The 111,004-nt window shown below is 68.8% G+C and carries 123 protein-coding genes, 4 tRNA genes and 1 pseudogene (1 of these 128 cut by a window edge); 41 read left to right on the forward strand and 87 right to left on the reverse strand.

Translation table 11 applies throughout. The annotated features are described in order from the left end of the window. The 25 genes from NA8_RS18205 to NA8_RS18325 all read right to left on the reverse strand — a co-directional run. The coding region (locus tag NA8_RS18205) for a hypothetical protein (RefSeq protein WP_174550098.1) at window positions 1–282 on the reverse strand (282 nt) is incomplete at its 3' end. A 409-nt stretch (window positions 283–691) separates the two neighbouring features. Further along, the gene (locus tag NA8_RS18210) at window positions 692–1,423 is read right to left on the reverse strand and encodes a hypothetical protein (protein WP_063051590.1); all 732 of its coding nucleotides are present in this window, start codon (window positions 1,421–1,423) and stop codon (window positions 692–694) included. A gap of 10 nt (window positions 1,424–1,433) precedes the next feature. After that, window positions 1,434–2,180: a hypothetical protein gene (locus NA8_RS18215; RefSeq protein WP_174550099.1), complete on the reverse strand. Its 747-nt coding sequence runs from the start codon at window positions 2,178–2,180 to the stop codon at window positions 1,434–1,436. Between the two features lie 106 nt (window positions 2,181–2,286). Further along, complete coding sequence (locus NA8_RS18220) at window positions 2,287–3,528, reverse strand: MCE family protein (protein WP_063051591.1); 1,242 nt, start codon at window positions 3,526–3,528, stop codon at window positions 2,287–2,289. Next, complete coding sequence (locus NA8_RS18225) at window positions 3,525–4,763, reverse strand: MCE family protein (RefSeq protein WP_063051592.1); 1,239 nt, start codon at window positions 4,761–4,763, stop codon at window positions 3,525–3,527. Before NA8_RS18225 ends, NA8_RS18220 begins: the two co-directional genes overlap by 4 nt. Then, on the reverse strand, window positions 4,760–5,992 hold the full coding sequence (locus NA8_RS18230) for an MCE family protein (RefSeq protein ID WP_063051690.1): 1,233 nt from the start codon (window positions 5,990–5,992) through the stop codon (window positions 4,760–4,762). Before NA8_RS18230 ends, NA8_RS18225 begins: the two co-directional genes overlap by 4 nt. Before the next feature lie 37 nt (window positions 5,993–6,029). After that, the gene (locus tag NA8_RS18235) at window positions 6,030–7,040 is read right to left on the reverse strand and encodes an MCE family protein (RefSeq protein WP_062968298.1); all 1,011 of its coding nucleotides are present in this window, start codon (window positions 7,038–7,040) and stop codon (window positions 6,030–6,032) included. After that, window positions 7,040–8,116 (reverse strand): MCE family protein, encoded by a 1,077-nt coding sequence (locus tag NA8_RS18240; RefSeq protein ID WP_174550100.1) that lies wholly within the window; start codon window positions 8,114–8,116, stop codon window positions 7,040–7,042. The genes NA8_RS18235 and NA8_RS18240 overlap by 1 nt, the downstream gene beginning before the upstream one ends. After that, a complete protein-coding gene (locus NA8_RS18245; protein WP_063051593.1) occupies window positions 8,113–9,462 on the reverse strand; it encodes an MCE family protein in 1,350 nt (449 codons plus the stop codon). The genes NA8_RS18240 and NA8_RS18245 overlap by 4 nt, the downstream gene beginning before the upstream one ends. Beyond that, on the reverse strand, window positions 9,459–10,322 hold the full coding sequence (locus NA8_RS18250) for an MlaE family ABC transporter permease (protein WP_063051594.1): 864 nt from the start codon (window positions 10,320–10,322) through the stop codon (window positions 9,459–9,461). Before NA8_RS18250 ends, NA8_RS18245 begins: the two co-directional genes overlap by 4 nt. Window positions 10,323–10,325: 3 nt before the next feature. After that, entirely contained in the window at window positions 10,326–11,120 is a 795-nt protein-coding gene (locus tag NA8_RS18255) for an MlaE family ABC transporter permease (RefSeq protein WP_051175592.1), read from the reverse strand. 11 nt (window positions 11,121–11,131) lie between these two features. Next, entirely contained in the window at window positions 11,132–12,208 is a 1,077-nt protein-coding gene (locus NA8_RS18260; protein WP_157106766.1) for an ABC transporter ATP-binding protein, read from the reverse strand. A gap of 242 nt (window positions 12,209–12,450) precedes the next feature. After that, complete coding sequence (rplL, locus tag NA8_RS18265) at window positions 12,451–12,831, reverse strand: 50S ribosomal protein L7/L12 (protein ID WP_039802004.1); 381 nt, start codon at window positions 12,829–12,831, stop codon at window positions 12,451–12,453. A 54-nt stretch (window positions 12,832–12,885) separates the two neighbouring features. Further along, on the reverse strand, window positions 12,886–13,425 hold the full coding sequence (gene rplJ, locus NA8_RS18270; RefSeq protein WP_040870314.1) for a 50S ribosomal protein L10: 540 nt from the start codon (window positions 13,423–13,425) through the stop codon (window positions 12,886–12,888). A gap of 419 nt (window positions 13,426–13,844) precedes the next feature. Next, on the reverse strand, window positions 13,845–14,384 hold the full coding sequence (locus NA8_RS18275) for an NADPH-dependent FMN reductase (RefSeq protein WP_063051595.1): 540 nt from the start codon (window positions 14,382–14,384) through the stop codon (window positions 13,845–13,847). 98 nt (window positions 14,385–14,482) lie between these two features. Beyond that, window positions 14,483–15,196: a 50S ribosomal protein L1 gene (gene rplA, locus NA8_RS18280; RefSeq protein WP_040870317.1), complete on the reverse strand. Its 714-nt coding sequence runs from the start codon at window positions 15,194–15,196 to the stop codon at window positions 14,483–14,485. Window positions 15,197–15,348: 152 nt separating this feature from the next. Beyond that, window positions 15,349–15,783, reverse strand: a complete 435-nt coding sequence (rplK, locus tag NA8_RS18285) for a 50S ribosomal protein L11 (RefSeq protein ID WP_063051596.1) — start codon at window positions 15,781–15,783, stop codon at window positions 15,349–15,351. 95 nt (window positions 15,784–15,878) lie between these two features. Then, on the reverse strand, window positions 15,879–16,676 hold the full coding sequence (nusG, locus tag NA8_RS18290) for a transcription termination/antitermination protein NusG (RefSeq protein ID WP_063051597.1): 798 nt from the start codon (window positions 16,674–16,676) through the stop codon (window positions 15,879–15,881). Window positions 16,677–16,796: 120 nt separating this feature from the next. Further along, a complete protein-coding gene (gene secE, locus NA8_RS18295; protein WP_063051598.1) occupies window positions 16,797–17,195 on the reverse strand; it encodes a preprotein translocase subunit SecE in 399 nt (132 codons plus the stop codon). A gap of 108 nt (window positions 17,196–17,303) precedes the next feature. Next, window positions 17,304–17,376 (reverse strand) — tRNA-Trp (locus NA8_RS18300). 221 nt (window positions 17,377–17,597) lie between these two features. Continuing rightward, window positions 17,598–18,665 carry a fused (3R)-hydroxyacyl-ACP dehydratase subunits HadA/HadB gene (locus NA8_RS18305; RefSeq protein ID WP_063051693.1) on the reverse strand — a complete coding sequence of 356 codons (1,068 nt, stop codon included), beginning with the start codon at window positions 18,663–18,665 and terminating at the stop codon, window positions 17,598–17,600. A 183-nt stretch (window positions 18,666–18,848) separates the two neighbouring features. Then, window positions 18,849–19,019 carry a 50S ribosomal protein L33 gene (gene rpmG, locus NA8_RS18310; protein ID WP_011211653.1) on the reverse strand — a complete coding sequence of 57 codons (171 nt, stop codon included), beginning with the start codon at window positions 19,017–19,019 and terminating at the stop codon, window positions 18,849–18,851. A gap of 43 nt (window positions 19,020–19,062) precedes the next feature. Then, a tRNA-Met gene (locus tag NA8_RS18315) sits at window positions 19,063–19,138 on the reverse strand. 76 nt (window positions 19,139–19,214) lie between these two features. Then, a tRNA-Thr gene (locus NA8_RS18320) sits at window positions 19,215–19,287 on the reverse strand. A 553-nt stretch (window positions 19,288–19,840) separates the two neighbouring features. Next, window positions 19,841–19,923, reverse strand: a tRNA-Tyr gene (locus NA8_RS18325). Between the two features lie 175 nt (window positions 19,924–20,098). Between NA8_RS18325 and NA8_RS18330 the strand changes: the two genes are divergently transcribed. Beyond that, window positions 20,099–20,590, forward strand: a complete 492-nt coding sequence (locus NA8_RS18330; RefSeq protein WP_062968288.1) for a YajQ family cyclic di-GMP-binding protein — start codon at window positions 20,099–20,101, stop codon at window positions 20,588–20,590. A gap of 35 nt (window positions 20,591–20,625) precedes the next feature. Beyond that, the gene (locus NA8_RS18335; RefSeq protein ID WP_063051599.1) at window positions 20,626–21,090 is read left to right on the forward strand and encodes a MarR family winged helix-turn-helix transcriptional regulator; all 465 of its coding nucleotides are present in this window, start codon (window positions 20,626–20,628) and stop codon (window positions 21,088–21,090) included. 12 nt (window positions 21,091–21,102) lie between these two features. On the opposite strand, the gene htpX is transcribed toward NA8_RS18335, so the two are convergent. Then, window positions 21,103–21,984 (reverse strand): zinc metalloprotease HtpX, encoded by an 882-nt coding sequence (gene htpX / locus NA8_RS18340; RefSeq protein ID WP_063051600.1) that lies wholly within the window; start codon window positions 21,982–21,984, stop codon window positions 21,103–21,105. Between the two features lie 126 nt (window positions 21,985–22,110). Next, window positions 22,111–23,175: a polyprenyl synthetase family protein gene (locus tag NA8_RS18345; RefSeq protein ID WP_439957399.1), complete on the reverse strand. Its 1,065-nt coding sequence runs from the start codon at window positions 23,173–23,175 to the stop codon at window positions 22,111–22,113. Between the two features lie 199 nt (window positions 23,176–23,374). On the opposite strand from NA8_RS18345, the gene NA8_RS18350 reads away from it, so the two are divergent. From NA8_RS18350 to NA8_RS18360, 3 genes are read left to right on the forward strand one after another with little or no spacing between them, the layout of a single operon-like run. Further along, a complete protein-coding gene (locus NA8_RS18350) occupies window positions 23,375–24,643 on the forward strand; it encodes a geranylgeranyl reductase family protein (RefSeq protein ID WP_063051695.1) in 1,269 nt (422 codons plus the stop codon). Window positions 24,644–24,657: 14 nt separating this feature from the next. After that, window positions 24,658–25,086, forward strand: a complete 429-nt coding sequence (locus NA8_RS18355; RefSeq protein ID WP_040870329.1) for a helix-turn-helix transcriptional regulator — start codon at window positions 24,658–24,660, stop codon at window positions 25,084–25,086. Between the two features lie 58 nt (window positions 25,087–25,144). Further along, the gene (locus NA8_RS18360) at window positions 25,145–25,582 is read left to right on the forward strand and encodes a VOC family protein (RefSeq protein WP_063051601.1); all 438 of its coding nucleotides are present in this window, start codon (window positions 25,145–25,147) and stop codon (window positions 25,580–25,582) included. Between the two features lie 45 nt (window positions 25,583–25,627). On the opposite strand, the gene NA8_RS18365 is transcribed toward NA8_RS18360, so the two are convergent. Next, window positions 25,628–26,134, reverse strand: coding sequence for a DUF2505 domain-containing protein (locus NA8_RS18365; RefSeq protein ID WP_063051696.1), 507 nt, complete (start codon window positions 26,132–26,134; stop codon window positions 25,628–25,630). Between the two features lie 39 nt (window positions 26,135–26,173). On the opposite strand from NA8_RS18365, the gene NA8_RS18370 reads away from it, so the two are divergent. The 6 genes from NA8_RS18370 (at window position 26,174) to NA8_RS18395 (ending at window position 33,968) form a co-directional block, all read left to right on the forward strand. Then, the gene (locus tag NA8_RS18370; protein ID WP_084466908.1) at window positions 26,174–26,629 is read left to right on the forward strand and encodes a DUF3592 domain-containing protein; all 456 of its coding nucleotides are present in this window, start codon (window positions 26,174–26,176) and stop codon (window positions 26,627–26,629) included. 84 nt (window positions 26,630–26,713) lie between these two features. Next, entirely contained in the window at window positions 26,714–27,856 is a 1,143-nt protein-coding gene (locus tag NA8_RS18375) for a glycosyltransferase family 4 protein (protein ID WP_063051602.1), read from the forward strand. Window positions 27,857–27,930: 74 nt separating this feature from the next. Next, entirely contained in the window at window positions 27,931–28,635 is a 705-nt protein-coding gene (locus NA8_RS18380) for a demethylmenaquinone methyltransferase (RefSeq protein ID WP_063051603.1), read from the forward strand. Window positions 28,636–28,749: 114 nt separating this feature from the next. Beyond that, entirely contained in the window at window positions 28,750–32,940 is a 4,191-nt protein-coding gene (locus tag NA8_RS18385; protein ID WP_063051698.1) for a bifunctional nitrate reductase/sulfite reductase flavoprotein subunit alpha, read from the forward strand. Window positions 32,941–33,154: 214 nt separating this feature from the next. Further along, window positions 33,155–33,625 carry a hypothetical protein gene (locus tag NA8_RS18390; RefSeq protein WP_063051604.1) on the forward strand — a complete coding sequence of 157 codons (471 nt, stop codon included), beginning with the start codon at window positions 33,155–33,157 and terminating at the stop codon, window positions 33,623–33,625. After that, a complete protein-coding gene (locus NA8_RS18395; protein WP_063051605.1) occupies window positions 33,618–33,968 on the forward strand; it encodes a hypothetical protein in 351 nt (116 codons plus the stop codon). Before NA8_RS18390 ends, NA8_RS18395 begins: the two co-directional genes overlap by 8 nt. Window positions 33,969–33,978: 10 nt before the next feature. Here the strand turns inward: NA8_RS18395 and NA8_RS18400 are convergent, their stop codons facing one another. After that, a complete protein-coding gene (locus tag NA8_RS18400; protein WP_063051699.1) occupies window positions 33,979–35,013 on the reverse strand; it encodes an aldo/keto reductase in 1,035 nt (344 codons plus the stop codon). Window positions 35,014–35,126: 113 nt separating this feature from the next. Between NA8_RS18400 and NA8_RS18405 the strand changes: the two genes are divergently transcribed. Next, complete coding sequence (locus NA8_RS18405; RefSeq protein WP_063051606.1) at window positions 35,127–35,756, forward strand: TetR/AcrR family transcriptional regulator; 630 nt, start codon at window positions 35,127–35,129, stop codon at window positions 35,754–35,756. Here the strand turns inward: NA8_RS18405 and NA8_RS18410 are convergent. Together NA8_RS18410 and NA8_RS18415 are read right to left on the reverse strand one after the other, a co-directional pair. Next, on the reverse strand, window positions 35,753–36,355 hold the full coding sequence (locus NA8_RS18410) for a TIGR03086 family metal-binding protein (RefSeq protein ID WP_063051607.1): 603 nt from the start codon (window positions 36,353–36,355) through the stop codon (window positions 35,753–35,755). The two genes, NA8_RS18405 and NA8_RS18410, sit on opposite strands and share 4 nt — an antisense overlap. Before the next feature lie 108 nt (window positions 36,356–36,463). Next, complete coding sequence (locus NA8_RS18415) at window positions 36,464–36,991, reverse strand: MarR family winged helix-turn-helix transcriptional regulator (RefSeq protein ID WP_245663896.1); 528 nt, start codon at window positions 36,989–36,991, stop codon at window positions 36,464–36,466. Between NA8_RS18415 and NA8_RS18420 the strand changes: the two genes are divergently transcribed. The 3 genes from NA8_RS18420 to NA8_RS18430 all read left to right on the forward strand — a co-directional run bounded on the left by NA8_RS18420 (window position 36,986) and on the right by NA8_RS18430 (window position 38,186). Further along, the gene (locus NA8_RS18420; RefSeq protein ID WP_063051609.1) at window positions 36,986–37,486 is read left to right on the forward strand and encodes an SgcJ/EcaC family oxidoreductase; all 501 of its coding nucleotides are present in this window, start codon (window positions 36,986–36,988) and stop codon (window positions 37,484–37,486) included. The two genes, NA8_RS18415 and NA8_RS18420, sit on opposite strands and share 6 nt — an antisense overlap. A gap of 94 nt (window positions 37,487–37,580) precedes the next feature. Beyond that, window positions 37,581–37,829 (forward strand): DUF8836 family protein, encoded by a 249-nt coding sequence (locus NA8_RS18425; RefSeq protein ID WP_063051610.1) that lies wholly within the window; start codon window positions 37,581–37,583, stop codon window positions 37,827–37,829. A gap of 129 nt (window positions 37,830–37,958) precedes the next feature. After that, window positions 37,959–38,186, forward strand: a complete 228-nt coding sequence (locus NA8_RS18430) for an Rv3202a family protein (RefSeq protein WP_063051611.1) — start codon at window positions 37,959–37,961, stop codon at window positions 38,184–38,186. 9 nt (window positions 38,187–38,195) lie between these two features. Here the strand turns inward: NA8_RS18430 and menD are convergent, their stop codons facing one another. From menD to NA8_RS18445, 3 genes are all read right to left on the reverse strand, one after another. Beyond that, the gene (gene menD / locus NA8_RS18435; RefSeq protein WP_063051612.1) at window positions 38,196–39,839 is read right to left on the reverse strand and encodes a 2-succinyl-5-enolpyruvyl-6-hydroxy-3-cyclohexene-1-carboxylic-acid synthase; all 1,644 of its coding nucleotides are present in this window, start codon (window positions 39,837–39,839) and stop codon (window positions 38,196–38,198) included. A gap of 523 nt (window positions 39,840–40,362) precedes the next feature. Further along, window positions 40,363–40,809 (reverse strand): DUF6918 family protein, encoded by a 447-nt coding sequence (locus NA8_RS18440; protein ID WP_063051613.1) that lies wholly within the window; start codon window positions 40,807–40,809, stop codon window positions 40,363–40,365. Between the two features lie 74 nt (window positions 40,810–40,883). Further along, entirely contained in the window at window positions 40,884–41,540 is a 657-nt protein-coding gene (locus tag NA8_RS18445; protein ID WP_063051614.1) for a PaaI family thioesterase, read from the reverse strand. A 93-nt stretch (window positions 41,541–41,633) separates the two neighbouring features. On the opposite strand from NA8_RS18445, the gene NA8_RS18450 reads away from it, so the two are divergent. The 5 genes from NA8_RS18450 (at window position 41,634) to NA8_RS18470 (ending at window position 46,425) form a co-directional block, all read left to right on the forward strand. Beyond that, window positions 41,634–42,527: a 1,4-dihydroxy-2-naphthoyl-CoA synthase gene (locus NA8_RS18450; protein ID WP_063051615.1), complete on the forward strand. Its 894-nt coding sequence runs from the start codon at window positions 41,634–41,636 to the stop codon at window positions 42,525–42,527. Between the two features lies 1 nt (window position 42,528). After that, a complete protein-coding gene (locus NA8_RS18455) occupies window positions 42,529–42,921 on the forward strand; it encodes a VOC family protein (protein ID WP_040870348.1) in 393 nt (130 codons plus the stop codon). A gap of 338 nt (window positions 42,922–43,259) precedes the next feature. After that, window positions 43,260–44,420, forward strand: a complete 1,161-nt coding sequence (gene menE / locus NA8_RS18460) for an o-succinylbenzoate--CoA ligase (RefSeq protein ID WP_063051616.1) — start codon at window positions 43,260–43,262, stop codon at window positions 44,418–44,420. A gap of 110 nt (window positions 44,421–44,530) precedes the next feature. Next, on the forward strand, window positions 44,531–45,523 hold the full coding sequence (locus tag NA8_RS18465) for an ATP-binding cassette domain-containing protein (protein ID WP_063051617.1): 993 nt from the start codon (window positions 44,531–44,533) through the stop codon (window positions 45,521–45,523). 68 nt (window positions 45,524–45,591) lie between these two features. Continuing rightward, window positions 45,592–46,425, forward strand: a complete 834-nt coding sequence (locus NA8_RS18470; protein ID WP_063051700.1) for an ABC transporter permease — start codon at window positions 45,592–45,594, stop codon at window positions 46,423–46,425. Between the two features lie 130 nt (window positions 46,426–46,555). Here the strand turns inward: NA8_RS18470 and NA8_RS18475 are convergent, their stop codons facing one another. Then, window positions 46,556–49,891, reverse strand: a complete 3,336-nt coding sequence (locus NA8_RS18475; protein ID WP_245663897.1) for an AfsR/SARP family transcriptional regulator — start codon at window positions 49,889–49,891, stop codon at window positions 46,556–46,558. 132 nt (window positions 49,892–50,023) lie between these two features. Between NA8_RS18475 and NA8_RS18480 the strand changes: the two genes are divergently transcribed. Together NA8_RS18480 and NA8_RS18485 are read left to right on the forward strand one after the other, a co-directional pair. Continuing rightward, window positions 50,024–50,488: an SRPBCC family protein gene (locus NA8_RS18480; protein WP_063051618.1), complete on the forward strand. Its 465-nt coding sequence runs from the start codon at window positions 50,024–50,026 to the stop codon at window positions 50,486–50,488. Between the two features lie 57 nt (window positions 50,489–50,545). Then, a complete protein-coding gene (locus tag NA8_RS18485; protein WP_063051619.1) occupies window positions 50,546–51,415 on the forward strand; it encodes a 1,4-dihydroxy-2-naphthoate polyprenyltransferase in 870 nt (289 codons plus the stop codon). 74 nt (window positions 51,416–51,489) lie between these two features. On the opposite strand, the gene NA8_RS18490 is transcribed toward NA8_RS18485, so the two are convergent. From NA8_RS18490 to NA8_RS18510, 5 genes are all read right to left on the reverse strand, one after another. Next, window positions 51,490–51,873, reverse strand: coding sequence for a phage holin family protein (locus tag NA8_RS18490; RefSeq protein ID WP_063051620.1), 384 nt, complete (start codon window positions 51,871–51,873; stop codon window positions 51,490–51,492). Between the two features lie 74 nt (window positions 51,874–51,947). Continuing rightward, on the reverse strand, window positions 51,948–52,529 hold the full coding sequence (locus NA8_RS18495) for a Clp protease N-terminal domain-containing protein (RefSeq protein WP_063051621.1): 582 nt from the start codon (window positions 52,527–52,529) through the stop codon (window positions 51,948–51,950). Further along, on the reverse strand, window positions 52,529–52,750 hold the full coding sequence (locus NA8_RS18500; RefSeq protein ID WP_063051622.1) for a helix-turn-helix domain-containing protein: 222 nt from the start codon (window positions 52,748–52,750) through the stop codon (window positions 52,529–52,531). The genes NA8_RS18495 and NA8_RS18500 overlap by 1 nt, the downstream gene beginning before the upstream one ends. A 124-nt stretch (window positions 52,751–52,874) precedes the next feature. Then, the gene (gene cds1 / locus NA8_RS18505; protein ID WP_063051623.1) at window positions 52,875–53,960 is read right to left on the reverse strand and encodes an L-cysteine desulfhydrase Cds1; all 1,086 of its coding nucleotides are present in this window, start codon (window positions 53,958–53,960) and stop codon (window positions 52,875–52,877) included. Further along, a complete protein-coding gene (locus NA8_RS18510; protein WP_062968238.1) occupies window positions 53,957–54,319 on the reverse strand; it encodes a DUF4229 domain-containing protein in 363 nt (120 codons plus the stop codon). The genes cds1 and NA8_RS18510 overlap by 4 nt, the downstream gene beginning before the upstream one ends. Window positions 54,320–54,503: 184 nt before the next feature. Between NA8_RS18510 and NA8_RS18515 the strand changes: the two genes are divergently transcribed. Further along, window positions 54,504–54,713, forward strand: a complete 210-nt coding sequence (locus NA8_RS18515; protein ID WP_040783886.1) for a BldC family transcriptional regulator — start codon at window positions 54,504–54,506, stop codon at window positions 54,711–54,713. A 118-nt stretch (window positions 54,714–54,831) separates the two neighbouring features. Next, window positions 54,832–55,038 (forward strand): hypothetical protein, encoded by a 207-nt coding sequence (locus NA8_RS18520; protein ID WP_043733248.1) that lies wholly within the window; start codon window positions 54,832–54,834, stop codon window positions 55,036–55,038. Between the two features lie 200 nt (window positions 55,039–55,238). Here the strand turns inward: NA8_RS18520 and NA8_RS18525 are convergent, their stop codons facing one another. Beyond that, complete coding sequence (locus tag NA8_RS18525) at window positions 55,239–55,847, reverse strand: DUF8020 domain-containing protein (RefSeq protein WP_040870361.1); 609 nt, start codon at window positions 55,845–55,847, stop codon at window positions 55,239–55,241. A 308-nt stretch (window positions 55,848–56,155) separates the two neighbouring features. Here NA8_RS18525 and lppU point away from each other — a divergent pair, with 308 nt between their 5' ends. Then, window positions 56,156–56,800, forward strand: coding sequence for an LppU family putative lipoprotein (gene lppU, locus NA8_RS18530; protein ID WP_063051624.1), 645 nt, complete (start codon window positions 56,156–56,158; stop codon window positions 56,798–56,800). Window positions 56,801–57,022: 222 nt separating this feature from the next. Here the strand turns inward: lppU and NA8_RS33840 are convergent, their stop codons facing one another. The 8 genes from NA8_RS33840 to hemL form a co-directional block, all read right to left on the reverse strand. Continuing rightward, window positions 57,023–57,250 (reverse strand): GNAT family N-acetyltransferase, encoded by a 228-nt coding sequence (locus NA8_RS33840; RefSeq protein ID WP_157106767.1) that lies wholly within the window; start codon window positions 57,248–57,250, stop codon window positions 57,023–57,025. Between the two features lie 302 nt (window positions 57,251–57,552). After that, complete coding sequence (ccsB, locus tag NA8_RS18535) at window positions 57,553–58,518, reverse strand: c-type cytochrome biogenesis protein CcsB (protein ID WP_063051625.1); 966 nt, start codon at window positions 58,516–58,518, stop codon at window positions 57,553–57,555. Between the two features lie 2 nt (window positions 58,519–58,520). Then, the gene (gene resB, locus NA8_RS18540; RefSeq protein WP_063051626.1) at window positions 58,521–60,167 is read right to left on the reverse strand and encodes a cytochrome c biogenesis protein ResB; all 1,647 of its coding nucleotides are present in this window, start codon (window positions 60,165–60,167) and stop codon (window positions 58,521–58,523) included. Further along, complete coding sequence (locus NA8_RS18545) at window positions 60,164–61,000, reverse strand: cytochrome c biogenesis CcdA family protein (protein WP_063051627.1); 837 nt, start codon at window positions 60,998–61,000, stop codon at window positions 60,164–60,166. Before NA8_RS18545 ends, resB begins: the two co-directional genes overlap by 4 nt. Window positions 61,001–61,040: 40 nt before the next feature. Next, window positions 61,041–61,295: a hypothetical protein gene (locus NA8_RS18550; RefSeq protein ID WP_063051628.1), complete on the reverse strand. Its 255-nt coding sequence runs from the start codon at window positions 61,293–61,295 to the stop codon at window positions 61,041–61,043. Next, window positions 61,292–61,933 (reverse strand): TlpA disulfide reductase family protein, encoded by a 642-nt coding sequence (locus tag NA8_RS18555; RefSeq protein WP_084466902.1) that lies wholly within the window; start codon window positions 61,931–61,933, stop codon window positions 61,292–61,294. Before NA8_RS18555 ends, NA8_RS18550 begins: the two co-directional genes overlap by 4 nt. Beyond that, window positions 61,930–62,736, reverse strand: coding sequence for a histidine phosphatase family protein (locus NA8_RS18560; RefSeq protein WP_439957400.1), 807 nt, complete (start codon window positions 62,734–62,736; stop codon window positions 61,930–61,932). The genes NA8_RS18555 and NA8_RS18560 overlap by 4 nt, the downstream gene beginning before the upstream one ends. A 185-nt stretch (window positions 62,737–62,921) precedes the next feature. Then, window positions 62,922–64,259 (reverse strand): glutamate-1-semialdehyde 2,1-aminomutase, encoded by a 1,338-nt coding sequence (gene hemL, locus NA8_RS18565; protein WP_063051629.1) that lies wholly within the window; start codon window positions 64,257–64,259, stop codon window positions 62,922–62,924. Between the two features lie 174 nt (window positions 64,260–64,433). Here hemL and NA8_RS18570 point away from each other — a divergent pair, with 174 nt between their 5' ends. Beyond that, entirely contained in the window at window positions 64,434–64,820 is a 387-nt protein-coding gene (locus NA8_RS18570) for a hypothetical protein (protein ID WP_063051630.1), read from the forward strand. Between the two features lie 21 nt (window positions 64,821–64,841). On the opposite strand, the gene NA8_RS18575 is transcribed toward NA8_RS18570, so the two are convergent. The 6 genes from NA8_RS18575 to hemB all read right to left on the reverse strand — a co-directional run bounded on the left by NA8_RS18575 (window position 64,842) and on the right by hemB (window position 68,074). Next, complete coding sequence (locus tag NA8_RS18575; RefSeq protein ID WP_063051631.1) at window positions 64,842–65,063, reverse strand: hypothetical protein; 222 nt, start codon at window positions 65,061–65,063, stop codon at window positions 64,842–64,844. 169 nt (window positions 65,064–65,232) lie between these two features. After that, window positions 65,233–65,463 carry a hypothetical protein gene (locus NA8_RS18580; protein ID WP_157106768.1) on the reverse strand — a complete coding sequence of 77 codons (231 nt, stop codon included), beginning with the start codon at window positions 65,461–65,463 and terminating at the stop codon, window positions 65,233–65,235. 57 nt (window positions 65,464–65,520) lie between these two features. Next, a complete protein-coding gene (locus tag NA8_RS18585; protein ID WP_063051633.1) occupies window positions 65,521–65,781 on the reverse strand; it encodes a hypothetical protein in 261 nt (86 codons plus the stop codon). Next, window positions 65,778–66,260 carry a transport-regulating membrane protein Mce1N gene (gene mce1N / locus NA8_RS18590; protein WP_063051634.1) on the reverse strand — a complete coding sequence of 161 codons (483 nt, stop codon included), beginning with the start codon at window positions 66,258–66,260 and terminating at the stop codon, window positions 65,778–65,780. Before mce1N ends, NA8_RS18585 begins: the two co-directional genes overlap by 4 nt. A gap of 315 nt (window positions 66,261–66,575) precedes the next feature. After that, on the reverse strand, window positions 66,576–67,091 hold the full coding sequence (locus NA8_RS18595) for a hypothetical protein (protein ID WP_063051635.1): 516 nt from the start codon (window positions 67,089–67,091) through the stop codon (window positions 66,576–66,578). A gap of 5 nt (window positions 67,092–67,096) precedes the next feature. Then, window positions 67,097–68,074, reverse strand: a complete 978-nt coding sequence (hemB, locus tag NA8_RS18600; protein WP_063051636.1) for a porphobilinogen synthase — start codon at window positions 68,072–68,074, stop codon at window positions 67,097–67,099. Window positions 68,075–68,256: 182 nt separating this feature from the next. On the opposite strand from hemB, the gene NA8_RS18605 reads away from it, so the two are divergent. The 3 genes from NA8_RS18605 (at window position 68,257) to NA8_RS18615 (ending at window position 70,283) form a co-directional block, all read left to right on the forward strand. Next, on the forward strand, window positions 68,257–69,042 hold the full coding sequence (locus NA8_RS18605; RefSeq protein WP_063051637.1) for a hypothetical protein: 786 nt from the start codon (window positions 68,257–68,259) through the stop codon (window positions 69,040–69,042). A gap of 45 nt (window positions 69,043–69,087) precedes the next feature. After that, window positions 69,088–69,897 carry a tetratricopeptide repeat protein gene (locus NA8_RS18610; RefSeq protein ID WP_063051638.1) on the forward strand — a complete coding sequence of 270 codons (810 nt, stop codon included), beginning with the start codon at window positions 69,088–69,090 and terminating at the stop codon, window positions 69,895–69,897. A 113-nt stretch (window positions 69,898–70,010) separates the two neighbouring features. After that, window positions 70,011–70,283, forward strand: a complete 273-nt coding sequence (locus NA8_RS18615) for a hypothetical protein (protein WP_157106769.1) — start codon at window positions 70,011–70,013, stop codon at window positions 70,281–70,283. Window positions 70,284–70,477: 194 nt separating this feature from the next. Here NA8_RS18615 and NA8_RS18620 read toward each other — a convergent pair whose 3' ends face one another. The 5 genes from NA8_RS18620 to NA8_RS18640 form a co-directional block, all read right to left on the reverse strand. Then, window positions 70,478–72,040: a bifunctional uroporphyrinogen-III C-methyltransferase/uroporphyrinogen-III synthase gene (locus NA8_RS18620; RefSeq protein ID WP_063051640.1), complete on the reverse strand. Its 1,563-nt coding sequence runs from the start codon at window positions 72,038–72,040 to the stop codon at window positions 70,478–70,480. A gap of 61 nt (window positions 72,041–72,101) precedes the next feature. Next, complete coding sequence (gene hemC / locus NA8_RS18625) at window positions 72,102–73,157, reverse strand: hydroxymethylbilane synthase (RefSeq protein ID WP_063051641.1); 1,056 nt, start codon at window positions 73,155–73,157, stop codon at window positions 72,102–72,104. Continuing rightward, the gene (locus NA8_RS18630; RefSeq protein ID WP_063051642.1) at window positions 73,154–74,596 is read right to left on the reverse strand and encodes a glutamyl-tRNA reductase; all 1,443 of its coding nucleotides are present in this window, start codon (window positions 74,594–74,596) and stop codon (window positions 73,154–73,156) included. The genes hemC and NA8_RS18630 overlap by 4 nt, the downstream gene beginning before the upstream one ends. 70 nt (window positions 74,597–74,666) lie before the next feature. Beyond that, complete coding sequence (locus NA8_RS18635; protein WP_063051643.1) at window positions 74,667–75,512, reverse strand: redox-sensing transcriptional repressor Rex; 846 nt, start codon at window positions 75,510–75,512, stop codon at window positions 74,667–74,669. A gap of 239 nt (window positions 75,513–75,751) precedes the next feature. After that, window positions 75,752–76,012, reverse strand: coding sequence for a glutaredoxin family protein (locus tag NA8_RS18640; protein ID WP_063051644.1), 261 nt, complete (start codon window positions 76,010–76,012; stop codon window positions 75,752–75,754). 222 nt (window positions 76,013–76,234) lie between these two features. On the opposite strand from NA8_RS18640, the gene NA8_RS18645 reads away from it, so the two are divergent. Next, window positions 76,235–77,179 carry an HAD family hydrolase gene (locus NA8_RS18645; RefSeq protein ID WP_063051704.1) on the forward strand — a complete coding sequence of 315 codons (945 nt, stop codon included), beginning with the start codon at window positions 76,235–76,237 and terminating at the stop codon, window positions 77,177–77,179. Window positions 77,180–77,351: 172 nt separating this feature from the next. Here the strand turns inward: NA8_RS18645 and NA8_RS18650 are convergent, their stop codons facing one another. The 9 genes from NA8_RS18650 to NA8_RS18685 all read right to left on the reverse strand — a co-directional run bounded on the left by NA8_RS18650 (window position 77,352) and on the right by NA8_RS18685 (window position 85,910). Beyond that, a complete protein-coding gene (locus NA8_RS18650) occupies window positions 77,352–78,359 on the reverse strand; it encodes a lysophospholipid acyltransferase family protein (RefSeq protein ID WP_063051645.1) in 1,008 nt (335 codons plus the stop codon). Next, window positions 78,356–79,429, reverse strand: a complete 1,074-nt coding sequence (locus NA8_RS18655; RefSeq protein ID WP_063051705.1) for an NAD-dependent epimerase/dehydratase family protein — start codon at window positions 79,427–79,429, stop codon at window positions 78,356–78,358. The genes NA8_RS18650 and NA8_RS18655 overlap by 4 nt, the downstream gene beginning before the upstream one ends. A 209-nt stretch (window positions 79,430–79,638) precedes the next feature. Beyond that, window positions 79,639–79,740 (reverse strand): 30S ribosomal protein bS22, encoded by a 102-nt coding sequence (locus NA8_RS32945; protein WP_003402602.1) that lies wholly within the window; start codon window positions 79,738–79,740, stop codon window positions 79,639–79,641. A 226-nt stretch (window positions 79,741–79,966) separates the two neighbouring features. Then, window positions 79,967–80,269, reverse strand: coding sequence for a helix-turn-helix domain-containing protein (locus NA8_RS18660; RefSeq protein ID WP_371855955.1), 303 nt, complete (start codon window positions 80,267–80,269; stop codon window positions 79,967–79,969). A 145-nt stretch (window positions 80,270–80,414) separates the two neighbouring features. Then, the gene (gene proC, locus NA8_RS18665; RefSeq protein ID WP_063051646.1) at window positions 80,415–81,233 is read right to left on the reverse strand and encodes a pyrroline-5-carboxylate reductase; all 819 of its coding nucleotides are present in this window, start codon (window positions 81,231–81,233) and stop codon (window positions 80,415–80,417) included. Window positions 81,234–81,265: 32 nt separating this feature from the next. Beyond that, entirely contained in the window at window positions 81,266–82,153 is an 888-nt protein-coding gene (locus NA8_RS18670) for a thioesterase family protein (RefSeq protein WP_084466905.1), read from the reverse strand. A gap of 136 nt (window positions 82,154–82,289) precedes the next feature. Next, on the reverse strand, window positions 82,290–83,168 hold the full coding sequence (locus tag NA8_RS18675) for a sugar phosphate isomerase/epimerase family protein (RefSeq protein WP_063051707.1): 879 nt from the start codon (window positions 83,166–83,168) through the stop codon (window positions 82,290–82,292). Window positions 83,169–83,283: 115 nt separating this feature from the next. Then, window positions 83,284–84,882: an Rv0497 family membrane protein gene (locus NA8_RS35190; protein ID WP_063051647.1), complete on the reverse strand. Its 1,599-nt coding sequence runs from the start codon at window positions 84,880–84,882 to the stop codon at window positions 83,284–83,286. Then, window positions 84,879–85,910 carry a Ppx/GppA family phosphatase gene (locus NA8_RS18685; protein ID WP_063051648.1) on the reverse strand — a complete coding sequence of 344 codons (1,032 nt, stop codon included), beginning with the start codon at window positions 85,908–85,910 and terminating at the stop codon, window positions 84,879–84,881. Before NA8_RS18685 ends, NA8_RS35190 begins: the two co-directional genes overlap by 4 nt. A 65-nt stretch (window positions 85,911–85,975) precedes the next feature. Between NA8_RS18685 and NA8_RS18690 the strand changes: the two genes are divergently transcribed. Next, the gene (locus tag NA8_RS18690; RefSeq protein WP_063051649.1) at window positions 85,976–86,848 is read left to right on the forward strand and encodes a DUF3109 family protein; all 873 of its coding nucleotides are present in this window, start codon (window positions 85,976–85,978) and stop codon (window positions 86,846–86,848) included. Between the two features lie 109 nt (window positions 86,849–86,957). Continuing rightward, window positions 86,958–87,287, forward strand: coding sequence for a hypothetical protein (locus NA8_RS18695; protein ID WP_063051650.1), 330 nt, complete (start codon window positions 86,958–86,960; stop codon window positions 87,285–87,287). Between the two features lie 70 nt (window positions 87,288–87,357). On the opposite strand, the gene NA8_RS18700 is transcribed toward NA8_RS18695, so the two are convergent. The 3 genes from NA8_RS18700 to NA8_RS18710 form a co-directional block, all read right to left on the reverse strand. After that, complete coding sequence (locus tag NA8_RS18700; protein WP_043733312.1) at window positions 87,358–88,047, reverse strand: winged helix-turn-helix domain-containing protein; 690 nt, start codon at window positions 88,045–88,047, stop codon at window positions 87,358–87,360. After that, window positions 88,044–89,279, reverse strand: a complete 1,236-nt coding sequence (locus tag NA8_RS18705) for a sensor histidine kinase (RefSeq protein ID WP_063051651.1) — start codon at window positions 89,277–89,279, stop codon at window positions 88,044–88,046. The genes NA8_RS18700 and NA8_RS18705 overlap by 4 nt, the downstream gene beginning before the upstream one ends. 141 nt (window positions 89,280–89,420) lie before the next feature. Beyond that, window positions 89,421–89,828, reverse strand: a complete 408-nt coding sequence (locus tag NA8_RS18710; RefSeq protein WP_174550101.1) for a winged helix-turn-helix transcriptional regulator — start codon at window positions 89,826–89,828, stop codon at window positions 89,421–89,423. 89 nt (window positions 89,829–89,917) lie between these two features. On the opposite strand from NA8_RS18710, the gene NA8_RS18715 reads away from it, so the two are divergent. Beyond that, the gene (locus NA8_RS18715; RefSeq protein ID WP_063051652.1) at window positions 89,918–90,577 is read left to right on the forward strand and encodes an NADPH-dependent F420 reductase; all 660 of its coding nucleotides are present in this window, start codon (window positions 89,918–89,920) and stop codon (window positions 90,575–90,577) included. An 11-nt stretch (window positions 90,578–90,588) separates the two neighbouring features. Here the strand turns inward: NA8_RS18715 and NA8_RS18720 are convergent, their stop codons facing one another. The 8 genes from NA8_RS18720 to NA8_RS18755 form a co-directional block, all read right to left on the reverse strand. Next, window positions 90,589–91,890: an RNA polymerase sigma factor gene (locus NA8_RS18720; RefSeq protein WP_063051653.1), complete on the reverse strand. Its 1,302-nt coding sequence runs from the start codon at window positions 91,888–91,890 to the stop codon at window positions 90,589–90,591. Between the two features lie 15 nt (window positions 91,891–91,905). Then, window positions 91,906–92,325, reverse strand: coding sequence for a YciI family protein (locus tag NA8_RS18725; protein ID WP_063051654.1), 420 nt, complete (start codon window positions 92,323–92,325; stop codon window positions 91,906–91,908). A gap of 187 nt (window positions 92,326–92,512) precedes the next feature. Beyond that, window positions 92,513–94,570, reverse strand: a complete 2,058-nt coding sequence (locus NA8_RS18730; protein WP_063051655.1) for a CocE/NonD family hydrolase — start codon at window positions 94,568–94,570, stop codon at window positions 92,513–92,515. Between the two features lie 216 nt (window positions 94,571–94,786). Further along, window positions 94,787–95,524: a phosphoglyceromutase gene (locus NA8_RS18735; protein ID WP_063051656.1), complete on the reverse strand. Its 738-nt coding sequence runs from the start codon at window positions 95,522–95,524 to the stop codon at window positions 94,787–94,789. 81 nt (window positions 95,525–95,605) lie between these two features. Continuing rightward, window positions 95,606–96,496 (reverse strand): ROK family protein, encoded by an 891-nt coding sequence (locus NA8_RS18740; RefSeq protein ID WP_063051657.1) that lies wholly within the window; start codon window positions 96,494–96,496, stop codon window positions 95,606–95,608. A gap of 79 nt (window positions 96,497–96,575) precedes the next feature. Further along, window positions 96,576–97,070, reverse strand: coding sequence for a type III secretion system chaperone family protein (locus tag NA8_RS18745; protein ID WP_063051709.1), 495 nt, complete (start codon window positions 97,068–97,070; stop codon window positions 96,576–96,578). Window positions 97,071–97,075: 5 nt separating this feature from the next. Next, window positions 97,076–98,521, reverse strand: coding sequence for a D-inositol-3-phosphate glycosyltransferase (mshA, locus tag NA8_RS18750; RefSeq protein WP_157106770.1), 1,446 nt, complete (start codon window positions 98,519–98,521; stop codon window positions 97,076–97,078). Between the two features lie 77 nt (window positions 98,522–98,598). Then, complete coding sequence (locus tag NA8_RS18755) at window positions 98,599–99,420, reverse strand: alpha/beta fold hydrolase (protein WP_063051659.1); 822 nt, start codon at window positions 99,418–99,420, stop codon at window positions 98,599–98,601. Window positions 99,421–99,492: 72 nt separating this feature from the next. Between NA8_RS18755 and NA8_RS18760 the strand changes: the two genes are divergently transcribed. Both NA8_RS18760 and mscL read left to right on the forward strand, forming a co-directional pair. After that, window positions 99,493–100,227 (forward strand): SDR family NAD(P)-dependent oxidoreductase, encoded by a 735-nt coding sequence (locus NA8_RS18760; RefSeq protein ID WP_063051660.1) that lies wholly within the window; start codon window positions 99,493–99,495, stop codon window positions 100,225–100,227. Window positions 100,228–100,348: 121 nt separating this feature from the next. After that, on the forward strand, window positions 100,349–100,840 hold the full coding sequence (gene mscL, locus NA8_RS18765; RefSeq protein WP_369690261.1) for a large conductance mechanosensitive channel protein MscL: 492 nt from the start codon (window positions 100,349–100,351) through the stop codon (window positions 100,838–100,840). A gap of 6 nt (window positions 100,841–100,846) precedes the next feature. Here mscL and NA8_RS18770 read toward each other — a convergent pair whose 3' ends face one another. Together NA8_RS18770 and NA8_RS18775 are read right to left on the reverse strand one after the other, a co-directional pair. After that, window positions 100,847–102,070 carry a L,D-transpeptidase gene (locus NA8_RS18770; protein ID WP_063051662.1) on the reverse strand — a complete coding sequence of 408 codons (1,224 nt, stop codon included), beginning with the start codon at window positions 102,068–102,070 and terminating at the stop codon, window positions 100,847–100,849. 83 nt (window positions 102,071–102,153) lie between these two features. Further along, on the reverse strand, window positions 102,154–103,230 hold the full coding sequence (locus NA8_RS18775; RefSeq protein ID WP_063051663.1) for a UDP-N-acetylmuramate dehydrogenase: 1,077 nt from the start codon (window positions 103,228–103,230) through the stop codon (window positions 102,154–102,156). A gap of 237 nt (window positions 103,231–103,467) precedes the next feature. Here NA8_RS18775 and NA8_RS18780 point away from each other — a divergent pair, with 237 nt between their 5' ends. The 3 genes from NA8_RS18780 to NA8_RS18790 all read left to right on the forward strand — a co-directional run bounded on the left by NA8_RS18780 (window position 103,468) and on the right by NA8_RS18790 (window position 105,372). Then, window positions 103,468–103,953, forward strand: coding sequence for a DUF2505 domain-containing protein (locus tag NA8_RS18780; RefSeq protein ID WP_063051664.1), 486 nt, complete (start codon window positions 103,468–103,470; stop codon window positions 103,951–103,953). 121 nt (window positions 103,954–104,074) lie between these two features. Next, window positions 104,075–104,596, forward strand: a complete 522-nt coding sequence (locus NA8_RS18785; RefSeq protein WP_063051665.1) for a DUF2505 domain-containing protein — start codon at window positions 104,075–104,077, stop codon at window positions 104,594–104,596. Continuing rightward, on the forward strand, window positions 104,566–105,372 hold the full coding sequence (locus NA8_RS18790; RefSeq protein WP_063051666.1) for a hypothetical protein: 807 nt from the start codon (window positions 104,566–104,568) through the stop codon (window positions 105,370–105,372). Before NA8_RS18785 ends, NA8_RS18790 begins: the two co-directional genes overlap by 31 nt. Window positions 105,373–105,383: 11 nt before the next feature. Here the strand turns inward: NA8_RS18790 and NA8_RS18795 are convergent, their stop codons facing one another. Next, entirely contained in the window at window positions 105,384–105,833 is a 450-nt protein-coding gene (locus tag NA8_RS18795; RefSeq protein WP_245663898.1) for a hypothetical protein, read from the reverse strand. A gap of 258 nt (window positions 105,834–106,091) precedes the next feature. On the opposite strand from NA8_RS18795, the gene NA8_RS18800 reads away from it, so the two are divergent. Further along, entirely contained in the window at window positions 106,092–106,814 is a 723-nt protein-coding gene (locus NA8_RS18800) for an LmeA family phospholipid-binding protein (RefSeq protein WP_063051667.1), read from the forward strand. An 82-nt stretch (window positions 106,815–106,896) separates the two neighbouring features. Here the strand turns inward: NA8_RS18800 and deoC are convergent, their stop codons facing one another. Next, window positions 106,897–107,565, reverse strand: coding sequence for a deoxyribose-phosphate aldolase (deoC, locus tag NA8_RS18805; RefSeq protein ID WP_063051668.1), 669 nt, complete (start codon window positions 107,563–107,565; stop codon window positions 106,897–106,899). 155 nt (window positions 107,566–107,720) lie between these two features. On the opposite strand from deoC, the gene NA8_RS18810 reads away from it, so the two are divergent. Next, a complete protein-coding gene (locus NA8_RS18810) occupies window positions 107,721–108,299 on the forward strand; it encodes a GNAT family N-acetyltransferase (protein WP_063051669.1) in 579 nt (192 codons plus the stop codon). A 420-nt stretch (window positions 108,300–108,719) separates the two neighbouring features. On the opposite strand, the pseudogene NA8_RS35915 reads toward NA8_RS18810, so the two are convergent. Continuing rightward, window positions 108,720–108,881: pseudogene (locus NA8_RS35915) on the reverse strand (FitA-like ribbon-helix-helix domain-containing protein); the annotation flags it as partial. Here NA8_RS35915 and purU point away from each other — a divergent pair. Continuing rightward, window positions 108,866–109,756, forward strand: a complete 891-nt coding sequence (gene purU, locus NA8_RS18815; RefSeq protein ID WP_040870422.1) for a formyltetrahydrofolate deformylase — start codon at window positions 108,866–108,868, stop codon at window positions 109,754–109,756. The pseudogene NA8_RS35915 and the gene purU sit on opposite strands and share 16 nt — an antisense overlap. A gap of 24 nt (window positions 109,757–109,780) precedes the next feature. Here the strand turns inward: purU and NA8_RS18820 are convergent, their stop codons facing one another. Then, entirely contained in the window at window positions 109,781–110,824 is a 1,044-nt protein-coding gene (locus NA8_RS18820) for an alpha/beta fold hydrolase (protein ID WP_063051670.1), read from the reverse strand. A 92-nt stretch (window positions 110,825–110,916) separates the two neighbouring features. Beyond that, window positions 110,917–111,004: the final stretch of a DUF2516 family protein gene (locus NA8_RS18825; RefSeq protein WP_040870424.1), read on the reverse strand. 203 nt of this gene lie beyond the right edge of the window; only the last 88 of its 291 coding nucleotides appear in the window; its start codon lies off the right edge, out of view — the gene reads right to left on this strand; its stop codon occupies window positions 110,917–110,919.

Here is a 111,004-nt window from a genome sequence, read left to right on the forward strand (position 1 = left end):
GAACGACAGCGACATGGAGCCGGAGAAGTCCTCGATCGGCGAGAGCTCTTCGAGCACCTCCTCGAGGCCACCGACTAGGCCGACGTCGCCGCGAGCGGCCGCGCGTTCGCGCCAATCCGGCGAACCGATCAACCAGGCGAACGATTCCGTTTGTAGATCGAGAAGTCCGGGCACCTCCAAGGGTTCACGGATCTTCGCGAAAGACACCCGCAACGGGGCTCCGGGGATTCCGGCAACTGCCTTGGTCTGGGTGGAGACTGCCAAGATGCGTCCTTCCAGCACCTCACGCGCGTCGCGTGGTGGTCCGCGACCGTCGCTTGTCTGCTACGAATTCCGCTGGTTACTACCCGAACGAAACTCGAAACAGGCACCAACGGAAGTAACACCGGAAGGGTGAACTCACGAGTGCGATTCGAGGTATGGACAGGAGGCAGCCAGCGCAACGTCCAAACCTACACCCAAGTACACGGGGGTGTCAAAGTACCACCCGTGTGATCGTCCGCATGGCTGGCGCGCCGGGCCGAATTCGCTGGCTGCGTCGTGAGCCGCGGTGCGCTGGAAGCCACTGTGACAGCTGCCGCTGTTGTGAATAGCGTGACGGTTCGGGCGAAACTCGTCAAGTGGCAGGCCCGGTCCGAGCGCCGTCGAGATCGCCTGCCGCGCTGCGTCATCCCGGCCGCTGCGGCAGCCGTTACTGGTCCACGATGTCGCTGGCCAGCCAGCGTCCGTCCACCTTCTGCATGTGCAGGACCACGGGTCCGGCGACGCTCTGCTGCGCCACGCCGTCCTTGGTGGCGCTCACCACCAAGTTGACGATCAGCTCCGCGCGATCATCAGTGAGCAACGTCACAGCAATCGGGTCGGCTTTCGCGTCGGCACTGGTCTGTGCCTGTTTGACGGCTGAAATCGTGGTGGCGGCGTACTTGTCCAGATCGGCGAGCATCTTTCCGGTGAGCACCTGCTTCGCGGTGTCCCGGTAGCCGTCGATGTTCTTCACGTCATAGGCGTAGACGGTCCGCAGGGCGTTGTCGGCGGCCGCCCGCACCTCCTGGGTGGCCTCGTTGTCCACATACGCCTGATTCGACGTGTTCACCCCGGGCTGTTGCGCGGCGAGCCACGCGAAACCGCCCAGTAGGACCGCGGCGATCAGCATGGCCGCGATGACGCCCCAGCGCGCACGCCCGGCAGGCCGCCGCTGCGGACGGCCTTTCCCGCGCGACGCGAGCTCGCGCCACCACGAGGAACCGCGCGCGGCCACAGGCCGCTGTTCGGCGCGGAGGGTGTCCTGTTCCGCGGTGGCGCGGGAAACGCCCGCCACGCGCGGTTTGCGGGCCGCTGCGGGCCGCGCGGACACGGCGCGCGCCGTTTCGGTGGTGGGCCTGCGCTTGGAGGTGACCCGGTTGACCGGTCGGCGAGACGTCATGGGTGTACTCCTACGATCCCGGCTTCGGCGCGGCGGGCGGCTGATCGCCCGCCGGTGCGGACGTCTGCGCGGCGGGACCGCCGCTCAGCAACACCGGCTGGCTGAGCGAGGAGATCTGCTCGGCCTTCCAGACGTCGCCGTCCTTGGCCACGTCGACGGTCCAGGTGTAGCGGTAGTCGGCGGCGGGCTTGTCCTTGCCGTTCTCGGTGACCTGCAGCACGACCAGCGCCGATGCCTTGTCCTCCTCGCTGTTGAGCGAGGTGAGCGCGGCGCCGAGCACCTTCGAATTCATCGCGACCCCGCTCTGCTGGGCCAGCTTCTCCGCCTGGTCCTTGTTCTTCGTGGCCGAGTCCAGCAGCGCGCCGGTCATCGACGACCTGGCCAGCGCCAGCGAGCCGGGCACGTCGTCCAGGTTCATCGAGGTCATGTTGAGCGCGGCTTGGCGTGCGGCGTCCAGCGCGGTGTCGCGGGCGTCCGCGCGCGGGCCGTCGGTGAGCGCGGCCCGCACCCAGCCCGCGCCGAACCACGCGGCGCCGGCCAACGCGATCACGAGCACCACGGCGGAGCAGACCATGGCCACCCGGCCGAGCGTGGACGCGCCGACCGGATGCTCGGACGCGCCGCCGGTCTGTTCGGCAGACTTCCGATCGCTCGTATCCGGCTTCGCGGAGGGGGCGGACGTGTCCACCGCTGTCGTCGCGGTGTCCGGCGTGTCCTGCGACGTCGAATCGGACCGCTTGGTCGGATCGGCGGTCACGACATCGCCTCGCCGTCGATCGGCTCGGTCGCGCTCCAGGGCCGGGTGGCCCTGGTTCGCTCGCTGCAGTTACTCACGCGAGACACCCTAACGTCATTGCTCCTGGTCACCGCTTCGGCGTGACCCCCAGCAGGGTCGACAGTTGTACGGCGGCCGGAGTCAGGTTCAGCTTTTCCGGATCAGTTTTGGGGTTGGAATCCCAGGGCTGGACGATGGCCGGATCGGCGTATTCGGCTCGCGCGCCACCCCGGACGGCGGTCGGATTACCGAACGGCACAAGACATTTGGCGTCTTTGTTGAAGGGGAACTCGTCGCGCGTGTCGTCGAAGTCCGGGTTCTGCGCCTTCATCTGTTCGAGAATCCGATACGTGCCCTCGTAGCCCACGGTACAGGTGGGTGGGTTGTTGACCTCGAGCACCAGGCCGAAGTGGCTGGTCCCGTCGCCGGGCGCGGTGGATGAGCCGCCGATCGACAGCTGCGGAAGCATCTGCAGCAACGGCTTGATCGCGTAGAACTTCGGCGAGATCGCCTGCAGCAGCAGCCGCAGGTTGGCCAGGTCCTGGGTGAGCGAGCCCCCGCTCTCGTCGATCAGCGCGCCGAGCTGCTCACCCGCGTCGGTTCCGGTGCCGATGAGCCTGCGTACGTCGGGGTCGCTGGAGCGCAACTGGGCGGTGAGCTTGTCCAGGCCGTCGCTGAACTCGCGGATCTGCGAGGACTGCTCGGCCTGCGTGCCGAGGGCGATGCGGCCGTCGCGGACCAGCTGAATGGTCTGCGGCAGCGTCGCGTGGAAGGTCTCGGTGAATTTGTTCAGCGAGTCGATCAGCACCTGCAGGTCATCGCCCTTGCCGTCGAACGCTTTACCCAGTTCGCGGACCGTCGTGTTGAGCGCGTTCAGGTCCACCGAGTGCGCGAAGGTGTCCACGCTGGACACCAGCTCCTCGACCGGCACCGGCAGGGTCGCCGAGGTGATCACGGAGTTGTCGCGCAGGTACGGGCCCGCGTCCGAGTCGGGCTGCAGGTCGACGTACTGCTCACCGATCGCCGACCGGTTGGCCACCACGGCTTTCGCCGACGCCGGGATCTTCGGCGAACTCGTGTCGATGACGAGATTCATCACGACGCCCTCGCCGGTGAGTTCCAGCTCACCGACCCGGCCCACCGGGACGCCGCGATAGGTCACCTCGGCGCCCTTGTAGATGCCGCCGGTCTGCGCCGCCCGCAGCTTCACCGTGTACTCGTTGAGCCCGAACATGTGGTCGAGCCGAATGTACCGGCCGCCGACGTACACGACGCCGAGCACGGCGATCACCACGAACGCGATGAGCTGCCACCGCACCAGACGGGTCATCGCGGACCACTCCCTACGCCGAGTTGCTCGAGGATCGCCCCGACCGGACCGGGCACGCCGGGTGCTGGCGGCTGCGCCATCAGCGGCGGCAGCGGCAGGATCGACACAGTGGGCCAGCCCGGACGTGGGCCGTTGCCGTTGTAATACGGATTGGTCGGGTTCACCGGCACGGGCGGACCGACCGGCGGGATGTACACCGGATCGGGTTTGCCCACACCGAGATTGCTGAGCGTGACGCCGATCTGCTGATCCACCGACAACCACGTGTTCACGCTGCCGCCGAAGGTGCTCTCCAGCGCCGAGTCGGGGAACGGATAGGTCGGGATCAGCGGCACCGCCGCGACCAGATCCGGCGCGGCACGCCCCAGCTCCTGCAATGTCGGCCGCAGCGAGGTGAGGTCTCGGATCAGGTCGTCCTTCGAGGTGTTGAGCACATCGAAGCCCGCCTGACCGAGCCGGTCCAGCTGGGCCAACAGGGCGACCAGTTGCGGGCGCTGCTCCTCCAGGATCTTGATGCCCTGGGGCAGCTGGTCGAGGATCTTGCCGATCTGATCGGTCTGCCTGCTCACCCGGCTGCTGAGCACGTCGAGGCCGTCGAGCGCGCGAGTGATGTCGTCCACCTGCTGGTTCAGGCCGCCGATCAGCGTGTTCGCCTGCTCGATCAGCGAGCGCACCCGATCTTCCCGTCCGCCCAGGGTCTTGTTCAGTTCGGTGACGATCGGCTGCAACTGCGCGACGCCGCCGCCGTTGAGCAGCAGCGACAGCGCGCCGAGCACCTGTTCGACCTCAGTGGCGTGCCGGGTGCGGTCGACCGGGATCACCGAGCCGTCGGCCAGCCTGCCGGGTTCCGGATCGGCCGAGGGCCGGGACAGCTCGATGAACTTCTCGCCGAGCAGGTTCGACTGCCGGACCTCGGCGTGCGCGTTCGCGGGCAGGCTCACCGACGAGTTGACCAAGGTGCGCACGGTGGCGGTCCACTGATCCTTGCCGATGCTGATCTTCTCGACCCGGCCCACCGGCACGCCCTCGACCTTGACCGCCGACTGCGGGACCAGATCGAGGACGTCGTCGAACTGGATGTCGATGTGCATCGGGTGCTCGCCCACGTCGGCACCACCGGGCAGCGGCACGCTGTAGATGCCGTCGGAGGCACACGAGGTGACCAGCGTCGCGGACAGGCCGAGCGCCAGCGCCGCGCCGAGACCGCGTGCGACGGAACGGATTCGAATGCTCATCGCTCCCCTCCCTGCGACGGCGGAAGCCGGTCCGACGGCGTGCCGGGCACGGTGCCCGGCACCGGGTCACGCTGCTGGTTCTCGCCGCTGAGGATGCCGAACGGCAGGTTCAGCGTCGGAGTCTGCACCCCGGCGGTGATCTGGTCGGTGATCTCCTTGCAGTGGTCCAGGATCGGCCGCATCTGCTTGCCGAGCGCCTCGAACTTGGGATCGCCGGGCATCAGTTTGGACAGGTCCAGCATCTTGCACACCGCGCCGAACGGGTCCTGGGTCTCAGGGAAGTTCGCGCGCATGTCGAGGGTGCCCGATTCGGCATTGTGCACGTTGATCAGGTTGCTCAACGCCACCGGCAGGACCGGCAGCAGGGCCGCCACGTCGTCGCGCTGATCGGACAGCGTCTTGGTGAGCTGGATCAGCCCTTCGGCATTGCTCGCGATCAAGCCCCGGTTGTCGTCGATGAAGCGCGCGACGTCGCCCAGTGCGATCGACAGCAGATTCAGTGCCGCGCCGAGATCCTGCCGCTCGTCGGCGAGGAACGTCGACAGGTCGGCCAGCTGCGTGTTGAATTGCCGCACCTGCTGGTCGTTCTGCGCCAGCATGGTGATGAAGGCCTGCAGGTTTTTGACCGTGTCGAAGATGTCGCCACGCGCGTCCGACAGATAGCGGGCCGCCCGGGACAACTGGGTGAGGCTGTTGGCCAGCGCCTCGCCGTTGCCCGCCAGGTTCGCCGCGCCGGTGCGCACCAGGTCGTTCACCGCCCCGTCGGCGTTGGCGCCGTTGGGGCCCAGCGCCTCGGAGAGTTCGGTGATGCTCTTGTACAGCTGATCCACCTCGACGGGCGTGGCCGTGCGCTCGCGCGGAATGGTCGCGTCGCGCGCCATTTTCGGGCCACCGGTGTAGGCGGGGGTGAGCTGGATGTAGCGGTCCGACACGATGGAGGGCGTGATCTGCGCGGCCCGCGCGCCCGCGGGCACGTCGAACTTGCGGTCCACGCTCATCACGATCTTGACCTGATCGCCCTGCGGCTCCACCGAATCCACCGAACCGACCGGCACGCCGAGAATACGGACGTCCGAGCCCTCGTAGATGCCGACCGAGCGATCGAAGTAAGCGGTGATCTTGGTGGTGGTCAGCCGGTTGAACAGCCACCACAGCACCACCGCGACCAGCACGGCGAGGACGAGGATCAGCGCGATGCCCACCTTGGCGCCGCGGCTGGAACCGCGCACCGCACCGACCGGATCGCTACGCCAGTTGTCCGCCACGTCAGTTACCTCCCAGAGTGCGGATCGGCTGACGGTAGCCGGGGATGTCGGGCAGGGCGGGCGGCAGCACGTTGACGATCACCGCGTCGAACCAGCGTCCGGTGCCGAGCACGTTGGCATAGAGGCTGTAGAACGGCGCCGCGAGCTCCAACGTCTTGGAGACGTTCTGCTGGTTGGAGTTGAGCAGATCTATCGCGGCGCGCAAATTCTTCAGCGCCGGGCCGATCTGCTCCTCGTTGTCGTGCACGAGGGCGCTCAGTTCGGTCGACACCGTCTGCGCGCCGACCAGCAACTGCTTGATCGACTGCTGCCGGATGTTCAGCTCGGCCAGCAGCTGACCGCCGTTGGCCAGCAGCCGCTCGAATTCGGCGTTGCGATCGGCGAGGATCTGGGTGGTCTGCCTGGTCGCGGCGAAAAGCTTCTTCAGCTCCTGATCGCGTTTGGCCAGCGTCTCCGACAGCCGGGCGACACCGTCGATGGACCCGCGGATCTCCGGCGGCGTCGTCTCGAACGCCTCCGACAGCACTTGCATGCTCTTGGCCAGCTGCGCGGTGTCGATCTGGTCGATGGTGCGCGCTGCGTCGGTGAAGGCGTCCACCACGTCGTACGGGGAGACAGTGCGCGAGAGCGGGATCCGCGAACTCGGCGTAGCCGGCTTCGAGCCCCTCGGGTCGAGCGCGAGGTACTTCTGCCCGAGTAGCGTCTTGATCTGGATGGACGCGGTGGTCTCGTTGCCGATCCAGGTGTCCTTGGTTCGGAAGTCCACGAGCACGCGGTCCCCGTCGAGCCGGACATCGGACACCGAGCCCACCTTGACGCCCGCCACCCGGACTTCGTTGCCCTTCTTCAGGCCCGCCGCCTCGCTGAATTCCGCGGTGTACTTCGTCCCCGCCCCGATGATCGGCAACCGATCCAGGAAGAAGGCCGACACCGTCACCAACAGCACGACGGCGATGCCGAGCGCGCCCAGGAACGCCGGGCTGCGCTTGCCGAGCAGAATGCGGTCGTCCATCAGCGAGCCTTCCCATGGCAGCGCGGCGCGGCGTTGGTGTACAGCGGCTGATTGATCGTCGGCATGCCTGCGGGCAGGTTGAGCTGCGGCGCGTCGACGGCGCCCGGTCCGACGACGATGTCGATGCCGCACAGATAGAACTGGAACCAGGAGCCGTAGCTGGCGGCGCGGCCGAGCTTCTCCATCTTCAGCGGCAGGTTGTACAGCGCTTCGTTCACCTCGTCCTGGCGCTCGTCGAGCGTGCCGGTCAATTGGCTCAGGCCCGCGATCGACCCTTGCAGCGTCGGGCGCACCGGGACGAGCAGGTCCGACGTCGCCGAGGTCAGGTCGGCGAGCGAGGTCACCGAGCGCCCGATCGTGTCGCGCTCGGCGTTCAGGCCGCTGATCAGCGCCTCGGTGTTCACGATCAACTGGTCGAACTGGTCGTCGCGCTGGTTGACGGTGTCCAGCACGGCGGTCAGATTGCGGGTCAGCTCACCGATCACCGCGTCCTTGTCTGCGATCTTGTTGGTCAGGTTCGCCGTGGTCGCGACCAGATCGCGGATGGTGCCCTGCTCGCCCTGGAAGACCTGGATGATCTCGAACGACAGCTTGTTGACATCGTCGGCGGTCAGTGTGCGGAACAGCGGCCGGAAGCCGTTGAACAGCGTGGTCAGGTTCAGCGCGGGCCTGGTGTTCTCGAGCGGGATGGTACCGCCCTCGTTCAGCTTGCGGCCCTGCTCGCCGGTTCCCTGCTCCAGCGCGATGTAGCGCTGGCCGACCAGGTTGCGGTACTTGATCGTGGCGGTGGTCGAGGCGGGCAGCCAATCCCGGTCGGTGAGCTCGAACTTCACCTCGGCCAGGCGCTTGTCCACGATCGAGACGTCGGTGACCTTGCCGACCCGGACACCCGCGATGCGGACCTCGTCGCCGGGATTGAGCGCGGTGACGTCGGTGAACCGGGCCTTGAACCCGGTGCCGCCGCCGCTGTAATTGGCGATGGACAGCGCGAGCATGACCGTCACGAACAGGGTCACCACGACGAAGATGACCAACTTGGTCAGCGGGGCGCCCAGGCCGCGCAGATGCTGCTTCATCGCACGCTCACCTCGCTTCCGCGGAACGCGGGCGCGCCGGCCCGGGTCACCCAGCCGGGCACCTGATCCGGAGCGACGCCATTGGCCGCACCGTAGATCGCGCCGAGCGACTGCTGCTCCATGGGCGAACCTGCGATGGTCGGCATCTTGCTCGCCGGGTGGACGCCGAACTGCGGCGGTTCCAGATTTCCGATCTGCTGGTCACCGGGGTTGCGGCTAGGGACGGCGTAGGAGCCGTCGTTGTTCGGGCCGCCGGTGTACTGGCCGGGGTCGACGCCCAACGGCATCTCGGGGATGCACCACGGTCCCCTGGGGTCCAGCCAGCGCGGTTCGTCCTGGTTGGGCAGGTACTTGCCGCGGGTGTTGGTGAGTTCGATGGTCACCCGCGAGCCCGGCAGGTCGGTGCCTTTGCCGAAGATCCGGTCGATGCGCGGCTTGAGCTGCGCGAAGTTCGCCAGCGAACAGGCGTAGTTCGGCGAGTAGTAGGCCAGCTGCTCGAGCGCGGGGCGGGAATCGGCGGCCACGTCGATGATGTTGTCGCGGTTGGCGATCAGGAAATCGGTGGTGGTGGCCGCGGTCGGCGTCAGCGTCGCGTAGAGGACGTCGATGTCGGTGCGCCGCTGCACGATCGTGGCGTTGGTGGTGCGCAGGTTGTCCAGTGCCTGGATCAGCTGCGGGGCCGCGTCGGAATAGGTGGCCGCCACCTCCGCGAAGCTGCGCAGATCCGCCTGCAGGTCCGGCAGCACCACATTGACCTGGCGGAAGGCGTCGTCCAGCTTGTCCACGGTCTCGCCGAGCGCGGAGCCCTGACCGGCCAGCGCCTGCGACAGTGCGCCGAGGGTGGCCGCGAGATCCTGCGGCGGGATGGATTGCAGCAGCGGGAGCAGGTCATCGAGCAGTTTGCTCAGCTCGATGGCATTGCCGCTGACGTCTTGGCGCAGCGTCAGCCCGTCGGTCAGATGCTGGGGGCTCGGGTTCTCCGGGATCACCAGGTCCACATAGCGTTCGCCGAACAGCGTCTTGGGCAGCAGGCGCGCGGTCGCGTTGGCCGGGATCTGCTGCGCCTTGTCGGGGTTGATGGCCAGGTCCAAGGTCACCTCGCCGCCCTCGGAACTGCTCGAGCGCACCTCGCCGACGGTGATGCCGCGCACCTTCACGTCGGCGTTGCGGGTCAGCGCGTTGCCCACGCTGTCGGTGATCAGGTCGACGTGCACGGTCCGCACGAACTGCTTGTTGTAGATCGCGACGGTGGTCCACAGAAACAACGCGACCACGACGAAGAAGGCGATCCCCAGCACTCGGATGCGTAGCTTCGCGGTCGAGCGCCAGGCCTGCGTGCGGCTCATCCGGCCACCCGCACCGTGGTGGTGGTGCCCCAGATCGCGAGGCTGAGGAAGAAGTCGAGCACATTCACCAGGACGATCGCGGCGCGGACCGCGCGGCCGACCGCGACGCCGACGCCCGCGGGCCCGCCGGTGGCGTGGAACCCGTAGTAGCAGTGCACCATGATGATCACGAAGGCGAAGACCAGCACCTTGAGGAACGAATAGAGCACATCCTCGGGTGGCAGGAACAAACTGAAGTAGTGGTCGTAGGACCCGCTGGATTGGCCGTTGAACCAGATGCTGATCGCCCGCGACGCCAGGAACGTGCCGAGCAGCCCGACGATGTAGAGCGGTATCACCGCGAGGAATCCGGCGATCACCCGGCTGGTCACCAGGAACGGCACACCCGGCACCGCCATCACCTCGAGCGCGTCGATCTCCTCCGAGATCCGCATGGCCCCCAGCTGCGCGGTGAAACCACAACCGACCGTTGCGGACAGGGCGAGCGCGGCGACCAGTGGCGCGATCTCACGGGTATTGATGTAGGCGGTGAGGAAGCCGGTGAGCACCGAGCTGCCCAGCGCGTCGAGGGCCTTGAAGCCCTGCAGACCGACGACGACGCCGACGGAGCCGGACATGAACACGATGACGCCGATGGTGCCGCCGATCACCGCGAGCGCTCCGGTGCCGAAGGTGACCTCGGCCAGCAGCCGCATGACTTCCTTGCGGTAGTGCACCGCGGTCCGCGGGATCCACGCGACGGCCCGCGTGTAGAACGACATCTGCTCGCCCGCGCGATCGATGACGTTGAGCGGGATCCGAGCGATTTCACCCACCCGGCGCATGGACTTGGCGACCGGGGTTCGGTACGACGTGGCCATCGGTCAGGCGCCCTTGGCCGGAACGACCTGTAGGTACACCAGGGTCAGGATGAGATTCACGAAGAACAGCACCATGAACGTGATCACCACGGATTGGTTCACCGCGTCACCGACTCCTTTCGGGCCCCCCTTGGGATGCAGCCCCTTGTACGCGGCGATGACGCCGGCGAGCAGACCGAACACCGCCGCCTTGATCTCGCCGATCCACAGGTCCGGCAACTGGGCGAGCGCGGAGAACGACGCCAGGTAGGCGCCGGGGGTGCCGCCTTGCAGCAGCACGTTGAAGAAGTACCCGCCCGCGATGCCGACCACCGAGACCAGGCCGTTGAGCAGCAGCGCGACCAGCATCATGCCGAGCACGCGCGGCACCACCAGCTTGCGCACCGGATCGATGCCGAGCACTTCCATCGCGTCGATCTCCTCGCGGATGGTGCGCGAGCCGAGATCGGCGGCCACCGCCGACCCGGCCGCGCCCGCGATGATCAGGGCCGTCACGACGGGAGCCGCCTGCTGGACGGTTGCCAGCACACTGGTCGCGCCGGTGAACGATTCCGCGCCGAGCTGCTTGATCAGCGAACCGGTCTGCAGTGCCACGACCGCGCCGAACGGAATCGCGACCAGCGCGCTGGGCAGGATCGAGACACTCGCGATGAACCACGATTGCTCGATGAACTCCCGCCACTCGAAGGGGCGACGGAATGTCTTCCGCAAAACGTCGATGAGCAGCGCAAAGATATTGCCGGCCTGGGCAAACCCCGACTCCAGGGGAGTTCGCAATCGCGCCAGGGTCGAATTCACGATCGCAGATGTTACCCGTTAGTTGTGTTGTGTCGCACGGTGGTGTCGTACGAGCCGCCCTGATAATTAGCCAGGTCGCCGCCGTTGTACGCCATCACCTGCGTATCGTCGTTCTCCGCAAGTGATTCGCGGATCGCGACCTGGGCCGCATGCGGCAGCGTGTGCATGATTTCGCGCACACGTTCCTTGCGGCGAAGCACGCCCTGGCGCACCGGCATTCCCGGGGTGGCGCGCATCTGCGGGATGATGCCCTCGACCTCCTCGGCGCCGCCGTGGTGGTGCCCGGCGTCCACGAGCGCCTGCTCGCGCGCCATCTGCGCCTCGTCCTTCTCCTCCGACATACCGATCGGGCCGATCATGCGGCCGTTGAGGAACTGCTTGACCACCGGCTCGTCCGAGGTGAGCAGCACCTCGCGCGGGCCGAACATGACCAGCTGGCGGCGGAAGAGCATGCCGATGTTGTCCGGCACGGTGCGCGCCAGATTGATGTTGTGCGTGACGATCAGGATGGTGGCGTCGATCTGGGCGTTGATGTCGATCAGCAGCTGACTCAGATACGAGGTGCGCACCGGGTCCAGACCCGAGTCGGGCTCGTCGACGAGGATGATCTGCGGATCCAGTACCAGGGCGCGGGCCAGCCCGGCACGCTTGCGCATACCACCGGAGATCTCGCCGGGCAGCTTGCCCTCGGCCCCGAGCAGACCGGTGAGCTCCAGCTTCTCCATGACGATCTTCTTGATCTCGGATTCGCTCTTCTTGGTGTGCTCGCGCAGCGGGAAGGCCACGTTGTCGAACAGATTCATCGAGCCGAACAGCGCGCCGTCCTGGAACAGCACGCCGAAGAGCTTGCGGATCTCGTAGAGCTCTTTGTTGGAGCAGGTGGTGATATCGGTGCCGTCGATGTAGATCGAGCCGCGCTCGGGGCGCAGAAGTCCGATCAGCGACTTCAGGAACACCGACTTACCGGTACCCGATGGGCCCAGCAGCGCGCTGACCTCGCCCGAGGGCAACGTCAGAGACACGTCCTGCCAAATTCGCTGGGAACCGAAAGACTTGGTTACACTCTCGGTCCTGACCTCGACGCCCACGCCAACCTCCACAATTCTCAGCGAGCTGCCCACCGGCGAACCGCGCGCTCGGATATCGCGGTGCGTCACGTCACAGTGGGTTCGGTCACTGTAACTCATGGGACAGATCGGGCACACCCCAACCTGACTGCGTAGTAACTCCGCAATAGTTTCGGTATCGGCGATAGCGGCGAGATTGCCGGAAAAACGCGAACGGGCGATCCCCCGCGGGGGATCGCCCGTTCGGCGTGTCCGGTCGTGAACTACTTGACCGAGACCTTGGCGCCGGCCTCTTCCAGCTTCGCCTTGGCGGCCTCGGCGGCGTCCTTGGCGACCTTCTCCAGGATCGGCTTCGGGGCGCTCTCGACCAGGTCCTTGGCTTCCTTCAGGCCCAGGCCGGAGACGATCTCGCGGACCACCTTGATGACCTGGATCTTCTTGTCGCCGGCACCCTCGAGCACGACGTCGAACTCGTCCTGCTCCTCGACGGCCTCAGCCGGAGCGGCGGCACCGCCGACGGCGGCGACGGCGACCGGAGCAGCCGCGGTGACCTCGAACTTCTCCTCGAACTTCTTCACGAAGTCCGACAGCTCGAGCAGGGTCATGTTGCCGAAGGTCTCGAGCAGTTCGTCAACGTTGGCCATTGTTGTTTCCTTTCGGTAGTTGATGTCTGAGCGGGCGAGTCGTGCCGCACGGCATTACTCGGCGGCGGATCCGCCTTCTTCGGCCTGCTTCTTCTCCTGCAGCGCGGCGGCCAGGCGGGCCACCTGCGAAGCGGGAGCGTTGAACAGACCGGCGGCCTTTGCGAGGTTGCCCTTGAGCGCGCCCGCCAGCTTGGCCAGCAGCACCTCGCGGGTCTCCAGGTCGGCGATCCGCTCGACCTCGGACACGGACAGCGGCGCGCCGTCCATGTAGCCGCCCTTGATGATGAGCGCCTTGTTGTCCTTCGCGAAGGTCTTCAGGGCCTTGGCCGCGTTGACCGGCTCACCGGTGATGAAGGTGATCGCGGTCGGCCCGACGAACAGTTCGTCGAGACCTTCCACGCCCGCCTCGGCAGCGGCACGCTTGACCAGGGTGTTCTTGGCGACGGAGTACGTGGCGTCGGCGCCGAGCGCGCGCCGCAGCTCGGTGAGCTTGCCGACCGACAGGCCACGGTATTCCGTGACGACGGTGGCCGTCGAGCTCTTGAACTGCTCCGCGATCTCCTCGACCGCGGTGACCTTCTCGGGTTTTGCCATACTTCGCCTCCTCTCTGATTGGTCGGTTCGTATACGCGAACTACCGATCAGGGGCCGGCGACAAAACAAACGCCCCGAACGCAGAGCGTTCCGGGGCGCAACAGAAAACCGAGCCGGGACGTACCCGGATCAATTCCCAGCCTCGGCTCTCCCTGCGTGGGCCGCCGGCAATGTCGCCGGACCTTCGACCGAACCCATGCGGGATCGGCGACCAACGGTCTTCGGTAGAACGGATTGGGTAGCGATCGAACTCGTCGATAACTGATGTCCAATGTACCCGGACAGGTTCCCATCTGCCAAAACGGGCCCCGGCAGGACGTCTGACCGAAACCTGTCGGCCGTTGAATCGTTGTGCTACGACACGCCTTTTCGCCGCGCCCGTTCGATGGCAGCCGCTCCGCCCCCGCTGGTGACTTTTCTCACGGCGTCGCGTTCTGCGCGAACCGGGCGAGCCCACGCAGCGCGGCCACGGCGCCGGACCGGAATTCGGGGTCGGCGATCAGCCCGTCCGGGCCCACGCCCTCGCGCAGCACGGGCAGCCGCCAGCACACATCCGGATCGATCTCGGCCCCGACATAGCCGAGCACGCTGCGCAGCGTCGCGGTCGCGCCGTCACCACGCCCGGGGGCCGCCACGGTGATCCAGGCGACCGGCTTGCGATAGAGATCACCGGTCCCGACGGTCCAGTCCAGCAGATTCTTCAGGCTGCCCGGCAAGGTGCCCGCGTATTCGGGAGTGCAGAACAGCACAGCGTCGGCACGCGAAAGGTGTTCGCGCAGCGCGACGACCGATGAATGAGCGGTGCCATCGTCGTCCGGGTTGAAGGCGGGCAAGTCCGCGAGACCGTCATACCAGACGGTTTCGACGCCGTCCGGGGCGATGGCCGAGGCGGTCCGCAGTGCGGCGGAATTGGTGGAGGCGGCGCGAGTGCTGCCGGAGATCAGAAGAACGACGGTCACATCGAACCCAACCACCCCGCCGGGCGGATTAGTCCGCAAACGCGCGATGGCGGGAACGCATTACGCGTTCCCGCCATCGCGGTCGGCTCAGCCGCTGTTTACGCGTCCTCGTCGAGGAGGTTGCGGGTGCGGTTCGGGTCCACCGGGATGCCCGGTCCGGTGTTCGTCGAGACCGTCACCTTCTTGACGTAGCGGCCCTTGGCGGTCGACGGCTTGGCACGCAGGATCTCGTCCAGCGCGGCGCCGTAGTTCTCCACCAGCTTGGCATCGTCGAAGGACGCCTTACCGATGACGAAGTGCAGGTTGGCCTGCTTGTCGACGCGGAAGTTGATCTTGCCGCCCTTGATGTCGTTGACGGCCTTGGTCACATCGGTGGTGACCGTGCCCGTCTTCGGGTTCGGCATCAGGCCGCGCGGGCCGAGAACACGCGCGATCCGGCCGACCTTGGCCATCTGGTCCGGGGTGGCGATCGCGGCGTCGAAGTCCAGCCAGCCGCCCTGGATCCGCTCGATCAGGTCCTCGGCGCCGACGGCATCCGCGCCCGCGGCCTCGGCCTCGGCGGCCTTCTCGCCCGCGGCGAAGACGATGACACGGGCGGTCTTACCGGTGCCGTGCGGCAGGTTGACCGTGCCGCGGACCATCTGGTCGGCCTTACGGGGATCCACACCGAGACGCACGGCGACCTCGACGGTCGCGTCGGTCTTGGTGCTCGCGGTCTCCTTCGCCAGGCGCGCGGCGGCCAGCGGGGAGTAGAGCTGGGTGCGATCGACCTTCTCGGCCGCGGCGAGGTACGCCTTGCTTCGTTTTGCCATGATTCTCTGTCCTGTTCGATCCGCGGCGCTCCCGGGACTCTGCGTGGTCACGCAGGCTTCCGCCTGGCGAGCCCGTCGCTCGCGCCGCTGTGTTGGTAGTTCAGACGTGGTTATCGGGCCTGGCCGGCCCTCCCACCGGGGAGCGATTCCGCTCAGCCTTCGACGGTGATACCCATCGAACGCGCGGTACCCGCGATGATCTTGGCCGCCTGCTCGATGTCGTTGGCGTTCAGATCTTCCTGCTTGGTCTTGGCGATCTCGCGCACCTGGTCCATGGTCACCTTGGCGACCTTGTTGCGGTGCGGCTCCGCCGAGCCCTTCTGCACGCCTGCGGCCTTGAGCAGCAGCTTGGCGGCGGGCGGGGTCTTCAGCTTGAAGTCGAACGACCGGTCCTCGTACACCGAGATCTCGACCGGGATGACGTTGCCACGCTGCGACTCGGTCGCGGCGTTGTACGCCTTGCAGAACTCCATGATGTTGACGCCGTGCTGACCGAGCGCGGGGCCGACCGGAGGGGCCGGGTTCGCCTGGCCGGCCTGGATCTGAAGCTTGATGATCCCGGCGAGCTTCTTCTTCTTGGGGGGCATCTTTCTTTCCTAGGTGTTTGGTGTCCTTGCTCTTTGCAAGTCTGTGAATCAACCCGCCGCGCGGGCCGATTCATCCCGTCGTCGACGGAACGGATCTAGATCTTCGCGACCTGGGTGAACGCCAGCTCGACCGGGGTCTCGCGGCCGAAGATCGACACGAGCACCTTGAGCTTCTGCTGTTCGGCGTTGACCTCGGAGATGCTGGCGGGCAACGTCGCGAAGGGGCCGTCCATGACGGTCACCGACTCGCCGACCTCGAAGTCGACCTCGATGACCGGCTTCGGCGCGACCTCGCCACCCGCGGACTCGGCGGCCGCCGACGCGGCCGCGGCTGCGGGCTTCTTCTGCTGCTGGGCGGCAGGCACGAGGAACTTCACCACGTCGTCGATGGACAGCGGCGACGGACGGGAGGTGGCGCCGACGAAGCCGGTGACGCCGGGAGTGTTGCGCACCGCGCCCCACGACTCGTCGTTGAGCTCCATGCGGACCAGGATGTAACCGGGCAGCACCTTGCGGTTGACGTGCTTGCGCTGCCCGTTCTTGATCTCGGTGACCTCTTCGGTGGGCACCTCGACCTGGAAGATGTAGTCCTCCAGGTCCAGGTTCTGCACGCGGGTCTCGAGGTTGGCCTTCACCTTGTTCTCGTAGCCGGCGTAGGAGTGGATCACGTACCACTCGCCGGGGGCGCGCCGCAGCGCTGCCTTCATCTCGGCGACCGGATCGGCGGGCTCGGCATCGACGGGGGCGGCAGGGACGGACTCAGCGGGCTCAGCGGGCTCCGATTCCTCGACCGCGGGCTCGTCGGTCGCGAACTCCTCGACGGAGTCGGTGGGCTCGGCCACCGCGTCGTCGGCCGGGAACTTGTCGTGTGTGTCGTTCTCCGGGGTGCTCACTGGGGCACTCGCTTCCTGTGTCGTCACGTACATCCTCTGCGTGCCGGGGCCGGGCGCGCGGCGAAATCGCTTCCACCCGTGTCCGCCCCGGGATCGGCTACCGGCGTCGGCGTTGTTCAGCTAGCCGAACAGCCAGTTGACACCCTTGATGAACGCCAGATCCAACCCGCTGATGTACGCGACCATGAAAATCACGAACACCAGAACAACGCTCGTATAGGTGACCATCTGCTTCCGGTTGGGCCAGATCACCTTGCGCAGTTCCGCGATGACCTCACGCAGGAACTTGAGCAAACGCTTGAACGGATTGCCCGTCGTCTTGCGTTCGGCCCGGTCGGTCGTCTTGGCTGCCTTCCGCGACGGACGGTCGAGCGTGGCGACAGTGCCCGTGTCGACCTGCGAGGACGCAGTGCGGGTCCGCCGGGCGGAACGCTTTCCGCTCGGTCGTGTCGCTGCGGCGGTGTCGTCGCCGTGGTCGGCGGCATGTGCGCCGCGGCGAGTGTCCCGCTCGTCGCTCACGCCTTCTCCTCGCTGCGCTCGGTGCCGCCGTGCGCGATGCGCGCTGTGCCAATGGCTCGCTCGCTACGCTCGCTCACGTCGGTCCTCTCTCGTCGCTGGCATCCAGGGCAGGGGCGACAGGACTTGAACCTGCAACCTGCGGTTTTGGAGACCGCTGCTCTGCCAGTTGAGCTACGCCCCTTCGGTCGGACGGTGTTGGCTGTCCAACCACTGTTCGATATTCAGTTGTTCCCTGGTGTCACACAACACGCGCGCCACTCCGGCAGTTGCCGGCCCCTTGGACGATCCTCGCGGACCGCCTGGAACCAGCCCCTCAGAGCAGCGCGCAGCGGCTGGCGACCCCAGAAACCTGAGTGTACGTTACCGTGCGCGCCATTAGCCAATCCGGGTCGCTGTCCCTGGTCAGGCCAGTTGCACCGTCGCGGTGGCGCGGCCGAAGATCTTCTTGCCCGCCGCCTTCGCCACGATGGCCACGACCGCGGTCCTGGTCTCCGGATCGACCGATTTCACCTTACCGGTGTACTCGATCTCGGCGGCCTCGTCGGAGCCCACGTAGACCGGGCTGGTGAAGCGGACGTTGTACTCCTTGACCGCACCGGGGTCGCCGAGCCATGAGGTGACGAATCCGCCGCCCAGACCCATGGTGAGCATGCCGTGCGCCACGACGTTGTCCAGGCCGACGAGCTTCACGACCTCGTCGCTCCAGTGGATCGGGTTGGCGTCGCCGGAGACGCCCGCGTAGTTCACCAGATCGCCGCGGGTGAGCCGGACGATGCGCGCGGGCAGTTCGTCGCCGGCGGAGACGTCCTCGAACCGGATGGCGTGCTTCGTGCGTACCCCTTGCGCGGGCGGCACGACCGGAGTCGGCGCCTCGGTCACCGCGAGCGTGCTGCGCGGGTGATGCCCCGGCGCGTCCTCGCCGATGCCGTGCATGAGCACGTTGCGGACGGCGGCATTGAGGTTCGGGTCGATGTCGCCGCCGCTGCGCCCGACGAGGGTGGTGTAGGTGGTGAGCACCAGTTCGTCGTTCTGCGCGGTGACGATGTTCTTGGTCACGATGATGTCGCCGCCGAATGCCTGCCGGAACGAGTGCAGGTGGACATCGCAGGTGAGTTGATCGCCGACCCTGATCGGGCGATGGAATTCCAGGATCTGGTCGGTCTGCATGATCTGGCTGAGGTCGTAGCCGGTGACGACCTCTTCGAACAATTTGCGCTGCGCGAGAATCCCGACCAGGGAGATGAAGGTGACCGGCGCGAGCAGGTTGTCGTACCCGTACTCCTGCGCCGCGTCCTCGTCCCAGTGCACCGGATGGTAGTCCTGCACGGCGCGGGCGTACTCACGCACCTTTTCGCGGCCGACCTCGTAGTAGTCGTCGACGCGGTAGTGGTGACCGACCATCGCCGCGGCGTTCGCCGCGGGGTCGAGCTCCTCGCCCGTCTGGACCGCTTCGTCTGTACCGGTGTTGATTGTCACGGGAGGACTGTACCTATCTGACCCCGTCACCCGGAGTCTGCGGAGCGCTCACCACCGCACCCACACCGTGAAAATGCGTCAGGGCCGGACAGTTGTCCGGCCCTCGCGGTGCCACGGCCCGAGATACCGGGATGCGACTCCCGGCGCTACACCACGCGGTAGTTCACGCGTGGAGGACTAGCGGGATTCGCGGTGCGCCCGGTGCGTGCCGCAGTTCGGGCAGAACTTCTTCAGCTCCAGCCGGTCCGGGTCGTTGCGCCGGTTCTTCTTGGTGATGTAGTTGCGGTGCTTGCACTGCTCGCAGGCCAAGGTGATCTTTGGCCGGACATCGGTGGACTTCGCGGCCACGATATGCCTTCTTTCCGGTACCTGATGGTCTTGTATCGGGTTGTGGTAGCGATGGCCGGACTTGAACCGGCGACACAACGATTATGAGTCGTTTGCTCTACCGACTGAGCTACACCGCCACGGCGTCGCATTGCCATGGTGCCGAGCCCGCACTACGGGAGCGATGCCGAGTCGGTCACCACCGGCAATCCGGCGAGCCCCCTAACGGAATCGAACCGTTGACCTTTTCCTTACCATGGAAACGCTCTGCCGACTGAGCTAAGGGGGCATGACTACTTCCGCACCGAGCCCGCGATATTCGACCTCAGCGCGGTGAAGTCTTGAACGAGGTTACACACTCACTGGTCTTCGTACCAAACCGCGTGGTCAGAGAGGTGTTTTACCACGCAGTCGCAGCGCTTCGAGACACCTTCGCGGCCCGTTCGGGAGTAGCGCCCGCTCGCGAAACGCGAGACCGTACCCACGCAGACCTGGCCACTGCGACGCAAATATGGTCACCAGGCGATCGCGAGAACGACCGAACAACTGCTGATTCGAGCCCAGAAACGAAGCGGCCGACCGAGGAAGAAACCGAAGACCGACGAATCGGGGTGCGACAGAGCCCGGCGGCACCGACCCGCGATCCGGCTCGATAAGAACGTCGGTCATCGACGCGCCCGGGTAAACGACCAACGAAACACCTGTGACCAACGCAACCACCGAAAGGGCGGTCCGGGGTCGAAGGTCCGCCGGGCGGGGCGTGGGGGTTGCACCCCCACAAGACATTACGAAGCGAGCCCTGTACGCGCTTTCTGCGTACAGGGCTCGCCTGGTGAGCGGAGTGGCAGGTGTAGGATTCGAACCTACGTAGGCTTTCACCGACAGATTTACAGTCTGCTCCCATTGGCCGCTCGGGCAACCTGCCGTTCGCGCATTGTTTCACGCGCTGAGCAGAATACATCGAACCTGCACCCTGAATGCAAACCGGCTGGCTATCGGCCCTGCGACGCGACTACCCTCGGGGCTCCGGGTAGAACTGACGATGGCTGGAAGCGTCCCGCTCAGCTCACCCCGTCGGACCGTCAGAACAGGAGCGCAGCGTGGCTGATTCGTCTTTCGATGTTGTGAGCAAGGTCGACCGGCAGGAGGTCGACAACGCCCTGCATCAGGCGGAGAAGGAACTCGGCACCCGCTACGACTTCCGCGGCACCGGCGCGTCGATCGAATGGTCCGGCGAGGACAAGATCGTGCTCACCGCGGAGGCGGAGGAGCGCGTCAAGGCCGCGCTGGAGGTGTTCAAGGAGAAGCTGATCCGCCGCGACATCTCACTGAAGGCGTTCGACGCCGGCGAGCCCGTCTCCTCCGGAAAGGTGTACAAGATCACCGGTTCGCTGGTACAGGGCATCGACTCCGAGCACGCGAAGAAGATCTCCAAGAAGATCCGGGACGAGGGTCCCAAGGGCGTGAAGGCGCAGATCCAGGGCGACGAGCTGCGGGTGAGCAGCAAGAAGCGCGACGATCTGCAGGCGGTGATCGCGCTGCTGAAGGGCGAGGATTTCGGGATCGCGCTGCAGTTCGTCAACTACCGCTGACCGGGCCGGAGCGCGGCCGGGACCGAGGCGTCGGCATGTCAACCGAGGAGCGGCCCGGGCTCGGCGTGGACGAAGGCATCCGCGCGCTGCTGCTGCTCATGCCCCGTGTGGTCGGACGGGCCAAGAAACTGGGCGTTCCCGAGGAGCTGGAATCGTTCTCGCTGGCGCCTCGGCACCTGTCACTGCTGGCCAATCTGGTGTTCGACGGACCGACCACGGTAACGGATCTGGCCGCCCGCCTGGAGGTGGCGCCTACGACGGTGAGCTTGATGGTCGGCGAACTCAGCAAGCAGGGTGTGCTCGAGCGCGGCGCGGATCCGGACGACCGGAGACGCACCATCGTCGCCATCGCACCGGCGCACGAGAAGTCCGTGCACAAATGGCTGGGGCGCAGTGCCCGAGCCTGGCGTACGGTCCTAGAGCCGCTCACCGCGCAGCAACGGAAGTTGTTCGTCGATACGTTTCGCGCGTACGAAGACCAGCTGGCCTCGGACGACTGACGCCGCCGGGAGTCAGTACCGGCGCGGGCCGCCTGCCATCTCCTCCAGCCGGGCGATGCGTTCGTTCATCGGCGGGTGGGTGGAGAACCAGCGCGCCACCTTCTCGCCGGGACGGAACGGGTTGGCGATCATCAGATGCGACTGCGCCGCCAGCCGGGGCTCGGGCGGGAGCGGGGCGGCGTGCACGCCGCGTTCGATCTTCCGCAGCGCAGACGCCAGCGCCAGCGGGTCGCCGGTCAGCTCGGCGCCGGACTGGTCGGCCTGGAATTCGCGCGAGCGCGAGACGGCCAGCTTGATCAGCGACGCGGCGATCGGACCGAGCAGCGACACCAGCAGCACGGCGAGCACGTTCGGGCCCTCGCCGTTGCGGTTGCCGCCGAACATCGACATGTACACCGCCAGGTTGGCCACGCCCGAGATGACCGCCGCGAGCGCACCCGCGATCGAGGAAATGAGGATGTCGCGGTTGTAGACGTGGGAGAGCTCGTGCCCGAGCACGGCCCGCAGTTCCCGTTCGTCGAGAATCTGCAGGATGCCGCTGGTGCAACAGACCGCGGCACAGCGGGGATTGCGTCCGGTGGCGAAGGCGTTGGGCGCGTTCGTCGGGCTGATGTACAGCCGGGGCATCGGCTGCCGCGCGATGGTGGCCAGCTCACGCACGATCCGGTACATGACCGGGGCTTCCAGCTCGCTGACCGGCTGCGCGTGCATGGCCTTCAACGCGATCTTGTCGCTGTTGAAGTACGCGTAGGCGTTCATGCCCACCGCGAGCACGATCGCGACGACGAGGATCGTCGGGTTGCGGAACAGCGCACCGATGAACACGATCATGGCGGAGAGGCCCACCATCAGCCCGAAGGTCTTCAGCCCGTTCGCAAACCCGTGCCCGTGCATACGTCTCCCTTGCCGCTCCCCCGTTCACCGAGTCGCCTTACAGCAGCTCAACGATAGAAGCCGCGAGCAAAGTTCCGGTGCAGCCCGTGCCGCGCCGACAACGCACCGTCACCCCGCGCGACACCCTCACCCCACGCGTTCGATGGTGTAACGGACCAGCCGTTCGAGCGCGTCGTTGGCCGGACCGTCGGGCAGGGCGGACAGCTCGGCGTAGGCGAGGTCGGCATAGCCCTGCAGTTTCTCCTTGGCCAGCGCCATGCCGCGGGAGTCGGCGAGCAAGGCGAGTGCCTCTTCGACCTCGTCGTCGGTCTCCAGCGGACGGGCCAGCAGCTTGCGCAGGCGGTCGCCATCGGCGCCCTCGTCGCGCAGCGCGTACAGCACCGGCAGGGTGTGCACACCCTCACGCAGGTCGGTGCCGGGGGTCTTGCCCGATTGCTCGGACGCGGAGGAGATGTCGATGATGTCGTCGGAGATCTGGAAGGCGGTGCCGACCGCATCGCCGAGGCGGGCCAGCCGTTCGACGTGCTCCGCGTCCGCGCCCGAGAAGGTGCCGCCGAAACGCCCGGCCGCGGCGATGAGCGAACCGGTCTTCTCCCACACCACGCGCAGGTAGTGCTCGACCGGGTCCTGGGATTCGCCGGCGCCCATGGTCTCGCGCATCTGACCGGTGACGAGTTCGGCGAAGGTCTCGGCGATGATGCGCACCGCGTCGGGGCCGAGGGTGGAGGTGAGCCGGGACGCGTGCGCGAACAGATAGTCGCCCGCGAGGATCGCGATGTTGTTACCCCACCGCGAGTTGACGCTCGGGGCGCCGCGGCGCATGGTGGCCTCGTCCATCACGTCATCGTGGTACAGCGTGGCCAGGTGCACGAGTTCGACGACGGTGCCCGCGGTGATCAGGGCGGGATCGGTGGGGCGCGGGCCGAGCTGCCCGGTGAGGATGGTGAAGAGCGGACGGAAGCGCTTGCCGCCGGCCTTGGCCAGGTGCAGCGCGGCTTCCTGGAGGAATTCCGCCCCGTCGGACAGCTCCTCGATCAGGAGTTTCTCCACCTCGGCCAGCCCGTCGCGCACCGTATCGGCGAGTCCGGCGTCACCGAGGTCGACCCCGGCCACGACCGTGCTCACGTCGCCCGCGGCTGAGCTGTGCTCGCCGTGCGCCGTGTCCTTGATTCGCTCGCTGCGCTCGCTCATGGCCGATGTGCTCATTTCTTCTCCCAGCGATGCGTCCGACCCCACGGTAGAGAACCTAGCGTGTCCCCGTCGGATGGCCCATGAACACCGTCACTCTGTGGTGTATCGGCCACTCGCGCGCCGCGTCGCCGGTGATCGTCCACGACGCGGGCGCGGCCGCCGTCGACATGGAGGAGACGGCCCTGCGAGTATGGAGCGCATGGGTGCACCGGAAGCGAGTCCCGCGCGCGACGAGGACGCGTTGCCCAGCCGAGCCGAGGTGCTGGTCGTCGGCGCGGGCCCGGCCGGATCGGCGTCGGCGGCCTGGGCGGCGCGGGCGGGACGGGACGTGGTGCTCATCGATTCCGCCGTCTTTCCCAGGGACAAGACCTGCGGCGATGGACTGACCCCGCGCGCGACCGCCGAACTGGAGCAGCTCGGCCTCGGCGAGTGGGTGCGCGCGCACGTCGTCAACCACGGCCTCCGGATGACCGGTTTCGGCCGCGAGGCGCTGCTGAGCTGGCCGGGCGGATCCTTCCCGACCTACGGAAGCGCGGTCCCCCGAACCGAACTCGACGACAAACTGCGCGAGACGGCGGTGAAGTCCGGCGCGCGCATGGTGGACGGGACGAAAGTGGTCGACGTCACCCGCGAGGGTGACCGGGTGACGGGCGTGACGGTACGAACAGCCGACGGCACGCGCACGATCGCCTGCCGGACGCTGGTGGTCGCCGACGGGGTGCGTTCACCGATCGGGCGGCTGCTGGGCCGCGTCTGGCATCGGCAGTACGCGTACGGCACCGCGGCGCGGGCCTACATCAAGTCGGGACGCAGCGACGATCAGTGGATCACCTCGCACCTGGAGTTGCGTGACGCCTCCGGCGAGCTGGTTCCCGGCTACGGCTGGGTGTTCCCGCTGGGCAATGGCGAGGTGAACATCGGGGTCGGATCACTGGCCACGGAACGCAGGCCCTCGCACATCGCTTTGAAGCCCTTGCTGGCGCACTACACCGCGCAGCGCACGGAGGAATGGGAATTCGAGGGCTCGCTGCGCGCGGTGGCCTCGGCCCTGCTGCCGATGGGCGGGGCGGTCTCGAACGTCGCGGGGCGCAACTGGGTGCTGATCGGCGACGCCGCGGGTTGTGTGAACCCGCTCAACGGCGAAGGCATCGATTACGGTCTGGAGGGCGGTCACCTGCTGTCGGGACTGCTGGACGAGCCCGACTTCACCGCGATCTGGCCGCAGGTGCTGCGCGACCGCTACGGACGCACCTTCTCGGTGGCCCGGCGAATCGCCGGCCTGGCCACGCACCCGCGCATGGTGCCGCTGGGCGGTCCCCCCGTGATGCGCTCGAAGTATTTGCAGCGCACCGCGGTCCGGGTGATGGGCAACCTGGTGACCGACGAGGACGTCGACCTGACCGCGCGGGCTTGGCGGATGGCGGGCCGGGCGTCCCTGCGTTTCGACGAGCGTCCGCCGTTCGCCTAGGAACGGGTGACGCGATGGGCGAACAGCGAGCGCGCGGATTGCCCGCGCTGTATCTGCTGCCGCATCTGCGCCGAGCCAAGGACGTGGCCGACCGTCACTACGCCGACCCGCTCAATCTGGACGGGCTGGCGGCGGCCGCGGGGGTGTCGAAATATCACTTCCTGCGCGCGTTCGCCGCGGTCTACGGCCTGACCCCCGCCGCGTACCTGGCCGAGCGGCGCATCGAACGCGCCCAGGATCTGCTGCGCGCGACGAACCTCACCGTCACCGAGGTGTGCATGCTGGTCGGCTACAGCAGCCTCGGCTCGTTCAGTAGCAAGTTCCGGCAGCTGGTCGGCGTCACACCCTCGGAGTATCAGGCGAAGTTCGCCGACGGCGCTCCGCGCATCCCCGGCTGTTTCGTCTTCATGCACGGCCTGTCCGACCGCAAGCCGCCCGGCTGAGCGAACGGCGCAATTTTGGAGAAGCCGCTGGCGCGGCGCGGGCCATAGCCTGGCCCGCATGACGACGATTACGAACGTTTCCCTGGTCACGGTGTACGTCACGGACCAGGACGCGGCCAAAGAGTGGTACATCGACAAGCTGGGGTTCGTGGAGACCGCCGACGTCACGATGGGCGACAACGGTTTCCGCTGGGTGACCATCGCCCACCCCGCGCACCCAGAGCTGGAGATCACGCTGATGATCCCGGGCCCGCCGCTGGACGACCACTACGCCGACGCCGTCCGGCGCGCGCTGGCCAACGGCACGCACGGCTCACTCGGCCTGCGAACCGAGAACTGCCAGAAGACCTTCGAAGAGCTGACCGCCAAGGGCGTGGAGTTCGTCCAGCCGCCCGCCGAGCGGCCCTACGGAACCGAGGCGGTGGTCCGGGACAATTCCGGGAACTGGCTGGTCCTGGTGGAGCGGAAGGAGTACTCGCCGCAGGACTTCGCCTAGGCCGCGGCGATGTTGCCCCGGCGCCTGCCGGGGCAACACCTCTGGTCAGGCGGTCGGCTTCGCCGACAGCCACTCCTCGATGAACTTGCGCTCGCTGTTGAGCACCCGATGATGCAACTGCTCGGCGAGTGGCTCGATCGCGCCGCCGACCACGGGCACCTTCACCTGCACGGTGCCCGCGACCTCGATCTCGGATCCTTCCGCGGTGGAACGGATCTCGTAGGAGCCGGACATCGCGGTGTTGATGCCGCCGGTGGTGGCCTCGAAGGTGCCTTTGGCGACCTCGCCGATCAGCGGTTGCCAGTTGTCGGTGCGGGAGAAGGTGAGTTCGCTCTTGAGTACCTTGCGGACCAGCGCGGGTACCTTGTCTTCGGCAGCCTTTTCGGTCATATGGATGCGAATGGTGCCCGCGCCGTCGGGATGCGACACCTCCAGCGTCGCGGTGGGCGCGTCGGCGAAGCGGGCCCGCCAGACGTCATCGGTGGTGAGTGCCCGGTGGAGATCTTCGACCGGGACTGCGTACGGCACGGTGAAGCTGAATTTTCGGGACATGGCCGCCACCGTAGCCGAGCCGGTCGGTAGCCTGTGGCGGTGTCGGAAACCAGCCAGTCCAGCGGGCGGCCGATCCGCCTGCGGCGGGCCAGGATCGGGGTGCTGATCGCCGCGACGGCGGTGAGCGTGCTCGTCGGGCTGCTGGTGCTGGCCGCGTGGCGCAACGATTATCTGATCAGCTCCGACAAGGGCAGCACCACGGCCGAGGTGCTCTCGGCGGGGCGGCTGCGCTCGGCGGTAATGTACGTCACACCGGACGGTGAGACGCACAATCCGAAGGTCGGCGTCCTGTATCCGACAAACCTCACCGCGGGTGAGCGGATTCGCGTGGAATACAGCCGCAGCGACCCCGACCTGGTGCGCGTGGAAGGCCGGGACGTGCGCGTCGCCGTTCCGCCCGCGTTGTCGGTCGTCGTGGTGGTCTGGCTGCTCGCGCTGCCCGCGCTGTGGTTGCTCTCCCGCGTGAAAAGGCGCGGCCCGACGCCGGTGGGTTGATCCGCCCCGACAGTTCGCCGGATCTTTTCGTGCCCTTCACTTCGGTGTGGCGGGGCGGCGCGATGCACCGGTCAGGCTGGGAATGTGCGTGTAGCGATCGTCGCGGAGTCGTTTCTGCCGAATATGAACGGCGTCGTCAACTCCGTGCTGCGGGTGCTGGAGCACTTGGACCGGCACGGGCACAACGCCCTGATCATCGCGCCCGACACACCGCGCGGGCAGCCTGCCGCGCCGCGGGAGTATCACCGTTTCCGGGTCCACCGAGTCCCCGCGGTCATGGTGCCGAGGATCAGCTCGCTGCCGGTCGGGCTGCCGCAGCCGGGCATCGTCTCGGCCATCGACGACTTCGACGCCGACGTGGTCCATCTGGCCTCCCCGTTCCTGCTCGGCGCGGGTGGCCTGGGGGCGGCGCTGCGGCTGGACCTGCCGACCGTCGCGGTGTATCAGACCGACGTCGCGGGCTTCGCCAAGAGTTACGGGCTCGGGCTGACGAGCCGTGCCGCCTGGGCCTGGACCCGGCGCATCCACGAGGGAGCCACCCGCACGCTCGCGCCGTCCCGGGCGGCGGCGGAGGACCTGGCCCGGCACGGCGTCCCGCGCGTGCACCGGTGGGGGCGCGGCGTCGACATCGCGCGGTTCACGCCCGACGCCCGCTCCGCAGAGCTGCGCGACGCCTGGCTCGCCGGCCGCGACCGCCTGCTGGTGGGCTTCGTGGGGCGGCTCGCGCCGGAGAAGCACGTCGAGCGGCTCGCGGTGCTCGGGACCGACCCCGATATCCAGTTGGTGATCGTCGGCGACGGGCCGGAACGCCAGCGGCTCGCCCGGCTGATGCCGACCGCGGTGTTCACCGGCGAGCTCGGCGGCGACGAACTGGCGCGGGCGTACGCCAGTCTCGACGTCATGGTGCACGCGGGCGAGCACGAGACGTTCTGCCAGGGCGTGCAGGAGGCGCTGGCGTCGGGCGTCCCGGTGATCGGCCCCGACGCGGGCGGTCCACGCGACCTGATCGCCCACTGCCGTAACGGCTATCTGCTTCCGGTGGATCGTTTCGGCGAGTTGCTGCCCAGTGCTGTCGGGGCGTTGCACGATCCCAGGCTGCGGACCCGGTTCGCCGGGGCGGCCAGGAAGTCGGTGCTGTCGCGGACCTGGCCCGCCGTCTGTACCCAGCTGATGAGCCACTACGCCGAGGTGGCGGGCGCCCGGATCTCCTTGCCCCATACGGCCTGAACCGCGCTCCAGCGTGACGGATGTATCCCCGCGCCACGCTCGGTTCGTAACAGACCGCGAGTTAGGGTCTTCGCGTGGCGAAAACGCAATCGAACCGGGCCTCCTTGGACAAGCAGCCGCGCGAAGTCGCGGCGATGTTCGACGGCGTCGCCCGGCGATACGACCTGACCAACACCGTGATCTCCGCGGGGCAGGATCGCTACTGGCGCTGGGCGACCCGCAAGGCGCTGGCGCCGCGGCCGGGTGAGCGGCTGCTCGATCTCGCCGCGGGCACGGGTGTATCGACGCTGGAGTTGCAGAAGTCCGGCGCCTGGTGCCTCGCAGCCGACTTCTCCAAGGGCATGCTCAGTGCGGGCCGGTTCCGCGACGTGCCGATGGTGGCGGCCGACGCGATGGCGCTGCCGTTCGCCGACGACTCCTTCGACGCGGTGACCATCTCGTTCGGGCTGCGCAACGTGGCCGACACCGACCTCGCCCTGCGCGAGATGCTGCGAGTCACCAAGCCCGGCGGCAGGCTGGTGGTGTGCGAATTCTCCGCGCCGGTGCTCCCGGTGTTCCGCACGGTGTACCTGGAGTACCTGATGAAAGCGCTGCCGAAGGTGGCGCGCGTGGTGAGCAGCAACCCCGACGCCTATGTCTACCTCGCCGAATCCATCACGGAGTGGCCCAATCAGCGCCGGTTGGCGATGCGGATCGCGGCGAACGGGTGGTCGTCGGTGAAGTGGCGCAACCTCACCGGAGGCATAGTCGCACTGCACCGGGCCTACAAACTCGGCTGAACCGGAGACCCGGATCACACCTCACCGCCGGATTCGAGCACTGTGAGGTGGAATGTCACCTGGCGATAACGCGGGGTAAATCCCGCGCAATCGGCGGTCCGCATGATCGAAGGCATGTCCGACCCAGTGACCGGCCACAGCGACGGCACCGCCCGAACGGCGTGCTCGTACTGCGGCGTGGGCTGCGGTATCACCGTGACGACTGCCGCGGACGGCGCGGGGAAACCGGTGATCGCCAAGGTCAGCGGCGACAAGTTGCACCCCTCCAACGCGGGCAGGCTGTGCACCAAGGGCGCGACGCACGCGGAACTGATGCGCGCCACCGGACGGATGGAGACCGCCTACCGGCGCTCGGAGCGCGGCCAGGTCCCGGTGCCCTTCCCCGTGGACGAGGCGGTGCACGAGGCGGCCACCCGATTGCGGGCGATCCTGGACGCGCACGGTCCCGACGCGATCGCACTCTACGTTTCCGGGCAGATGTCACTGGAGGCGCAGTACCTCGCCACCAAGCTCGCCAAGGGTTACCTGCGCACGGTGCACATCGAGGCGAACTCGCGGCTGTGCATGGCCAGTGCCGGGACCGGGTACAAGCAGTCGCTCGGCGCCGACGGACCGCCCGGCTCCTACGACGATTTCGAGCACGCCGACCTGTTCTTCGTGATCGGCGCGAACATGGCCGACTGCCATCCGATCCTGTTCCTGCGAATGGCCGACCGGCTCAAGGCGGGCGCGAGGCTCATCGTGGTCGACCCGCGCCGCACCGAGACCGCCGCGCGCGCCGATCTCTTCCTGCAGATCGCCCCCGGCACGGATCTCGCGCTGCTGAACGGACTGCTGCACCTGCTGGTCGAGGGCGGCCACATCGACGAGGAGTTCATCGCCGAGCACACCGAGGGCTGGGCGGCGATGCCGGAGTTCCTGGCGGACTATCCGCCGCAGCGGGTGGCGGAGATCACCGGGCTGGCCGAGGCCGACATCCGCACCGCCGCCCAGTGGATCGGCGAAGCCGGCGAATGGATGTCGCTGTGGACGATGGGACTCAACCAGTCCACGCACGGCACCTGGAACACCAACGCGCTGTGCAACCTGCACCTGGCCACGGGCGCCATCTGCCGTCCAGGCAGCGGTCCGTTCTCGCTCACCGGGCAGCCGAACGCGATGGGCGGCCGGGAGATGGGGTACATGGGTCCCGGTCTGCCCGGCCAGCGCAGCGTGCTCTCCGCCGAGGACCGCACGTTCGTGGAGACCGTGTGGGAGCTCGAGCCCGGCACGCTGCGCACCGAAGCCGGGCCCGGCACGGTGGAGATGTTCCGCAGCCTGGCCGAAGGCACGATCAAAGCGGCCTGGATCATCTGCACCAATCCCGTCGCCACCGTGTCTAACCGCAAGACCGTGATCGCGGGCCTGGAAGCCGCCGAACTGGTGATCGCGCAGGACGCCTACACCGAGACCGCGACCAACGCCTACGCCGACCTGCTGCTTCCCGCCACGCTGTGGGCGGAAGCCGAGGGGGTGATGGTGAATTCCGAACGCAACCTCACCCTGATGCGGCAGTCGGTGCCGCCCACCGGCGACGCGCGGCCGGACTGGCGGATCATCGCCGACATCGCCACCGCCATGGGGTTTCCCGGTTTCGGCTTCGCCTCCAGTGCCGAGATCTTCGAGGAGATCAAACGCTTCGCGAATCCCGCGACCGGCTACGACCTGCGCGGCGTCAGCTACGAGGCGCTGCGTGACGGACCGATGCAGTGGCCGTGCGCGGAGCCGGAGCGCAGGCGCAATCCGATCCGGTACCGCAACGACGGTGTCAGCCAGACGTTGTTCGTCGACGCGCACGGCCACCGGCCCCGGCTGGCCTTCGCCACGCCGAGCCGCCGCGCGGTGTTCTGGCCGCGCCCGCACCTGCCGCCCGCGGAGATGCCGGACGACGACTACCCGTTCCTGCTCAACACCGGACGCCTGCAGCACCAGTGGCACACGATGACCAAGACCGGCAGGATCGGCAAGCTGACCAAGCTGACCGGCGCACCGTTCGTCGAGGTGCACCCGGCCGACGCCGAACGCCTCGGCCTGCGCGAGGGTGACCAGCTCGAGATCGCCTCGCGCCGGGGCCGAGCGGTGCTTCCGGTCCAGGTCGGCGACCGGGTGCGGCCGGGCGATTGCTTCGTGCCGTTCCACTGGAACGACGAACAGGGCGAATACCTGACCATCAACGCCGTCACCAACGACGCGGTCGATCCGGCCTCGCTGCAACCGGAGTTCAAGGCGTGCGCGGTCGCACTGCGCAGGGTGGCCGCCGTGCCGCGGCCCGAGACGCCCGCGGCGATGCCCGAGGCGGACCCGGCGCATCCGCTGGCGGCCGCGCTCGGTCTCGACAGCGGCACCGCCCCCACGCTCAGTGAAACCGAGCGGATCTACCTGAGCGGATATCTGGCCGCGCTGCAAGCGCTACCGGTGACCGGTCAGCCGGTGCTCCCGGACTCGGCGCCGATGTCGGCGCACAGCAGGCTGTGGGTCGACGGGTTGCTGGCGGGGATGTATTCACGTGGTGCGGCGGGCCCCGCGCCCGCGGGGGTCGAGGCTGCGGCCGCTCGCGCGATCACCGTGCTGTGGGCCTCGCAGACCGGCACCGCGGAGGAATTCGCGGCCACCGTCTCGGCACATCTCGCCGGGCACGGTTTCACGCCGCGACTACTGGATCTGGACTCCTGCGACCTCAACTCGCTTCAGGGCGATGTGCTGGTGGTCAGCAGCACGTTCGGCGACGGCGGGCCGCCGGACAACGGAGCCGATTTCTGGGATCGCCTGGCCGACACCGTCGTGCGGCTGACCGGTGTCCGCTACGCGGTGTTCGCCCTCGGCGACTCCTCCTATGACGACTTCTGCGGTTACGGCCGCAAACTCGACGAGAAATTCGCCGAACTCGGCGCGACCCGGCTGCTTGCGCGCGTCGACAGCGAACCCGACTACGAAGACGCGGCGCAGCGCTGGCTCGCCGACGTGCTCGCCGCGTTCGGCGCCGAGGAACCCGGGTCCCCCGCCGGTCCCCCGGTGCGCGGCGCAGGCGGCCCGGGCCGATCCACGCCCCGGGGCGGCGGGGTCGCGACGCTGGAAATGCCGAGTGCCGCACCGGCGCTCGGGCGCACCCGCACGGCTTCCCCGCCGTTCACCCGCACCGCGCCGCTGCATGCCCCGTTGCTGCGCAACGAGTTGCTGTCGACCGGAGGATCGACGAAAGAGGTGCGCCGCTTCGGATTCGATCTGCGCGGTCTGGAGGCCACCTACGAGGTGGGCGACTCTTTGGGCGTCTGGCCGGTGAACAGCGCCGCGCTGGTCACCGAATGGCTGGACGCCACCGGGCTGGACGGTCGCCGCGTGGTCGAGGTCGACGAGCGCGAGCTCTCGCTGGCGGAGGCGCTGCGCACGCACTACGACATCACCAAGGTCGGGCAGGATCTGCTCGGCTTCCTCGCCGAGCGCAACCACAGCGGCAAACTCGCCAAACTGCTGCGCCGCGACAACCGCAACGAACTGGCGAATTACCTGTGGGACCGGCAGGTCGTGGACGTGCTGCGCGACTTCCCGATTCGAGCCGATCTGGTGGAGTGGCTCGGCACATTGAAGAAGTTGCAGCCGCGCCAGTATTCGATCTCGTCGAGTCCGCTGGTCAGCCCGGATGAGGTGGAGCTGACCGTCGGCATCGTGCGCTACGGCGACCCGGCCGCCACCGGTTCGGCGGCGCGGCGCGGCGGAGTGTGCTCGACCTTCCTCGCCGATCGGGCGGCCGCCGATTACACCGGCGCGGCTGTGCCGATCTTCCTGCAACGCGCACCGCATTTCCGTCCTCCGGCCGACCCGGCCGCACCGATGATCATGGTCGGCCCGGGCACCGGCATCGCGCCCTTCCGGGGGTTCCTGCACGAGCGCAGGGCCCTCGGCTGCACCGGACGCAACTGGCTGTTCTTCGGCGATCAGCACGCGGCGCAGAACTTCTACTACCGCGCCGAACTGGAGGACATGTTCCGTTCCGGCTTCCTGACCCGCCTCGACCTGGCCTTCTCCCGGGACCAGCGGGAGCGGATCTACGTGCAGCACCGCATGGTCGAGCACGGCGCCGAGCTGTGGTCCTGGCTGCGCGATGGCGCCCACTTCTACGTCTGCGGCGACGCGAGCCGGATGGCCAAAGACGTCGACGAGGCCCTCCTGCGGATCGCACGCATCCACGGCAAGCTCGACGAGGACGGCGCACTGGCCTTCAAGAAGCAGCTCGTCGCCGAAAAGCGCTACGTACGCGACGTCTACTGACGGCCCACAACAGCCATTCCACACCACGCACATCGTTCACTGATCGCGATCACAATACGGAACCGGACGCTGCCAAGCGCCGTCAAACTCTCTGATCGAACTCGAAGGTCGGATGGAGCAGCAAACGTCGAACGAGCATCTTCTACGGCGCCGCCGGTTCTGATCTGCACGTCACCCAATAAATGGGTGTCCATCGGCACAATCAGGGGGTCCCATGAACACTCGCGCTTCGCTCACCGTTAGCGCCGTCGCTATCGCCGTGGCGGGCTTCATCAATGCATCTGCATTCGCTCCAGCCAACGCGGCACAGGTATGGGGCGCCTGCGGAGTGTCATCCAAGCAGGACAAGGTCGTCGCTAGCTACAGCAAAGCGACATTGAAGTGCGGCACCGATGGCTGGGGATTCCGCCACATCCAGGGGCGCCACCTGCAGGATTGGCAGAACCTTGCCGACATCGAACGGAACAACTGGCGGGATATCGCCGACATCGCGATTGCGAAATCCCTCGACGCACCCGATCGGACCGCCGCGGCGGGAGGCGGCAAGACCTGTTACTCGGGTCAGATCTATCTGGTCAATCACGTCACTGGGCAGATCGCGAAGACAGTGGAGCCCACCGTTATCGTTGGCAGTGACGGAGCGATCATCACCGCTTACCCGGGAGGAAAGGCTTGCCGTGCATGAGCCGACCTACGAAGAGCTGACGGACTCCATCGTTCGAGCCGCGAACTGGGAAGGGCTCAAAGTTCGCATGAAGGACGGCATTCCGTACATTGTCGAACGCAATGGCGCGGCGCTGACTCCTCCGGTCGCCATGCGCTTCACGCCGGACACTCTGCAGGAGTACTACCGCAAGATCGCGGAGGATGCCCTGCGTGGCAGACCCGAATCCCCTTGGGAGTGGTGGATGGACTTGATGTCCACCCACCTCGGCGAGGCGATGTACGACCTGGACCGCGTGGGCGGTCCGGCCGTGATCACCATCGGCAAGTTCGGCTTCACCGCGACGCGGATTCGAGCGGAGTGACGTCCTCGGCTCACACCGCGGGCGGGTTCAGGCGGGTGAAGTCCGGGAGGCGGTAGTACGGGTAGTAGGGGTAGGGCGGGGTGGTGGCGCTTGCTTTGTCCAGGCGGGCGATCTGGTCGGCGTCGAGTTCCCAGCCGATCGCGCCGAGGTTCTGGCGTAGCTGCTCCTCGTTGCGGGCGCCGACGATGACGGTGGCGACGGTGGGGCGACGCAGCAGCCAGTTGAGGGCGATCTGCGGCACCGTCTTGCCGGTTTCGGCGGCCAGCTCGTCGAGGACGTCGACCACGTCGTAGAGCTTCTCCTTGTCCACCGGCGGACCGGCCTCGGCGGTCCGGTGCAGGCGACTGCCTTCCGGAAGCGGTTGGCCGCGACGGATCTTGCCGGTGAGCCTGCCCCAGCCGAGGGGACTCCAGACCACCGCGCCGACACCTTGGTCGCGGCCGAGCGGCATGAGTTCCCACTCGTAGTCCCGCCCGACCAGCGAGTAGTAGACCTGGTGCGCGACGTACCTGGTCAGTCCGTTGCGATCCGCCGCGGCAAGGGATTTCATCAGCTGCCAGCCCGCGAAGTTCGACGCGCCGACATAGCGGATCTTGCCGGCGCGCACCAGATCGTCCAGGGCCGCGACGACTTCCTCCACCGGCGTGCCCACGTCGAAGGCGTGCAGCTGGAACAGATCGATGTAGTCCGTGCCCAGCCTGCGCAGCGACGCCTCCACCGCACCGATCAGCCTGGCCCGGCCGGAACCGGCGTCCGCGGGGCCGGGGCCGGTCGGCAGCGTCGCCTTGGTGGACAGCAGCACCCGATCACGCCTGCCCTGGACGGCGGCGCCCAGCACCTCCTCCGAGGCGCCGTCGGAGTAGACGTCGGCGGTGTCGAACATGTTCACGCCCGCGTCCAAGCTGATGTCGACCAGCCGCCGCGCCTGTTCGGCATCGGTGTCGCCCCACGCGCCGAACAGTTCACCCCGGCCACCGAAAGTGCCCGCGCCGAAGCTCAAGGCCGGGACGTGGAGACCTGATGCGCCGAGCCGCCGGTACTCCATCTGCGTGTCGACCATCCGAACGTTCACTGGACAGCCCTCCTAAAGGGTCTATAGTTCCATTAACACCTCGGACGGTACACCCGTTCGCCAATAAATGAAACTGGAGTGCCGTTATGGAGCCGGAAGAGGCCACACCCGGATCGGTTCGACCTGGTGGGCGGACCGCGCGGGTTCGCGCCGCCGTCCTGCGAGCGGCGGGCGACCTACTGGCCGAACACGGGTTCGCCCACCTCGACCTCGCCGAGGTGGCGGCGCGCGCCGAGGTCGGAAAAACCACCGTCTACCGCCGCTGGCGCACGCCCACCGGCCTGATCGCCGACCTGCTGACCGACATGGCCGAGAAATCGCTGCCGCACGCCGACACCGGCTCGCTGCTCGGAGATCTCACCGCCAACGCCCGCTTGGTCGCGAAAACGCTGTCCGATCCCCGCCAAGGCAAGCTCTTCCGCGCCGTGATCGCCGCCGCCACCTGCGACGAGTCCGCCGCAGCCGCTCTGCGCCGCTTCTACGACGTGCGGCTCACCGAATGGTCGGCGTGCGTAGCGGCCGCCGTCGCGCGCGGCGAAGCGCCGGAGCGTACCGACGCACGCGCGGTGCTGTCGGCGGTGTCGGCCCCGCTCTACTACCGGTTGCTCGCCAGCGGCGACCCGATCGATGATGCCGCCGCGGATACCGCCGCGCGCGCGACGGTCGATGCCGTGATCGCGGGCACTTTCGTAACCACCGATCCGCCGCGCGGCTAGCCGAGCACCGCTTCGCTGGCGCCCGCGGTCCAGTCCGCGCGGCGACCGGTGTAAGCGAGCATCCGCGCCAAGGCCGGCGCATCGGGCGCGACCGGCACCACCGGCCCGAACAGACCGGGCACCCCTTCGGCCGGGGTCTCGCGCAGCATGTCAAGCAGGATCGCCAGGTGCCCGGCGTCGCAGGCGAAGGGCTGCCCCGTGGCTTTCGCGAGGTCCCAGCCGTGCACCACCACCTCGTCCAGGGCGATCCTGGCCATCACCGGGGCCGCTTCGCTCACCCCGCCCGCCTCGGTCACGCCGTCCCAGGCCACGGGCTCCCGCCACGCGGCCACCAGAGCATCGAGCTGAGCCGGAACGCGCTCGCGCCAAGCCCCTGGCAAGGCGCGCTCCACCAGCGGAGCCGGCGCGACCGAACCGCCGACGGCCTCCTTGGTGGCCGCCTGACGAAACGCCTCGGTCAGATCGAGCACGTGCGCGAGCAGATCACGCACCGTGGTGTCGGCGCACGGCGTCGGCGCGGCGAGCTGGTCGTCGGTGATGCGGCCGACCACGGACGACAGAGCGACAGCGGCGGGTTCGAAATCGAATTCCGGATTCATCGAATCTCCTGAGCCGGGGATATGTTCAACCATGCAGACGTCCCAGCCGGGCCGAACTCATCGGTCCGGAGGAACGCGAAGTCGAACACCGCAGGAATAGCGCTCCGGTCAGCTCTGCGATGCGATGCGGTCGGTCTGTGCGCGATGCACATCCAAGGCCGTGTGCAGGAAGTCGAGAATCAGCGAGAGCTGCTCGGCGTCGTAGCGACCGAGAGCCCGCGCACCCGCCCGGCCGACCGGCTCGAAGATCCGCTCCGCCATGTCGCGCGCGGCGGCAGTGGCGGTTACCAGCACACGGCGCCGATTGGCCGGATCCTGACCGCGTGTGACGAATCCCGCCCGCTCCAGTCGATCGATCACCGCGGTGGTGGCCGCGGGGCTGAGCTGCACCGCCGCGCTCAACTCACCCGCGGGCAGCGGGCCACGGCCGAGCACCACATCGAGGCAGCGAAGATCGGTGCGGTTCATGCCCAGGTGCGCGGCGACCGCCTCGTCGAAGACGTCGAAGCTCTGCTGGAGCAGTCGCAACTGCGTGCCGATGGCACCGATAAGAGTTTCTTTCGACATTCGAAACTTTCTGCTATCGTATCTTTCGTTCATCGAAATAATAGCACGCACAAGGACGCTGCCATGCACGACACCGACATCGACGACGCCGAGATCCGCACGCTGTTCCGCGACCTCATGCGGGCCTGGACCGACAACGACGCCGAGGCCTACGCCGGCCATTTCACCGCCGACTCCGACTACGTGTCCTATGACGGCACCCGCGCGATCGGCCGAGCGGAGCACCAGCGCAATCACGACAAGCTCTTCCGAGGCGTGCTGGCAGGCTCCGCACTGGTCGGCGACCTGGAGTCGATTCGCTTCGTCACCCCGGACGTGGCGATCCTGCACGGCACGGCGTCGGTACTGATGCCGTGGCGATCGCGGCTGCCCGAGCGCAGGCGATCGCGCCAGACGCTGGTGCTGGTACGCACCTCCGAGGGCTGGCGGATAACCGCGATCCACAATGGCCGGATCCGCCCGGTGACGGTTCCCGAACCGGATTCCTTTCCGGCCGGAATGTCTCGCCTCATGGGCCGCGCGGCACGCAGGCTCAGAGTCGGACCGCGCCGGCCCGCTCGGTAACCGCGCGGAACCGGGCCGTCTCGACCGCCGCGCGAGGTACCGCCGTTACGCACTCGTAGCGGCGAAATGCGCTGGAAAAGCGGATAATTGGTAGATGAAGGGTGATCGGGTGGAGATCGTCGTCGACGTCGGCGACGGATCTCGCAGTTACGAGATCGCGGCTACCCGGGCGGGGCGGCGGGTCGAGGTCAGGATCGCGCGTGGCGTGGTCGAAGTCAGCGAGGTGACGCGATCGGGGACGGCGGTGCGGACCGCGCGGTTCATGGCCGGGCGCACGCTCGCGCTGGTCGAGCACCCCGCCGATGCCACCGCGGCGCGGGCCGAAGAAGAGCGACAACGCTGACGCGAAAATGCTTGCCGTCCGTCCCGGCCACGGGCATCCTCGATGCAGTCGGAGTCGATCGTCCGCCTCGATTGCGGCATCCCGCGGCGGGTATGCCCATCGAGACGCATACGCGGAGAGGAGCGCACGATGTCAGATCCCCTTGCCGACGCGGTCCCGGAGGCGGATCTCGCCGAGCAGTCCGTCCCGGCGTATCCGGAGGAGCCGGTGGTCGCCGACGACCTGCCGGAGCAGGACGATGCCGTCGGACGGGCGATTCCCGAGCGCGACGTCTTGGAGGCGAATCCGGCGGACGTGCTCGAGCAGTCCATCGCGGTTCCGATGGACGACGACCCCGAGGATGAATTCGGCTTCTGACCGTACGGCTCAGGGCTGGATCTTCGCCCACACCGTCGCGTGCAGTTCCCGCAGGCTGGACCGCTCGGTGGCCACCTCGAGCACCCGCATGCCATGGGCGTGCCCGGTCAGCTCGACGGCCAGCTGTTGCGGGTCCACCTGCCGGTGCGGGATGCGATAGGCGGCGCACAAGGCGGCGAGATCCATGCCGTGCGGGGTGCCGAAGACCCGTTCGAACACGCCCGCGTACTGCGGGTCGCCCTGCTCGAGCAGCTCGAAGATGCCGCCGCCGTCGTCGTTGGCCACCACGATGGTCAAGTCAGCCGGCCGCGGTTCGCCGGGGCCGATCAGCAGACCGGACGCGTCGTGCAGGAAGGTCAGGTCGCCGATCAGCGCGATGGTGCGCCCCTCGTGGTGCAGGGCGGCGCCCACCGCGGTGGACACCGTGCCGTCGATCCCGGCGACGCCGCGGTTCGACAGCACCTTGATCCCCGGCCGCGGATGCGACACCAGCGCGGCGTCCCGCACCGGGTTGGAGGCGCCGAGCAGCAGTTGGTCGCCATCTCGCAGCGCGTCCATCACGACCGCGGCGACGTGCAGCCCGGTGGGTTTCGGATGCCGCGCGAGTTCGGCGCGCACCACCTGGTCGGCTTTCGCGTTCAGTTCACGACAGTGCTCCAGCCATCGCGGGCTGGGAGCGCCGCTGATGACCGCGCGCGTGCCGGTACCGACCACGTTGCCGGACACGTCGGGCCAGCGCGGACCGGTGGTGAGCGCGTAGACCCGGACGTCCGGATCGGCGAGCACCTTCGAGACCTGCCGGTGCAGGGTCGGCCGGCCGGTGATGATCGCTTGCTTCGGCCGCAGCAGCGACAGCACCAGCGGATGCAGCGCGGGACCGTGCATGGGCGCGGTGGGCTCGGCGACGGTCGGCAGATCCGCCAGCTCCGGCCGCAGCCCGGCGCCGTGTCCGGAGATCACCACCGTGTCCGGTGTGAGGTCCAGATCGAGCGGCACGTCCAGGGTGGCGTACTGGGTCTGGGTCCAGGCGCGCTCGCCCGCGCGACCCGTGGGAGCCGACTCGCCCGGCGCCAGGTCGGGGACCAGCGGCTCACGCAGCGGGACATCGAAGTGCACCGGGCCCGCGTTGCCGGAGCGGGTGCCGCGCGCCGCCGCCAGCACCCGGCAGACCGCCGAACGCCACTGGCTGTTCTGCTGGTCATAGGGCGGGTGGTCGGCGTCCCCGGCTTCCCGCTCCGCCAGACCGAGCGAGATGGTGGCACGGACCTGGCTGCCGAACAGGCCGAGCTGCTCGACGGTCTGGTTGGCTCCGGAGCCGAGCAGTTCGTAGGGCCGGTTGGCACTGAGCACTACCAGCGGGACGCGGGCGTAGTTCGCCTCCAGCACGGCCGGGCCGAGGTTGGCCACCGCGGTACCCGAGGTCATCACGACCGGGACCGGGTGCCCGCTCGCGATCGCGAGCCCGACGGCGAGGAAGCCCGCCGTTCGCTCATCGATCCGCATATGCAGCCGCAGCCGCCCCGCCGCGTCGGCAGCCTGGAGGGCGAAGGCCAGCGGAGCGTTCCGGGAGCCGGGGCAAAGGACGACATCCCGTACGCCCCCGCGCACGAGTTCGTCGACGACGACCTGCGCTTGTGCTGTTGACGGGTTCACGTCTCCAGACTGGCAGACAGTCAACTGGAAGTCGCTGCCGGGAGGCTTGCAATCACACTGTGTCCTCGGACACTGCCTCCGGGCCGCGACGGTGGTTCGCTCCCGATGAGGCCGTCGACCCGCGCGCCTCGGCTGACGTCCGAAACATGCCGCAGGGAGGTCGCTATTGGTAGATGCTCGGTCGCGATCCAAGGAGAGGCCCGCAACAACCCTCCGCTCGGCAGGCGCTCAACAAACACCGCCCAGCTCTCGCCCAGCAGCGACTACCACGTAATAACAGGGCCAGCGGTAATCACTCGGACCGTGCCCCTTCAAGGAGGGCTCAGAGCGTGCCCTGACCTACTCACTCGGCCACACCGGCCCGGCTCCCGGTTTCGAGCGAAGCGAGACCGAGCATGCGCCGTTCGCGGCCCGGCTCGCGTCCGAGTGGCCGCCGCGTCCGCGACGAAGTCGCAAGCGGTGGTCGCTCGGACGCGAGCCATGAGAGGGCCGCGAACGCGCCGCGACGAAGTCGCGGCAGGAATTACTGAGCGTGCTTCTGGATCAGGTCGCCCACGCGCGGCAGCGCCTCGATGACGTTCTTCTTCGCCGAGGAACGCATCGAGGAGTAGACCTTCTGCAGGGCCGGGCGAGTGGAGGATTCGGCCCGAGCGTCGGTGACGGCGAGCAACGCCTCGGCGACCTCGTCCGACTTGGCGACGAGCAGATCGGCGAACTTGCCGGAGCCCGAGGCCGTGTACTCCTGCCAGAACGGCTCCAGCTGCGCGACGAACTTGGGCGCCAACGACTCCAGCGCATCGGGCACGATGGACGGGCTGATCTTCTTGACCGCCGCGTAGCCACCCTTCACAGCCAGGCCGGACGCACCACCCTTGTCCGAGACCTCGGCATCGAGAACCTCGACGGCGTCGGCAAGGAAAGCCGGGCGCTTCGCGTCGTCGAGCAGGGATTCAGACAGTGCTGCAACCACTTTCAGGTTCCTCCGGATCGGTATCGATGAACGAGCGAGGGCAACTATACGCACCCGCGCCAGCATTCACCCGGCTACGGCTGCCACGGCAGCAACTCCACCATCAGACCTTCGCAGTCAGCGAGCAGATCGCCCTGCTCATCGAGCAATTCGGCGGCGATGAAAGTTTTGCGCCCTTCGATCCGGTCGACCCGTCCGCGAACCGTCAGTTGCGTTTCCAGCGGAGTGATCTTGCGGTAGTTCACATGAAGGTACGCGGTGCGGCTGATCGGCCGTCCGGCGTAGTGCACGATCATGCCGAGCAGATCGTCGAACAGCAGCGGCAGCACACCGCCGTGCGCGGCGCCGTTGCCGCCGAGATGGAAGCGGCGGAACACACCGGTCATCTCGATGCCGTCCGGCCCTGCCTGGACCACCTGCCACGGCAGCAGCAGAAGGCTCCCCCGTCCCGGCAGTTCGACGGCGCGGCCGGCCGGCCCCTGCAACTCGGGCGCGCGGTAGGGCTCCAGCAGATCGATCAGCTCGCGGGCTTTGGCCTGAGCGGCCCCGAACACGTCGTCGGGCGCGTCCACGGACACCGCGAGATCCTGCAACGTCCGCATGGCTTCCACGAATCCGCCGAAGTCCGGCCCCACCCGCGCGGGCGTGACCTTCGGAAATCCGCCGTGCTTCTCGTACCGGGACCCGTCCACCGCGCTCCGGTCGATAACCGGTTTCACTCGCTCGCTCATAACTTGCACGGTAACGCGTATTTTTACACCGTCAAATCGAGATCCCTCCGCCCGCTCACGACTTTCGGGCGCAGCGAGACCTAGCATTGCCCGGTGACGTTCAATCCGAAGCTGTGGCGTCCCGTTCCGGGATTCGAGAACCTGACCGACATCACCTATCACCGGCACATCGAGCAGGGCACCGTGCGTGTGGCGTTCGATCGGCCGGAGGTGCGCAATGCGTTCCGCCCGCACACGGTCGACGAACTCTTCCGGGCGCTCGACCACGCGCGGATGACTTCGGACGTCGGCGCGGTGCTGCTCACCGGCAACGGCCCCAGCCCCAAGGACGGCGGCTGGGCGTTCTGCTCCGGCGGCGACCAGCGCATCCGCGGCCGCAGCGGGTACCAGTACGCCAGCGGTGACACCGCGGACACGGTCGACCAGGCCCGCGCGGGCCGCCTGCACATCCTGGAGGTGCAGCGGTTGATCCGTTTCATGCCGAAGGTGGTGATCGCGCTGGTGAACGGGTGGGCCGCGGGCGGGGGCCACAGCCTGCACGTGGTCTGCGACCTCACCCTGGCCAGTCGCGAGCACGCCCGCTTCAAGCAGACCGATGCCGACGTGGGCAGCTTCGACGGCGGCTACGGCAGCGCGTATCTGGCCAAGATGGTCGGCCAGAAGTTCGCCCGCGAGATCTTCTTCCTCGGCCGCCCCTACACCGCCGAGGAGATGCACCAGATGGGCGCGGTGAACAAGGTCGTCGACCACGCCGAACTGGAGGACGTCGCACTGGAGTGGACCGCCGACATCAACGGCAAGTCCCCGCAGGCTCAGCGCATGCTGAAGTACGCGTTCAATTTGCTGGACGACGGTCTGGTGGGCCAGCAACTCTTCGCGGGCGAGGCGACCAGGATGGCCTACATGACCGATGAAGCCGTCGAAGGCCGCGACGCGTTCCTGCAGAAACGCGAGCCGGACTGGACTCCCTACCCCTGGTACTTCTGACATGGACATCCTCAGCAGCCGGATCATCCTGCGGCCCGCCGACTACCAGGCGACGCTCGCGTTCTACCGGGACGGCCTGGAGCTGGCCATCGCGCGGGAATATCCGGGCGGCACCGTCTTCTTCGCGGGCCAGTCGCTGATCGAGGTGGCCGCGCACGGCGGGTCGGGGGAATCGTCGTCGTTCGAGGGCGCCATCTGGCTCCAGGTGCGCGACGTGTCCGCCGCCGCCGTGGAACTGGCGCTGAAGGGCATCGCGATCGACCGCGCCCCGGTCGAGGAGCCGTGGGGCTTGCACGAGATGTGGGTGCGCGATCCCGACGGCGTGCCGATCGTTCTGGTGGAGGTCCCGCCGTCGCATCCGATCAGACGGGATTCCCGCTGGTCGCCGTCGTAGCAACGGTTCGGATCGGTAGTTCGGCGGGCGCCACCGAGTTGCCAACGCGAGAACCGGCGAGGACGATAGCGCTCGGATGGCCACCCGACCGCCGACGTCCGGGCCGGCTGTGTCCGTGTCCCGTCCGACCGAATGAATCGCAGTCTCGATGTCTGTCGTACTTGAGCCCCGATCCGACCGGGTGACCGCGCCGCGGGTGCGCCACTCCGGCATACCGACCCGTTCCGCACGCGGTTACGCGGGCATGACACGATCCCTACCGTGAGGGAGTGCAGCGAGCGAGCCATGGGCACAGCGGCTCTGGGCACGACCGAGCCTGGCGAGCGGCGAGGCATGGCATGAGTAAGACACTGCGCACCTTGCCGATGCCCACCGGGTCCGGTCTCGGCGACGTCATGCCCCATCTGCGGGAGGCGCTGGAAGGTAGCGGGGCCGCGTGGCTGCCCATTCCCACCAGTGATCGACGCGAGTCGAGACGCTTGAGCGACGCCCTCTCCCCCGGCGAGCCGATCGACGAGGAAGTCGCTCTGGTGGTGACCACCTCGGGCACCACGGGCGTGCCGAAGGGCGCGATGCTGAGTTCGGCGGCCCTGCGCGCCAGCGGCACCGCAACACACGACCGGCTCGGCGGCCCCGGCAACTGGTTGCTGGCCCTGCCCACCCATCACATCGCCGGAATCCAGGTGCTGCTGCGCAGCATCCTGGCGGGGACCGAACCCACCGTGCTGGACGTGTCCGGCGGATTCCTCCCCGAGGCCCTGGCCGGCGCGATCACGGGTATGCGCGGTGAACGGCGCTACACCTCCCTGGTCCCGACCCAATTGATCAAGGCGCTCGAGTCGCCGGTGGCCACCACCGCGCTGGCCGAACTCGACGGCGTGCTGGTGGGCGGCGCGGCCACTCCACTGCCGGTCTACGAGCGGGCGCGAGCCGCGGGCATCACCGTGGTGCGCACCTATGGCATGAGCGAGACCTGCGGCGGTTGCGTATACGACGGCGTGCCGCTGGAGGGCACTGAGGTCCGGATCGAAGACGGCCGGGTGGTGCTGGGCGGCGCCATGATCGCTACGGGCTACCGCAATCAGCCCGACCATCCCGCCTTCGCCGAACCGGGCTGGTTCCGCACCGAGGACGCGGGCACCTTCGACAACGGCTTGCTGAGCATCACCGGACGGCTCGACGAGGCGATCACCACCGGCGGCCTGCTGGTGATCCCGCAAGTCGTCGAGGCCGTGCTGATCAACCACCCGACGATCAGCGAGGTGGTCGTCGTCGGCCTACCGGACGAACGCCTCGGCCAGCGCGTCGCCGTCGCCGTGATCCCCGCCCCCGGCGCCACCCCCGACCTGGCCGAGCTGCGCGAATACGTCGCCGACGAACTGGACTCCATCGCCGCCCCCCGCGAACTCGCCGTCCTCGACGAGTTCCCCCTCCGCGGCCCCGGAAAGCCCGACCGCGCCAAACTCCGCGAATACCTTTTGGCCGACTCGACCCACTAGTGACAGCGGGGCAGCGCCCGCGGCAGAACGCGCTGCCCCTCTCCATCCGGCACGTCATCTGACAGCGCCGTGCAAGAGCCGTGCAAGTCCCGGTGTCCACAGTTGTCCACATGACTTCTTTCGCACCAACTTCAGCGCTCGCCGTCGAGGCGGACGGCCTGGTCAAGGTGTTCGGGGAACAGCGTGCCGTCGATGGGGTGAGCCTGGCGGTGCCGCAGGGCTCGGTGTACGGCGTGCTCGGTCCGAACGGCGCGGGCAAGACCACGACCATCCGCATGCTCGCGACCCTGCTGCGACCGGACGGCGGCCGTGGCCGCATCTTCGGCCACGACGTGGTGGCGGAGCCGACGGCGGTCCGCTCGCTCATCGGCGTCACGGGCCAGTACGCCTCCGTCGACGAGGACCTGACCGCCACCGAGAACCTGATCGTCTTCTCCCGCCTGCTGGGCCTCAGCAGCATCGACGCCCGGCGCAAAGCATCCGACCTGCTGGAGGAGTTCGATCTCACCGAGGCGGCGAACAAGCCGCTGCGGAACTTCTCCGGCGGTATGCGGCGCAGGCTCGATCTGGCGGCCAGCCTGATCGCGACGCCGCCGTTGCTGTTCCTCGACGAACCGACGACCGGTCTCGACCCGCGCACCCGCGCCCAGATGTGGGAGACCATCCGCCGCCTCGTCCGCGAAGGCGCGACGGTGCTGCTCACCACCCAGTATCTGGACGAGGCCGACCAGCTGGCCGACCGGATCGCGGTGATCGACCACGGCAAGGTGATCGCCGACGGCACGGCCGACGAACTGAAGGCCTCGGTGGGCGGCTCCAGCCTGCACCTGACCTTGGTCGATCGCGTCAGGCTCGATGAGGCGCGCCGCATCATCGGCGATTTCCTCGGCGTCGAAGCGCAGATCACCCCGGAGGCCGGGCGGCTCACCGCGCCGTTGACCGACGCGGGCGTCACCGCCGATCTGCTGATCCGCCTGCGCGAGCGGGAGATCGGCGTCGACGAGATCACCGTGACCAAGCCGAGCCTGGACGAGGTCTTCCTCACCATCACCGGCCACCCCGCCGACGACACCACCGACGAGTCCGAGAAGAGCGCGGCGTGAACGCCCGGCCCGCAGGCGGCAGCCTGCGTGACCACGAAGCACCCGCGCACGCCGATAAGGAACCCAGCATGACCACCCTCACCACGACCGAGCCGCGCCATGCCGCGCCTACGAAGATTCCCGAAGTCAGCAACCACGTTCCGCTGGGCCAGGCGGTGTCGAATTCGTTCACCATGGCCTACCGCGGCCTGCTGAAGATCAAGCACAAGCCCGAGCAGCTGTTCGACGTGACGATCCAGCCGATCCTGTTCACCGCCTTGTTCGCCTACATCTTCGGCGGCGCCATCGGCGGCAGCGTGCACGACTATCTGCCGGTCCTGATCCCCGGCATCCTGGTGCAGACCGTGGTGCTCACCTCGGTGGTCACCGGCACCCAGTTGCGCGAGGACATGGACAAGGGCGTGTTCGACCGGTTCAAGTCTCTGCCCATCGCCCGCATCTCGGCGCTGGCGGGCGCGCTGCTGGCCGACATGGTGCGCTACGTCATCGCGACCGTGCTCACCATCGTCGTCGGCGTCGCCATCGGCTATCGCCCCGAGGGCGGTGTGCTCGGAGTGGTCGCGGCGGGTCTGGTCATCGTGGTCTGCTCGTTCGCGATCAGCTGGATCTGGGCGCTGGTCGGGGTCACCGGCAAGAGTGCCGCGGGCGTGCAGGGCATCTCGATGATGATCATGTTCCCGCTGACTTTCATGTCCGGCGCCTTCGCCATGGTGAGCACGATGCCGGGCTGGATGCAGGGGCTCAATCACGTGAACCCGGTGTACTACATGGTGAACGCGTGCCGCGGATTGATGAACGGCGCCGGTTTCGGCGGCGACCTGGCCTGGTCGTTGATCGGCGCGCTGGTCGTCATCGCGATCTTCGCGCCGCTCACGGTCAAGGCGTACATGCGGCGGGCGTGAAGCCCCTCCACACGAGCAGGCCGGGTGGCGACTGTTACCCGGCCTGCTTTCGCCGTATTTCGCACGACAGCGCAATCCCTCGCGCACGCCAGAGCCTCGGCGAAGAACGAATGACCATAAGCGAAGATCGTCAGTGGGCGGCGCTGAGGCTGTGGAGCATCCGCAGGATGCGGTCGGCGGATTCACCGCGGCGCAGGTGGCCGAGGCGGCGGCGGGCTTGCGCGACCTGGTCGGCGCCGAGCTTCGCGATCGCCGCGTCCAGGTGCCGTTGCCAGCGCATGGAGGGGAAATCCTGACGGCAGAAGACGTTCGGCGCCAGCACCAACAAGTCGAGACCCGTGCCGACCTCGCGGTCGACGGCGATGAGATACGACCCGACCGCGCAGGCGACACCGCCGATCTGCGGCAGGTCCCGGTACTGGTTCATCATCGGCACAGTGAGCTCGGCCAGCTGTGCGGCCAGGACCGCGCTCGAGCCGACGCCACCGTGGAGTACCCGCGCGGCGAGCGCCGCCGCGGCGAGCATCAGGGCGCCGGGCCCGGGACCGAGCGCGTGGTCCGGCCAGCCGAACAGCTCCAGCGCACGCTCGTAGCGCGCGAATCCGCCCGCGGTGTCACCGGTCGCGAAGGCCACTTCCGCCGAACTCTGCATCACCGTGGACAGCAGCCGATTCTGTCCGAGAGACGAGGTGTCCAGATCCGGCGTGCCCAACGCGAGGTCGAGTTCCCGCCGGGCCTGCTCCAGATCGCCGACACCGACCAGCGAAGCCACCAGCAGGCTGCGAATCTCCACCGTGTCCTCGTAGGCGCCGAGCCGCTGCAGCAAGTCGAGCGAGCGGCGGTAATAGGTCACCGATTCGGCGTACTGGGCGATCTGTCCACAGACCTGTCCCAGGTGCCTGCTCACCATGGCCACGCTCCAGACATTCTCGTGGCCGAGGACCTCCAGCGCCTTCATCGCATCGATGGTGGAGCCGCGCACGTCGCCGAGGTTTTCCCGGATATTGGCCCGCAACAACAGCGCCGTGCCCCTGGTCTCCGGATCGGCCGAACGCGCCGCCTCGGCGAGCAGCCTGCTGAGTCCGCGCGCATCGGCTCTGGTGAGTACCACCCGGGCGATGAATCGGTTGTTCTCGGTGAGTTCGACGGAGAGACGAAGCAAGCGGCGCACGCGCAGACGCAGTGCGGCGATCTCCCTGACGCTGCCGTTGGTGTAAGCGAGATGCAGGAAGGTCATCTGGTAGGTGACGAGCACGAGGTCCGGACGCGGACCTTCCGGACCGAAGTCGGTCGGTTCCAACTCGATGACCCGCTGGGCCCAGGCGATCACTTCCATATGCGATCCGCGGATCACCCACAACGTGCCGATGACCGGAAAAATGGTGTAGGCCGTTGCGGCGTCACGCCTTTCGATGCCGCAACGCAGTGCGGCGAGCAGGTTGTCCAGCTCCGCCGCCACCGACAGCGCGAGGTGGAACTGATCGCCGGTCATATACCGGCTCGCCGCGTCACCGGCGTAGTCCTCGGCCCACCGCATCATCCGAGTGTCGACTGCGTCCGGCTCCCCCGCCGTGGCGGCCAGCTGCTCTTCACCGAATTCCCGCACCGTCTCCAGCATGCGATAGCGGGTGCCGAGCAGTTCGTCGTCCAGCACGGTGAGCAGCGATTGGTTGACCAGACCGTCGACAGCCGCGGCGACATCGGTCACGTCGGCTCCACCGGCGACCGCCTCGGCGGCCGACAGCGTGAAACCGGCCGGAAATCGGCACAACCGACGCAGTGTCGCTTGCTGTTCGGTATCGAGCAGGTTCCAGCTCCAGTCGATAACCGCGTGCAGCGTGCGATGCCGTTCGGGCGAACTGCGGTCGCCATGGCGCAGCAGCGCGAACCGATCGGCCAATCGCTCGTTGATCTCCTCGACGCTCATCGCCCGGACTCGGGCGGCGGCCAGTTCGATGGCCAGCGGCAGCCCGTCGAGCGTGTGGCAGAGCTGGGCGACGATCTCCGGGTCCAGCCGGACCGCCGGGCGCACGGCCCTGGCACGGGCGGCGAACAGCTCGGTGGCGGGTGAGCCCGCCGGATCGATCGTCAGCGGCGGCAACGGATACACCGTCTCCGCGGTGATGGTCAGCGGCGACCGGCTCGTGGTGAGCACGGTCAGCCGTGGCGCGACGCCGATCAGGTCGGCGACCACCACGGCGACCGCGTCGACCAGATGCTCGCAGTTGTCCAGGATCAGCAGCATCGAGCGCGCCGACACCGCGTCGCGCAACCGCCTGCGCAGATCGACCGTCTGCCCGGAGCGCAGTGTCGCCGTGTCGAAGGTGACCTCGCTGAGCCCGAGCACGGCGGCGATCGCCGCCTCGATCTCGACCCTGGCGTCGCCTCCTTCGGCACGCACCGAGGCCAGCTCCACCAGCGCCACCGGGCGGGTGCGCGCCACCCGCGCACCGAGCTCGTTCGCGATCCTGGTCTTCCCCGCTCCGCCCGGGCCCAGCACGGTGACCACCCGGGAGGCGTGCAGCAGATCGGTGAGCGCGGCGAGATCGTCCGTCCGCCCGAGCAGCGCGTTGGGCGCGGCGCGCAGACCCATCGCGGCGGGCTGCGGGTCCGGGGCCGCATCGGCCGAGGGCGTGGAAGCGGCCGGGAACCCGCTTCGGTATCCCGCGCTCGCCACCGGCGTCGGGGCGCGCGGCGGTGCGGTAGGCCCGATCGGCTCCCCGCGCAGGATCGCCGTGTGCGCCGCGGAAAGCGCCGGTCCCGGATCGGCGCCGAGCTGGTCGGCCAGTCGCGAACGGAAGGACGCGAACGATTCCAGCGCCTCGTTGCTCCGTCCCGAGGCGGCGAGCAGACGCATCAGGATCAGCTGCGCGGGCTCGTCCAACGGGTCGGCGGCGGCGCGCAGCCGAGCCAGGTCCAAGGCGCCGTCGATGTCGCCGCCGCCCTCGCGTGCGGCGAGTTCGAGTTCGTCGAGTTCGGCGCCGCGCCGCCCGGCCGCGTGGCGCAGCTCATCGGCGAGGCCACCCGGTGGCAGGTCGGCGCCGGGGTCCCCGCGCCACAGCGCCCGCGCTCCCGCGATCTCCGCAAGGCATCCGGGAAGGTCACCGGCGGCGTGCAGCCCGCGCGCCCGCGTGACGCGCTCGCCTACCGAGGACAGATCGACCTGTTCGGCGGCGAGCGTCAACCGGTAGCCCGCCGGGCCGATTTCCAGCGCGCCCTCCGGCAGCGCCGACCGCAGCCGGGAGACCTGGGTGTGCAGCGCGTTCATCGGCGACCGTGGCGGCTGTTCACCCCAGACGTCCTCGATCAGGGCGTGCGCGCCGCGGCTGCGGCCGGGTCGCAGCGCGAGGGCGGTGAGCAGCAGCCGGGAGCGCGCCCCGGGCAGCGGCGTCAGCAGGCCGTCTCGGCGCAGCGCGACCTCGCCCAGCAGGGCCACCACGACCGATTCGCCTGCGGGCGTCGTCACTGCTCGACTGTGGCCGTGCGGGCCGCTGCGCTCCAGATACATCCCGCGGTCATCGTAGGCGAGCCGGCCCGACGGGGCCGACACGATTTCTTTGCCGCGACTGTGAGCGGTCGGTGGCATAGTCTGACCCCCATGGCTGAGTTCGAGGTGGTCCGATCGGCCGTGGTCACGGCCGAGCCCGCGCGTGTACACAAGCTGATCAACGATTTCCACAAGTGGGTCGAGTGGTCGCCGTGGGAGGACCTCGACCCGCAGCTGCAGCGCAGTTATTCCGGCGCGGACACCGGCGTCGGCGCACGCTACGCCTGGAGCGGCAACCGCAAGGCGGGCGCGGGCAGCATGGAGATCATCGGCAGCACCGACCGCGAGATCGGCGTGCGCCTGGATTTCCTGAAGCCGATGAAGGCGACCAACATGGTGACCTTCATTCTGGACCCGGTCGAGACCGGCACCGAAGTGACCTGGCGGATGACCGGCAGGCAGACCGGCCTGATGGGCTTCCTCGGCAAGTTCATCCCGATGGACAAGTTCGTCGGCCGGGACTTCGAAAAGGGGCTCGCGCGGTTGCAGCAGGCGGCGACGACCCAAACGGCCTGATCGCCGCGCGCGAACTGAGGGCGGACCGTGTCCGAATGCGCCCATTATGCTGCGGACATGGCTACTGCAGCGCAATGGATCGAGGGCGCGCGACCCCGCACCCTGCCGAACGCGATCGCCCCGGTGCTCGCCGGAACCGGAGCCGCCGCGTCCGTCGACGGTGCGGTGTGGTGGAAAGCGATTCTCGCGCTGTTCGTTTCGCTGGCGCTGATCATCGGCGTGAACTACGCCAACGACTACTCCGACGGCGTCCGCGGCACCGACGACGTCCGGGTCGGACCGTTGCGCCTGGTCGGGCAGAAACTGGCCTCGCCCGCCGCGGTGAAGACCGCCGCGATCGTCAGCCTGGTCATCGGCGCCGTGTTCGGTCTGGTGCTGGTATTCACCAGCGCGTGGTGGCTGCTGCTCATCGGCGCGGCCTGCCTGGCCGGGGCCTGGTACTACACCGGTGGCAGCAACCCGTACGGCTACAGCGGATTCGGCGAAGTGGCGGTATTCGTCTTCTTCGGCCTGGTCGCGGTGCTCGGCACCCAGTTCGTGCAGGCGGACCGGATCGACTGGGTGGGCGCACTGCTCGCGGTCGCGGTGGGCGCGTTCTCCAGCGCCGTGCTCGTCGCGAACAATCTGCGCGACATTCCCACCGACACCGAATCCGGGAAGGTCACGCTCGCGGTGAAACTCGGCGACCCGCGCACCCGCCAGCTGCACCTCGCACTGCTCGCCGTGCCCTTCCTGGTGACGTTGGCGCTGGTCGCCCGCACACCGTGGGCACTGGCCGGGTTGATCGCGATCCCGCTCGCGGTGCGCGCCAACGCGCCGGTGCGCGGCGGCAAGGGCGGCCTGGAACTGATTCCCGCGCTGCGGGATTCCGGACTGGCCCTGCTGGTCTGGTCGGCGGTCACCGCGCTCGCCGTCGGGCTGGGCTAACGCGCTTCCCCCGGTTTCCGAGCGACGCGACCTTGCGGGCCCGGTGACGGGTCCCGCACCCGCGAGGTGACGGACTAGTCCTCGTCCGGCACCAGGATGCCGAGCACCCAGTTCACGAGCGAGACGATGATGCCGCCGATCACCGCGGCCCAGAAACCCTCGACGCGCAGGCCGTAATCGGTGAACGCTTCGGTGATCTCGGCGGTCAGCCACAGCATGAACGCGTTGATCAAGAGCAGGAACAGCCCGAGCGTCAGGATCACCAGTGGTAGCGATAGTAACTTCACGATCGGCTTGACCAGTGCGTTCACCACCGTGAACACAGCGGCCACCGCGAGGACGACCGCGATCTTGGCGCCGTTGCCGCCTTCGGGAGCGAGGATGTCGATCTTGTCGACCCAGAAGGCGGCCAGCCAGATGGCCGCCGCGTTGATGATCAACCGAATCACGAGCTGCATGGCCCAATGCTAGGCCCAGGGTGCGGACACGCGCCGCTGGAAGACACGAACTCCGCAGGCGCATGTCCGCGGGCTCAGGCCGCACGATCGAGCAGGGCGTGCACCTTCGGGCGCAACTCCTGGATCACGGTGGGGCCGCCGAACAGGCGCACCGTTGTCTGGTTGGGGGCGCGTAGGATGCCGAGCAGCATATGCCCGGATTCGATGGTCTTGTCCTTGCGGCCGAGCGCCTCCCGCAGGGAGAGTTCGAGCACTTTCTTCGCTTCCCTGGTGAACGGAATGTGCCCGTAGTACCCGCCGCGACCCCACGGGAACGACCCACGTCGCGGGTCCGGCGCGGCGCGGTCGAGCGCGTGCTCGCCGAAATGTGCTTCCAGCGACTCCCGGACGGCGTCCAGATCGATGCCGATGGATCGCAATGCCTCGGCGTCCTCGGGACCGAGGGGAACCCCATTGCCCTGCTCGGCCAGCGCGCGTCGCACGCCGTCGCGAGTGAGTCCCGTCTCCGCGAGCAACGCCGTCAACTCCGGCTCGGCCTGGCCGAGCAGTCCGAGCAACACGTGCTCGACCTCGATATTCGACGCGCGGAGTTCACGCGCGTCCTCCTGGGCGATGACGATCGCCGTGCGCGCCGACCTGCTGAACCGTTCGAACATCAGCGATTCCTGCCTTTCCGGTTGTATTTCTGATGGACCGCCTGCTTGCTCACCTCGAGCGCTTCCGCGATCGCCTGCCAGGACCAGCCCTGGGCACGGGCGTTGGCCACCTGGATCGCTTCGAGACGTTCGAGCAGCCTGCGTAGCGCGAGCACCGCGCGCAGCCCGACCTTGGGATCGGGACTGCCCGCGGCGGCCGCCAGGGTGGTTGCTTCTGTCATGGCGTCAATTTTGATTGACGCTCACGCATGGTGTCAACAAAAATTGACGCGTGATGGCGCGACAGCGCCCGATTCCGCGCTCGGCGAACAAGAAAGCCCCGCACTCAGGCGAGGCGCGAACCGATCAGGCGTCCCAGATTCCGGTTGCCACGAACTTCTCCAGGACCGCGGTGGGCTCCGCGAGATCCAGCCCATGGGACGCGACCCACGCATCGTCGAAATACGTTCCGGCATAACGGTCCCCGCCGTCACACAGCAGGGTGACGACGCTGCCGCCGCGCCCTTCGGCGAGCATCTCGGCGATCAGGGCGAACACGCCCCACAGGTTCGTCCCGGTCGATCCGCCGACCCGGCGGCCCAGCCGCGCGCTCGCGAACCTGGCCGCCGCGATGGACGCCGCGTCGGGCACCTCGAACATCCGGTCCACCACTTGGCCGATGAACGAGGGCTCCACCCGCGGGCGGCCGATGCCTTCGATCCGCGAAGGCATTCCGGTCTGGTAGCCCGCGTCCCGCGTCTGGTAACCGCCGTAGAAAGCGGAGTTCTCCGGATCGACCACGGCCAGCTTCGTCGCATGCCTGCGATATCGGACGTAGCGGCCGATCGTGGCGCTGGTGCCGCCCGTGCCCGCGCCGACCACGATCCATTCCGGCACCGGATTGGCCTCCAACAACATCTGCTGGAAGATCGACTCGGCGATGTTGTTGTTGCCGCGCCAGTCGGTGGCGCGCTCGGCGTGCGTGAATTGGTCCATGTAGTGACCGCCGCATTCGGCCGCCAGCCGCGCCGCCTCGGTGTACATGTCCGGCGGGCGCCGCACGAAATGGCAGCGACCGCCCTGCGCCTCGATCAGCGCGATCTTCTGCGGGGAGGTGCTCGCGGGCATCACCGCCACGAAGTCCAGGCCGAGCAGCTTCGCGAAGTAGGCCTCGCTGACCGCGGTCGAACCGGAGGACGCCTCCACCACCGTCGTCCCCTCGGTGACCCAGCCGTTGCAGATGGCGTACAGGAACAGCGAGCGGGCCAGGCGGTGCTTGAGGCTGCCGGTGATGTGCGTGGACTCGTCCTTGAGGTAGAGCTGGACGTTCCACCCGGCGGGTAGCGGGTAGCGCAGCAAGTGGGTATCAGCGCTGCGCTGGGAGTCGGCATCGATCAACCGCACCGCGTTGTCGACCCAGTCGCGCGGTGCGGTGTGATCACAGGACTTCACGACGACGTCCCCGACTCCGGCGGGGTGGGCGGCTCGTCGCCGCGCAACCGCGCCCGTAGCTCGGCCTTGTCGCGGCGCCTGCGCTCGTCGACCACGGCGATGTCCTCGTTGACCTTGGCCCGCAGCCGCTTGAACAGCGCCAGCGAAAGCGGCATCGCGATGATGAGCGCGAACAGGGCCGCGACCACCAACGGAATGTCCACCGACACCAGCCGCGCGGCCAGCACGATCACCGCGGTGAGCACTACCACGAGACCCAACCTGGCGACGGTGTAGAGGGCCAGATTGCGGGCAAGCCGACGACCTGCGCCAGCCGTTTGCTGTCCGGAAGCACCTTTTGGTGGAGTTGCGTCACGCACATCCCTCAGCCTATGCGAAGCTGTTGCCCGCCCCCGGTGCACGCCCAATGCCGGGGGTGGGGCGCACATCCGATTTGTCTATTACCTCCCCTTTACCAAGTGTAGGTGGTTCGAGTACCTAGGGGTTTCAGTGCGACGATGGCGCCATCTGATGAGGGAACTGTCGAGAACGGAGAGGTTTGCTATGACTGCGATCACCGTCGGCGGCCAGGACACCCTGCTGACTCCGGGCCAGGTTGCTGCCCTGTTCCACGTCGACCCCAAGACCGTGACGCGCTGGGCCCACGCCGGGCGCCTCGGGTCGCTGCGCACACCGGGCGGACATCGCCGGTTTCGCGAATCGGAAGTACTCCAGCTGCTCAAGTCGCTGACCACAGAGGCGACCGCGCGCTGATCGCAGGGCACGCGGGCCCGTCGTGCTCGGGTCCGCGCTCGCCCGCAGACCATTTTCTGCGTCTGCGGTGTGCGGGAGTCACGTCCGCGGCTACCCTCGTAATCAGGAGGTGAGCGACGTGACGTACCTGTTGGCACTCATCGCGGTGGTGGCAATAGCGGTGTTGTGCTGGAAGGCGTTCGGCCCCGAGCGGACCGGACCCACTGCCCCGCAGACGCGTTCACCACAGCGCAAGCGCGTCATCGGACCCGACGACGACCCGGAGTTCCTCTGGCGACTATCTCGCCAGCACCGCGACGGCGAGTCCGGTTCCGCCGAGCGCTGATCGTTCGCAGTACCCGCGCGATAGCACGCGTCCAGCGGTATCCGGCGTTCGCGCGTTCTCTTTGTTCCGAGTATCGACCGTGGACGATCCGCCGGGGGTAACTCCCTCTCCCCCGTCGGGACCACGGCGATCGACAACCCGGTCCGGGTGTGGCAGGCGCGCTGCGGGGCGCCTGCCCCACCCGATCCGAGGGGTATCGATCAGGGTTCGCCGTTGACGACCGCCATCAGCGCGTCCATGAACGGCTGCCCGCCCTGGATGGCTCCGCCCGCGATCGCGCCGACGACCAAGCCGATGGGGCCGGTGATGATGCTGAAGAAACCCAGGCCGATCAGGGCCCCGAGCAGCCCGCCGAGCAGCGCGCCGCCGACCACGCCGACGACGTTCTGGTTCAGCTCGGCGATGAGCCGGTTCATCGAGCTGATCGGCTGCATCTCGCCGATCTCCTTGGCGTCCGCCTTCGGAGTGAGCGCGAGACGCCGTCCGCTGTCGGAGATTTCGTGCGCCACCGAGAGCTTGCTGCCGGAAACCTGGAAGGTCAGCGGCACTTCGGCGACCACGGCTCCGGTATCGGAGGTCAGCTTGATCTTGGTTCCGTCATCGACCACCGCGAAGGTGCCGTGCTCGACGGCGGTGCTGATAGCCCCGGTCTCGCGCGAGACCGTGGTGCGGTAGTCCACCCCCTGCTCGACGCCTGCTGTCGTGATCTCTCGATCCGGTTCTACGGGTTGCGCGTTCGCGGCCCCCGCCGTGATGCCCACTGCGGCAACCGCACCGAGCGTAATGGCGGCAATAGTGCCGAACTTCATTCTGGAATTCCTTCTCACCGAGACACCGGCTCCGGAGGCCGGATGGCGTGTGACTGTACAGCGCCCGTGACTTGTTTCCAGACCTGGCGGCCGGCACACGCGATCGAGCGCTTCGTTATCCGATTGTGATCACTTCGACCTCCGAAGCGGACACGCAGGTGAATTCCCAGGCGGATCGCTACGCCTGGGAAGCAAAACTCGACGCGGACGTGCCGCGTAGTGTAAGCATGGCGTGGTCTTCAATCCGCAAGATTCACAACTTCGAGTCGCTAGGTGGGTCGAAGGGTTCACAGCTCTGGAGGACGTACGTGTCGCGCCAACGTGTCCGCGCCGGTATCACCCTGGCCGCCTTCATGGTCGGGACCGGACTGGCGGCCACCCTCGTGGTCGTCGCCGCGCTATCGATGTCCGGCCCCGCCGAGGAGCCGGCCGCAGCCGCCCAGACCGCTACCGCACCAACCACATCGACACCTCCGCCGACGACCGAGGAGCTGCCGACCACCACCGAGCCACTGCCGACCACCTCGGCGATGCGTGGCGCGTCGAACAAGAGCACCACCAGCCTGCAGGTGAACATCGGCGACTGCGTGCAGCTCGGCGGCGCGGGCGGGATCGACAAAACCGCTTGTGGCAGCCCTAACTCCGTTTACAAGGTCATCGAGAAGGCGCCCGCGAACGCCGCGTGCCCCACCGACGCCGACCACACCTACAACGAAACCCTGCACGGGGCGGCACAGGCCGCGCTGTGCCTGGACATCGACTGGATAGTCGGCGGCTGCATGGAACTGACCCCCGGCAGTCCCAAGCGACTGGATTGCGCGATCCCCACCCCGGGCGCTGTCCGAGTGATCGACATCAAGCAGAACACCGTCGACGTCAACGCCTGCGGCTCGGCCGACAGCGGAATCGTTTATCAGCAGCGACATTTCGTCGTCTGCGTCGCCCGCCTGTAGGCGGCTCTGCGCGTCCGCAATACAGGCTGCCGCCCCGCAAAGAAGCCGCGCCCCGGCGGTCGATTAACAGACATGCGAAGTTCTGTGTCCCTTAATACCGGACTCGAAACGTTATTCGTTCTGCCACTGGCTAATTCGCTCGGTGACAGCTCGCGCGTTACACGTATGGCGAACCGAGGGTATCTCGCACAATTCGGGCGCCACAATCTGAAACGTCCGCATTCAATTATCTCGACGCAATCGCACGAATAAAAACCCTTCTGTTCCGCAAAATACTGCCGGTATGCGCTCATCGAGTCGTGCCGAAAGCGGCAGACCCATGAGCACCGCGTCCCACAGCTCGCCGCTGCGGCGCCGGTAATGCCCCCGCAAGACGCCCTCGACCTCGAAACCGGCTCGGTCGTAGAGCGCCATCGCATGCTGATTGTGCGGCCATACTTGCAGACTCACCTTTCCCGGCCTACCTGATGGCTTCAGCTTCCAAGACCTACAGGGCATTACTACGCCTCACTCTTGATCCGCCAGGGCGCCGACATCAAGACCGTGCAAGCCCGCGTCCGGCACGGCAGCGCGGTGACCACGTTGCGCTACTACGCTCACCTGTGGCCTGATGCCGACGAGACGACGCGGACTGCGGTCGGCGGCGTACTTGAAGCCCGACTCGGCACTACTGCGTACTCACTGCGTACCGAAGACCCAAGCAATTCGAGCGAGTGACCCGTCGACCGCACGAATGTGCAGGTCAATCCCTCTCAGTTCAACCCCGCGTACGAGTGCAACCCGCTGATCACCATGTTGATGATGAACAGATTGAACAACATCGCGACGAAGGCGGCGATGTTGATCCAGGCGGCTTTGGTGTCGCGCCAGCCGGAGGTGGCGCGGGCGTGCAGGTAGGCGGCGTAGAGGACCCAGGCGATGAAGGAGCAGGTTTCCTTCGGGTCCCAGCCCCAGAAGCGGCCCCAGGCGGCCTCGGCCCAGATGGCGCCCAGGATGACGCCGGCGCCGAACAGGGGGAAACCGATGATGGTGGCCTTGTAGGCCAGGCGGTCCAGGGTGCGGGCGTCGGGCAGGCGGCGGGCGATGACGCCGAGGACGTTGTCGGACTCCTGGCCGTCCGGCTGGCGCAGGCGGTAGAGGAACAGCATGCTCGCCACGCCCGCGAACAGGAACACACCGCTGCCCACGCTCACGATGGTGACGTGCACCGGCAGCCAGAACGACTTCAGCGCGGGCACCACGGGTGCGGCGTCGGCGTAGAGCACCGTGCCCGCGAGGAACAGCAGGATCAATACCGGGACGAGCAGGAACGCCCACATCGCGCGATAGCGCTGCTCGCGCAGCAGCACCACCCCGACCAGCACGGCGGCGGCCGTCGCCATGGTGACGAACTCGTACATGTTGCCCAGCGGGAAGCGGTGAGTCGCGAAACCACGCAACACGATCGCGCCGACGTGCAATGCGATCGCGACCATCAGCACCGAGAACGCCATGTTGCCGAGCCGCTCCGACAGCGGCCGGCGCGCAGGCTCGACGACCCGGCCGGGACCCTGCGGTGTCGATCCGCCGCCCACGGTCACCAGTTCACGCTCGCTGACCTGGCGGCTGCGCGCCGTGGCGTACTGCCAGATCAGCAGCACCAGCACCAGCGCGTACACCACGATCGCCGTCTTGAAGGCGAGATCGCTGTACCTGGCGATGGTTTCGTCGATCGGCATGGTCACTCTCCCGTGGTCTCGGCGTGCTCGTCGAGCAGACGGGCGCGCAACCGGTCGAACTCGCCGCCCCAGCCCGCCTGGTCGGTCCTGGCCAGCCCGCCCATCTCTACTACAGTACGTCGTTGGTCAACGGTACCGGCCGTGTCCTCGGCCGGGTAGACCCGCACCCAGATCCGCCTGCGCTTGATCAGCAGCGAGACCAACAGGCCCGCCATCATGAACAGCGCGCTCACCAGCACCCACTTCTGCGCGGGGTCGTGGGAGACCTGCAGATTGACGAACTCCTGCGCGCCGTCGAAGGTGACCTTGGTGCCGTTCGGCAAGGTTGTCGACTCGCCGGGGCGCAGATTGACTCTGGCCTCCTTGGCCAGCCGGCCCTGTTTGACCTGCTCCGGGTCCAGCGCGAACAGCGACTGGGGCTTCCCTGTGTCCAGGCCGGTGTCGCCGCGATAGATGTCGACGGCGACGGCGGGATCGTTCATCGCGGGGAACGCCGAGGTCAGCAACGACCCGTGGAACATAGCCGTGGGCGCGAACAACCCTTCGATCGCGATCTGGTTCTTGCGGCGCTCCTCGTCGGTGGCGTACATGCCACCGGGCGGGTCGATCCGCAGCACACCGCTGGACAGGAACGTGGAGGCGTCGTCGGGACGCCACTGGATGGACTCGGTGCGGGTCTGACCGTTGGGGAAGGTGATCGTGAAGGTCGGCGCGTAGCCGTGGCCTTGCAGGTAGAGCCGGTCGCCTGCGACGCGCAAGGGATGGTTGACCTGCACCCGGGTATCGCGCCAGGTGTTCGTCCGCAGGTCGTCGCCCGCCTGGTAGGCGAGGTTCGCGGTGAACATCTCCGCTTGCCCGTTGGTCAGGTAGTCGGCCTTGAAATCCTTCACGCGCACGCAGATGGGGGTCATCCCGGTGCCGTCGTTGACGTTGCCCGCCTTGAACGAGTCGAACACCGCGGGCGAGGTGGTGCAGAAGCCGGGGCCGTTGTTCGCCAGCACGATGACGCTGCCCTCGTAGCCGAACAGCTTGCCCACCGCGATGGCGATCAGCAGCCCGACCAGGGCCAGATGGAACACCAGGTTGCCGAGTTCGCGGGTGTAGCCCTTCTCCGCCGAGAGCGCCAGTTCGCCCTCGCGGGGGCCGGGGCGGACCTCGGTGCGCCAGCCGCGCAACTGGGCGCGGGCGTGGTCGACGAGTTCCCGGGGCGACCGCTCGGCCAGACCCGAGTAGTGGTGCGGCAGCCTGGTCAGATTGCGCGGCGCCCGCACCGGCGGTGTGCGCAGCGCCCGGTAGTGGTCGATCGTGCGCGGCAGGATGCAACCGACCAGGGAGATGAACAGCAGCACGTAGACGGCGGTGAACCAGAAGCTGGAGAACACGTCGAACAGCTCGAAGCGGTCCATCCACGGGCCGAGCGTCGGCCGGCCGGCGATGTACTGCTCGACCTTCTGCTCGTTGAGATTGCGCTGCGGCAGCAACGCGCCGGGAATCGCGGCCAAGGCGAGCAGGAACAGCAGCACCAGGGCGGTGCGCATGCTGGTGAGCCCGCGCCAGGTGTTGCGCAGCAATGCCCAGGCCCGTCCGGGCAGGGATTGGCGCGGCGGCCGCTCGGTGCTTTCGATCGTCGGCTGGTCGGTCACGGTCATATCGGCAAGGTCACCTCGGAGACGAACGCGTCGCGCACCCAGGCGACGAACTGGTCCCACGCCCCGGTGACCAGCGCGGCGCCGACCGCGACGAGCAACAGTCCCCCGATGATCTGGATGGTGCGGGAATTGCGGCGCAGCCACCCCACCCCGCGCAACGCGCTCGCCGAACCGAAGGCCAGCACGACGAACGGCAGACCGAGTCCCAGACAGTAGGCGACGATCAGCGCGACCCCGCGCGCCGCCGTCGTCCCGTCGGTACCCGCGGCCACGGCCATGACGCCGGAGAGCGTGGGGCCCAGGCACGGTGTCCAGCCCAGCGCGAACACTCCACCCAGCAGCGGTGCGCCCATGAGGCTGGTGAGCCTGCGCGGCTCCATCCGGGTGTCGCGCTGCAACGCGGGCACCAGGCCGATGAAGACCAAGCCCATCAGGATCGTCACCACGCCGCCGATGCGTTGCAGCAGTTCACGGTTCACGTTGAGGGTCTGGATGACGCCGAAGACGGTCGCCGTGGCGAGCACGAAGACCACGGTGAAACCGGCCACGAACAAGCCGGCCGCACCCGCGACCCGCATCCGCCCCGAGCGAAGCGACTCGGCGGCGGTCACCGCTCCTCCGGTACGGCCCCCGGTGGCCTGCGCGACGGTGGCGGGCGGCGCCTCGGCGCCGACCAGTCCGGCCAGATAGGAGAGGTAGCCGGGCACGAGCGGCACCACACACGGCGAGGCGAACGACACCAGACCCGCGAGCAGGCACGCGCCGAGCGCCAGCAGCAGCGGCCCGGAGGCCGCCGTCTGCTGGAACGAATCACCGACTCCGGCGAGCACCATCACAGGTTCTCCCCGTTATGCGGCGCGGTGCGCGCAAGCGTCACACCGATTCCTCCGGCGTGTCCTCTGGCGATCGTCCGGCGCCGCGGCGCAACGACACCTTGCGCTCGGTGGCGGTGGGTTCCTCGGCCGCCTCGAATACGGCGAAGTCCAAGAGGGAGTCGGCGGCGACGCTGCGCGGCACGGTGGCGATGCCCGCCCACCGGTCGTCGACGGCCCATCCTCCGCCGATGCGTCGGGCGCCCTGCCGTGGCCGGCAGGCACGCAGGTGGCGGGTACGGCGGTCGCGATTCACTGTGATTCCTCCGCGGCGATACTTTCGATTACCGGCTGTAGGTCTTCGGCCAGCAGGGACCGCAGGAAGACCGCGGCGACCCGGTGTTGCCGGTCGAGGACGAGCGTGGTGGGGATGACACTGGTAGGGAAGTTCCCGCCGAGCGCCAAGAGCGTGCGCATCGACGGGTCGTAGACGGACGGGTAGCCGACCTTGTTGTCGACCACGAAATCCTGGGCCTTGTCCTGTTGCGGATCGCGGACGTTGATCCCGAGGAATGCGACGCCTTTGTCCTTGGTCGCCTCGTAGACCTGTTCCAGGGCGGGCGCCTCGGCGCGGCACGGACCGCACCACTGGCCCCACAGGTTGAGCACCACGACCTTGCCCGGGTAGTCCTCGACCGAGGTGGTCTTGCCCGCCGTCATCAGGTCCGGGCCGGCCAGTTTGCCGATGGTGCCGCGCGCGGCGGGCGGGTCGTAGCGGATGTCGGTCTTGCCGCCGGGCGAGACGAATTCGAAGGTGCCGCCCGAGGCCACCGCGTCCGAACCGGTCGAACAACCCGCGAGCGCGGCGATCAGCGCCACGCACGCGAGCAGAACCGGCAGTGCCCGCCCGGTGCGCACCGAGGGCGGGAGGGGGAACGCGGTGGAGCGGGTCATGCGCCGTGCACCGACGGGTCCGAGCCGCCCGCGGGCTCGGAGTAGACGATGTCGACGAGCGTGTCGCCGTGATAGACCAGCGAGGTCAGCGATGCGAGCGAGCACTGCCGCTGGCGCGGGTCGTGCCAGAGCCGCTGCCCCTGCAGAAGCCGCCGCAGCGTCCACACCGGTAGCTGGTGCGAGACGAGCACCGCCTCCCGGCCGGCCGCTTCGACCCGGGCTTTGTTCACTGCCGCCAGCATGCGGTGCGCGATCTGCAGGTAGGGCTCGCCCCAGGACGGGGTGAAGGGGTCGCGCAGCTTCCACCAGTGCCGCGGCTTGCGCAGCGCGCCGTCGCCGACCGACACGCGCAGGCCTTCGAAGGTGTTGCCCGCCTCGATGAGGTTCTCGTCGGTGCGGACGATGAGGTCGTGCTGCGCGGCGATCGGCTCGGCGGTCTCCTGGGCGCGCTGCAACGGCGAGGCGATGACCAGCGCGATGTCGTGATCGGCCAGGGTCCGCGCGACGGCGGCGGCCTGCGCGCGCCCCGCCACCGAGAGGCTGAAGCCGGGCAGGCGGCCGTAGAGAATGCCATTCGGGTTGTGCACCTCGCCGTGCCGCAGCACGTGCACGATCGTCTCGATGGCGGCGCCGCCGTCGTGCACCCGCTCGGCGGCGCTGATCCGGCCCTCGGCGCGCTCGACCGGCTCGGGGGCCTCGTCCTGCGCCGGGGCGGCCTCGGGGTCCTCTTCTGCCCCGGCCTGCGCCGTCGCCCCCGCGGCCGCGGCGAAGTGAGCGCCCGCGTCGACCAGGCTCGATGCCATGGGCTCGGTGGTCGCGGACCGGGTCGCGGCGGCGAATTGCTCACCCGCGTCGATCACGGTCGCCTCCGCGACCGGGTCGATGACCGATGCGACGGCGACCGCGCCGTTGGTCGCGGTCACGTCCGGCTCGGCGGACGGCTTGGCCGGCTCGCGCCGGTCGGCATCGGGCTGATCGAGGTCGGAGGTCACGCGCGGGATCCTTCGGGGGTGGCGGCCGCCGCCGCGTGCGCGGCGGCGGGCAGGGCGGCAGCGATACGGTCGAACGCGTCCTCGTCGAGCGCCGCGGAGACGAACCACGCTTCGAACGCGCTCGGCGGCGCGTACACGCCACCGTCGAGCAGGGCGTGGAAGAACGCGGGGTAGCGCCAGGTCTCGCTCGCCTTGGCGGCGGCGTAATCGGTGACCGGGCGTTCGGCGAAGAACACGCTCACCATATTGCCTGCGAATTGCACCTGGTGCCCGACCCCCGCGGCGGTCAGCGCCGAGCCGAACAGCTCGCCGAGCCGCTGCGCGTTGCGGTCCAGCGCGGCGTAGACCGCGTCGTCGGCCGCCCGCAGCGTGGCAAGGCCCGCGGCCACCGCGACCGGGTTACCGGACAGCGTGCCCGCCTGGTAGACCGGGCCGAGCGGCGCGAGGTGGTTCATGACCTCGGCGCGTCCGCCGAACGCGGCCGCCGGCAGTCCGCCGCTCATCACCTTGCCGAAGGTGTAGAGATCGCCCGCGACGCCTTCCCGGCCGAACCAGCCCGCACTGCTGACCCGGAAGCCGGTCATCACCTCGTCCATGACGAGCAGCGCACCGTGCTCGGTGGTGAGGGCGCGCAGGCCCGCGTTGAAGCCGGGCAGCGGCGCGACCGCGCCCATGTTGCCCGCCGCCGCCTCGGTGATCACGCAGGCGATCTCACCGGGGTTCGCGGCGAACGCGGCGGCAACGGCGTCGAGGTCGTTGTAGGGCAGCACGATGGTGTCGGCCGCCTGCGCGCCCGTCACGCCCGGCGAGGTGGGCAGGCCGAGCGTGGCGACGCCGGAGCCCGCGTCGGCGAGCAGCGCGTCGACGTGACCGTGATAACAACCGGCGAACTTGATGATCTTGGTGCGGCCGGTGTAGCCGCGGGCCAGCCGGACCGCGCTCATGGTTGCCTCGGTGCCGGAGTTCACCAGCCGGACCCGCTCCACCGGCGTGACCCGGCGCACGATCGCCTCGGCGAGTTCGATCTCGGCTTCGGTCGGCGCGCCGAAGGACAGGCCGCCGCTCGCCGCGCGGCGCACCGCCTCGACGACCGCGGGGTGCGCGTGGCCGAGGATCATCGGCCCCCAGGAACAGACCAGGTCGACGTACTCGTTGCCGTCGGCGTCGACGAGCGTGCAGCCGGCGGCCGAGGCGATGAATCGCGGTGTGCCGCCGACGGATCGGAATGCCCGCACCGGAGAGTTGACGCCCCCGGGAATCACCGAACTCGCCCGGTCGAACAGCTGAGCGGAAACCGGCACCGTCGCACTGGTCACGCGCGGAGAAGAACTCACGCGTTCCAGTCTCGCAGCACCGAAAAATCGGTTCGACGACAGGGTGTAGTGCAGTGATGCAGGCCGCAGCCGTCCGGCAACACGCCGAGGTGAGGTTCGCGCGAAATTCGATCGCTGGACGGTTGCCGGTGCGTAGTCTCAGCTCACATTCGTCCATCATTCGGGAGGGTCTGCATGCGGATTGCCATCGTCAGCGTGGGTGTGCTCGCCGTCGTCGCGGGAGCCGCCGTGACTCTCGGGGCCGGGTCCGCCGCCGCGCAGCCGTTCGATCAACTCGACCAGGCGCGGCTGGCCATCCCGCTGGACCACACGGCGACCACCATGCTGGCGGGCGGACCGATCCCGGCGCTGGTCACCATGGTCGTCCCGCCGAACCGGATCGGCGCCGGGCTGAAGGACGACTCGGCGATCTACCGCGACGATCGCGGGGCGGTGCACGCCACCTTGCGCCAAGTGGTGCTGGAGGCCGCAGGCCATCCGGACGGGACGGTCACCGTCTATCTGAACGCTCCCGGCGCCCGCAACGGCCGGGTGCTGGATATCTACCAGCACTGGAACTGAGCGGGCGCCGGGACGCCGCCGTCAGGCGTACATGCACGGGACCTGCGCCGACATGGTGTGCAGGAAGCACATGAACCCGTTGTAGGGGCCCGCTGAGCCCGAATCCGGCACGAGAATCGGCGCGTCGACCGGGTTCGCGTTCTCCAGGGGCAATCCCGGGTTCGCGCCCGCGGGCGCGGCCCCGATCCCGAGGGCGGCAGCCACGGCAAACGCGGCACAGATCTTCACGGCGAACCGGTTCATCAAACACTTTCCTTCATTGACGCGCGTTCCAACTACGGCCGAAATACTAACGGCCCCAGAGCCATTCCAGCCAAAGCGCACAGTCGGCAGGCATCGGGCAGCGGACGGAGCGCGGTTGCACGGTAACTCGCTCGCGCGCCGTCCGCAGCGGTTCGCAGGCAATCCGTGGCTACGTGAGGCCCAGGCAGAACTTGGCGAACCCGGTGGTCACCAGGCACGCCAACGGCGTGGGTAGCAAATGCAGCAACGGTGCGGGCGCAGTAGCGGCGAAAACCGGTGTCGCCGGAACAGGTGTTCCGGCAACGGCTTCGGCGGACGCGGTGGCGGGAGCGGCTGCGGCCGCGCCGATCACACCGGCCGCCACCGCACCGAAAAGTGTTCGCTGGACAGTTGGTTTCATGTCCGTGGCATTCCCGCGTTCCGCGAGGTCAAACGCTCGCAAGCGGACTCGCGCCGATCAGCCGCCGGTCGCGGCGCCACGACGAACGCGCCGGAGCCGGGCCACGGCGTCGATGGCGAGCACACCCGCCACCGCGACGAGCAACGTGGCCAGCAACCACCAAGGGCCCGTGTAGCGGATGGCGGTGAAACCCGGGGCGTCGCCGGCCGGCGCGAAGTCGGTGGTGCGCACGCCTGCGCGCGCGCTCAGCGCCGCCGCGATCAGGGCGAGCACGAACAGATCCAGTTCCACGAGCACCGCGACGATCCAGCGCCTCATCGGTCCACTCCGTCCGAACTGCGCTGGACGGCTTCGGTCAACGCCGTTCGCAGCGCCTTGTGGTCTCTGGCCCATGCTTGCACCAGGCCGCCGTCGGCCAGCCGCAGCCCGACGCCGGTGCGGCGGCGGGGCACCCCACTCAGCTCGCCGAGCGCCCTGGCCGACTCCCACTCCTCGTCGTCCCAGGAATCCTCGTCGCGCTCGGGAAGGACCTCCGCGATCGAATCCAGCGGTAGCGACTCGGTGCCCGAACGCAGCGTCTGCGCGGTGAGCTCGACACTGACGTGCCGCTTGCCCGCGACCACCTGCAGTGCGACGAAACCCGCGATCAGCGCGGCGCAGAACACCAGGGCGAACCAGTGTACGGCGCCACCTGTAACGAATTCGAGGACGAGAACGGCCAGGCACAGGATCGGCCCGTAGGCCACCGCGCGCCAGCGGGCGCCGGGTTCGGCGAACAAGACGGCGGCAGCGGTCATGCCGGGCCTCCCGCGGCAGCGCGCGCCGACATGGCGAGAAGTGAGATCAGCGACTCAGGCCGGGCAGCAACAGCACGGCGACGGTCAACACGGCGAACAGGATCAACAGACTCAAGACGGCCAGATCCCGCCGAATGCTGTGCGGCTGCTGGATCACCACTCGCATCGATGCCTCCGATCCTCCGGAGCCATCTGCCGAGTTCCCGCACGAAATACACGACAACGCATGACGAACGACTACCGGTTCCCACGTCCACTGTGACAACCCTCACCATACATGCCGGACTGTCTCGGACAAATTGGGAACGTGTTGCATCAGCGCCTGCCGGGCAGGAAGTACGCGGTGGAATCGGGCCGGTGGGACAGATAGATGGCGCCTACCGCCAGCACCGCCTGCACGATGGACGCGCCGCCCGCCACGAGCGAAGCCGTCCCGGCCACCGCGTCGATCGCCAGCAGCGCGCCGACGCCGATCACCACCACCCAGGCGCCCACCACCGTCAGCACGGTGCGCGCCCATGGCTTGCCGCGCCCGAACTGGTGCACGATCACCGACGCCAGCGCCGCGACACCCAGCCCGATCAGCACCACGACGACATAGACCAGCGACACCATCAACTCAGCGCTGGCCATCGTGACCTGCGGATCCTGCACTCTGGCCTGCTCGAAGACCTCTTCGGCGAACGTGCGCCGCTGATCCAGCGCGGCGACGATCGAGGCGATCAACTGCACGACGCCGAAGCCGATCACACCCCACCACAGCTGCCGCGCGGTACCGACGTCCTCCGGCATCGGGGGCCGGGCCGGGCCCGCGGCGCACGGTCCCGCCATATTCGTCACGACAGCCAGTTCGCGGCCTCGGTCGCCCAGTAGGTGAGCACGATGTCCGCGCCCGCGCGGCGGATACTCATCAGTGACTCGAGGACGGCGCCACGGCGGTCGATCCAGCCGCGCTCGGCGGCGGCGGTGATCATCGCGTACTCCCCGGAGATCTGGTAGGCGGCGACCGGGACCGTCGTGCGATCGGCGACCTCGCGCAGGATGTCCAGATACGACATGGCCGGCTTCACCATGACGATGTCCGCACCCTCGGCCAGGTCCAATTCCAGTTCGCGGATCGCCTCGCGGCGGTTGGCCGGATCCTGCTGGTAGGTGCGCCGATCGCCTTCCAGCGAGGAGTCGACGGCCTCCCGGAACGGGCCGTAGAACGCCGAGGCGTATTTCGCGGAGTAGGCCAGGATCCCGGTGTCGATGCGTCCGGCCGCGTCCAGGCCGCGCCGGATCGCCCCGACCTGGCCGTCCATCATGCCGCTGGTGCCGAGCAGGTCGGCGCCCGCCTCGGCCTGGGCCAGCGCCATCTCGACGTAGCGGTCCAGCGTCGCGTCGTTGTCGACCGCGCCGTCGGCGGCGAGCACGCCGCAGTGGCCGTGGTCGGTGAACTCGTCCAGGCAGGTGTCCGCCATGACCACGGTCGAGTCGCCCACCTCCTCGGCGAGCGCGCGCAGGCCGCGGTTGAGAATGCCGCGCGGGTCGCTGGCGGCGCTGCCGACGGCGTCCTTGTCCTCCGGGCACGGCACGCCGAAGAGCATGATGCCGCCCACACCGGCCGTGACGGCCTCGACGGCCGACTTGCGCAGCGAGTCCAGCGAGTGCTGCACCACGCCCGGCATCGAGCCGATCGGGCGCGGTTCCGCCAAGCCGTCGGCCACGAACATCGGTAGTACCAATTGTCGTGGTTCGAGTGTCGTTTCGGCCACGAGACGACGCAAAGCCGGGGTGCGGCGCAACCGCCGTGGGCGGTCCATTCCGGTCATGAATCGCACGATACGCCCGGTGTGATCGGCTGTCGCGAGCGCCCGTCGCCCGCTTGCGCCCCCCGGCCCGTTACGCGGCGATCAGCCTTGTCATCCGACTGATAACGGTGTGTGAAATCACACCTCGCACTGCGCGCGGAGGCGCATACTCCGACTAGGGGCGAGACCCGCTGGGGGACAGCATGACCGATCCGCACATCGACATCTCGCTGGCCAGAGCCGCCGACTTCGAGTCGTGGGTGGCGGTACTGCTGTCGGACTGGTGGCCGGTACTGACCGACGGTCTGCCCCCGCCCGCGACCGCACTGCGAACCTGGCGCGCCACCGACGCCACCGGGCAGAACTTCAGCGTGGAGTTCCTCGCCCGGCAATCGGCCGCCTCCGGGGTGATGCCCTGCGCGCACGTAGCCTTTCCCGGCCTCGGCATCCGTCCCGACGAGCACGAGTGGGTGCGCAGCCGGGGGACGCATCTGGTCGGCGGCACCGAGGACGCCACGGTCCAGCTGTGGTTCTCCGACACCGCCCGCTGCGTCTTCCTGCGCTTGCGGAGCAGGCCGTGCCGGGTGCTGGAAGAGGCGGGCCGACTGCTGCGCCCCGGGGCGGAAATCAGCCTGCGGTTCCCCTGCACCACTTCGGGGCCGCTGGACGTGCGGGTGGCCCGCAACAGCGCACGGCACTTGCTCGCCGAGCACAGCGCACGCCATGCCACCCCGGCCGACCCCATGCAGCTCGGTCCGCCACAGCGGGTCGCCGACATCGGCTGGGCCTTCATCTTCCCGTGGTCGACCACATCCTGGTACCTCGACGGCTCCGTGCCCACGCTTCCGCCGGGCAGCCGCGGGCCGATCGTAGTCGTCAAGGACACCGGACACACCTGGCTGCTGGACAGCCTCCGCAACTACGATGCGCAACTGGCCGCGTACGCGCGGGCGAACGGGTACCGCGCCCCGCTCCAACAGGCGCGATGATGGACAGCGTGGATTCCGCGGAGTCTCGCGAGGCGGGGTGCTGAGATGACCGAGCGACCGAGTGAGGTCGAACTGCTCGCCATGCAACGACGCGCCGAAGCGCTGTGGGATGCGGGCGACACGGCGGGCGCCGAACACTGGCTGCGCCGGGCCGCCGCGGGTGGCAGCGCGCCGGCCATGGGGATGCTCGGCGCCCTGCTGGGGGCCGACGGCCGGATCGGCGAGGGCATCAGCTGGCTGGAGACCGCCGCCGCGCGCGGCAATGCGGCGGCGGGGATGCAGCTGGGCTTGCTGCACACCGAGCGCGGAAATCTGGACGAGGCCGAGCGCTGGCTGCGGCCTGCGGCCGAGCGCGGATTGCCCGAAGCCCTCTGCAACATGGGCGTACTCGCGAATCGGCGCGGCCGCGACGAGGAGGCCGAGCAGTGGTATGAACGAGCGGTTCGCGCCGGAAATCCTACGGCCATGCGCAGTCTGGGCCTGCACCTGGCGCGTCGCGGCGAATTCGACCGGGCGATCGACCTGCTCACCGAGGCCGCGCGCCGCGGAAGAACCGATGCGATGGCGGTGCTGGGCGCGCTGCACCTGGACCGCGGCGACCGAACCGGGGGCGAGCAGTGGCTGCGCAAGGGCGCCGAAGCGGGTGACCCCGACTCGATGTTCCATCTCGCGCTCTTACTGCGCGCCTCCAACACGCCTTACCTGGCAGGCGATTTCACCGACCCCGAGGTGCTGCGAACCGCCGCCGCCATCGCGACCGGCCGCACACCGGCGCAGCGGGAAGCTCGGCAGTGGCTGGAACGCGCCGCGGCACTGGGCCATCCGCAGTCGCTGCGGCTGTTGCACGATCTGTGAGCCGCCGACCGCGTGAAAGCCCTTGTGGCCTGCGAACTTGTCGGTCCCCCACGGTAGAATCGAAGATACGTTCGAGGGGGCTTCCGCCCCCGATCGCCACGGGAGGGATGCCAATGCGCACACCACAAACCGTTCTCATCGATCGCCCCTACGCCCCGCTGGAGAAGCGCCGGCTGCCCGCGGGTCGTCCCCGGGCGTGGTATGTCCTGCACAACCGGCGGCTGAAGGCGATGCGCCTGGCGATCGCGCTGCTCGACTCCGGCGTCTACGCCCCGAGTTATGCCACGAACAAGCGGATCAGGCACACCGCCGAGGTGATCGGCATCCGATTTCCGTCCGACGCCACCTGCTCCATGGTCCGCACCTTGATGCGCAAGCGGTACTGAGCGCCGATCCTCGTTCCGGGCTCGCGGTCGCGAAGGCGGTATCGCAGCGCGCCTTCGCGACCGCGCACGAACGAAAGGGCGACCATCTCGGTGCCCGGCACGAGCCCACATCACGATGCAGGTCGTAACGCGCCGCACGATATCAACCGCCTCGCCCGGGCACCCCGGCAGCGAGACCGAGCAATCGAATACAGCTACCTACTGCGGCGGCTCTTCTTCCGCGGAGGCGGCAGGAGGCCTTCGGCGCGCAGCCGGGCCGCGTGTTCGGCCAGCGCTTCGACCAGGGGACCGACCTGGGCCACGTCGGGCTGCACGTCCACGCGCAGACCGAATTCGATGGCGGTCTCGGCGGTCTTGGGGCCGATGCACGCCACGATGGTGCGCGCGTGCGGCTTGCCCGCGATGCCCACCAGGTTGCGCACCGTGGAGGACGAGGTGAACAGGACCGCGTCGAAGCCGCCGGTCTTGATCATCTCGCGGGTCTCCGCGGGCGGCGGCGAGGCGCGCACCGTGCGGTAGGCCGTCACGTCGTCGATCTCCCAGCCGCGGTCGCGCAGGCCCTCGGCCAGCGTCTCGGTGGCGATGTCGGCGCGCGGCAGCAGCACCCGGTTCACCGGGTCGAACACGTCGTCATAGGGCGGGAAGTCGGCCAGCAGCCCCTCGGAGGACTGCTCGCCGCTGGGCACCAGCTCGGGGTTGATGCCGAACGAGCGCACCTTCTCCGCGGTGGCCTCGCCCACGCAGGCGATCTTCACGCCGGAGAACGCCCGCGCGTCCAGGCCGAACTCGGCGAACTTCTCCCACACCGCGCGCACCGCGTTGGTGGAGGTGAACACCACCCACTGGTAGCGGCCATCGACCAAACCCTTGACCGCGCGCTCCATCTGGGCGGGGCTGCGCGGAGGCTCGACCGCGATGGTCGGCACCTCCATCGGGATGGCGCCGTGCGTCACGAGCCGTTCGCTCATCTCCGCGGCCTGATCCTTGGTGCGCGGCACCAGCACGGTCCAGCCGTACAGCGCGCGCGACTCCCACCAGGACATCTTCGACCGGTGCGCGACCACCTTGCCGATGGTCACCACCAGCGGGCCGACCAGCTCCGAGGCCGCGCTGTTCAGCGTGGCCAGGGTGGCTTCGATGGTGCGCTGCTGGCGGGTGGTGCCCCGCACCGTCACCGCGACCGGGGTTTGCGGCGCCATGCCGTGCTCGACCAGGGCGCTCGCGGTCTCGGCGAGATGCCCGGAGGTCGCGTGCAGCACGAGCGGGCCGGGGGCGGCCGCAAGCGCGGCCCAGTCGACCTCGCCGCGCACGTCCGCCTCGGTGTGCCCGGAACCCAGTGCGATGCCCGCGTAGCTGGGCACCGCGGAGCCGTTGGGCAGGCCGGGCAGCACCTCGAAGACCATGTGCGACCTGGTGACGGCGTTGACTTCGGCGATCACCGAGTCGGTGGTCAGGGGATCGCCCGCGACCACACGCACCACGTCGTGCCCGGCGCGCGCTTCGGCGATCAGCGTCTTGGCCACCTCGGCGGGCTCGCCGAGCGCGGGCCGCACGTCGACGGGACGTTCCCCGTCCGGCCCCGGCTCGACCGAGGTACCGATCAGGGCGAGCACGCCCTTGTCGACGTCCGGGTCGGTGAACGCCAGCGTCGCCCGTCCGATCACCTCACGGGCCCGGACGGTGAGCAACGCCGGGTCACCGGGACCCGATCCGACGAAAAGGATGCGACCGGGGTGCTTCTTCGTGGCTCGGCTCATGCCTGCACCTCGCTTGCGCTCGGCTCCGGCATACCCGAGGGCACGGTGCCTGTGCTTCCGCTCATCGGCTGTTCTCCATTGGGCTGGGGTTGGGCAAGTCTGTGGCGGGCGAACTCACCGCCCGGGTGGGGGAACCGTGGTCCGGTTCGGCGGCGAGCAACTCGCGCGCACCCATATCGAGCAACTCGCGGGCAAGCGCGCGGCCGAGCTCTTCCGCATCAGCCGGGGCGCCGACCACCGAGGCCCGCAGCACGTCGGATCCGTCGACGGCCGCCGCGCAGGCGCGCAGCGACAGCTCGTCCACGATCCGCCCGTCGTCGTCGAGCGATTCGACCACTTCGGCGAGTGCGCCGATCGGCGCGGTGCAACCCGCCTCCAGTTCGGCCAGCAGCGACCGCTCCGCGACGACCGACGCGCGGGTGGCCGCGTCGTCCAGTCCGGACAAAATCTCCACCAGCGCGCCGTGGTCGCTGCGGCATTCCACCGCGAGCGCGCCCTGAGCGGGCGCCGACAGCATCTGCACCGGTTCCAAAGCCTCGGTGACCGCGTCCAGCCGGTCGATGCGGGCCAGTCCGGCTCTGGCCACCACCACGGCGTCCAGCTCGCCCTCGCTGACCTTGCGCAGGCGGGTGTCCAGGTTGCCGCGCAGCGGGACGACATCCAGGCCGAGCCCGAGCGCCCGCAGTTGCGCGGCGCGGCGCGGGGCGGAGGTGCCGACCTTGGCGCCGGCGGGCAGCTCGCCGAGCACCAGCCCGTCGCGCGCGACCAGCGCGTCGCGCGGGTCCTCCCTGGGCGGGATCGCGGCGATGGTGAAGCGCGGGTCCTGCGCGGTGGGCAGATCCTTGTAGGAGTGCACAGCGATGTCGATCGCGCCCGCCGCCAGCTCGTCGCGGAGCGCGGAGGTGAACACGCCGACGCCGATCTTCTGCACCGGGTCCGACGACAGGTCGCCTGCGGTCTTGATGACGACCAGCTCGGCCGGCTGCCCGGCCGCGATCAGCGCGTCGCGCACCGTGCCCGCCTGGGTGAGCGCGAGCAGGCTCCCCCGGGTGCCGATCCGCCACGGGGTACGGGTGCCCTCCGCGGTCGCCTTGTCTTCTCGGTGCACCATGGTCATGCCGTCTGCCCCTGTTCCTCGCCGCGATGGCCTGCGGTGAAGTCGTCGGCCAGCGCGATCTCCGCGTCGGCCGCTGTGATCTCCGCATGATCTCCGGCGAGCGCGGTGATCTCCATCGGCGCGGCGACCGCTTGGGCCGCACCTGGTTTGAGTTCGAACAATTCGCGCAGCGCTTCGGCGTAGCTGTCACCGCCCGGCGTGGACGCGAGCTGCTTGACCCGCACCGTCGGCGCGTGCAGCAGCTTGTCGACCACCCGGCGCACCGTGCGCGCGACCTCGTCGCGTTCCGGGTCGGCCAGGCCGGGCAACCGCGAATCCAGCCGGAGGAGCTCGGCCTCGACCACCTCCGCGGCGCGCTGGCGCAGCGCCGCCACCGTCGGGGTGACCTCGGCCATCCGCTGGCCCGCAAGGTATTTGGCCAGTTCGTCGGCCACGATCGACCGCGCGGCCGCGGTGTCGTCGGCGGCGGCGCCCGCCGCCGGATCGCGCTGCAATGTCTCGATATCGATGAGCGTGACGCCGGGCAGTCCGGCCACGGCGTGCTCGACATCGCGCGGCAAGCCGAGATCGCAGAACACCAACGGCCGATCCACGGTGGCGAATTCCTCGCCGCGCTCGCGCTCGGTGAGCGCGCGGTGGGTGTCGGCGAGCGTCACGACCGTGCCGACCGCACCGGTGCAGGTGACCACCACGTCGGTCGCGGCCATCGCTTCGGTGAGCCGCGACAGCTCCATGGCCTCGGCCTCGACGCCGTGTGTTCGCGCGGTCTCCGCGAGTCTGCGCGCCCGCGCGAGCGTGCGGTTCACCACGATGATCCGGCCGATCCCGGCGCGCGAGAGATGCGCGACCGCAAGACCGCCCATGGCGCCCGCGCCGACCACCGCGGCGGTCCGGTCGGCCAGCGGGCCGAGTACCTGCTGCGCGCGATCGAGCGCCACCGACACCACCGACGCGCCCGCGCGATCGATGCCGGTTTCGGCGTGCACCCGCTTGCCGACCCGCAGCGCGTGCTGCGCCAGCTCGTGCAGGGTCCGTCCGACCGCCTGCTGCGCGTCGGCGGAGGCGTAGGCGCCGCGGATCTGGCTGAGCACCTGCTGCTCGCCGACCACCATCGAGTCCAGTCCGCTGGCCACGGCGAACAGATGCTCGGCGGCGGCCTCGGAGTAACGGACGTAGGCGTGCTTGGTCAGATCGGGCATCGGCAGGCTGGAGTGCTTGGTCAGCAGGTCGCCGATCTCGGCGAGACCGCCGTGGAAGGCGTCGACCACCGCGTAGACCTCCACCCGGTTGCAGGTGGAGACGATCATCGCCTCGGACACGTGGCTGGAGGAGATCAGGCGGTCGATCAGTTTCGGCCGGTCGGCATCGGTGACGGCCACCTTCTCCAGGACCGGGACCGGCGCGCTGCGGTGCGAGATGCCGACGAGGAGAACGCTCATGCCGCCACCGTCCCGGCACGGGCGGGACCCACCGCCGTGCTGTGCTGCATGATTCGCTCGCTGCGCTCACTCATGGTGTGACCACCGATCCCTTGCTGCTTGGCTCCGTTGCCGTATGCGAGGTTGCCGTATGCGGGGTTGCCGAGTGCTGGAGCGCCGGGTGCGCGGGCGCCGCGTGCGGCGTCGGCAGACGGTGCGCGATGCGCCCCGACCCGGCGTGCGCGACCTCCGGCAGCGGGGGCTGCTCGGCGTTGCGCACCCGTTCGAACGAGAGCATCTGCATCTCGACGGCCAGGTCGACGCGACGGACCTCGACCGTCGCCGGTGCGACCAGCTCGCAGGGGGCGAAGCTCAGAATCGACTGCAGTCCGGACGCGACGAGCCGGTCGCACACGTCCTGGGCGGCATCGTCGGGCACGGTGATGACCGCGATGGTCGGCGACAGATCGGCGACCGCTGCGGCCAGCTCGGTGACGTCACGCACCACCAGGCCGGCGACCGGTATGCCGATCACTCCAGGGTCGCTGTCGAAAATGCCGACCACCGTGAACCCGCGCCGCCGGAACCCGCCGTAGCCGACCAGGGCGCGGCCCAGGTTCCCCGCGCCGACCAGCACGACACGGTGGCCCTGGGACAGGCCGAGGACGTCCTCGATCCGGGCGCGGAGCTTGGCCACGTCGTAGCCGACGCCGCGAACTCCGTTGGGGCCGAGAAAGGACAGATCCTTGCGCAATTTGGCCGAATTGACACCCGCCGCGACAGCCAGTTCCTCACTAGATACGATGGCAACACCGTCGTCGGCCAACATGGCGAGGACCCGGAGGTAGGTAGCCAGCCGCGCGACGGTGGCCTGCGGGATGTCCTTCTGCAGAGCCCTGCCGGAGACGCCACCTGGCGCCTCATGCTGCTCTGTCACGTCGTCGGCTCCTCGTCCCGGGCCTCGGGCTCCGGTTCGTCGCTCGACCCCGCTGACCCGGGGACGGTCCGGTGCCATGGTGTCGAAGTTTCGGATTTCGGGGCGGCTCCGCAGCCTCGGCATGCGGGTCGCGTGCCACCACCGTAACTGCTTGTGAAGCCCTGCACAAAGTCGGTGAAATTGGCCTCATTTTCCGCCGCGACCAGCACAGCGGCCGAATCGGACGGAAAACGGCGTACTCAGCGCTTCAGGTCCGCCCGCAATCGGGTCTCGTCGACATCGAAATAGCTGTGTTCGCGACCGTCGAGCAGAACGACGGGAAGCCGGTCGCCGTACTCCGCGCGCAGGCCAGGGTCGGTAGCGGCGGCTTCGTCGACGTCGACGGTCCCCGGTTCGATGCCGAATTCGGCGCAGATCGCGCGCAACTGTCGCAGTGCGATCGCACACAGCCCGCACCCCGCGCGGGTCAGCAATGTCACCGAATGTGTGGGATTGGTCATGACCGAAATTTAATCCGGGGCCGAACACCGCGGGGGCTCGGTGCGCGCCACGCGAATGTGTCGCGCGCCGCCTTCTGCCGTGACTGTCGCATGATCCGGCTACTGTTGACATGGTTCGCGCGACGGGCGGAGGTACTGGTGCCGGAACGATCGAAGGTGGCGAGGGCCGGATTCATCGCGGGACGATTCGGTGAGTTTCCGGCGCGGTGGAACCTGAGCCAGATGGGCCAGGGTCTGCAAGACCAGCTCGCCCGCATCTCGCGCAGCCCCTTCGGCCCGAGTGAAGAGGAATTGCGGGCCAATCTGGCCGGTGAGGCGAGCGCCGACGCGGCGCTGACCCTGCACGACGCGGAACTCGCCGCGGGCGAGGCGGAAGCCGGCCTCGAGGCGCCGCGCGACCTGACCGCGGCGGCGTTCTTCGACGTCGACAACACCATGGTGCAGGGCGCCTCCATCGTGCATTTCGCCCGTGGTCTGGCGGCGCGCAAGTACTTCAAGACCTCCGATCTGGTGGACGTCGCCTGGAAACAGGTGAAGTTCCGGGTCACCGGCAAGGAGAACAGCACCGATATGGCCAGTGGCAAGGAGAAGGCGCTGGCGTTCATCGCCGGGCGCTCGACCGCTGAACTGGCCGCGCTGGGCGAGGAGATCTACGACGAGATCATCGCCGACAAGATCTGGCCCGGCACTCGCGCGCTCGCGCAGATGCATCTGGACGCGGGCCAGCAGGTGTGGCTGGTGACCGCGACCCCGGTGGAGCTGGCGCAGGTGATCGCCAAGCGGCTCGGGCTCACCGGGGCGCTGGGTACCGTGGCCGAGAGCGTGGACGGGACGTTCACGGGGCGACTGGTCGGCGACATCCTGCACGGCCTGGGCAAAGCGCACGCGGTGCGCACCCTGGCGATCCGCGAGGGCCTGAACCTCAAGCGCTGCACCGCGTATTCCGACAGCCACAACGACGTGCCGATGCTCTCGCTGGTCGGCACCGCCGTGGCGATCAACCCCGACTCAGACCTCCGCGAAGTCGCCAAGAACCGCGGTTGGGAGATCCGCGACTTCCGCACCGGCCGCAAGGCCGCGAAGATCGGCGTGCCCACCGCCCTCGCCCTCGGTGCCGCAGGCGGCGCGGTAGCCGCGGCGGTCACACGCCACCGCGATGGTCACTGACCAGCACACCCCCAGCGGAACACCGAACCGTCCATCCGATTCGACAAGCCGTACCCGCGCGGCCGTCGGCAGCTGACCGACGCGGTCAGTGGTGGAGCCGAACGAATGAGCGCATGCGCCGTTCGCGACCCAGCGCCGCAGGCGCTGGCACACCAACACAGCGGCAAACGATTCAGCCCGTGAACACGTTGCGGCGCTTGGTGAGCAGCTTGTAGAGCGTCTGCTGGATGGTCTCGCGTACCTGGTCGGTGACTTCGAACATGGTCATCGGGTCGTCGGCGGCCTCCGGCTCGTAGGGCGTGGTCGGGACGGGGGTGCCGAATTCGATGTACCACTTGGACGGCAGCGGTACCGCGCCGAGCGGGCCCAGGTGCGGGAACAGCGGCGTCACCGGGAAGTAGGGGAGGCCGAGCAACCGGGCCAGCGGCTTGAGATCGGCCAGCTTCGGGTAGATCTCCTCGGAGCCGACGATCGAGCACGGGATGATCGGCGTGCCGGTGCGCACCGCCGCGGCGACGAAGCCTCCCCGGCCGAAGCGTTGCAGCTTGTAGCGATCGGTGTACTGCTTGCCGACGCCCTTGAATCCTTCCGGGAACACGCCGGTCAGCTCGCCGGAGCGCAGCAGTCGTTCGGCATCCTCCCGGCAGGCCAGGGTGTGGCCCGCCCGGCGCGCCAGCACACCGAGCACCGGCGTTTCGAAGATCAGGTCGGCCGCCAGCAAGCGCAGCGCGCGCTGCTTGGGGTGCCGGTCGTGCACGGCCAGCTGCAGCATCAGGCCGTCCAGTGGCACGGTGCCCGCGTGGTTGGCCACGATCAGCGCGCCACCCGCCTCCGGCAGGTTGTCGATTCCGCTGACCTCTACCCGGAACCACAGGTCCGACAGGGGGCGCAGCGCGGGCAGGATGACCGACTCGAGCAGGTGCTCGTCGAAACCGAATTCGTCGACCTGGTAGTCGCCGGTGAGCCTGCGGCGCGCGAAGTCCGCGGTCTTGGAGATCTGCTTGCCGAGCGCGCCGCGCAGCATCCCGGACAGCGACTGCGGCGCGGCTGGCGTCACCGCCGCGCGCCGCTCGACCAGCGAGGTCACCGGACTCGAAGCGGCCAGGCGGCGTGGCGCCGGACGCTGGCGCGTCTCGATCTGAAGATCGTGGAGTTGGATGACTTTCGCTACGTCATTCATTGGTGTGCTCCCGTACCGGCCCCGAGCAGGCCGAGCAGTTTGTGTTCTGCGGCGTCGATCCACGCTGGATCGACTACGGGCCGCAACGCTGCGCCCCCGATGAAATCGTCGAACGCCTGCACCGTCGTCCAGCGCGGCTCGAACTCGAGTTCGGTGCGCATGCGCGTGGTGTCCAGGCCACAGCCGAAGTGGAAATAGTCGAGCTGTTCGGCGGAGAACTCCCGCATCACCGGGCCCATAAGGAAGCGGCCCGCGGTGCGGAACATCGTGAAGGGAACGGGCAACTCGATCCGGCCCGCCCGCCGGACCGCCTGTGACAGCGACAGCGCGCCGTCACCCGCGATGTTATACGTACCACTGACCGTACGCCGTGCCGCGTGGGTCAGCGCGGCCACCGCGTCCTCCTCGTGCAGCAGCTGCATCCTGGCGTCCCGGCCGAATACGGTCGGAGTCACCGGCGAACGCAGATATTGCACACCGCGGGCAGCCAGCCGCGGGCCCACGATCGGTGCGAATCGCAAAATTGACGTGGCGATATCGGGACGCCGCCGGGCGAGCCCGCGAACATAACCCTCTATATCGATCATGTCGCGCGCGAATCCGCCGCGCGGTGGCGTGCGGGCGCTCATTTCCTCGGTGAATTTCGCAGGATCCTTCGCGCTGCACCCGTACACCGCCGACGAGGAGCGCAGCACCACCCGGCGCACCGAAGCCACCTTCTGGCACACCGCGAACAGCTGCATCGCGCCGAGGACGTTGTGATCCTTCATCACCGCGCGACCGCCGCCCGCGGGCGGGCGGGTCAGCAGGGCGGTGTGCACCACGGTGTCGACCTCACCACCATCGATCACCTTACGGATCAACGGGTTTCGGATGTCCGCTCGCACGAATTCGGCGCGGCCCATGCGCCGCTGCAACTCTCGGCCGGGCGTCATCGTGTCGACGGCGAGAATGCGCTCGATCCCGGGATCCTGGGCGAGGCGGGCGACGACCGTGCCGCCGAAGAAGCGGCTGGCTCCAGTGACCAGCACTACCTTCGGCGCGTGTCCTTCCCGACCCTCAGAACCCACCGGCACCCTTTCCCTTGCCAGCCCGCCCTTGTGATTATTCCCAGTGCCCAGCGTAGCGGCTGCCTACCCGCTCACCGAGAGTATTAACCAGGATCTAACGATGACTTCAGTCACGTGATACAAATGGCGATTCCAAAATTTCAAATTTCAAACAAAAGGGCCCGTCACCTATTGGTGACGGGCCCCTCGCAGCTAACACGCAGCGATGCCTACTTGCCGAGTTTGCGCCGCTGGACACGCGTGCGGCGAAGCAGCTTGCGGTGCTTCTTCTTCGACATGCGCTTGCGGCGCTTCTTGATCACAGAACCCATAGGGTTGTCCTCGCGTTCTCTCTACTCGGCGCGCACGCTGCCCGTGCGCGATTGCCGGACGTCCGTCCGCCCTGGCCCCGGCCGACGGGCCGGGGTCGCTGGGCAAGCTCACGCCCCGTGTTCGCGCCGCCGGATACCACGAGGCAACGAACAGCGATGCCACCGGCGGGCGAACACGAACCGAGGGTCTATCGTACCGGCACGCACCGCCGGTCTCGAAACCGCCTCATCCGGCGTCGAAATAGGACGTTTCCAGATAGTCGTGTACCGCCTTGGCGTGCACCCGGAACGATCGGCCGACGCGCACGGCGGGCAACTCGCCCGAGTGCACCAGCCGGTAGACCGTCATCTTGGACACCCGCATCAGACTCGCCACTTCGGCGACGGTGAGAAACTGGGTGCCGCCGCCGAGCACGGATTGCCCCTGCGTCGCGGCCTCACGCTGTGTACGGGAATTCCCCCGACCGCCCGCGGGACCGGAGCCGCCGGACGCTCCGGAATTCGCAGACATCTTGTTCGCAGACATCATTGCACCATTGACCTCCGGCACGTCCGCGCCACCGGCTTCCCCACCGGCGGAACAGACACGCACGTGCTCCTTGAAGCTTAGCGGGACCAGTGGTGTTACTGCGACGGGAGTGAGAAATCGGGTTTTCCGATTTCATACAGACCGGTCACTCCGCAGACGCGCCTTGTTCGACCGACCTTTGCTTGGCCGCGAAGAGCGCTTCTATGAATGCCGAGCGTAGTCCTCCGCGCTCCAGCTCGCGGATCGCCGCGGCGGTGGTGCCCGCAGGTGAGGTGACCGCGGCGCGCAATTCCGCGGCGGTCTGGCCGGAGCCGTCCAGCAGGGCGGCCGAGCCGACCATGGTCTGCACGACGAGCTGGGTGGCCACATCCCTGGTCAGCCCCAGCCCGACGCCCGCGTCGACCATGGCCTCCACGACCAGGAAGAAATAGGCGGGCCCCGATCCGGACACGGCGGTGACGGCGTCCATCTGGCTCTCCGCCACGGTGACCACTTTGCCGACCGCGCCGAGGATCTCGGCGACCAGCTCCAGATGCTGCTCGCGCGCGTAGCGACCCGGCGCGATGACGCTCATCCCCTGCCCCACCAGCATCGGCGTATTCGGCATCACGCGCACCACCGGGAATCCGGCGGGCATCTTGCCCTCCAGCCGCGCGGTCGGCACGCCGGCGGCCAGCGAGACCAGGACCTGGTCGCGGTCGCTGCCGATCTCCGCCTTGCCCAGCGGCGCGAGCACGGCGTCCACATCGCCCGGTTTCACCGCGATCACCAGCAGATCCGCGCCGATGGCGGCATCGGCCAAGTCGTCGGTGACCCGGGTCCCGAAGCGGTCGGCGAGCTGATGGGCCCGCTCCCGGTGGGTCTCCACGACGACCAGGTCCTTGGTCAGCCGCCCGGACTCCAGCAACCCGGCGACCAACGCCTCCCCGATGCGCCCGCCACCGATCACCGCAATTCTCGTCATGGGGCTCAAGGCTAGACGGCGCGCGCCGGGGCTCAGCGCTGGGGAACGAGCGCCAGTTGACGACTCTGCGCGACGACCGCGCCGGTCGAGTCGAGCACCAGCTGATCCTCGTCGAACATGCGACCGCCCACCTCGTGGGTGGTGGCGATGATCCGCAGCCAGCCCGGCGCGGGCCTGCGACGCAGGTAGGTGGTCATTTGCACGGTCGGGGCCCAGCCGAAGTGACCGAGATTCATCGGCACCGGCGGACTCATGTCGGCGCTCATCATGGCGAAGTACATCGCGACATCGGGGTCCTGTTCGTCACCCGGTCGCGGGCGCATCCACATCCGCAGCCGCGGTTCGCCCTTCGCGCCTTCCAGGAAGCGGGCCCACTCGCGGTCGAGGTGGATCTCGGCGCCGCGGCCGACGTGCACGATGTCGCCCATCGGGGAACCGGGCTCGTAGCCGGCGGCGTCGGCGGGCGGTTGCGCGGGCATGCCGGAATGCTCCGGCGCGTAGATCGGGTCCGCGTCGTCGAGGCGGCTGAACGTCAGCGCCGTGCGCACCAGGACGCGACCGTCCTGGACGAGGTCGGTGTCGGCCAGGCAGATCTGTCGACCGATCTTGCGGACCCGCACCTCGTATTCGACCTCGCCGGGGTCCGGGGCGCCGAGGAAATCGGAACTTGCGGCGATCGGCGCCATGCCGACCAGCGCGGGATCGGACGCACGCAGCCAATTCGTCGCCGCTGCCGCGCTCGCCGCGACCATCGTCCCGCCGTGCACCTTCGGGCCGATGGTCCAGATGTCGTCGATGATGCCCAGATAGCGACCGGTTCCCGGGGTGGTGGGCGGCGCCTCTTGCAGCGCGCACACCCGGCTGAACGGTGCGTCGGTCGTGGCCGCCGGGCCGAAATCGGCCGTGAGCTCCGTCGTCATCCTCACTCCTGTCCTCCGTCGCCCCCCGATGGCGGCATTCGCGGCTGCGCAGCCGGACGGTCTCCGAGGGGTTCGTACAGCGTACAACGCACCCGGGACAGGATCGTATCGCCGCATACCGGAGTAGCGACGAGCGTCACATCGGCGGTTCGGGCGACCTCCGGCTCGCGCCGGCGGCCGTTGGCGCGGCGGCCACGACCAGATGCTTGCGCGCGAAGGCCAGCGTGCGATGCAGCATGTCGGCTCGCTCCTTGGTGGTGCGCGCGTTCTGCGTGTTGATCTCGGCGACGACCTGACCGGTGAAACCGGTGCGGACCAGGCTCGCGCACACCTCCACGCACGGTTGGGTGCCCTCGCCGGGAACGAGATGTTCGTCGTGCGCGGCGCCCCGGCCGTCGGCCAGATGCAGATGGGCCAGACCAAGGCCCATGCGGGCAGCCAAGGCCAAGGGGTCGGTGCCGGCGGTGGCGGTGTGCGACAGATCCAGCGTGTAGTGGCGGAAGCCGGTGTCGGTCGGGTCGTAGGAGGGGCTGAAGGCGGTGAGCGCCGGACCGGGGCCGCCGCGCCGCTCCAGCCGTCTCACCGCGCCCTCGCGCCGGCCGAACAGCGTGTCCGCCCGCATCGGGAACATATTCTCCACCGCGACGACCACCGGGCTGTTGTCTTCCAGCTCGGCCACCTGCGCGGCGAACCCGGCGGCATAGCGGCGCTGCCAACGGAACGGCGGGTGCACGACCACCGTGCTCGCGCCGAGCGACTCGGCGGTACGCACACTGCGCTCGAGTTTCGCCACGGGATCCGAACCCCACACCCGCTGCGAGATCAACAGGCAGGGCGCGTGCACCGCCAGCACCGGCACACCGTACCGGCGTGAGTAGGCCTGCACGGTGGCGATGCTCTGGCTGGCGGGCTCGGCCCAGACCATCAGCTCGACGCCGTCGTAACCGAGTTCGGCGGCGTACCGGAACGCGGCCTCCGTATTCTGCGGGTACACCGAGGCGGTCGAGAGCCCCACCCGGATCGGCTTCGGCCGGGACAGATCCCCGGCCTCTCCCGGGGGTTCCGCGCCGGTGCGCGCCCCCACCCCGGTCTCGTTCGCCTGTCCTATGTTCGCCACGACTGCCCCCTGCTCAGTTCGTGCTGAGAAGAAATGCCAAGGGCCCCAGCGTGACGAAGATGCCCACCACCACGGCGATCACGGTGCTGAGGATGTCGTCGGTCCTGCGCAGAATCCGCACGAGGGCCACCAAGCCGAGAATCACGATCATCGCCAACGCCAGCGCCACCCACGGAAGCATCTCCCACATGCGCTCGAAGCCTTTGAACAGCAGCATGCCCGCGACGGCGGCGCCGATGCTCTGGCCGCCGAGGATCATCCACTGGCGCCGGTTCTCGTCGTCCTCCGCCTTCTTGGCCGCCCTGGACCGGCGCGGCGCGGTTGCCCGGGTGGCGGCGCGAGGTTCGTCGGCGAGGTCGTCATCGTCGTCCTCGTCCAGCTCGATCGGCTCGTAGACGTCGGTGACGCCGTCCATTTCCGCCATCTCGGCGGCGCGCCCACCGCGCCCACCGCGACCGCCGCGCCGCGCAGCGCCGCGCTCGGCCCGGTCGACGCCATCGCGCAGCAGGTCGCCCGCGACCGTCTGGCCGGAGAGCAGCTGCTGGTCCTGATTGGCCAGCGACCACGCGGCCGTCGGAATGCCGCCGGATTCCGGCGGGGGATCGCCCTGCGGCTTGTGCCGCCGGGCGGACCAGGCCGGTAGACCGTTCTCACCGACGCCCTCCCGGCGGGCTGGTCGTCGATGCGCCTCCGGCTGCGGCTCGAGCGGAACGGGCCTGCCCGGCTTCGGACGCGGATCGGGCGGCGGCGGGAGGGGCAGCGGTTCGGACTCCGGGGCGAAACCACCCGTGGCGGGTGACCAGGCCGCGGTGGACGGGCTTAGATCCTCGGCCGCTTCCGCGGCCTCCGCCGCCCTGCGCCGCGCGGCGCGGCCGCCCCGGGCGCCGTTGCGCTCGGGAAGAGGTGAGCGGCCGAAGCCGGGCTCGTCGAACTCGGCGTGACCGTTGCGGCCCGGTTCGCCTGCCCCGCGCCCTGCCAGCGGGTCCCGGCCGAACGACTCGGGCTGGACCTCGTGCCAGGACCGGACCTCGGTGGCCTCCTCCTCCGGTTCCTCGCGCCTGCGCCTGCGCCCCGAGCGCGGAGGCGTCTCGGGCACGCCGCCCGGCAGGTCGGGCACGTACGGACCGGGGGCCGCCGAGAACAGGTCCGACACCGGGGTATCCGGCGACAGCGGGTCGTAGGACGTGCCGTGCCGCGCGGAGGGCATGTCCCGGCCGGGCATGACCCGGCTGGATCGCCCGGGCGGCGGATCGGCTCGCGGCGGGTCGGGCTGCGCGTAGCCGGCCAGCGGGTCGTACATCGAAATCGGGCCCGACATCGGCGAATACGACGACGGGTCGGGCTGCGGCTCGGGCGCGTAGGACACGGGCTCCGGCGGGGGCGGATCGAACGAGGGCGACGCGTAGGCGGGCTCCTCCGCTCCGGCATCCGGCGCCGCGTGCGCGGAGTGACCACCGCCTTCCCGGATGACCGGCAGGTCGCCGGTCAGTTCGGCGACGGAGATTCCCCGGCCACTGCGGCGGCGCCTGCCACCGCCGGACGAGCCACCGCTCTGCTGGCCGTTTCGTGCCAGCAGTTCCGCGACCGACAGCTGTTTGGAGTCCTCACTCATGACGACACCGTCCCGATCGAGCCCGGCGCGGGCGCGCCGCCGGACGCCGGCCGACCGTCTCCGGTCGCCGCGCCCGCTGAGTACGTTGCTTCGGGTCCACCATTCATATCGGTATCCAGTTTGCGCAGGATGAGCCCTTCACGCAGCGCCCACGGACAAATCTCCAAGGAATCCAGCGAAAGTGCCCGCATACTCGCCTCCGCGACCAATGCGCCGGCCACCAATTGCTGTGACCGATCGGAACTTACGCCTTCCAATTCTGCACGGTCCGCCGCCGTCATTCGCGAGATGAACGCAATCAGTTGGCGCAGGCCCGAGCTCGTGAGTGTACGACGCACCCGCGGGCCCGCCGCCGAGGGCGCCGCTCCGGTCAGCCGGGCCAGGGACCGGAATGTCTTCGATGTGCCAACGGCCAGATCGGGCTTGCCCGGCTCGAGCAGCTTCTTCGCGGGCACCACCAACTCGGCGTCGAGCCAGTCGCGCAGCACGGCCACCCGCCGCTTGCCCGGCGGGTCCTCGCGCAGCCATTCCCTGGTCAACCGGCCCGCGCCGAGCTGCAAGGACACCGCGACGTCGGGTTCCTCGTCGCCGCCGTTGGTCATCTCCAGTGAGCCGCCGCCGATGTCCAGATTGAGAATGCGCCCTGCGCTCCAGCCATACCACCGGCGCACAGCGAGAAAGGTCAGCCGCGCCTCGTCGACGCCGGTCAGCACCCGCAGGTCGACACCCGTCGCGGACCGCACGCGGCCGAGCACCTCTTCGGAGTTGGCCGCCTCGCGCAGCGCCGAGGTGGCGAACGGCATCAGTTCGACGCATTTGGACGTCTCGGCGATGCTGGCGAATTCGGCGACGGTGTCGATCAGCCGCTGCGCGCCCGCCTCGGTGATGCAACCCGCGGCGTCGATGTTCTCCGCCAGCCGCAAGGTGGCCTTCGTCGAGCTCATCGGCATGGGGTGACCGCCACGATGCGCGTCCACCACGAGCAGGTGAACGGTATTGCTTCCGACATCGAGTACCCCAAGCCGCACATGAACACGGTACTGGGTGGCGCGGCACTACAACCCAGGCGACTGAACTGTTAGCGTCCTATTTCGTGACGGTAGGCGCATCCTCGAGCAGCCCGACCCGGCCCCGACCAGCGGGGAAGATCGACCCGGCCCCCGAAGTCGATCCCGACTTTCCCCGTGAGTGGATCGAGTTCGTCGATCCGGCAAACGACGAGCATCTGATCGTCGCCGATCTGACCTGGCTGCTGTCGAGGTGGACGTGTGTGTTCGGCACCCCTGCCTGTCAGGGCATCCTGTCCGACCGGCCGGATGACGGCTGCTGCTCGCACGGCGCGTTCCTCTCCGACGAGGAGGACCGCAAACGGCTGAGTCGCGCTGTGAAGATGCTCACACCCCAGGACTGGCAGCTGCGGGGCGAGGCGACCAACGCGCAGGGCAAGATCACCAAGGGCAGCTACCTGGAACTCGACGAGTTGGACGACGAGCCCGCGCTGCGCACACGCCGGTTCGAGGGTGCCTGCATCTTCCTGAATCGCCCTGGCTTCGCGGGGGGCGTCGGCTGCGCACTGCACACCATGGCGCTGCGGCGCGGCATGGAGCCGCTGGAGGTGAAGCCGGACGTGTGCTGGCAGCTGCCGATCCGCCGCACCCAGGACTGGGTGGACCGGCCCGACGGCGTGCAGATCCTGCGCACTGTGATCACCGAGTACGACCGCCGCGGATGGGGGCCCGGCGGCGCCGATCTGGACTGGTACTGCTCCGGCTCCCCCGACGCGCACGTCGGCAGCAAGCCGGTCTGGCAGTCCTACGGCCCCGAGCTGACCGAACTGATCGGCGCGCCCGCCTACGCGGAGCTGGCCCGGCATTGCAAGCGCCGCGAGGGCCTCGGCCTGATCGCCATCCATCCGGCGACGGTGCATGCCGAGCGGATGCCCGATTCCCCGGATCGGTTCGCCTGATCGTTTGCCAACCGAGCGCCCGATAGGGCGTCCGTTCGCCGTGCGATACCGCGCTCGGTTCACCCCGTCGCCATGCGAGCTTCACTCGGATGGGGTTTGATGTGCCGTTATGTCCAAGAAAGTTCTCACCGCGGCGACCATCGCCCTGGGCGCCGCCCTCTCGCTGACCGGAGTAGCCCACGCGGAGCCGAATGGCGACCCGCACAAGTTCTACGACTTCACCACGGAGTTCGTTGCGGCCACCGATCCGGCGGCGGTCAACGCCAAGGCGGCGGGCAAGCTCCTGATCGCCAGCCCGTACGGCACCTCGCACACCATCGCCTGCCGCGGCACCAACGCCGCGGACCTCTACGACTGCATGCAGGAAGACGATCTGGGCTGGATCACCCTGCAGAAGACCGAGACCCCACTCGGCACCACCTGGATCTACTTCCCCTGATGTCCGCCGACGCGACGGCCGAGAGCACCGCGGTGCTCTCGGCCGTTCGTGTTCCGCGCCGCGCGGGCGGTCATGCCTCCAGTTTGTAGCCGAGGCCGCGCACGGTGACCAGGTGTTCCGGCTTGGCCGGGTCCGCCTCGATCTTCGAGCGCAGTCGCTTGACGTGCACATCCAAAGTCTTGGTGTCGCCGACGTAGTCGGCGCCCCACACGCGGTCGATCAGCTGACCGCGGGTGAGCACCCGCCCGGAATTGCGCAGCAGGTATTCGAGCAGATCGAATTCCTTGAGCGGCAACGTGACCGGCTTGCCGTTCACCATCACGGTGTGCCGGTCGACGTCCATCCGGACCGGACCGGCTTCCAGCACGCCGCTCTCGTTGGTGCCGTCCAGTTCGTCGCCCGCGCCGCGGCGCAACACGGCGCGGATGCGCGCGATGAGTTCGCGTGCGGAATACGGCTTGGTGACGTAGTCGTCGGCGCCCAACTCCAGGCCGACCACCTTGTCGATCTCGCTGTCGCGCGCGGTGACCATGATCACCGGGACGCCGCTGCGGGTGCGCAACTGCTTGCACACGTCGGTGCCGCTCATGCCGGGCAGCATGAGATCGAGCAGGACGATGTCCGCACCGGACCGGTCGAACTCGGCGAGCGCGGACGGCCCGTCACCGACCACGGTGACCTCGAAACCCTCCTTGCGCAGCAGGAACGCGAGCGGATCGGCCAGCGACTCCTCATCCTCGACGATCAGAACACTCGTCATCTGCGTGCCTCCACACCATTCGGTCGGCCCGGTCCGGTAGGACGCGGGCTTGTTTCCATCATGCTCACCACGGCGCCGTCGTGGTCGTCGTCGGCGCCTGCTTCGTGGTGGGCGGGTATGCGCAAGGTGAACGTCGATCCGGTGCCCAACTTGCTCCACAGGGTGATTTCCCCGTTGTGGTTGGCGGCCACGTGTTTGACGATAGCCAGGCCCAGTCCGGTGCCGCCCGTCTGGCGCGAACGCGCCTTGTCGGACCGGAAGAATCGCTCGAACACCCGCTCCTGGTCCTCCTTGGCGATGCCGATGCCGCGGTCGGTGACCGCCATCGCCACGTGATCGCCGCGCAGCGAGCGGCTCACCGACACGTGCGAACCGGGCGGCGAGTAGGCGATCGCGTTCTCCACCAGGTTGGACAGGGCGGTGACCAGCAGGGTTTCGTCGCCGAGCACCTCGAGCCCGCTCGGGCGGTCGGTGCTGACCGTGATCCCGGCGGCTTCGGCGGCGGTGCGGGAACGATCGACCGCCTGCGTCACCACGGTGTCCACGTCCACCACCTCGAGTTCGGGCAGTTTCTCCGCGCCCTGCAGGCGGGAGAGGGCGATCAGCTCGGTCACCATCTTGCCGAGGCGGCGCGATTCACCGAGCACGCGCTGACCGAAGTGTCGCACGGCGTCGGGGTCCTCGGCGGATTCCAGGAGAGCCTCGGCCAGCAGGCTCATCGCGCCGACCGGGGTCTTGAGTTCGTGGCTGACGTTTGCGACGAAGTCGCGGCGGGTGGCCTCCATGCGGGCCTGTTCGGAATCGTCGTCGGCGAACAGCACGGTGAAGGTGGTCTCCTCGCGCGACAGTTGCCTGGCGACGCCGCGTACCGCGATGCGGCCGCGGCCCGGGACCGGATTCTTCGCGGTGAGGTCGAACTCGGCGGATTCGCCGGTGGCCAGCACCTTCTCCACCGCAGCCCAGGCACGCTCGTCGAGCAGGCGATTGCGGACCAGCCCGAGTTCTTCCGCGCGCGGGTTGACCAGCACGACGTCGCGGTATTCGTCGACAACCGCGATACCGCTCTCGGAAGCGAGCACGATCAGGTCGAGGACCTGGGACATGGTGAGACCGGAGTCGGCCTGCCTGCGCGCGGCCTGCCTGGCATTCACATACGGGATCAATAGCCCGCCGACTGCCAGGCCGACGACAGCCGCCAAGATGGCCAGCAGCACGGCCTGGGGAACACTCACACTTGAATCGTACGGTCGCCGACCAGTAGGCCACCGCCGGGTACGTGAAGTTTCGCGCAGGTCACAGGCCCTTCCGGCCCCGTTAGCCGCATGTTTACGCACTGTTCGGCATGGGGTACTGGCAACCGATTCACCGGGCGGTCAGTCTGCTTCGTCATCGACGCCGGCGAGCGCCTCGTTCACGGCGTGACCGTGCTTGTCCACCCAGTCGCCGAGAGCGTAGATCGGGATCAGCAGATCCGCGCCCGCGGTGGTCAGCTCGTATTCGACTCGGGGCGGCGCCTCGGCGTAGCGGTGACGGCGCACCAGCGTCATCCGCTCCATCCGGCGCAGCGTCTGCGTCAGCATCTTCTGACTGATCCCGCCGATGGCCGTGCGCAGCTCGCCGGGCCGCATGGGGCCCTCGCGCAGCATGTACACGATCACCGGCAACCAGGAGTTGCCGAAGATGTCCACACCCATCCGAGCGGGGCAATCGGATTCGAAGTCGCCGTACGGCGCGAACTCCACCCGCTCGGCGGTGACCGGTTCGATCGGTGCCGCGCTCACCGTTCCAGCTTGCCAGCGCCGTTGCGCACCGCGGAGTGCCCATCGGGCTTCCTAGCGTCGTGAGCGAACACCTCGAGTCAGGAGTTGGAATGCGAATCGGAATCATCGGTGCGGGCGCTATGGCGCGGGCGCTCGGCGGCGGCTGGAGCGCGGCCGGTCGCGAGGTGCTCGTCGGCGCCCGGTCCGCCGCCGCCGCAAGAGAACTGGCCGCCGCGATCGGCGCGCGGGCCGGAACCATCACGGACGCGGCGGGGTTCGGCGATGTCGTCGTGCTCGCCTTGCCGGTCCATGCGTTGCCGGAGGTGCTGCACGCCGTCGGGGGCCTGCTGGCCGGCCGCACGATCGTCGACTGTACGAACGCCTTCGCACCGGATGCCGCGGCACCCGAGGGAACCACCGCGTTCGTGTTGGCCGAAGACGCTGTCGCGGAACGGATCGCGGAACAGGCGCGCGGTGCGCACGTGGTGAAGGCGTTCAACCTCTGTGCCGCCGAGGTGTGGGCGGCGAAGGAGCGGATCTTCGACGGCCGCCGCTTGGCGATGCCGCTGTGCGGCGACGACGAGGCGGCGGTGCGAGCGGTCGCGGCGCTGGCCGAAGACCTCGGGCTGCAACCGATCCCGGCGGGCGGGCTGCACCGGGCCCGCTATCTCGAGGCTATGTCGGTGTTCACCGTCGGTCTCTGGTTCGCCGGACACGATGCCCGCGCCATGTTCCCGCCGGTGGACGCCGCGTTCGCCGTCACCGACTGACCGGCCGGGAGTCAAGCGGGATCGACCGAGCCGAGGTCGGCGAGCTTGCGCTCCAGCACCACCCGCTCGCGCTGGTTGCCGCACAGACCGATGGCGCGCTCCAGTTCGGCGCGCGCCTCCTCGGTGCGTCCCAGCCGGACGAGCAGTTCCCCGCGAACGCTCGGCAGCAGATGCCAGTGCGACAGTGCCGCGGTGGCGGCGAGCTCCTCCACGATCGGCAGCGCCGCGGCAGGCCCCCGCGCCATGGAGACGGCCACCGCCCGGTTGAGGTCCACCACCGGCGAGGGCGCGAGCCTGCCGAGCGCCTCGTAGATGAGCACGATCCGCTCCCAGTTCGTCGTCTCGACCGACCCGGCGACGGCATGGCATTCGGCGATCGCCGCCTGCAACCCGTAGGCGCCCAGTCCCCGGCCGAGCTGCTCGGCGCGGGCAAGGGCGGCTCGGCCCCGGCGGATCGCGGCGCGGTCCCAGCGGCCGCGGTCCTGGTGCTCGAGCAGCACCGGCTCGCCGTCCGGGGCGGTGCGGGCGGGAAATCGCGCCGCGGTCAGCTCGAGAAGCGCCAGCAAGCCGTGCGTGTCGGGCGCCTCCGGCACCAGCCGGGCCAGCACCCGGGCCAAGCGCAGTGCTCCGCTGGCGAGGTCGAGCCGGATCAGATCCGCGCCGGAGCTGGCCGATGATCCCTCGGTGAAGATCAGATAGACCACACTGAGCACCGAGCCGAGGCGCTCGGTGCGCTGCTCGGCCGGTGGCACCTCGAACGGCACCCTGGCCGCCGCGAGTGTCTTCTTCGCCCTGGTGATCCGGGCCTGCACGGTGGCGGCCGGAACGAGGAACGCCTTGGCGATCTCGTCGCTGGTCAGTCCACCGACCACCCGCAGGGTGAGCGCCACCCGCGCCTCCCGCGACAGCACGGGATGGCAGGAGATGAACATCAGCGCGAGCAGGTCGTCATCGATCCGGTCCGGATCCCACAGCGCGTCCTCGGCGTCCCTGGCCGGATCGGCGGGCGCTCCTCCCGAGACGGCGCCGCCCTCGCCCAGGTCGCGGGCGAGGGCGGTGTACCGCTCGTCGAGGGCGGAGCGCCGCCGGAACGCGTCGATCGCGCGGCGGCGGCCGACGGTGAGCAACCACCCGGCGGGATTGCGCGGAACGCCGTCGCGCGGCCAGGTCACGAGCGCCTCGGCCAGCGCCTCCTGCGCCAGATCCTCGGCCAGCGCGAAGTCGCCGGTATACCGCGCGAGCGCACCGACGATCCGGGCCGACTCGATCCGCCAGACCGCGGCGACGGCCTCACGGCCGGTGTGGTCGCCCATCGCCGCTCGATCCGCTCAGAGCTGACCGGTGGCCTCGCGCCACGCCCGCTCCTTCTGAACCCACACGTTGTCCTGCGGGAACTCGTCGATCGTGGGAACCCGGCGGATCTCGGTCTTGAAGCCGGGGCCGGTCATCGGCATCCGCTTGGCCCACTCGATCGCCTCCTCCTTCGAGGCCACGTTGAGAATGTAGAACCCGCCGAACAGCTCCTTGGTCTCGCCGTACGGGCCGTCGGTGACGACGGGTGTCTCGGAGGAGTAGTCGACGACCACGCCCTCGGCGGCGTCCTCCAATCCCTCCGCCGCGAGCAGCACGCCCGCCCGGATCAGCTCGTCGTTGAACTTGCCCATGGTGTCGAGCAGCTGGTCGAAGTCGGTGTTCACCATCCCCGCGTAGGCCTCGTCGGTGGCGCGCATGATCAGCATGTACTTCATGGTTGTCTCCCTGGCTGTCCGGGTCCCTCTCCGGACCCTCTCACCCATAGGTCGAACGAAGGCCTTCGGAGATCGACAGACGCGCCGAGGTTTTTTCGACCCGTTCGCCAGACGTTCGATCGGAGCGTGTGCCCTCGCCCATACCCCGCGGCGTCGATCATGATGCGCGAAGGGCACACGCCCGGACCTACCAGCCCGGATTGCCTCTGACCGGGATGTTGACGAAGCTCGGACGATCGGGATCCAGCTCCAGATGCTGTGGCCGCAGGCCGGTGTCGATCAGCATGGGCAGGATGGGCAGGCCCTTGGGGAAGTTGCCCGCGTACACGTCGACGCGCAGGCGGTGGCCCGGCTGCAGGAGCGCCTCGGTGGCAGGCAGCGCGAAGTCCAGCGTGGTCACCTCGCCGGGGACCGTCGGCTGCCGCTGCTCCAGCGAGGTGAACGGCCGCGGATCGGTGTAGTCGCCGTTGGCCGACTTGCTGCTGTTCGCGTCGTCGATCGCCCGCAGCGAAGCCATGAGCTGCCCCGACGACAGCACGCTGGACTGCCCGTCCGGCGCGACGTCGTTCACGGTGACCACCCAGTAGCCGTCGGCCGCGTCCTGCACGGTGTTGAGCCGTACCGCGATCCGCCCGGAGACCGAGGTCGGCTCGGCGACCGGGGCGCTGGTGAAGGTCAGGCCGTTGAGCTCCTCGACCCTGGAATCCTTGGCGCAACCGTCGATCACCGACAGCACACCGGCGGTGCCCTGCGCGGCGTCGTTGGAGCACAGGCTGGTCAGGCCGGGCGCAACGGTCAGGCGGGCGGGCTCGCCGCTGCCCTCGGGGCTGAGCGAACCGTCGTAGACACTGTTGGCGGTGCCGCTGGGCGCGGCGGACAGGTACATCCTGCGATGCACCGCCTGTTGCGCCTCCGCCGCGGGGGCCGGCGCGGCGAACGAGTCGGTGGTGATCCAGCCGCCACCCTGCTGGCGCAGAGTGATCGGGCCGTACCGGTCGATGCCGTTGTCGACGTCCTTGAGCCATTTGTCGAACCACGCGCGCTGCAACACGTCCAGCCTCGGCGGCAGGCCCGGCCGGCCGTACTCGTTGCCCGAATTGAGGTGGTAGGTGTTGCCCATCAGCAATTGCTTCTGGCCCGGCGGCAGCGGAATCTCGTTGTAGATCTTGGATTCCGAGTAGGCGAACAGGTCGTGCCAACCGCCGGTGACGAAGGTCGGCGTCCGGATCCCGCTCGGGTCACCGAGCCAGTCCTGACGCGGCCGGGAACCGTCGGTCAGCAGTTCCTTGGCGCGCGGGTCGAGATCCTCGAGGCGCGCCGTGGTGTAGACGTTCAGCAGGACGTCCATGAACGTCAACGGATCTCGGGCGCGGTCTGCCAGCCACGTGGTGTCCAGTTGCCCGTTGAGCACCGAAGCCAGATCGGGAATCAGCTTGAGGCCGTTGATCGCGGTCAGCCACAGCGGGATGAAGTTGAAACCGAAGCCGCCGCCGGGCGCGAGCACGTCGTTGACCAGGTCGCTGCCCGGCACCACCGGGAAGATCGCCTGCAAGGCGGGTGGGCGCCGTTCGGCGGCCTGCACCTGGTTGATCCCGGAGTAGGAGATGCCGTTCATGCCGATCCGGCCGTTGGACCACGGCTGCCGGGACGCCCAGTCGATCACCTCGACCGTGTCCTGCTGCTCGCGGTCGCGCAGCATGTCCCAGACGCCCTGGGAGAAACCGGTGCCGCGCACGTCGACGACCACCTGCGAGTAGCCGCTCTTGATCAGCTGCCGGTCGACGGTGAAGTTGCGCAGTTCGCCGCCGCCGAACGCCTTGGTCAGATCGGTGACGCCGGACAGCGGGGTGCCGCTCATGTCGATCTGGCGGAACAGCTCGATCAGCGCGTCGGACAGGCCGGGAATCGACTGCGCGTGATCGGCCAGGTTCGACACCAGCTTGGTGTAGGGCGTGAGGTTGACGATCGTCGGCGTGGGCGTGTCGATGGGCCGGCCGGAGGCGTCCGCGGGGCGGTAGACGTTGCCCTTCAGAACGGTCCCGTCACTCATCGTGATGGGGACGTCCCATTGGATGTTGATGCCCGGGTACTGCTGGGGGCCGTCTTGCGTTGCCGCCCAGTCCGCTCCGGCGGCGCCGCCGTCCGGGCCGGTGGGCGGCGCGACGGCATCCGCGCCGCCTGCGAGGAAGGGAACGAGCATCGTGACGGCAACTGCCGCCACCGTGGCCCGCAACGCGTGCTTCATCGGACGTGATCCACCTCTCGGCTGGTCGAACGACCAGAGTGTACCGACCTACTTGCCGGTAAAAACAGTGGGTAACTTAATCGGCCGATGCTGTAGCACCGTTCGACGGCCGCCCTACCGGCGTGTCGCTCGCAACACCCTGAGTTCGCGCCTGAAACGACAACGCGCTGCCACCCGAGCGGGTGACAGCGCGTTGCGGAGTTCGCGATGTGCCGGCTATTTGCCGCCCTGACCGGCGACGGCGGCGGCGCCCGCGGCGGCCGCCTCGGGGTCCAGGTACTCGTGCGGGCGCACCGGGCGGAGGTCCTCGTCCAGTTCGTACCGCAGCGGGATGCCGGTGGGGATATTCAGGCCCGCGATGTCCTCGTCGGAGATCTGGTCGAGGTGCTTGACCAGGGCCCGCAGCGAGTTGCCGTGCGCGGCGACCAGCACGGTCTTGCCGGCCAGCAGGTCCTTGGAGATGGTCGCCTCCCAGTACGGAACCATCCGGTTGACCACGTCGAGCAGGCACTCGGTCTTCGGGACCTCGATGCCCGCGTAGCGCGGATCGCCTTCCTGGCTGTACTCGTTGGCCGGGTCGATCGGCGGTGGCGGGGTGTCATAGCTGCGGCGCCACAGCATGAACTGCTCGTCGCCGTACTTCTCCCGGACCTGCGCCTTGTTCTTGCCTTGCAGCTCGCCGTAGTGGCGCTCGTTGAGCCGCCAGTCCCGGATCACCGGGATCCAGTGCCGGTCGGCGGCGTCCAGCGCGATGTTCGCGGTGGAGATCGCCCGGCGCAGCAGGGAGGTGTAGACGACGTCCGGCAGGATGCCGTGCTCGGCCAGCAGCTCCCCGGCGCGCTTGCCCTCGGCGATGCCCTTGTCGGTCAGATGCACGTCCACCCAGCCGGTGAACAGGTTCAGGGCGTTCCATTCGCTTTCGCCGTGGCGCAGCAGCACGAGGGTGTACGTCATGCGGCCATCCTCCCATGCGCGCCCGGCCGGGTCGCATCGGTTCCCGCCCCGCCGCCACCGCCTGCGCGGCAAAGCGCGATGTCAGACCGGTTCGTCCACGGCGAGCACGCCCGCGCCCACCAGCGTCGCGCCCTCGGCGATCCCGGAGAGTTCCACCCGCAGGCCGTGCAGGAACTTCAGCCCGGCGTGCGCGTCCACCGCGGCGCGCAGCGGATCCCACAGGGGCGCACCGGATTGCGCGAACCCGCCGCCGACCACCACCCGGTCGACGTCGAGCAGGGCGGCGGCCGAGGCGATCGCCGTGCCGAGCGCGGTGCCCGCCCGGTGCAGGGCGGCGACCGCGATCTCGTCACCCGCGTGCGCGTCGGCGGCCAGTCGCGCACCCGTGCCGCCGGACCAGCCCTGCTCGCGCGCCCAGCGCACCGACGACATGCCGCTGGCGATCGCCTCGACGCAGCCGCGGCCGCCGCAACCGCAGGGTGTGTCCCAGCCGGGCACCACGATGTGCCCCACGTGCCCGGCGTTGCCGGTGCGCCCGAGCAGCACCTTTCCGCCCGCGACGATCCCACCGCCGATCCCCGACGACACCGTCATGGCCAGCGCGTCGGGCACTCCGCGCAGCGCGCCGAGGCGGTGTTCGGCCAGCGCGAGACAGGCGCCGTCGATGGCGAAGCGAATCGTGGCGGCCGGGAACAGCTCTCGCACGGCGGCGACCACCGGAAAGCCCGCTTTCCACTCGGGAATGTTCAACGGACCGGTAACGCCGGCCCGCACGTCCACCGGACCGGCCGCACCGATCCCTACGGCGCTGACCGGTTCCGCCGCCGCCACCGCGAGCAGCAGTTCCCGACAGGCCCTCCATACACCCGCGTCCGGCACGTCCACCCGGCGTACTTCGCGCACCTCGGGACCGGGGCCCACCACACCGGCCGCGAACTTGGTCGCGCCGATGTCCAGAGCGAGAATCGCCAACGTCGTGTCCCTTCGCCGATCCGAGCCACCTGCGATTGTCACCCGGCCGGTGCCACGGCGGGCCGGATCCGGCGGCCGGTCAGGGCTTGTCGGCGGAGTCGACCAGATGCTCGAAAGCGCGCAGGTTCTGCAACGATTCACCGCGCGAGACGCGCCACTTCCATTCCCGCCGAATCGATTCGGCGAAGCCGAGTTCCAGCAGTACGTTGAAGTCGGCGTCGACGGCCTCGAGAATCTGCCCGAACACCCGGTCCAGTTCGTCAGGGGTGACGGCATGCGCGGACAGGCGGCCGACCAGATAGATGTCGCCGACCCGGTCGAGGGTGTAGGCGACGGCGTAGAGCCGGCGGTTGCGGCGCAGCAGGAACTTGTAGACGCCTTCGAAGTTCTCGTCCGGCTTACGGCAGACGAACGCTTCGACCCGGACACCGTGGTTGCCCACCGTGAGCATCACCGTGGTCGCGAGTTTGCGCTCGCCGGGCAGGACGACGACAAAAGTCTCCTCGCCCGGCCGGGTGTACTCGATCTCCCTGTCGCGCAGCGTCTCGTCGATGAGCTGCGCGGTCGCCTGCACCTCGTTCACCGGCGTACTCCCATCCGGCGCCGCCACAGCGCCCGTGATCTGGCCTGGCTGGTCTCACCGAGCAGGGCCGCCGTCCGCTCTCCGGCCGGGCCGGTGCGGTCGGCGGAGTCCGAATCGTACGCATCCTCCCGCACGACGCTGTGCGCCAGGCCGCGGCCGCCCAGCCCCGTCCGCTCCTCCCGGAAACCGGCCAGGGCCGCAGCGTAGCTGGCCAGCAGCCCGTCGGCGGTGTGCGCCCAGGAGAAGTTGGCCGCGTGCGTGACGGCCTGCTCGCTCATCCGGTGCAGGCGGTCGGGGTCGTCCAGCAGCAGGCCCAGCGCGTTCGCCCAGTCCGCGGTGCGGTGCCCAGGGACCAGCAGACCGGATACATCGTGCCGCACGGCGGTGCCGAGACCACCGACATCGGCGGCCAGCACCGGCGTGCCACTGGCCTGCGCCTCGATGGCGACCAAGCCGAAGGACTCGTTGTAGCTCGGCACCGCGACCAGGTCGGCGGCGCGATAGACCTGCACCAGCCGCTGCGGGGGCTGCGGGGGCAGGAAGCTGACCCGCTCGGCGATGCCCAGCTCGGCGGCCAGATCGATCAGCGCGTGCGGCCGCTCCAACCCGCTGCCGGACGGACCGCCCACGATCAGCACGCGCAGCTTGCGCGCCGGGTCGGCGCGCAACACCTCGGCCGCGGCGCGCACCAACACGTCGGGCGCCTTCAACGGTTGGATCCGGCCGACGAACGCGACGATCCGCTCGTCGGCGGCCAGCCCCAGTTCGGCGCGGGCGGACGCCTTGTCACCGGGGTGGTAGCGGCTCAGGTCGGCGCCGGGCGGTACGACGTCGATGCGCTGCGGGTCGGCGCCGTAGAGCTCGACCAGCTGGCGGGCCTCCTCGGCGGTGTTGGCAACCAGCCGATCGGATTCGGCGATCACCTGTTTCTCGCCGATCTCGCGGGTCACCGGTTCGGGACAGTCGCCTTCGGCCAGCGCGGAATTCTTCACCGCCGCCAGGGTGTGCGCGGTGTGCACCAGCGGCACCCGCCACCGGTCCCTGGCCAGCCAGCCGACCTGGCCGGACAGCCAATAGTGCGAGTGCACCAGGTCGTAGTAGCCGGGCAGATGCCGGGCCTCTTGCCGCAGCACCTCCGCGGTGAAGGGGCACAGCTGAGTGGGCAGATCGTGCTTGTCCAGCCCCTCGAACGGGCCTGCCACCACGTTGCGCACCAGCACGCCGGGCGCGGCCTCCTGGACGGACGGGACGTTCGACGCCGTAGCCCGGGTGAAGATCTCCACCTCGGTGCCGCGCCGGGCCAGTTCTACGGCCGTCTGCAGAACGTAGACGTTCATGCCGCCCGCGTCGCCGGTGCCCGGCTGCGCGAGTGGTGAGGTGTGCACCGATAACACGGCGATACGGTTCGGCCGTAGGCCCGGGCGCTGGCTCACACTATCCATAGTGCACGTTGCGTTCCCCGACTCAGACACGCTATCCGCGGCAAGTGAGAGCTATCACAGGGCAGGCATGAATCCGATCACAGGCCGTCGACGAACGCGCTCACCTCGGCGACGAACCGGGAACGGTCCTCGATGAACAACCCGTGCTGGGCCCCGTCCCAGTACGACGCACGCGCGTCCGGGGCGGACTCGGCGATGTAGCGGCCGTTCTCGATCGGGACGACCTGGTCGGCCGTCCCGTGCAGGACGAGCACGGGAACATCCAGCGCGCGGAGTGTCTCGGTGTTGTCGACGGTCCGGTAGAACAGCGCTTTGCGCACCGCGGGCGGGGTGGCGAGACTGGCCCCGAAAAGGCGCTGCGCGTCGGGTCCCTTGTCCGCGCCCGGTCCGGTGTTGGCGTTGCCGAACACACCGAAGGCGCGCACAGCCCGCCCCGCGCTCTCCTCGAAGACGCCCGGTATGGCCTCGCCCATCATGCGGCCGGTCGCCGCCCCCGGCACACCGGGCCCGATGTTCGCCATCGAGCCGGTGTAGACGACACCCGCGACGGCGTCCGTGCCGTAAGCGGTCAAATAGTCCGACAGCACGATCCCCCCGTAGGACCAGCCGAGCAGCACCGCGCCGGACGCGATGTCCTCGGCCGCCAATACCGCCGCGAGGTCGGCCGCCCAGTTCTTCGGATCGTCGTAGCCCGTCGCGGGCGCGTCGGAGTAGCCGTGGCCGCGCAGGTCGACGGCGATCACCCGGAAGCGCGCGGCGAGGTCGTCGGCGGCCGCGCCCCAGCAGCGCAGGTTCGCCGACCAGCCGTGCATCAGCAGCAAGGGGCGACCGTGCGCCGGACCACTGACCCGATAGACGATGTTCGTTCCGTCCGCGCTCACCACGTCCCGAATAGCCATGCCACCGAGGCTAACCGTCGTTCCGGTGACCGCGGCGATCCGGCAAACCTCGCGCACCTAGGATCTACCGGCATGAGCACTCGCAGCGCCGTCGTCACCGGAGCCAGCTCGGGCATCGGCGAGGCCACTGCCCGGGAGCTGGCGAAGCAGGGCTATCACGTCTACGTCGGTGCGCGCAGGGTCGATCGCCTGCGCCGCCTCGCCGAGGAGATCGGCGGCACCGCAGTGGAACTCGACGTCACCTCCGACGAGTCCGTGCGCGCGTTCGGCGAAGCGGTCGAACGCGTCGACGTGCTGGTCAACAACGCGGGCGGCGCCAAGGGCCTGGCGCCGGTGGCCGAGGCCGACCTCGACGATTGGCGCTGGATGTGGGAGACCAACGTGCTCGGCACGCTGCGTGTCACCAAAACCCTGCTGCCGAAACTGATCGCCTCCGGCGACGGACTGATCGTCACCGTCACCTCGGTGGCCGCGTTCACCGCCTACGACAACGGTTCCGGCTACACCTCAGCCAAACACGCGCAGGCCGTGCTGCACCGCACCCTGCGCGGTGAGCTGCTCGGGCAGCCGGTACGCCTGACGGAGATCGCTCCCGGCGCGGTGGAAACCGAGTTCTCGCTGGTGCGATTCGACGGCGACGCCGAGCGGGCGGCAAAGGTGTACGAGGGCATCGACCCGCTGGTCGCCCAGGATATCGCGGAGGTCATCGGGTTCGTCGCGTCCCGGCCAGCGCACGTCAACCTGGACCAGATCATCATCAAGCCGCGTGACCAGGCCGACGCTGGGCGGTTCGCCCGTCGTACCTGAATCTTTCATAGCCGAATCGCATTACTCGTTCGGCGGACTCGGCCGGGTCGCGGATTGCTCGGTCTTCGCTGCGTGTTTCGAGCCGTTAGCATCCGAGGAGCTGTCAGCGTAAGGACATCGGATGGGAGTGGTTCGGCTCATGCTCAAGGGCTTCAAAGAGTTCCTGATGCGCGGGAACGTCATCGATCTCGCGGTCGCCGTCGTGATGGGCACCGCGTTCACCTCCGTGGTGACCTCGGTGACGAAAGGCGTTGTCAACCCGCTGCTCGCGGTGTTCGGCAGCACCAACGCGCTCGGCCTCGGCGTTCAGCTGATCCCCTCCAAGCCCGCCACCTTCATCGCCATCGGCCCGATCATCACGGCGGCCGTCGATTTCGTCATGGTCGCCGCGGTGCTGTACTTCGTGCTGATCGTGCCCATGAAGACGATCAAGAACCGCTTCGGCACCCCCAAGGCCGCCGAACCGACCCAGATCGAGCTGCTGACCGAGATCCGCGACCTGCTCGCCGAGCGGCACGAAGCGGTCCGCGCGCAACAATCCGCCGACCGCAGAATCGAAGCGGAACACTCCGACGACAGCGAGTTCGAAGCGCGGAACGTGAAGGCCCGCTAGAACCGGTCAGCGCGCTCCCGCGGGCTGCGGGGGCAGGGGCGTGGCGGAGACCACGGGCGACGGCGCGCCTTGCAACGCCGACATGGTCTTCCAGGTGCTCCAGTCGATGGTCCAGTCGTAGAGGTCGCCGTCGGCGGCCGAGAGCGGGATCGAGGTTCCGGTCACCTCTACCGGATCGCCGTACAACGCCGTGGGGAAATAGGCCTGGGCGTCAGCGGGTGACAGGTTGATGCACCCGTTGGTGACGTTCGCCGAGCCTTGCGCCGACAGCGATTCCGGGTTGGCGTGGATGAATTCGCCGTTGTTGGAGATGCGTACTGCCCAGCGTTCGCGGACGTTGGTGTAGTACGGCGGGTTCGACATCATGAAGTCTTCGTACTTCTCGGTGACCACGTGAACGCCCGAACGGGTCACGTTGCGCGGTTGGTTGCCCTCGCCGTAACTGGCCGCGAGATCGAACACGGTCCGCCCGTCACGCACCACCTGGATGCGGTGGCTGGGAGCGCTCGCCTTGACGATTTGGCTGCGGCCGACACGGAAGTCCGTGGTCAGATCGGAATCGCCGTAGTTGCCCGCGCCCAGGTCCAGTCCGTAGAGCCGGGCCGAGACGTGCACGCTCGTCCCCGGCGTCCAGTAGTTCCTCGGACGCCAGTGCAGGCGTGAGCCGCCGTCGTCCGGGAACCAGGCCCACGCGCCCTCGGTGGGCGGGTCGGTGGTGATCGTGAGCGCCTTCTCCACCGCCGCCTTGTTCACGACCGAGGACTTGAACTGCAGGATGATCGGCGCCGCGATGCCGACCTCCTGGTTGTCCCCGATGTTCAGGGTCGCGGGGACGGTGTTCTTGGGCGCGAGCGTGCGAAACGATCCATCGATCGGGATCGGCTTGCCATCGGTGCCGACGGCGGTGCCCGACCAGGTGTAGGTGGCGTCGTAGCCGAGCGGCTCGGTGATGGTGTAGCCGCGCCGGTCCGCGGCGAGCTCACCGCGGACCTGCTTGCCCGCGGCGTTGGTCAGCGCGACCTGATCGATGGTGCCGTCGCTGATCGTCACCGAGACCGGGGCGGTCGGGTTGACGTCGGTGTCGTCATCGGCGGGGTTCAAGTTCACTTTGGCGATCGGGCCGGAGTCGCGACTCGACGGGCCGGAGTCACGGTCTATGGTGCAACCGGCCACCAGGGCGACGACCACCAGCAGGATGGCCGACGCCACGGCAACCGATCGGCGGATCATCGGACGGTGGTTCACTTCGTCGAATCTACGCGCGGCGCGTGGCCGGACTCGTTTCCGCGGCGTGTGGTGTCGGCCTCAGCGCGTCAGAGCGTGACGCCCACGGTGACCGGCTCCGGCTCCAGCCGGATCCCGAAGCGCTCGGCGACGCCGTCGCGAACCGTCCGGGCCAGCGCCACCAGATCGGCGGCACCTGCGGCGCCGCGATTGGTCAGCGCCAGTGTGTGTTTCGTCGACAGCCGAGCTGGCGCTCCGGCGCCGGGGAAGCCCTTGGCGAAACCCGCACGCTCGATCAGCCAGCCCGCGGAGAACTTGACCCCGTCCGGCGCCGGATAGGTCGGCACCGCGACCTCGCCCAGGTGCGCGACGATCGCGGCGCGCACTTGCGCCACCCGCTCCGGCGCGACGACCGGGTTGGTGAAAAACGAGCCGGCACTCCAGGTGTCGTGGTCGGTGGGATCGAGCACCATGCCTTTGCCCGCGCGCAACCGCAGCACCGCGTCCCGGACCTGTGCCGCGGGCCGGGACTCCCCGTCCCCGGCGCCCAGCACCGAGGCCAGTTCGCCGTACCGCAGCGGCACGCTGGAACCGTCCGGGCGCAGCGCGAACTCGACCGCGAGCACGACGGCGTCGTCACGGTGCTTGAGCACGCTGGTGCGATAACCGAAGCCGAGTTCGCCGGGCTCCACCCAGCGGATCTCTCCGCTCGCGCGGTCCAGCAGGCGCACCCGGCGCAGCAGCCCTGCCACCTCCGCGCCGTAGGCGCCCACGTTCTGCACGGGCGTCGCGCCCGCCGAACCGGGAATGCCGGACAGGCACTCCAGTCCCCCGAGACCGGCGGCGACCGTCGCACGGACCACGGCGTCCCAGTTCGCGCCCGCCTCGGCGACCACACCGCCGTCACCGATCTCGACGCCGGTGGTGGCGACCCGGACCACCACGCCGTCGAAGCCGTCGTCGCTGATGAGCAGATTGGAGCCGCCCGCGAGCAGCAGGACCGGGATGCCCGCCGCGTCCAGCGCGCGCACCGTCGCGACCAGTGCCTCGGTCGTGGCGCATTCGGCGACCAGGGCGGGCCCGCCGACCCGCAGTGTGGTCAGCTCCGCCAGCCGCACGTCGGCGCGCAGCCGCGCACCGGTACCGGCGAGGAGGTCCGACGGCACAACTCGTGAAGTTCGCACGGTGCTAAACGGTAGCGTGCGTGCCAACGGCTACACGCTGGTGTATTCATCTCGCCGACGAGCGGATGGCGCCACTCGGATAGTACGAACGCAACCCGATAGCCCGAGCGCAACCCGATAGCAGGCGCGCCGACGGCCACAGGGGCGTTGTTCAGCCCGCGAGCAGATCGGATAACACCACTCGTGTGGCTCCGGCGCTGCACGGTAGCGTGTGCACTCATGGCTACACCGCTGGCGTACACGGCCCGCTACTCCCATCCGCCCGCCGGGGTGCGCGCGGCGTTCGCGAACGATCAGTACTGGAAGGATCGCGTCGCGGCGGTCGGTGGCCCCAATGCCCGGCTGGATTCGGTCACCGTCAGCGGTGATCAGGTGCGCGTCGAGATGGTGCAGGCCATCGCCGCCGAACAGCTGCCCGCCGCGATCACCGCGGTGCGCCCCGGCGATCTGATCATCCCGCGAGTCGAAGACTGGACCGGCGATCGGGCCGACTTCGAAGCCCGCGTCGAGGGCGCGCCCGCCGAGGTGCGTGGCACCGTCACGTTGGCCGCCGACGGCTCCGGCGCCGTCGCCACGGTCGAGGGTGCCATCGAGGTGAAGATCCCGCTGTTCGGCAGCAAGATCGAGAAGGCGATCGCGGAGCATCTCACCGAGCTGCTGAAGAACGAGGCGGAATTCACCGGCCGCTGGCTCGCGGAGCACTGATCCACGCGGGGAATGCGGACATTGTTCGACGTCACACCGTGCGGTCCCCGCGTTCGTGGCACGTCCGCACTCCCCCCGCCCGCCGAGGTCGGCGGCGCCGCACCCAGTAACGTGTGAGCCCATGGCACGCCGATTGGACTACTCCGCCCGCTATCCGCTGCACACCGCAAAAGAGCTGTACGCGGCGCTGTCGAACCGCGATTACTGGGACGCGCGGATGCAAGAGATGAGGAAGTACTCGCCCGGCAACGAGGTGGTCCGGCTGGAGGCGGGCGACGGCGGTATCGATGTCGAACTGCACCACATCCTGCCCCGCGAGATGCTGCCGGAGATCGCCCAGACGGTGATCCGCAAAGACATGGTGATCACCCGCAAGGAGACCTACAGCCCGTTCGCCCCGCACGAGATCACCGGGAAGTACTCGGCGGCTATTCCTGCGGGCCCCGGCAGCCTCGGCGGCACCATCCGCCTTTTCCCCACCGACACCGGCTGCACCATGCGCTTCTCCTCGGAGGCGAAGGTGTTCATCCCCATGGTCGGCCCGCGCCTGGAGCAGCTGATGCTGGTGAACCTGGTCGACCTGTTCCGCGGCGAGGCCGAGTTCACGGTCAAGTGGCTGGAAGAACAGCACCCCACTCGCTGACCAAACCGGTCGGCATCATCACCCGTGGCACCACCGCCGTCAACCGCCTCCGCCGCAGCGACCGCTGGCTGATCAACGACGACCTCGTCGCCGACCGGCTGGCCCGCTCGCCCGATCCGCTGGTGGTCGACCTCGGGTACGGCGCGAGCCCGTGGACCACCTTCGAGATGGCGGCGCGCCTGCGCACGATCCGCGACGACGTGCGGGTCGTCGGGCTCGAGATCGACCCGCAGCGCCTGGTGCCCGGCCGCGACGGCGTCACCTTCGCGCGCGGCGGCTTCGAATTGGCCGGGCTGCGACCGGTCCTCGTCCGCGCCTTCAACGTGCTGCGGCAGTATCCGGAATCGGCGGTCCCGGACGCGTGGTCGACCGTCCTGGCGGGGCTGGCGCCGGACGGACTGCTGGTCGACGGCACCTGCGACGAATTGGGCAGGCGCTGCGCATGGATCCTGCTCGACCGGCACGGGCCGCGCTCGCTCACGCTGGCCTGGGATCCGTTCACCGTGGAGCGGCCCTCCGACCTCGCCGAACGCCTGCCCAAGGTGCTGATCCACCGCAATATTCCCGGGGAACCCATTCACGCGCTGCTCGCGGCAGCCGATCGGGCGTGGGCCCACGCCGCGCCGATGGCGCCTTTCGGTCCTCGTGTCCGCTGGCGTGCGGCTGCCCAGGCCCTGCGCGCGGAAGGCTTCCCGATTCGCCCCTACCGCCGTCGCCTGCGCGACAATGTGCTCTCGGTGCCGTGGCCGGCCGTCGCGCCGCTCGATGCGAGCTAGCGAGAGTTTCGTCACGCTACGGCTAGCGCCTGGTATACCCGTCTCGCGGCGCGGGGCGAGAGGCGCGCTCCCGCGTCGGTGATCTCCCGGCCCGCGCAGCGGTCGATGGCGACCGCGTCGGCGACCACCTCGTTCAACGCCGCCTGCCCGATATCGCCCTCGGCCAGGTCCAGCACCGTGCGCACCGGCGTCGTCACCAGGAACGGGCCCGCCGATTCCACGTCGGCGCCTGTCAGCGACCGGTGCACGACAGCCAGCCGTGGCGTCACCGGTGGACGTCCCGCGCGCACGGACAGGTGCAGGAACCGCGGCGACAGGCTGCCGAGCCCGTGCAGCTCCGCCGCACTCTGATGGGATACGACCGCGGCGCCGTCGAACCAGGCCGCCCACATCGCGTATTCGTCGAGCGGACCTTCCGGCCAACCGGCCAACCGCAGCATGCCGATTCCTGCTCTGGTCACCGAACCGTCGCCGAGGCCTGCCCGCACGCGCGCCCCACACCCCGTGCGCAGTACCTGCCGAGTCGTGAAGAAACCGGCGTGCCGACCGGCCCAGCGACGCAGAACACGCCATCCTTGTTCCGCGGATCCGATCGCGCGGCTTGCCACATCGCCAGCCATGGGCATCAGGCTACGCTCGGTTTTTGTGCTTCATGTCACATTCGAACCCCTCACTGCCTCCTCAGAGATGGCACAGAAAGGTCGGGAAGAATTTTCGCCATGAGTACGAACACATCCTCCACCAAGACGATCAACCGGCGAGCCCTGCTGATCGCCCTGACCGTGGTAGCTGTTCTGCTCGCCACGATCCTGGTCGGCGGCGAGGCCTACGCCAGGCACACGGTGTCGAAGTGCATCAGCTCGCAGTTCGAGAAGGAGATGGGGTCGAAGATCGACGTCGGCTTCGGCCCCAAGCCGATGCTGGTCACCTGGATCGACGGCAAGGTGCCCTCGGTACGGGTGGACAGCGACGACACCAAGTTCGGTCCCGCCGTCGGGATGGTAGTGCACGCCGTATTCCGGGACGTCGACCTCGCCGACCACGGCGGAGGCGAGATCGGCAGCTCCTCGGCCGATGTCACCTGGAGCAACGAGGGGATCAAGGAAACCCTCGGCGGCATGGTCAGTGACGTGAGTTCCTCGGCGAGTACCGGCCTGCTCACCCTGTCGGTGCTCGGCGGCCTCGCCCAACTCCAGCTCGAGCCGCAGGTCGTGAACGGGACGGTCCAGGTGGAGACCATGTCGGCGGAGCTGCTCGGCATGGGCCTGCCCGCCGACCTGGTGCAGAGCATCGTCGACCTGTTCACCCAGAGCCTGCAGAGCTACCCGCTCGGCATGGCGGCGACCGAACTACAGGTCACCGACTCCGGCGTCGCGGTCCACCTGTCGGGTGGACGCACCCAGCTCGAACCCGCGGGCGACAGCTCCGACATGCGCTGCTGAACGCGTCCCGCCGCAACGTCTTCGGGCGTTGCCGAGGCACTCGGGGCGAACCGGATATCCGCGAACGCTTTTCGGCTGCCGATCAGGGCGCGAAGCCGTCGAGCACCTCGCGGGATCTCGACAACCCGAGCCTGGTCGCGCCCGCCGCGATCAGCTCCGCCGCCGCCTCGGCGGTCCGGATCCCCCCGCTGGCCTTGACGCCGAGCCGCCCGCCGACCGTTTCGGCCATCAACCGCACGGCGTGGACGCTCGCGCCCCCGGCGGGATGAAACCCCGTGGAGGTCTTCACGAAATCGGCCCCCGCGCGCTCGGCGACCCGGCACACCTGCACGATCGCTTCGTCCGGCAGAGCGGCGGATTCGATGATCACTTTCAACAGGGCCCGATCGCCCACCGCCTCGCGCACCGTGACGATGTCGGCGAGCACCGCCGTGTAATCCCCCGCGCGGGCCGCGCCGACATCGATGACCATGTCGACCTCTGCCGCGCCCTGGTCCACCGCGAGCCGCGCCTCGGCGCCCTTCACCAGCGAATGATGCTTCCCCGAAGGGAATCCGGCGACCGTCGCGACCACCAGTCCGGGCGCGCGTACCGGCAACATGGACGGCGACACACAGATCGCCAGCACGCCCAATGCCCGCGCGTCCTCGATCAACCCGTCTACCTCGGCGGGCGTCGCCTCGGGGGCGAGCAGTGTGTGATCGATCATGGCGGCCACTTCGGCCCTGGTCAGCGACGCGGAACTTGCCATGGGGTGAGAGTCTGGCACACCGGAGGCGAATTCCGTTGCGCGCCTGGCGGCACTTCCCGCACACTCGTAGCTGATGGCGCATCGGACAACGTTTCGCCACGGTCGACTGACTAACGTGTGCGGATGGGCCCTACTTCGTTCGGGAGGAGACGACCGTGCTGATCCGTCGCGAACGCGCCGACGACGCCGCTGCGATCGCTGCGGTGCACCGCAGCGCATTCGCACCGCGCTATGCCACTGCCGGCGATGCCGATGGCGCCACTGCCGGCGATGCCGATGGCGCCGACGTGTCCGGTGACAGCGCCGATCCGCCCGAGGTGAACCTGATCGCGCGCTTGCGCAGCGACGAGGGCTGGATCCCGACGCTCTCCCTGGTGGCGATCGAGCACGACAGCGTGGTGGGCCACCTGTGCCTGACCAGAGCCGCCGTCGGCCCGTTCCCCGTGCTGGCGCTCGGCCCGATCGGTGTGCTCGCCGACCATCAAGGCTCCGGGGTCGGTTCGGCCCTCATGCACGCGGCGCTCGGCGCCGCCGACGCCCTCGACGAACCCCTGATCGGCCTGCTCGGCAGCCTGGAGTTCTACCCCCGCTTCGGTTTCGTCCCCGCCGCCCGTCTCGGCATCACCCCGGACGACCCGGCCTGGATCAGCCACTTCCAGGTCCGCTCCCTGTCGGCCTACGACTCCCGGATAGTCGGCGAATTCCACTACGCGGACCCGTTTTACAACCTCTGACCACGACACGAATAGTCGATGCCGACCGGGTGTAGTTCAGCCCGCCGAGCCGAGCGCACAGCATGCGCTGAGCCCACGGGTCGATAACGGTTACGCCGGCAGCTCGGAAGGGCGCGGTATCGCGAGTGGCCACGGCCATGTTCGCGGCGCCCGCCGTCGCGGCGATGTAGCCGTCGGCGGTGCCGATCGCGGCCCCGGCGGCACGGGCGGTGGCCATGAGTTCGGGGTCCGGCGCCTTGCGAAGTGGTTCGGAAAGGACGTTGGTGTCCAGAACGATCACTCGAACTCCAAGGGGATGACCGGTCGGCGGTCCCGCGCGGTGAGCGCGTCGAACTCGTCGTCGGTTAGTCCGATCTCGCGACCGATCTCCGCCAGCAATGTACCGAGTTCGACTCGCGCCGCAGGGGTAACGGCTTCGATGAGGATCGCGCGAACCTCGGCCTCGGTGCTGTGCCCGTGCTGCGCCGCGCGGACACGCGGCGCCTCGCGTACTTCGTCGGGTAGGTCCCGGACCGTCAGGCGAAGGCGCGGCGCATCCCGCGGGGCGCACCTGGGAGGATGAACGCATGAGTTCCGCTCCACCCGTCCTGGACGATCGCCGCTACGTGCTGACGCTCGGCTGCCCGGATCGTCCGGGCATCATCGCCGGGATCACGTCGTTCATCGCCGAGTTCGGCGGCTCGATCGTGGAGGCGGGGTACCACTCCGACGTGGAGACGGGCTGGTTCTTCACTCGCCAGGCGATCAAGGCGGCGACGGTGCCGTTCGGGATCGAGGAACTGCGCGACCGGTTCGCCGGGGTGGCGGCCGACCTGGGTCCGCAGACCGAATGGCAATTGCTGGACTCCCGCGCCCGCCGCCGCGCGGTGCTGCTGGTCAGCAAGGACGGCCACTGCCTGCACGATCTGCTCGGGCGCGCCGCCAGCGGTGAACTGCCCGCCACCATCGAGGCGGTGATCGGCAACCACCCGGATCTCGCGGCGATGACCGAGGCGCACGGGGTGAAGTTCCATCACGTGCCGTTCCCGAAGGACCCGGCCGAGCGCGGTCCGGCCTTCGAGGAGGTCCGCGCCCTGGTGGACGCGCACAACCCGCACGCGGTGGTGCTGGCGCGGTTCATGCAGGTGCTGCCCGCCGAGCTGTGCGAGCACTGGGCGGGCAAGGCCATCAACATCCATCACAGCTTCTTGCCGTCGTTCGTCGGCGCTCGCCCCTACCATCAGGCGTTCGCCCGCGGCGTGAAGCTGATCGGCGCCACCTGTCACTACGTGACCGCGGAACTGGACGCGGGCCCGATCATCGAGCAAGACGTCATCCGCATCGATCATGCGGACGAAGTGCGCGACATGGTCCGCCAGGGCCGCGACATCGAGCGGGTGGTCCTGGCGCGCGGGCTGCGCTGGCATCTGGAGGGACGCGTGCTGGTGCACGGCCGCCGGACGGTCGTCTTCTCCTGACGGGGCGAACGCCACCCCGGCGCGTCAGCCCGCGAGGTCGGCGCGGGCGCGCTTGCCCACCTCGGCGAGCAGGCGCCCGAGTTCCTCGTTGAACCGCTCGTAAGCCTCGACATTGCCGAGATGGCCGGTAGGCAGCATCTGGTAACGCACGAGGCTCCCGGTCTCCCGCAGCAGCTCGACGATCCGCTCGGAGTGGGCCGGTGGCGTCATGTCGTCGAATTGTCCGGAGAGCACCGTCGTGGGGACCACGAGATTGCGCGCCGACTCCCCGACATCCATCGTGGCGAGCAGGAAACCGAACCTGGAACGCACCCGGGCCGGGCAGGACCGCACGATGGCCATGCTGAAGTCCAGCAGCTCACCCTTGGCCGCGGTGCTGAGGATCTGGCGCGCGAACAGCCAGCGCACCGGCGCGATGGGCGGGAAGACCATCGGGGCGCCGAGCCCCAGCCTGCCGAACAGGAACGGCAGCGGCACCTTCAGTTGCAGCATCCGCAACGGCCGGTTCAGCAGCGGCACGACCGTGGTCTCCAGGATCAGCCGATCGGCCGCGGTATTGGTCAGCAGCACCGCCTGCGCCTGGCGCGCGACCCGCTCGGGGTAGCGTCCCGCCCACGCCTGCAGCGTCATGCCGCCGAGACTGTGCCCGACCAGCACGGCACGTTGTCCGGGCGCGAGCGCCGCGTCGAGCACCGCGGCCAGGTCGTCGGCCAGCAGGTCCATGCTCAACTCGCTCGACCCGTACTCACTCTCGCCGTGGCCGCGCTGGTCGTAAGCGATCACTCGGTACTCGCCGGCGAACGCGTTGATCTGCGGATTCCAGTATTCGAGGCAGCAGGTCCACCCGTGCACGAGCACGATGAGCGGCTTGTCCGACGAACCGTAGGCGTGGACGCGCAGCCGGGCTCCGTCCCCGGCGCGGACCGGGATCACCTCATGGGGCACGGTCGGCGGGTTGAACGCCGCGATCCGGTAGGTACGCGAACGCAAGTCGGCGCTGTGCGCGTCGCGCAAGCTCCGGAGCAGCCCCGGGAAGCTCGTCAACGCGGTCGGCAGCATGGCACGCATCGGACACTCCTTTGTGTTACTGCTAGATACAGTAACCCCGATTCGCACCGCTTGCTAGTGCAAGCACCCTTACCGGTCGGCGATCTCCGCCCTCACCAGCGCGGACCCCGCTGCACCTCATCGACCTTGGGCCGGACGTCGGCCAAGTAGACGCCGGTGGCGATGATCGCCGCGAAGGAA

Source organism: Nocardia arthritidis NBRC 100137 (assembly GCF_001612765.1).
GTDB lineage: Bacteria > Actinomycetota > Actinomycetes > Mycobacteriales > Mycobacteriaceae > Nocardia > Nocardia arthritidis.

Coding starts and splice junctions, on each gene's coding strand:
- NA8_RS18420 (WP_063051609.1), top strand. CDS start 36,986: ATGCACGACACCGACATCGACGACGCCGAGATCCGCACGCTGTTCCGC.
- NA8_RS18455 (WP_040870348.1), top strand. CDS start 42,529: ATGGACATCCTCAGCAGCCGGATCATCCTGCGGCCCGCCGACTACCAG.
- NA8_RS18800 (WP_063051667.1), top strand. CDS start 106,092: ATGAGTACGAACACATCCTCCACCAAGACGATCAACCGGCGAGCCCTG.
- NA8_RS18225 (WP_063051592.1), bottom strand. CDS start 4,763: ATGAGCATTCGAATCCGTTCCGTCGCACGCGGTCTCGGCGCGGCGCTG.
- mshA (WP_157106770.1), bottom strand. CDS start 98,521: ATGGATAGTGTGAGCCAGCGCCCGGGCCTACGGCCGAACCGTATCGCC.
- NA8_RS18545 (WP_063051627.1), bottom strand. CDS start 61,000: ATGGTGCTCGCCGGAGTCGGTGATTCGTTCCAGCAGACGGCGGCCTCC.
- NA8_RS18390 (WP_063051604.1), top strand. CDS start 33,155: ATGAACACTCGCGCTTCGCTCACCGTTAGCGCCGTCGCTATCGCCGTG.
- mscL (WP_369690261.1), top strand. CDS start 100,349: ATGGGAGTGGTTCGGCTCATGCTCAAGGGCTTCAAAGAGTTCCTGATG.
- NA8_RS18405 (WP_063051606.1), top strand. CDS start 35,127: ATGGAGCCGGAAGAGGCCACACCCGGATCGGTTCGACCTGGTGGGCGG.
- NA8_RS18365 (WP_063051696.1), bottom strand. CDS start 26,134: ATGTCCCGAAAATTCAGCTTCACCGTGCCGTACGCAGTCCCGGTCGAA.
- NA8_RS18495 (WP_063051621.1), bottom strand. CDS start 52,529: ATGTTCGAACGGTTCAGCAGGTCGGCGCGCACGGCGATCGTCATCGCC.
- NA8_RS18760 (WP_063051660.1), top strand. CDS start 99,493: ATGAGCACTCGCAGCGCCGTCGTCACCGGAGCCAGCTCGGGCATCGGC.
- mce1N (WP_063051634.1), bottom strand. CDS start 66,260: ATGACCGCTGCCGCCGTCTTGTTCGCCGAACCCGGCGCCCGCTGGCGC.
- NA8_RS18725 (WP_063051654.1), bottom strand. CDS start 92,325: ATGAAGTACATGCTGATCATGCGCGCCACCGACGAGGCCTACGCGGGG.
- NA8_RS18605 (WP_063051637.1), top strand. CDS start 68,257: ATGACCGATCCGCACATCGACATCTCGCTGGCCAGAGCCGCCGACTTC.
- NA8_RS18515 (WP_040783886.1), top strand. CDS start 54,504: ATGACTGCGATCACCGTCGGCGGCCAGGACACCCTGCTGACTCCGGGC.
- NA8_RS18335 (WP_063051599.1), top strand. CDS start 20,626: ATGTCAACCGAGGAGCGGCCCGGGCTCGGCGTGGACGAAGGCATCCGC.
- NA8_RS18555 (WP_084466902.1), bottom strand. CDS start 61,933: ATGACCCGCTCCACCGCGTTCCCCCTCCCGCCCTCGGTGCGCACCGGG.
- NA8_RS18720 (WP_063051653.1), bottom strand. CDS start 91,890: ATGGGCGACCACACCGGCCGTGAGGCCGTCGCCGCGGTCTGGCGGATC.
- ccsB (WP_063051625.1), bottom strand. CDS start 58,518: ATGCCGATCGACGAAACCATCGCCAGGTACAGCGATCTCGCCTTCAAG.
- rplJ (WP_040870314.1), bottom strand. CDS start 13,425: ATGGCAAAACCCGAGAAGGTCACCGCGGTCGAGGAGATCGCGGAGCAG.
- NA8_RS18485 (WP_063051619.1), top strand. CDS start 50,546: ATGGCTACTGCAGCGCAATGGATCGAGGGCGCGCGACCCCGCACCCTG.
- NA8_RS18620 (WP_063051640.1), bottom strand. CDS start 72,040: ATGAGCCGAGCCACGAAGAAGCACCCCGGTCGCATCCTTTTCGTCGGA.
- NA8_RS18630 (WP_063051642.1), bottom strand. CDS start 74,596: ATGAGCGTTCTCCTCGTCGGCATCTCGCACCGCAGCGCGCCGGTCCCG.
- resB (WP_063051626.1), bottom strand. CDS start 60,167: ATGACCGTGACCGACCAGCCGACGATCGAAAGCACCGAGCGGCCGCCG.
- purU (WP_040870422.1), top strand. CDS start 108,866: ATGAGTTCCGCTCCACCCGTCCTGGACGATCGCCGCTACGTGCTGACG.
- NA8_RS18425 (WP_063051610.1), top strand. CDS start 37,581: ATGAAGGGTGATCGGGTGGAGATCGTCGTCGACGTCGGCGACGGATCT.
- NA8_RS32945 (WP_003402602.1), bottom strand. CDS start 79,740: ATGGGTTCTGTGATCAAGAAGCGCCGCAAGCGCATGTCGAAGAAGAAG.
- NA8_RS18695 (WP_063051650.1), top strand. CDS start 86,958: ATGTCCAAGAAAGTTCTCACCGCGGCGACCATCGCCCTGGGCGCCGCC.
- htpX (WP_063051600.1), bottom strand. CDS start 21,984: ATGCACGGGCACGGGTTTGCGAACGGGCTGAAGACCTTCGGGCTGATG.
- NA8_RS18430 (WP_063051611.1), top strand. CDS start 37,959: ATGTCAGATCCCCTTGCCGACGCGGTCCCGGAGGCGGATCTCGCCGAG.
- NA8_RS18220 (WP_063051591.1), bottom strand. CDS start 3,528: ATGACCCGTCTGGTGCGGTGGCAGCTCATCGCGTTCGTGGTGATCGCC.
- NA8_RS18350 (WP_063051695.1), top strand. CDS start 23,375: ATGGGTGCACCGGAAGCGAGTCCCGCGCGCGACGAGGACGCGTTGCCC.
- NA8_RS18210 (WP_063051590.1), bottom strand. CDS start 1,423: ATGACGTCTCGCCGACCGGTCAACCGGGTCACCTCCAAGCGCAGGCCC.
- NA8_RS18345 (WP_439957399.1), bottom strand. CDS start 23,175: ATGAGCGAGCGCAGCGAGCGAATCAAGGACACGGCGCACGGCGAGCAC.
- rplK (WP_063051596.1), bottom strand. CDS start 15,783: ATGCCCCCCAAGAAGAAGAAGCTCGCCGGGATCATCAAGCTTCAGATC.
- rplA (WP_040870317.1), bottom strand. CDS start 15,196: ATGGCAAAACGAAGCAAGGCGTACCTCGCCGCGGCCGAGAAGGTCGAT.
- deoC (WP_063051668.1), bottom strand. CDS start 107,565: ATGGCAAGTTCCGCGTCGCTGACCAGGGCCGAAGTGGCCGCCATGATC.
- NA8_RS18730 (WP_063051655.1), bottom strand. CDS start 94,570: ATGAAGCACGCGTTGCGGGCCACGGTGGCGGCAGTTGCCGTCACGATG.
- NA8_RS18585 (WP_063051633.1), bottom strand. CDS start 65,781: ATGAGGCGCTGGATCGTCGCGGTGCTCGTGGAACTGGATCTGTTCGTG.
- NA8_RS35190 (WP_063051647.1), bottom strand. CDS start 84,882: ATGAGTGAGGACTCCAAACAGCTGTCGGTCGCGGAACTGCTGGCACGA.
- NA8_RS18595 (WP_063051635.1), bottom strand. CDS start 67,091: ATGGCGGGACCGTGCGCCGCGGGCCCGGCCCGGCCCCCGATGCCGGAG.
- NA8_RS18575 (WP_063051631.1), bottom strand. CDS start 65,063: ATGAACCGGTTCGCCGTGAAGATCTGTGCCGCGTTTGCCGTGGCTGCC.
- proC (WP_063051646.1), bottom strand. CDS start 81,233: ATGACGAGAATTGCGGTGATCGGTGGCGGGCGCATCGGGGAGGCGTTG.
- NA8_RS18645 (WP_063051704.1), top strand. CDS start 76,235: ATGGGCCAGGGTCTGCAAGACCAGCTCGCCCGCATCTCGCGCAGCCCC.
- NA8_RS18245 (WP_063051593.1), bottom strand. CDS start 9,462: ATGAGCCGCACGCAGGCCTGGCGCTCGACCGCGAAGCTACGCATCCGA.
- hemC (WP_063051641.1), bottom strand. CDS start 73,157: ATGACCATGGTGCACCGAGAAGACAAGGCGACCGCGGAGGGCACCCGT.
- NA8_RS18385 (WP_063051698.1), top strand. CDS start 28,750: ATGTCCGACCCAGTGACCGGCCACAGCGACGGCACCGCCCGAACGGCG.
- NA8_RS18785 (WP_063051665.1), top strand. CDS start 104,075: ATGGCACGCCGATTGGACTACTCCGCCCGCTATCCGCTGCACACCGCA.
- NA8_RS18715 (WP_063051652.1), top strand. CDS start 89,918: ATGCGAATCGGAATCATCGGTGCGGGCGCTATGGCGCGGGCGCTCGGC.
- NA8_RS18490 (WP_063051620.1), bottom strand. CDS start 51,873: ATGCAGCTCGTGATTCGGTTGATCATCAACGCGGCGGCCATCTGGCTG.
- hemB (WP_063051636.1), bottom strand. CDS start 68,074: ATGACCGGAATGGACCGCCCACGGCGGTTGCGCCGCACCCCGGCTTTG.
- NA8_RS18470 (WP_063051700.1), top strand. CDS start 45,592: ATGACCACCCTCACCACGACCGAGCCGCGCCATGCCGCGCCTACGAAG.
- NA8_RS18755 (WP_063051659.1), bottom strand. CDS start 99,420: ATGGCTATTCGGGACGTGGTGAGCGCGGACGGAACGAACATCGTCTAT.
- NA8_RS18580 (WP_157106768.1), bottom strand. CDS start 65,463: ATGAAACCAACTGTCCAGCGAACACTTTTCGGTGCGGTGGCGGCCGGT.
- NA8_RS18445 (WP_063051614.1), bottom strand. CDS start 41,540: ATGAGCGAGCGAGTGAAACCGGTTATCGACCGGAGCGCGGTGGACGGG.
- NA8_RS18525 (WP_040870361.1), bottom strand. CDS start 55,847: ATGAAGTTCGGCACTATTGCCGCCATTACGCTCGGTGCGGTTGCCGCA.
- NA8_RS18250 (WP_063051594.1), bottom strand. CDS start 10,322: ATGGCCACGTCGTACCGAACCCCGGTCGCCAAGTCCATGCGCCGGGTG.
- menE (WP_063051616.1), top strand. CDS start 43,260: ATGAGTAAGACACTGCGCACCTTGCCGATGCCCACCGGGTCCGGTCTC.
- rplL (WP_039802004.1), bottom strand. CDS start 12,831: ATGGCCAACGTTGACGAACTGCTCGAGACCTTCGGCAACATGACCCTG.
- NA8_RS18820 (WP_063051670.1), bottom strand. CDS start 110,824: ATGCGTGCCATGCTGCCGACCGCGTTGACGAGCTTCCCGGGGCTGCTC.
- NA8_RS18640 (WP_063051644.1), bottom strand. CDS start 76,012: ATGACCAATCCCACACATTCGGTGACATTGCTGACCCGCGCGGGGTGC.
- NA8_RS18770 (WP_063051662.1), bottom strand. CDS start 102,070: ATGATCCGCCGATCGGTTGCCGTGGCGTCGGCCATCCTGCTGGTGGTC.
- NA8_RS18610 (WP_063051638.1), top strand. CDS start 69,088: ATGACCGAGCGACCGAGTGAGGTCGAACTGCTCGCCATGCAACGACGC.
- NA8_RS18700 (WP_043733312.1), bottom strand. CDS start 88,047: ATGACGAGTGTTCTGATCGTCGAGGATGAGGAGTCGCTGGCCGATCCG.
- NA8_RS18780 (WP_063051664.1), top strand. CDS start 103,468: ATGGCTACACCGCTGGCGTACACGGCCCGCTACTCCCATCCGCCCGCC.
- NA8_RS18670 (WP_084466905.1), bottom strand. CDS start 82,153: ATGACGACGGAGCTCACGGCCGATTTCGGCCCGGCGGCCACGACCGAC.
- NA8_RS18735 (WP_063051656.1), bottom strand. CDS start 95,524: ATGACGTACACCCTCGTGCTGCTGCGCCACGGCGAAAGCGAATGGAAC.
- NA8_RS18240 (WP_174550100.1), bottom strand. CDS start 8,116: ATGAAGCAGCATCTGCGCGGCCTGGGCGCCCCGCTGACCAAGTTGGTC.
- NA8_RS18400 (WP_063051699.1), bottom strand. CDS start 35,013: ATGGAGTACCGGCGGCTCGGCGCATCAGGTCTCCACGTCCCGGCCTTG.
- NA8_RS18235 (WP_062968298.1), bottom strand. CDS start 7,040: ATGGACGACCGCATTCTGCTCGGCAAGCGCAGCCCGGCGTTCCTGGGC.
- NA8_RS18360 (WP_063051601.1), top strand. CDS start 25,145: ATGACGACGATTACGAACGTTTCCCTGGTCACGGTGTACGTCACGGAC.
- NA8_RS18560 (WP_439957400.1), bottom strand. CDS start 62,736: ATGGCATCGAGCCTGGTCGACGCGGGCGCTCACTTCGCCGCGGCCGCG.
- NA8_RS18500 (WP_063051622.1), bottom strand. CDS start 52,750: ATGACAGAAGCAACCACCCTGGCGGCCGCCGCGGGCAGTCCCGATCCC.
- NA8_RS18480 (WP_063051618.1), top strand. CDS start 50,024: ATGGCTGAGTTCGAGGTGGTCCGATCGGCCGTGGTCACGGCCGAGCCC.
- NA8_RS18465 (WP_063051617.1), top strand. CDS start 44,531: ATGACTTCTTTCGCACCAACTTCAGCGCTCGCCGTCGAGGCGGACGGC.
- NA8_RS18650 (WP_063051645.1), bottom strand. CDS start 78,359: ATGAATGACGTAGCGAAAGTCATCCAACTCCACGATCTTCAGATCGAG.
- NA8_RS18660 (WP_371855955.1), bottom strand. CDS start 80,269: ATGATGTCTGCGAACAAGATGTCTGCGAATTCCGGAGCGTCCGGCGGC.
- NA8_RS18410 (WP_063051607.1), bottom strand. CDS start 36,355: ATGAATCCGGAATTCGATTTCGAACCCGCCGCTGTCGCTCTGTCGTCC.
- NA8_RS18615 (WP_157106769.1), top strand. CDS start 70,011: ATGCGCACACCACAAACCGTTCTCATCGATCGCCCCTACGCCCCGCTG.
- NA8_RS18570 (WP_063051630.1), top strand. CDS start 64,434: ATGCGGATTGCCATCGTCAGCGTGGGTGTGCTCGCCGTCGTCGCGGGA.
- NA8_RS18355 (WP_040870329.1), top strand. CDS start 24,658: ATGGGCGAACAGCGAGCGCGCGGATTGCCCGCGCTGTATCTGCTGCCG.